This window comes from Shewanella atlantica, assembly GCF_003966265.1.
Classification (GTDB): domain Bacteria; phylum Pseudomonadota; class Gammaproteobacteria; order Enterobacterales; family Shewanellaceae; genus Shewanella; species Shewanella atlantica.
Genome location: NZ_RXNV01000013.1, coordinates 1 through 103,932, shown reverse-complemented (window position 1 = coordinate 103,932; position 103,932 = coordinate 1). Strand labels below are relative to the sequence as shown.

The 103,932-nt window shown below is 46.3% G+C and carries 87 protein-coding genes, 2 tRNA genes and 1 pseudogene; 45 read left to right on the top strand and 45 right to left on the bottom strand.

What is annotated here, in order from left to right; genetic code table 11:
- A partial coding sequence (locus EKG39_RS19300; RefSeq protein ID WP_148103062.1) for a universal stress protein occupies positions 1-189 on the bottom strand: 189 nt, incomplete at its 3' end.
- A 103-nt stretch (positions 190-292) separates the two neighbouring features.
- Here EKG39_RS19300 and EKG39_RS19295 point away from each other — a divergent pair.
- Positions 293-514, top strand: a pseudogene (locus EKG39_RS19295) (transposase); the annotation flags it as partial.
- 61 nt (positions 515-575) lie between these two features.
- On the opposite strand, the gene EKG39_RS19290 reads toward EKG39_RS19295, so the two are convergent.
- On the bottom strand, positions 576-1,583 hold the full coding sequence (locus EKG39_RS19290) for a substrate-binding domain-containing protein (protein ID WP_185817657.1): 1,008 nt from the start codon (positions 1,581-1,583) through the stop codon (positions 576-578).
- Positions 1,584-2,110: 527 nt separating this feature from the next.
- On the bottom strand, positions 2,111-2,629 hold the full coding sequence (locus EKG39_RS19285) for a hypothetical protein (RefSeq protein WP_126507639.1): 519 nt from the start codon (positions 2,627-2,629) through the stop codon (positions 2,111-2,113).
- A gap of 469 nt (positions 2,630-3,098) precedes the next feature.
- On the opposite strand from EKG39_RS19285, the gene EKG39_RS19280 reads away from it, so the two are divergent.
- Positions 3,099-3,443, top strand: a complete 345-nt coding sequence (locus EKG39_RS19280; protein ID WP_126507638.1) for a hypothetical protein — start codon at positions 3,099-3,101, stop codon at positions 3,441-3,443.
- Positions 3,444-3,559: 116 nt separating this feature from the next.
- Here EKG39_RS19280 and EKG39_RS19275 read toward each other — a convergent pair whose 3' ends face one another.
- The gene (locus EKG39_RS19275; protein ID WP_126507637.1) at positions 3,560-4,708 is read right to left on the bottom strand and encodes a hypothetical protein; all 1,149 of its coding nucleotides are present in this window, start codon (positions 4,706-4,708) and stop codon (positions 3,560-3,562) included.
- A gap of 54 nt (positions 4,709-4,762) precedes the next feature.
- Positions 4,763-6,037 carry an MFS transporter gene (locus EKG39_RS19270; RefSeq protein ID WP_126507636.1) on the bottom strand — a complete coding sequence of 425 codons (1,275 nt, stop codon included), beginning with the start codon at positions 6,035-6,037 and terminating at the stop codon, positions 4,763-4,765.
- Positions 6,038-6,335: 298 nt separating this feature from the next.
- Here EKG39_RS19270 and recC point away from each other — a divergent pair, with 298 nt between their 5' ends.
- From recC to EKG39_RS19250, 4 genes are read left to right on the top strand one after another with little or no spacing between them, the layout of a single operon-like run.
- Positions 6,336-10,004, top strand: coding sequence for an exodeoxyribonuclease V subunit gamma (gene recC, locus EKG39_RS19265; protein ID WP_126507635.1), 3,669 nt, complete (start codon positions 6,336-6,338; stop codon positions 10,002-10,004).
- A gap of 1 nt (position 10,005) precedes the next feature.
- Positions 10,006-13,698: an exodeoxyribonuclease V subunit beta gene (gene recB, locus EKG39_RS19260; RefSeq protein WP_126507634.1), complete on the top strand. Its 3,693-nt coding sequence runs from the start codon at positions 10,006-10,008 to the stop codon at positions 13,696-13,698.
- A complete protein-coding gene (gene recD, locus EKG39_RS19255) occupies positions 13,695-15,815 on the top strand; it encodes an exodeoxyribonuclease V subunit alpha (protein WP_126507633.1) in 2,121 nt (706 codons plus the stop codon). Before recB ends, recD begins: the two co-directional genes overlap by 4 nt.
- Positions 15,806-16,438, top strand: coding sequence for a DsbA family protein (locus tag EKG39_RS19250; protein ID WP_281276268.1), 633 nt, complete (start codon positions 15,806-15,808; stop codon positions 16,436-16,438). The genes recD and EKG39_RS19250 overlap by 10 nt, the downstream gene beginning before the upstream one ends.
- Before the next feature lie 44 nt (positions 16,439-16,482).
- On the opposite strand, the gene EKG39_RS19245 is transcribed toward EKG39_RS19250, so the two are convergent.
- A complete protein-coding gene (locus tag EKG39_RS19245) occupies positions 16,483-18,387 on the bottom strand; it encodes a sensor domain-containing diguanylate cyclase (protein WP_126507632.1) in 1,905 nt (634 codons plus the stop codon).
- 469 nt (positions 18,388-18,856) lie between these two features.
- Here EKG39_RS19245 and hypB (EKG39_RS19240) point away from each other — a divergent pair, with 469 nt between their 5' ends.
- The 3 genes from hypB (EKG39_RS19240) (at position 18,857) to EKG39_RS19230 (ending at position 22,777) form a co-directional block, all read left to right on the top strand.
- Positions 18,857-19,528, top strand: a complete 672-nt coding sequence (gene hypB / locus EKG39_RS19240) for a hydrogenase nickel incorporation protein HypB (protein WP_126507631.1) — start codon at positions 18,857-18,859, stop codon at positions 19,526-19,528.
- Positions 19,529-19,638: 110 nt separating this feature from the next.
- Entirely contained in the window at positions 19,639-22,326 is a 2,688-nt protein-coding gene (locus EKG39_RS19235) for an FAD-dependent oxidoreductase (RefSeq protein WP_126507630.1), read from the top strand.
- Between the two features lie 109 nt (positions 22,327-22,435).
- Positions 22,436-22,777, top strand: coding sequence for a hydrogenase maturation nickel metallochaperone HypA/HybF (locus EKG39_RS19230; protein ID WP_126507629.1), 342 nt, complete (start codon positions 22,436-22,438; stop codon positions 22,775-22,777).
- A gap of 93 nt (positions 22,778-22,870) precedes the next feature.
- On the opposite strand, the gene EKG39_RS19225 is transcribed toward EKG39_RS19230, so the two are convergent.
- The 7 genes from EKG39_RS19225 to EKG39_RS19195 form a co-directional block, all read right to left on the bottom strand.
- The gene (locus tag EKG39_RS19225) at positions 22,871-23,173 is read right to left on the bottom strand and encodes a YkgJ family cysteine cluster protein (protein WP_126507628.1); all 303 of its coding nucleotides are present in this window, start codon (positions 23,171-23,173) and stop codon (positions 22,871-22,873) included.
- Positions 23,174-23,389: 216 nt separating this feature from the next.
- The gene (locus EKG39_RS19220; RefSeq protein WP_126507627.1) at positions 23,390-24,082 is read right to left on the bottom strand and encodes a hypothetical protein; all 693 of its coding nucleotides are present in this window, start codon (positions 24,080-24,082) and stop codon (positions 23,390-23,392) included.
- Between the two features lie 112 nt (positions 24,083-24,194).
- Positions 24,195-24,902: a HupE/UreJ family protein gene (locus tag EKG39_RS19215; RefSeq protein WP_126507626.1), complete on the bottom strand. Its 708-nt coding sequence runs from the start codon at positions 24,900-24,902 to the stop codon at positions 24,195-24,197.
- 197 nt (positions 24,903-25,099) lie between these two features.
- A complete protein-coding gene (locus EKG39_RS19210; RefSeq protein ID WP_126507625.1) occupies positions 25,100-25,594 on the bottom strand; it encodes a hypothetical protein in 495 nt (164 codons plus the stop codon).
- 250 nt (positions 25,595-25,844) lie between these two features.
- Positions 25,845-26,897, bottom strand: a complete 1,053-nt coding sequence (locus EKG39_RS19205; protein WP_126507624.1) for a DUF2955 domain-containing protein — start codon at positions 26,895-26,897, stop codon at positions 25,845-25,847.
- Between the two features lie 10 nt (positions 26,898-26,907).
- Entirely contained in the window at positions 26,908-27,966 is a 1,059-nt protein-coding gene (locus EKG39_RS19200) for an HlyD family secretion protein (protein WP_126507623.1), read from the bottom strand.
- Positions 27,967-28,002: 36 nt separating this feature from the next.
- Positions 28,003-28,470 carry a MarR family transcriptional regulator gene (locus EKG39_RS19195; protein ID WP_126507622.1) on the bottom strand — a complete coding sequence of 156 codons (468 nt, stop codon included), beginning with the start codon at positions 28,468-28,470 and terminating at the stop codon, positions 28,003-28,005.
- A 253-nt stretch (positions 28,471-28,723) separates the two neighbouring features.
- Here EKG39_RS19195 and EKG39_RS19190 point away from each other — a divergent pair, with 253 nt between their 5' ends.
- Entirely contained in the window at positions 28,724-29,725 is a 1,002-nt protein-coding gene (locus EKG39_RS19190) for a D-alanine--D-alanine ligase (RefSeq protein ID WP_126507621.1), read from the top strand.
- A gap of 86 nt (positions 29,726-29,811) precedes the next feature.
- Here EKG39_RS19190 and EKG39_RS19185 read toward each other — a convergent pair whose 3' ends face one another.
- On the bottom strand, positions 29,812-30,609 hold the full coding sequence (locus tag EKG39_RS19185; RefSeq protein WP_246028564.1) for a substrate-binding periplasmic protein: 798 nt from the start codon (positions 30,607-30,609) through the stop codon (positions 29,812-29,814).
- On the bottom strand, positions 30,596-32,317 hold the full coding sequence (locus tag EKG39_RS19180) for an ABC transporter substrate-binding protein (protein ID WP_126507620.1): 1,722 nt from the start codon (positions 32,315-32,317) through the stop codon (positions 30,596-30,598). The genes EKG39_RS19185 and EKG39_RS19180 overlap by 14 nt, the downstream gene beginning before the upstream one ends.
- 326 nt (positions 32,318-32,643) lie before the next feature.
- On the opposite strand from EKG39_RS19180, the gene EKG39_RS19175 reads away from it, so the two are divergent.
- The gene (locus EKG39_RS19175; RefSeq protein WP_126507619.1) at positions 32,644-33,567 is read left to right on the top strand and encodes a LysR family transcriptional regulator; all 924 of its coding nucleotides are present in this window, start codon (positions 32,644-32,646) and stop codon (positions 33,565-33,567) included.
- 406 nt (positions 33,568-33,973) lie between these two features.
- On the opposite strand, the gene EKG39_RS19165 is transcribed toward EKG39_RS19175, so the two are convergent.
- The 9 genes from EKG39_RS19165 to EKG39_RS19125 all read right to left on the bottom strand — a co-directional run bounded on the left by EKG39_RS19165 (position 33,974) and on the right by EKG39_RS19125 (position 44,371).
- Positions 33,974-34,102 carry a TIGR02808 family protein gene (locus EKG39_RS19165; RefSeq protein WP_126507618.1) on the bottom strand — a complete coding sequence of 43 codons (129 nt, stop codon included), beginning with the start codon at positions 34,100-34,102 and terminating at the stop codon, positions 33,974-33,976.
- A 9-nt stretch (positions 34,103-34,111) separates the two neighbouring features.
- Complete coding sequence (locus tag EKG39_RS19160) at positions 34,112-34,702, bottom strand: NapC/NirT family cytochrome c (RefSeq protein WP_126507617.1); 591 nt, start codon at positions 34,700-34,702, stop codon at positions 34,112-34,114.
- Positions 34,703-34,719: 17 nt separating this feature from the next.
- On the bottom strand, positions 34,720-35,175 hold the full coding sequence (locus tag EKG39_RS19155; RefSeq protein ID WP_126507616.1) for a nitrate reductase cytochrome c-type subunit: 456 nt from the start codon (positions 35,173-35,175) through the stop codon (positions 34,720-34,722).
- Between the two features lie 12 nt (positions 35,176-35,187).
- Positions 35,188-37,677 (bottom strand): nitrate reductase catalytic subunit NapA, encoded by a 2,490-nt coding sequence (gene napA, locus EKG39_RS19150; protein ID WP_126507615.1) that lies wholly within the window; start codon positions 37,675-37,677, stop codon positions 35,188-35,190.
- Positions 37,674-37,979, bottom strand: coding sequence for a chaperone NapD (locus EKG39_RS19145; protein ID WP_126507614.1), 306 nt, complete (start codon positions 37,977-37,979; stop codon positions 37,674-37,676). Before EKG39_RS19145 ends, napA begins: the two co-directional genes overlap by 4 nt.
- Positions 37,966-38,160 (bottom strand): hypothetical protein, encoded by a 195-nt coding sequence (locus tag EKG39_RS23700; protein WP_185817656.1) that lies wholly within the window; start codon positions 38,158-38,160, stop codon positions 37,966-37,968. Before EKG39_RS23700 ends, EKG39_RS19145 begins: the two co-directional genes overlap by 14 nt.
- Positions 38,161-38,720: 560 nt before the next feature.
- Positions 38,721-42,602, bottom strand: a complete 3,882-nt coding sequence (gene hrpA, locus EKG39_RS19135) for an ATP-dependent RNA helicase HrpA (RefSeq protein ID WP_126507613.1) — start codon at positions 42,600-42,602, stop codon at positions 38,721-38,723.
- A 208-nt stretch (positions 42,603-42,810) separates the two neighbouring features.
- Entirely contained in the window at positions 42,811-43,593 is a 783-nt protein-coding gene (locus EKG39_RS19130; protein ID WP_185817655.1) for a substrate-binding periplasmic protein, read from the bottom strand.
- Positions 43,594-43,954: 361 nt separating this feature from the next.
- Positions 43,955-44,371, bottom strand: coding sequence for a CBS domain-containing protein (locus EKG39_RS19125; RefSeq protein ID WP_126507611.1), 417 nt, complete (start codon positions 44,369-44,371; stop codon positions 43,955-43,957).
- Positions 44,372-44,821: 450 nt separating this feature from the next.
- On the opposite strand from EKG39_RS19125, the gene hyaA reads away from it, so the two are divergent.
- From hyaA to EKG39_RS23695, 13 genes are all read left to right on the top strand, one after another.
- The gene (hyaA, locus tag EKG39_RS19120; RefSeq protein ID WP_126507610.1) at positions 44,822-45,958 is read left to right on the top strand and encodes a nickel-dependent hydrogenase small subunit; all 1,137 of its coding nucleotides are present in this window, start codon (positions 44,822-44,824) and stop codon (positions 45,956-45,958) included.
- A 3-nt stretch (positions 45,959-45,961) separates the two neighbouring features.
- Entirely contained in the window at positions 45,962-47,665 is a 1,704-nt protein-coding gene (gene hyaB, locus EKG39_RS19115; protein ID WP_126507609.1) for a nickel-dependent hydrogenase large subunit, read from the top strand.
- A 22-nt stretch (positions 47,666-47,687) separates the two neighbouring features.
- Positions 47,688-48,356, top strand: coding sequence for a Ni/Fe-hydrogenase, b-type cytochrome subunit (gene cybH, locus EKG39_RS19110; RefSeq protein ID WP_126507608.1), 669 nt, complete (start codon positions 47,688-47,690; stop codon positions 48,354-48,356).
- 174 nt (positions 48,357-48,530) lie between these two features.
- Entirely contained in the window at positions 48,531-49,088 is a 558-nt protein-coding gene (locus EKG39_RS19105; protein WP_126507607.1) for a HyaD/HybD family hydrogenase maturation endopeptidase, read from the top strand.
- Entirely contained in the window at positions 49,075-50,799 is a 1,725-nt protein-coding gene (locus EKG39_RS19100) for a Kae1-like domain-containing protein (protein ID WP_126507606.1), read from the top strand. Before EKG39_RS19105 ends, EKG39_RS19100 begins: the two co-directional genes overlap by 14 nt.
- 6 nt (positions 50,800-50,805) lie before the next feature.
- Positions 50,806-53,166, top strand: coding sequence for a carbamoyltransferase HypF (gene hypF, locus EKG39_RS19095; protein ID WP_126507604.1), 2,361 nt, complete (start codon positions 50,806-50,808; stop codon positions 53,164-53,166).
- Positions 53,167-53,268: 102 nt separating this feature from the next.
- A complete protein-coding gene (gene hypB / locus EKG39_RS19090) occupies positions 53,269-54,027 on the top strand; it encodes a hydrogenase nickel incorporation protein HypB (RefSeq protein ID WP_126507602.1) in 759 nt (252 codons plus the stop codon).
- 2 nt (positions 54,028-54,029) lie between these two features.
- Positions 54,030-54,269: a HypC/HybG/HupF family hydrogenase formation chaperone gene (locus EKG39_RS19085; protein ID WP_126507601.1), complete on the top strand. Its 240-nt coding sequence runs from the start codon at positions 54,030-54,032 to the stop codon at positions 54,267-54,269.
- 4 nt (positions 54,270-54,273) lie between these two features.
- Entirely contained in the window at positions 54,274-55,389 is a 1,116-nt protein-coding gene (gene hypD, locus EKG39_RS19080; protein ID WP_126507599.1) for a hydrogenase formation protein HypD, read from the top strand.
- A gap of 2 nt (positions 55,390-55,391) precedes the next feature.
- Positions 55,392-56,423 (top strand): hydrogenase expression/formation protein HypE, encoded by a 1,032-nt coding sequence (gene hypE, locus EKG39_RS19075; RefSeq protein WP_425470192.1) that lies wholly within the window; start codon positions 55,392-55,394, stop codon positions 56,421-56,423.
- Between the two features lie 66 nt (positions 56,424-56,489).
- Complete coding sequence (gene hypA, locus EKG39_RS19070; protein WP_012142244.1) at positions 56,490-56,837, top strand: hydrogenase/urease nickel incorporation protein HypA; 348 nt, start codon at positions 56,490-56,492, stop codon at positions 56,835-56,837.
- A gap of 86 nt (positions 56,838-56,923) precedes the next feature.
- Positions 56,924-57,091, top strand: coding sequence for a hypothetical protein (locus EKG39_RS23445; RefSeq protein ID WP_185817654.1), 168 nt, complete (start codon positions 56,924-56,926; stop codon positions 57,089-57,091).
- Positions 57,092-57,294: 203 nt separating this feature from the next.
- Positions 57,295-57,507: a GDCCVxC domain-containing (seleno)protein gene (locus EKG39_RS23695; protein ID WP_126507597.1), complete on the top strand. Its 213-nt coding sequence runs from the start codon at positions 57,295-57,297 to the stop codon at positions 57,505-57,507.
- Between the two features lie 68 nt (positions 57,508-57,575).
- On the opposite strand, the gene EKG39_RS23690 is transcribed toward EKG39_RS23695, so the two are convergent.
- The 3 genes from EKG39_RS23690 to EKG39_RS19055 form a co-directional block, all read right to left on the bottom strand.
- A complete protein-coding gene (locus EKG39_RS23690) occupies positions 57,576-57,932 on the bottom strand; it encodes a hypothetical protein (protein WP_246028563.1) in 357 nt (118 codons plus the stop codon).
- Positions 57,929-58,342 carry a hypothetical protein gene (locus EKG39_RS23685; protein WP_246028562.1) on the bottom strand — a complete coding sequence of 138 codons (414 nt, stop codon included), beginning with the start codon at positions 58,340-58,342 and terminating at the stop codon, positions 57,929-57,931. The genes EKG39_RS23690 and EKG39_RS23685 overlap by 4 nt, the downstream gene beginning before the upstream one ends.
- A 279-nt stretch (positions 58,343-58,621) precedes the next feature.
- Positions 58,622-59,833, bottom strand: a complete 1,212-nt coding sequence (locus EKG39_RS19055; RefSeq protein WP_126507595.1) for a CynX/NimT family MFS transporter — start codon at positions 59,831-59,833, stop codon at positions 58,622-58,624.
- Positions 59,834-59,938: 105 nt separating this feature from the next.
- On the opposite strand from EKG39_RS19055, the gene EKG39_RS19050 reads away from it, so the two are divergent.
- A complete protein-coding gene (locus EKG39_RS19050; RefSeq protein ID WP_126507593.1) occupies positions 59,939-60,715 on the top strand; it encodes an AraC family transcriptional regulator in 777 nt (258 codons plus the stop codon).
- Positions 60,716-60,816: 101 nt separating this feature from the next.
- Here EKG39_RS19050 and EKG39_RS19045 read toward each other — a convergent pair whose 3' ends face one another.
- Positions 60,817-61,947: a serine hydrolase domain-containing protein gene (locus EKG39_RS19045; protein ID WP_126507591.1), complete on the bottom strand. Its 1,131-nt coding sequence runs from the start codon at positions 61,945-61,947 to the stop codon at positions 60,817-60,819.
- Positions 61,948-62,028: 81 nt separating this feature from the next.
- Positions 62,029-62,781, bottom strand: coding sequence for a Nif3-like dinuclear metal center hexameric protein (locus EKG39_RS19040; RefSeq protein WP_126507589.1), 753 nt, complete (start codon positions 62,779-62,781; stop codon positions 62,029-62,031).
- Positions 62,782-63,040: 259 nt separating this feature from the next.
- Here EKG39_RS19040 and EKG39_RS19035 point away from each other — a divergent pair, with 259 nt between their 5' ends.
- Entirely contained in the window at positions 63,041-63,397 is a 357-nt protein-coding gene (locus EKG39_RS19035) for a hypothetical protein (RefSeq protein ID WP_126507588.1), read from the top strand.
- Positions 63,398-63,536: 139 nt separating this feature from the next.
- Here EKG39_RS19035 and EKG39_RS19030 read toward each other — a convergent pair whose 3' ends face one another.
- On the bottom strand, positions 63,537-64,013 hold the full coding sequence (locus EKG39_RS19030) for an outer membrane lipoprotein (RefSeq protein ID WP_126507586.1): 477 nt from the start codon (positions 64,011-64,013) through the stop codon (positions 63,537-63,539).
- A gap of 55 nt (positions 64,014-64,068) precedes the next feature.
- Here EKG39_RS19030 and aat point away from each other — a divergent pair, with 55 nt between their 5' ends.
- From aat to infA, 3 genes are all read left to right on the top strand, one after another.
- A complete protein-coding gene (aat, locus tag EKG39_RS19025; protein ID WP_126507579.1) occupies positions 64,069-64,779 on the top strand; it encodes a leucyl/phenylalanyl-tRNA--protein transferase in 711 nt (236 codons plus the stop codon).
- Complete coding sequence (locus EKG39_RS19020; protein ID WP_126507577.1) at positions 64,769-65,479, top strand: arginyltransferase; 711 nt, start codon at positions 64,769-64,771, stop codon at positions 65,477-65,479. The genes aat and EKG39_RS19020 overlap by 11 nt, the downstream gene beginning before the upstream one ends.
- Before the next feature lie 140 nt (positions 65,480-65,619).
- Entirely contained in the window at positions 65,620-65,838 is a 219-nt protein-coding gene (gene infA / locus EKG39_RS19015) for a translation initiation factor IF-1 (protein WP_011865366.1), read from the top strand.
- A gap of 110 nt (positions 65,839-65,948) precedes the next feature.
- Here the strand turns inward: infA and clpA are convergent, their stop codons facing one another.
- Entirely contained in the window at positions 65,949-68,207 is a 2,259-nt protein-coding gene (gene clpA / locus EKG39_RS19010) for an ATP-dependent Clp protease ATP-binding subunit ClpA (RefSeq protein WP_126507575.1), read from the bottom strand.
- Between the two features lie 36 nt (positions 68,208-68,243).
- Positions 68,244-68,552, bottom strand: a complete 309-nt coding sequence (gene clpS / locus EKG39_RS19005; RefSeq protein ID WP_012142232.1) for an ATP-dependent Clp protease adapter ClpS — start codon at positions 68,550-68,552, stop codon at positions 68,244-68,246.
- 247 nt (positions 68,553-68,799) lie between these two features.
- Between clpS and cspD the strand changes: the two genes are divergently transcribed.
- Positions 68,800-69,006, top strand: coding sequence for a cold shock domain-containing protein CspD (gene cspD, locus EKG39_RS19000; protein WP_012142231.1), 207 nt, complete (start codon positions 68,800-68,802; stop codon positions 69,004-69,006).
- A gap of 135 nt (positions 69,007-69,141) precedes the next feature.
- On the opposite strand, the gene EKG39_RS18995 is transcribed toward cspD, so the two are convergent.
- Positions 69,142-71,367, bottom strand: coding sequence for an NADP-dependent isocitrate dehydrogenase (locus tag EKG39_RS18995; RefSeq protein WP_126507573.1), 2,226 nt, complete (start codon positions 71,365-71,367; stop codon positions 69,142-69,144).
- A 384-nt stretch (positions 71,368-71,751) separates the two neighbouring features.
- On the opposite strand from EKG39_RS18995, the gene EKG39_RS18990 reads away from it, so the two are divergent.
- From EKG39_RS18990 to EKG39_RS18965, 6 genes are all read left to right on the top strand, one after another.
- Positions 71,752-72,456 carry a pseudouridine synthase gene (locus EKG39_RS18990; protein ID WP_126507571.1) on the top strand — a complete coding sequence of 235 codons (705 nt, stop codon included), beginning with the start codon at positions 71,752-71,754 and terminating at the stop codon, positions 72,454-72,456.
- An 89-nt stretch (positions 72,457-72,545) separates the two neighbouring features.
- Positions 72,546-73,022, top strand: coding sequence for an NUDIX hydrolase (locus EKG39_RS18985; RefSeq protein WP_126507569.1), 477 nt, complete (start codon positions 72,546-72,548; stop codon positions 73,020-73,022).
- Between the two features lie 108 nt (positions 73,023-73,130).
- Positions 73,131-74,249: a tRNA 2-thiouridine(34) synthase MnmA gene (gene mnmA / locus EKG39_RS18980; RefSeq protein ID WP_126507567.1), complete on the top strand. Its 1,119-nt coding sequence runs from the start codon at positions 73,131-73,133 to the stop codon at positions 74,247-74,249.
- A 3-nt stretch (positions 74,250-74,252) separates the two neighbouring features.
- Positions 74,253-74,867 (top strand): high frequency lysogenization protein HflD, encoded by a 615-nt coding sequence (gene hflD / locus EKG39_RS18975; RefSeq protein ID WP_126507565.1) that lies wholly within the window; start codon positions 74,253-74,255, stop codon positions 74,865-74,867.
- Positions 74,868-74,895: 28 nt separating this feature from the next.
- Positions 74,896-76,263, top strand: coding sequence for an adenylosuccinate lyase (gene purB / locus EKG39_RS18970; RefSeq protein ID WP_126507563.1), 1,368 nt, complete (start codon positions 74,896-74,898; stop codon positions 76,261-76,263).
- A 111-nt stretch (positions 76,264-76,374) separates the two neighbouring features.
- Positions 76,375-77,502 carry a ribosomal protein uL16 3-hydroxylase gene (locus EKG39_RS18965; protein WP_126507561.1) on the top strand — a complete coding sequence of 376 codons (1,128 nt, stop codon included), beginning with the start codon at positions 76,375-76,377 and terminating at the stop codon, positions 77,500-77,502.
- Positions 77,503-77,638: 136 nt separating this feature from the next.
- Here EKG39_RS18965 and EKG39_RS18960 read toward each other — a convergent pair whose 3' ends face one another.
- Positions 77,639-78,082, bottom strand: coding sequence for a DUF4826 family protein (locus tag EKG39_RS18960; RefSeq protein ID WP_126507559.1), 444 nt, complete (start codon positions 78,080-78,082; stop codon positions 77,639-77,641).
- 259 nt (positions 78,083-78,341) lie between these two features.
- Between EKG39_RS18960 and EKG39_RS18955 the strand changes: the two genes are divergently transcribed.
- Both EKG39_RS18955 and EKG39_RS18950 read left to right on the top strand, forming a co-directional pair.
- Positions 78,342-79,376 (top strand): Leu/Phe/Val dehydrogenase, encoded by a 1,035-nt coding sequence (locus EKG39_RS18955; protein ID WP_126507557.1) that lies wholly within the window; start codon positions 78,342-78,344, stop codon positions 79,374-79,376.
- A 194-nt stretch (positions 79,377-79,570) separates the two neighbouring features.
- Positions 79,571-79,915: a hypothetical protein gene (locus EKG39_RS18950; protein WP_126507555.1), complete on the top strand. Its 345-nt coding sequence runs from the start codon at positions 79,571-79,573 to the stop codon at positions 79,913-79,915.
- A 22-nt stretch (positions 79,916-79,937) separates the two neighbouring features.
- Here EKG39_RS18950 and EKG39_RS18945 read toward each other — a convergent pair whose 3' ends face one another.
- From EKG39_RS18945 to ppsA, 5 genes are all read right to left on the bottom strand, one after another.
- Positions 79,938-80,342: a PliI family lysozyme inhibitor of I-type lysozyme gene (locus EKG39_RS18945; RefSeq protein WP_126507553.1), complete on the bottom strand. Its 405-nt coding sequence runs from the start codon at positions 80,340-80,342 to the stop codon at positions 79,938-79,940.
- A gap of 68 nt (positions 80,343-80,410) precedes the next feature.
- Entirely contained in the window at positions 80,411-80,830 is a 420-nt protein-coding gene (locus EKG39_RS18940) for a MarR family winged helix-turn-helix transcriptional regulator (RefSeq protein WP_126507552.1), read from the bottom strand.
- Between the two features lie 117 nt (positions 80,831-80,947).
- Positions 80,948-81,382, bottom strand: a complete 435-nt coding sequence (locus tag EKG39_RS18935) for a DUF1285 domain-containing protein (RefSeq protein ID WP_126507550.1) — start codon at positions 81,380-81,382, stop codon at positions 80,948-80,950.
- A 67-nt stretch (positions 81,383-81,449) separates the two neighbouring features.
- Entirely contained in the window at positions 81,450-84,509 is a 3,060-nt protein-coding gene (gene ydiJ, locus EKG39_RS18930) for a D-2-hydroxyglutarate dehydrogenase YdiJ (RefSeq protein WP_126507549.1), read from the bottom strand.
- Positions 84,510-85,297: 788 nt separating this feature from the next.
- Positions 85,298-87,670, bottom strand: coding sequence for a phosphoenolpyruvate synthase (gene ppsA, locus EKG39_RS18920; protein WP_126507548.1), 2,373 nt, complete (start codon positions 87,668-87,670; stop codon positions 85,298-85,300).
- Between the two features lie 126 nt (positions 87,671-87,796).
- On the opposite strand from ppsA, the gene ppsR reads away from it, so the two are divergent.
- The 4 genes from ppsR (at position 87,797) to EKG39_RS18900 (ending at position 91,411) form a co-directional block, all read left to right on the top strand.
- Positions 87,797-88,609 carry a posphoenolpyruvate synthetase regulatory kinase/phosphorylase PpsR gene (gene ppsR, locus EKG39_RS18915; protein WP_126507547.1) on the top strand — a complete coding sequence of 271 codons (813 nt, stop codon included), beginning with the start codon at positions 87,797-87,799 and terminating at the stop codon, positions 88,607-88,609.
- Between the two features lie 165 nt (positions 88,610-88,774).
- Positions 88,775-89,839 carry a 3-deoxy-7-phosphoheptulonate synthase gene (locus tag EKG39_RS18910; protein WP_126507546.1) on the top strand — a complete coding sequence of 355 codons (1,065 nt, stop codon included), beginning with the start codon at positions 88,775-88,777 and terminating at the stop codon, positions 89,837-89,839.
- Positions 89,840-90,094: 255 nt separating this feature from the next.
- On the top strand, positions 90,095-90,520 hold the full coding sequence (locus EKG39_RS18905) for an acyl-CoA thioesterase (protein ID WP_126507545.1): 426 nt from the start codon (positions 90,095-90,097) through the stop codon (positions 90,518-90,520).
- A 231-nt stretch (positions 90,521-90,751) separates the two neighbouring features.
- Complete coding sequence (locus EKG39_RS18900) at positions 90,752-91,411, top strand: response regulator transcription factor (protein WP_126507544.1); 660 nt, start codon at positions 90,752-90,754, stop codon at positions 91,409-91,411.
- 110 nt (positions 91,412-91,521) lie between these two features.
- Here EKG39_RS18900 and EKG39_RS18895 read toward each other — a convergent pair whose 3' ends face one another.
- The 3 genes from EKG39_RS18895 to EKG39_RS18885 all read right to left on the bottom strand — a co-directional run bounded on the left by EKG39_RS18895 (position 91,522) and on the right by EKG39_RS18885 (position 97,149).
- Positions 91,522-92,811, bottom strand: a complete 1,290-nt coding sequence (locus tag EKG39_RS18895; protein WP_126507543.1) for an NAD(P)/FAD-dependent oxidoreductase — start codon at positions 92,809-92,811, stop codon at positions 91,522-91,524.
- A gap of 289 nt (positions 92,812-93,100) precedes the next feature.
- Positions 93,101-93,712, bottom strand: a complete 612-nt coding sequence (locus tag EKG39_RS18890) for a fumarylacetoacetate hydrolase family protein (RefSeq protein ID WP_126507542.1) — start codon at positions 93,710-93,712, stop codon at positions 93,101-93,103.
- 11 nt (positions 93,713-93,723) lie between these two features.
- Positions 93,724-97,149 (bottom strand): hybrid sensor histidine kinase/response regulator, encoded by a 3,426-nt coding sequence (locus EKG39_RS18885; RefSeq protein WP_126507541.1) that lies wholly within the window; start codon positions 97,147-97,149, stop codon positions 93,724-93,726.
- A gap of 176 nt (positions 97,150-97,325) precedes the next feature.
- Between EKG39_RS18885 and acs the strand changes: the two genes are divergently transcribed.
- From acs to EKG39_RS18870, 3 genes are all read left to right on the top strand, one after another.
- A complete protein-coding gene (acs, locus tag EKG39_RS18880; RefSeq protein WP_126507540.1) occupies positions 97,326-99,278 on the top strand; it encodes an acetate--CoA ligase in 1,953 nt (650 codons plus the stop codon).
- 230 nt (positions 99,279-99,508) lie between these two features.
- The gene (gene radD, locus EKG39_RS18875) at positions 99,509-101,251 is read left to right on the top strand and encodes a DNA repair helicase RadD (RefSeq protein WP_126507539.1); all 1,743 of its coding nucleotides are present in this window, start codon (positions 99,509-99,511) and stop codon (positions 101,249-101,251) included.
- A 62-nt stretch (positions 101,252-101,313) separates the two neighbouring features.
- Positions 101,314-101,583: a GrxA family glutaredoxin gene (locus EKG39_RS18870; protein ID WP_012142208.1), complete on the top strand. Its 270-nt coding sequence runs from the start codon at positions 101,314-101,316 to the stop codon at positions 101,581-101,583.
- An 88-nt stretch (positions 101,584-101,671) separates the two neighbouring features.
- Here EKG39_RS18870 and EKG39_RS18865 read toward each other — a convergent pair whose 3' ends face one another.
- From EKG39_RS18865 to EKG39_RS18855, 3 genes are all read right to left on the bottom strand, one after another.
- On the bottom strand, positions 101,672-102,814 hold the full coding sequence (locus EKG39_RS18865; protein ID WP_126507538.1) for a DcaP family trimeric outer membrane transporter: 1,143 nt from the start codon (positions 102,812-102,814) through the stop codon (positions 101,672-101,674).
- A 785-nt stretch (positions 102,815-103,599) separates the two neighbouring features.
- Positions 103,600-103,675: transfer RNA gene (locus EKG39_RS18860), tRNA-Lys, on the bottom strand.
- A 54-nt stretch (positions 103,676-103,729) separates the two neighbouring features.
- Positions 103,730-103,805: transfer RNA gene (locus EKG39_RS18855), tRNA-Lys, on the bottom strand.
- Positions 103,806-103,932 lie beyond the last annotated feature (127 nt).

Sequence of the window (103,932 nt, the reverse complement as noted above, 5' to 3'; positions counted from 1 at the left end):
CTGTCTGAGTTTTGAGTGACCAAAAGCTCCCATCACAATCATCTCCAGCTGTTGTTCTTGCTGATAATTAAGCAGCGCTTCATCGACACGCCCGGACAGGATATTCTCACTCACGCTAACTTCGGCTTCCCGAAGTCGCATAGCCGCCTGATCGAAGGCCGTGGTCTTAGTGCCCGATTCATCCACCATAACCAAATGACACTCGTGTCAGTAAATAGTGCCCCCCTTCGTTAATGGCATAACTAATGACCTCCGACTAAGCTTTGATGAAGCATTTAACCAGGAGGTTACTATGCCCCGCCCTCGCAGTACTCAAGTCAGTTTGGAAGATACCCCATATTATCATTGCTGTAGCTGTGTAGTTCGCCACGCTTTTCTTTGCGGAGGTGATAAGTACACAGGTAAAAACTATGACCATCGTTATGGTTTGGTGGAGAAGCAAATACTTAAGCTCACAGAAGTATTTGCCATTGATGTTGCAGGCTGTGCGGTGATGAGCAACCATTTACACCTTGATTATTAATGGCCGGCTATATTTTTTGCATATTTTTCATTTTACGCCGGTATGCAGCAATTTATAAATTCTGCTGGGTGCAGGTGCTGTAGTTCTCTTGGGTACACAGGTTAATGGGAGTATGAATAAACTCATCGTAATCTAGATTTTTTACAATATTATGCAGAGTTAAAATGGCTTGTCTTCCCATTTCATAGGGGTTTTGGCCAACATTGGCATGAGCAAGCCGGTCTCGTAACATGGCTAACTGCTGATCTGACGCATCTGACATAACCACTATCATCTCTTTACGTTCAAGCTTATCTTTAAACGGGGCAATCATGTTTCGGTAAAGGGCTTCATCATTTTGAGGCCAACCTCCGACAGCAATAAAGGAGTCTGCCTTCAATCGCCTTCCCTGTACCACTGACTCCATCTGTTTTACCGCCCTTGAGAGCTGATCGAAATTAATGAAAGGATCTCTGACTTCGGTCCAGCCACTATCATTTCGGAGCATTTTCCCGGGAGGGGTAATATATTGTTTGCCCGATAGCGCGGAACGGATCCCCATAATTCTGAGATTCAAATTTGGAGAGTATGGACGCCCGGTTTGGATGATTAACGCTCCACCGTTGGGGCGCTGTTTTTTTAATTGTTCCCCTAACGCTCTGCCAAACTCGAAGTTATCAGTCCCTATATAAGTTGAGCGTAACTTTTTATACTTTTCCAGAGTCGGAGCGTCAAAATCGGAGTCATAAGTGACAATTGGTATTCCTGCATTGCGCGCTTTTTGAATGCTATTTTCTGCGAGGAATTTAGACTGTGTCACGGCGACAGCGATACCATCTACTCCCTCATCGATCAGTTGTGAAATGATCTGATCCTGTACTCTTACACTCGCCGTTTCGGGTCCCCGATAAATACACTCGACACCTTCGATTTGAGAGGCTGCATGCTTACAACCATGTTTACTCTGCTCAAAAAACACACTCTGGTACTTTGAAACAACAGCGAACTTAAGATCTTGTCCACTGGCTGAAAATAGTGGCAACAGGGTCAATACCAAGAGTATTATCGATAATCTCACCAAATGTTCTCCTGTAAATAATGAGACTGTTAGTTAAGCTTCAGTTTTCAATGACTCAGAGAAGGTTATTCTCTATGGGCTAGCTTTCACGACTCTCTACCTGTCAGCTACCACAACATACTAGACTCCAGATGCCAGATACTAGGAGATGCCAGCCTTCATAAAATGCGAGTCTCAACATCATAGAGTAATCCAAAACAGCAACACGCACACCAAATTAGTTACAGATACACCAAAGCGATCACAAACGCAGCTACAAGACACAGCCAGAAGAGTGCATGAGCCACCCACGCTGATTGGTGAACTTTCGCTAATTTCTACTCCAGAGAGATTTAACTTGGGATGTTTCAGCGCGAGGTATATGAACATGTTGAGCGAAAGGCTGGTTTGTTCTGCCCCCTCGTATTAAAGGCAATCAGAATGGGTGTTTAGGCTGTTTTATTTAGCTTAAAGTCTGTTTGTTAGTCGTTATTTCTCCAATAACCCATAAAAAAGCCCACTTTATAAATGGGCTGGTTTATCTGTTTTTATCAGTTTAGTTTGATCTCGACTTCAAGGTGCCCCTCACCTTTTCCCTTTCCTTTAAGCGAGATAATCGCTGTCTCGTTACTGTTTTTGACTCCTATCCAATAGTATTCCCCACAGCCATCGACCTTGATGCATTGCCAGAACGCATCCATTTTTTCGTATATTTTCGTACCGTGCAGTTCATCGGATTTTTGTTTTACATACCCTTGTTTTTCCAGGGCTGAGATCATGAGTGAAAATTGCCTTCTCCCCTCGGTGCCGAAGGTATCACCAGTTATCGGGTATCCGGTGCCGACGACCTTGTTGGTGAGGGATTGCTTATCGCCATAGATGGCATAGCTTTCAATTATCCGATGAGGTAGCGGAGTACTGAAAGTGAAAACAACGTCTTGACCGTTAACATTTTTAACGCTGCCAAAATGAGATAACTCCTCCCCCCAGGGCAAGCCAAAAGGATCCGCAACTGCCGAAGATGACGCGAACAACAGAGCTGATAGTGCTATTACTTTTTTAAGAGCCATTAGTTATTTCTCTATCTAAATTATGGCAGAGATAATATCAGTGATGGCTTGTAAACAACTGGTACTTATAGGCGTAAAACAGGTAGAAAAAAAACCATTCAACGACTATATATCGAAAATTCGCTGTTGCATGTTTCAGGGGGGACTGTGCTGGCCGAATGACCACTCTAAACGAGACGCATGGCTTTTACCTTACGGGCTTGGAGGATACAGCCTTTTCTAAAACTACATAGATAAAACAACATAGTTAAATCAACATAGTTAAAACAACATAGATATCCAAAGTTATCATCTGTCGTTTTTACTCAATGCCCCTCAATATTTTCAATCATTTACATTGCTTGACTGTATATTACTTTGTTTTCAAACAGAATGAACTGTATTAACAAGGTGTGTCAGAATCAACATTGTTACAAATACATCGCTGTTATACCTTTTGCGCCGTCGCTAACCAATAAGGTTTCATTTCGTGTTTAAGTTTATAGTCGTGGGTATTTACTGTCTTATCTCTTTTCTTATCTCTTTTCTTATTACTGGTTGTACACTTTGGGATAGTAAACAGGAGTCCGGCGAGTTGCGCCACCGGATTAACGAAGCCTATGATTTTGAAGTAACCCATTGTGATAGTTTTGCCATGGCCAGAGGCACGGGAATCGGTGAGTTTGCTTTAAGAGATGCGAAAAACCAAGCGATGAAATATGGTGAAGAGTTAGGTGGTACCCATATCGTATGGTTACACCAGGATGAATGTGAAGAAAAAGATGAAGGTTACGACATAAGAGTCGTCGCCGTTATTTACAAGTGCAAGCTTTAGTAACGTAGGTTTTTATTTGGCGCAGCTCATAGTGGCTTCTAAAACAGGTTCACAATTATCTGCTTTTTTATAGTAACACCTTATAGCTACTGTACTTTTACTGCCGAGTCCAATCTTCATTGCTTAAGCCTCGAGGTCAGGCTCGCTCTCCTCTGTTCAAGTTTATCGAGGCGTTCATGATAGCTTTGAAATGAAGGAATGCCTAAACAGAGTATAAATTTTCCCGTCGGGTTATAAATATATTGGCCGATAGTATCCACTGTTATGTCATCAGGGCACTCTCTCATATCGGCAGTGCCTGCTAATATTTCGGCATAACGATTTGCGGTATCTTGTTGCTGCATCAGAGGAAGCAACAGAAATTCGGCGGCCTGCGATGCAATGTCGCTTGTATCATCAACCGCTTGGCTTGCCTGTACAATTTGGGTGAAATAGTGCCACTCACCCAGTTTGGCATTGTTTAGCGCTAATACTTGGGGTGGCATGGGATTTAGCCAGCTTTGTGGTATGGCAGCGAGTTGCTGCTGTTGCGATAATTGAGTAATAATCAGCTCGCCCAATTTCATATTTCTCTCCATACCACCATTGCTAACCATTTTATTGATCAGTAAATGGGTATTTGCAGATATCTTTTGCCAAAACAGCATATCTTGGTCGATGGCCAGTGAAATTAATTTGGGGTCTGTGGTGCCAGCCTTTTGATAAACATCGAGGAGATAGAGTTTCTGTGCGCTAAACAGGTGTTGCCAGGTCAGGCCTGGTATGAATACATTATAATGGGTGCTTCCTTGCCAGCTCCCCATATCGAGCATCTGTTGGTACCGCTCGATTATCCACCGGTTTTCGGCTAACAGGGTATTAAGGTTCTTCTCCTGCTCAAGCTTGGCTTTACAAGCCATCAAGAAGTCATCTCGATTAAGGCAGTATTCCAGCGGTAGGTCTGGCAGCTCAAAGCGCGGAGGTTGCATGCCATCAGCTGTGTCCATAATACCTAAGCTTTGCAGCAATTGCAGACGCTTTACGCCTTCAGTCATTGGCGCGACGTCCTCGGGCACATTAAATCCCAATGCAAAAATATAGGCATTATTATCAGGGTTTTGAGCCAGTGTGCGTTCGTTATCAGCTATTTGGGCAAAGTTACGCTTTGCTCGCTCTGAAGGGGCTTCATCTTGTATATTGATCAGCAGCACAATGAAGTAGAGGCTGAGTGGGACACCCAGAACGGTCAATAAAATCCATTTTAACACGTGTAAAAAGAGTCGCAAAAGTTAGTCCTTTATTTCTTTTCTAAGCCAATTTTCTCTAAGCTAGTTTTTAAGCTAGTCCTGTTCCAGGAAGTTGTTTGCAATGGAGTCTCTCAGCAATTTCTGATGCCGCTCGGCCCTGAGGGCGAAGTACATCACTACCATACAGGTCGCGAGCACGCCGTAGAGTAACATGAAGCAGGCGCTATAGACTCCGATGACATCGACGGCAAAACCGAACATGATAGGTAGCGTACATCCCCCTAATGCACCGATGGCGGCGACGATTCCGCCCACACTACCCATATGATGAGGATAATAGTCGTAGATAGTCTTATAGACACTGGCGCGACCGAAGCCCTGCGCCAGACCGATGATGAAAATCAGGAAGGTAAATACCCAGACATTCACCTCGAACGAGACCTCGACATCTTTAGTCACGCCGTGGATGATCATGGTGGTCGGCGGATAACTCAAGAAAAACAGGCACACCATACAGATCCAAAACGCGGTCCAGTTCACCGCCCTCGCCCCATAGGTATCGGCGAACCAGCCGCCCACGGCTCTGACCATGCTCGAGCTGGTGACAAACAGCAGTGTCAGCGCCATAGCTTGAGTCAATGAAAGTTCATAGGCGGAGACATAGTAGTGAGGCAGCCAGAGAATGAGCGCCAGAAAACTGCCAAATACGAAGTAATAGTAGAGTCCGAAACGCCATACCTGTAGGTCTTTAAGTGGCGCCATATGAAACGCCATATCATGGCTGTCTCGCTGCTTCTGATAATATTCATTCACTTCAGGCGCCATCAAACGAAACAGCACCGCCATAAATATCATGCCCACCCCGTAGGCATAGCCTATCTGTTGCCAACCGAAGATATCGACAATAAATGGCACCAAAACCAGTGTAATTGCCGCCCCGGCATTACCCGCACCAAACACCCCCAGTGCGAAGCCCTGACGTTTAGTCTCAAACCAATCGGTGACATAACGGATACCTATGGTAAATGAGATCCCAGTCAGACCTAAAACGAAGCCAATCCAGATATAACCCGAATAAGTTTCTATATGAGGTAGATAGAATAGCGGGGGAACGGCGAGTAACATCTGCCAGAAGAAGAGGTTACGGCATGATACTTTTTCAGCCAAAAAGCCTATTGGAACACGAAAGATTGCGCCGGTAAAAATGGGGGCCGCAAGCAGGAAACCGAACTCGGTAGCACTCAGACCCAAGCGTTCTTTAACCTCGATGCCAATGATTGAATAGAGGGTCCAAACTGAGAAACATGCGGCAAATGCCAAGGTGGCAAGGGTTAAAGCCTGGTATGAGCGACGTTGTTGAATGTCCATAATATTCCTGAATGAAATGAGTGATCCAGTAAAAACCTTTACGTCTAATTCCTATATTAATTGAATCTGATTAAAAACCAACCCAATCGATTATCATTAACCTAATTTGATGTTCCACATCAATTTTTACATATTATAAACATAATATGCCACCCTTTCTCCCGGCTTTAGTTCTATACGTACAAGGTTAACTTCAAATACCGCTAGTTTCTGTGGACTTACCCATCCAAACACATAGAATATTACCTGTTTGCAGATATCGCCTACACGTCTATCGTTATTTTACCTGGGAATATTCATGCTCTATCTTGTACAGTCTAATCGAATGGAAGCACTCTCGGCCCAACTCGCGACCGAGCTACAGACGCCAATTCCCGGTATGCCGCTGTTAATGCCTGAGCAGGTGTTAGTCCAAAGCCCCGGCATGTCTACCTGGCTCAGACTCGAGATAGCAAGACAGAACAAGATAGCCGCTGCGCTTGAATTCCCGCTGCCCTCAAGCTTTATCTGGCAGCTGTGCCACATCCTGTTGCCCGATGTGCCAAAGGAAAATGCCTTTACCAAGCCTGCCATGACCTGGAAGCTGATGGAGTTACTGCCTGAGCTGCTGCATATCGAGGAGTTCGCGCCGCTTAACAACTACCTCAAAACCGGTATCGACTCGCACTTACCTCAGACTCAGGATGATGAGTCTGATGATACAGCAGCACAAGATGCTGACTCACAAGCTATTTGTGTAAATGACGCTCCGCTGAAACTGTTTCAGCTTTGTGGACAGATAGCCGATATCTTCGACCAATACCTGGTCTATCGCCCCGATTGGATAGCGGCCTGGGAGGCCAATGAGCCCACCCTACCACCTAAAGATGATAAGTTGTCTCCCGCGCAGGCTTGGCAACCCATTTTGTGGCGCGCCCTTATCGAATTTAATAACCTGCGTCTCAACAAGAGTCGTTACCACAGGGCTAATCTGCATCAGTCTCTGTTTGATGCACTCGATGATCCCGATACTTGCCTCGATGGTCTCCCCAGACGCTTATTTGTATTCGGTATCTCATCCATGGCACCGCAGACCTTAGATGTGCTCTATCACCTTGCCAAACGCATCGATGTGATCATGCTGAATTTAAGTCCCTGTCAGCACTATTGGGGCGATATTGTCGACCCTCGCCTACGAGCCCGTATGGCCCTTGAGTACGCCAACAGGAATAAACTCGAAGCCTTATGGGAAGATAAGCTCGAGGTCGGAAATCCGCTACTCGCCAATAACGGTAAGATGGGGCGTGAACTGTTGGACTTGATATTAGAGCTACCCGAGGAGCACACCAACTTTAATTTTGAGTGCTATCAAGATCCACTGGGAAATGCGCCTCAAACGCTGCTTCGCGGCGTTCAACACGACATTCTGGAGCTGAGTACCCGCAACAGAAGCTTAGGCCCCGATGCGTCCTTGTACCTGACGCTTGACGATCGCCGCGTACTCACTAAAACCGATGACTCGCTGACGCTTCGCAGTTGTCACAGTCCGCTGCGTGAAATCGAGACCCTGCACGATCACCTGCTCGAAATGTTGTCCCGTGAGCCTAACGACCCAAGCGATCCCCTGCTTGCTAAAGATATTGTTATCATGCTGCCCGATGTGGCGGCCTACGCGCCTTATATCGATGCGGTATTCTCGGCGAAACAGGGCGCGCATTACATCCCCTACGCCATCGCCGATCGCGGCGCGGCGCAGGAATCGCCCCTGATCAACAGCTTCCTGCATATTCTGGCCATCAATCAGAGTCGCTTCGCCCTGACCGATATCTTAGGGATATTAGAGGTGCCGGCCGTACTGCGGAGATTCGAGCTCGATGATGAAGCCCTCTCCATGATACGCCACTGGCTCGAACAAGCCGGCGTACGTTGGGGGCGGGATGAAGACAGCCGCGCGGCGCAATCTATGCCCGCATTCGATAAAAACTCCTGGGCCTTTGGTATCAAGCGACTCATCTTAGGCTACGCCTTCAGTGACGATGCCGCACTTTATCATGACACCCTGCTGGTCGAAGGCATCGAAGGTCAATCGGCCCAAGCTCTGGGGAAACTGCTCAACTTCATCGAAACCTTAGATGAGTATCAGCAGCAACTCGCTCAAACCTGCTCGATTGAGGAGCGCATGGGTCAATTAGCTCAGCTGTTGGAAGACTTTTATGAGGTCGACGATGAGGAGCAGCAACAGCTGCAAGCGATACGCGAGGCAATCAGCAAGCTTAAAACTGAGCTTAATGATGCCGGACAAGTCACGCCACTCAATACTCAGGTGCTGCAAAACTGGTTTAACAGCACCTTGAGTGAATCCCGTGTCGGCCAACGCTACCTGGCCGGTAGCGTCAACTTCTGTACCTTGATGCCGATGCGATCTATCCCGTTTAAGCTGGTGTGCTTAGTAGGCATGAATGATGGGATCTATCCGAGGGTTCAGCACCCGGTTGGTTTCGATCTTGTGGCGCAGTTTGGCCCTCGTAAAGGTGACCGTTCACGTCGATTAGATGACAGGTACCTGTTTTTAGAGGCGATACTCTCGGCAAGAGAACAGCTCTACATCAGCTATATCGGCCACAGTGAGCGCGATAACTCAGAGCGGATCCCCTCCATGCTGGTCTCGGAGTTGGTTGAATATTGTCAGCTATGTTACCTACCCGAGGAAAGTTATCTGTCGGAACAGTTAGAAAGCGGCCAAAACGGTGAGCCCGATATTCCGGCCATTGAGTCCGCTATCCATAGACAGTTATTGATTGAGCAACCACTGCAGCCTTTCGATGAGCGGCTTTATCTGCCTGAAAACGGTGATGACCCCCAACTTAAACAAAGTTATTCCGCCCAGTGGTGCCCGGCAAAATCCGGTGACAACAGCGATGAAACACCTCGCTTCATCGAATCGAGCCAAACGATTGAGCAAGACAGTGCGGCATCGGACACTCTTGAAGAGAATGAGCTTGAGGTCTCGGCGCTTATCCGTTTCTTCAGAAATCCGGCGCAGTACTTCTTCAACCGAAGCCTCAAGGTCGATTTAGGCCTGAATATTCAGGCCGATGATAACGACGAGCCCTTCAGCCTTAATGCTTTGGAGCGATATAAGCTGCAGGCAAACCTGCTCGATAATGCCATATCACAGAAACTCGAGGCTCCAGATGAACAACTCCTGCAACGACTAAAGGCCAGCGGCGAGCTACCACTGCAGCCGTTTGACGATTTACTGCTTGGGTTATATCTCAATGATATTCAGTCCGTACTTGGGCGAACACTATATCTTCGTGGCGAAAACCAGCACTCGCTGGATATCGAGCTTGCCTTCACGCCATCGGATAGCCTGAAAGAGCCCGTTAAATTAGTGGGGCGTATCGATGACCTCTGCGCTAAGGGGCTGGTCAACTATCGACCCGGCACCGCCAATGGCCGCGACCTGATCAGAGTCTACATACGACATCTTTGCATCAGTGCCATGGGTACTTGTGCTACTAATGTCAATGCGAATGCGAATAATACTGGTGCAACTGAGGTTAAAGATTTTGCTTCGTCAACGGGGCAAGCTCACATCAGTTACCTTTTAGATATCGGCCACTTCCATGCGTTTCATAGTGTCACGGCCGAGCAAGCGAAAGCCCAGCTGAGTCTGTGGCTGAGTTATTACCAATCGGGCCAGATCCATCCGCTGATGTTTATGCCCAGAACCGCCCTCGCCTATGTCGAAGCCGAGGGTGAGCACAGCGATAAGCTCAAGGAAGCGCAAAGCCAATGGATAGATGAGCAGAGCCAACTCGGTGAAGGCTTCGAGCCTCATTACCAGCGTCTGTTTAGTTTCCCTGAAGATTTTAAAGAAGATGAATTCGGACAGGTCGCCATGTCACTGCTAAGCCCCATGCTCAGTCTATATCACAAAGATAAGCTCAGCGAGCTTGCAAGTTTCGTTGAAGGGGGCTGTTAATATGTCATCTTTGAATACCGATCAAACTAAAGGCCACTCACAGCCACTCGATACCCTCACCCTGCCCTTTGGTGGCAGTCGTTTGATTGAGGCCAGCGCCGGTACGGGTAAAACCTTCACCATAGCCGGTCTGTATGTGCGTCTGTTGCTGGGCCATGAGATAGAGAAACCACTGAGCTGTGAGCAAATTTTGGTAGTGACCTTTACCAACGCCGCCACGGGTGAGCTCAGGGACCGTATTCGCCGCAAAATTCAGCTGGCCTACCGCCGCTTTATCGGACTGGAAACCGATGATGACTTGATTGAGTCTCTATATCGGCTCACGCCGGAGAGTGAACGCCACCTGGCACTTAAGCGTCTGGATCTGGCTCTGAAGTCACTCGATGAAGCCTCCATCTTTACCATACATGGTTTTTGTCAGCGCATTCTGGCTGACATGGCATTCGAGTCATCGCTACTGTTCGAGTCAGAGTTCACCTTAGATGACAGCGAGTTTCTGCACCACGCCGTACGCGACTTCTGGCGTGAGCAGTGTTACCCCTTGCCCGGATATCTGGCCGAGATAATCCAGAAGAAATTTGCCGATCCCGATACACTATCCAAACAGCTAAGGCCTTTGCTGGGCGCAAGTCAGGCCAGTGCTCAACCGGTGCCGCAAGAATTTACAAAACTCCAGCAAACGCTCACGCAAAGCTTAAGCCGGCTTAAGCTTATATGGCCCCGCGAGCGCGACGAAATCGAGACCTTGCTGCATGCTTTACCACTAAGCGGCGTAAGATTCGGTAAAAAGGCTGACGCGTATCCCAAGCTTGCCAAAATGCTCGATGATATGGACAACTGGTGCAAATTCAGCAACAGTTTACCGCCAATGAAAGTGATGGAGAATCTGTCACTGAGTGAGCTTAAGCTAAATAAGGGCGGCGAAGTGCCCACGCCCGAGCAGGCCCCGGTACTCGATCATATCGAGCGTCTGTGCGCGCTTATCAAAGATTTTGTTCCAAGTTTTCTCTTTTGCGCCAGAAACGGTATCTCGGCCCGCTTTGCCCAACAAAAATCTGAACGAAACCTGCTGACGCCCGACGATCTGCTTATCACACTCGAGCAAGCCCTTCGCCCAAATTCAGAAGAGGACAAAGCTCAAGCGACAAGTCTGGCCAACACCATAGCCAGACGTTTTCCCGTGGCACTTATCGATGAATTCCAGGATACCGATCCGCTGCAATTTGCCATTTTCAATCGGATCTACCAGCAGCCCTCTGTCGATGCGCAGAGCTCTGGTGATCCGCAGACCGCCATGGATGAAGCAAATGCAGACACCTCATCGAAAGATTTGAGTCTGTTGATGATTGGCGATCCGAAACAGGCGATCTATGCCTTCAGGGGCGCCGATATTCATACCTATATTCAGGCGCGTGAGCAAACATCCGAACACTATAATCTCGATACTAACTACCGCTCCAGCCGCAACATGATTTTGGCAGTCAATGCCCTGTTTGAGAATCGGGACGATGCGTTTATCAGCGAGGCTATTCCATTTGAATCGGTGCAGCCCTCACCCTTTGCCGACAAGAAGGTATTAGTCGAAAAGTCGAGCGCTACGTCGGCGCTGAAAATAAAGCTACTTAGCGAAGATCCCGAAAAAGGCCTCAATAAAACCACCGCCAGAAAGCGATTAGCCGAAGATGCTGCGGCTGAGATCGCACGCCTGCTCACCGAGTCGCAAGATGGCGAATGTACTATTAGTGAAAAGCCACTGAAAGCCAAAGATATCGCGGTGCTGGTACGTGACAGAAATGAAGCGGCGGTGATCAAAGAGTCACTGTCCAGCAGACAGATAGGCGCGGTATTCCTGAGTCGGGACAGTGTCTTTAACACCCTCGAAGCCCGAGAAATGGCACTGGTACTGCACGCCTTGGCCACGCCCAAAGATGAGCGCGCCCTGCGTTCGGCCTTGGCGACCTCCCTGCTCGGTTTTAATGCCCTGGCTATTCACGGCTTTAACCAGGATGAGACGGTAAGACAAACCCTGCTGGAGCAATTTGATGGCCTGCATCAAAACTGGCTGAGACGCGGGGTCATGCCCGCACTTTTAAATTTGGCCAACGAAACCAAGCTTATCGAACGTCTGCTTCAAAGCGAAGATGGTGAACGCCGTTTGACCGATTTCAGGCACCTTGCCGAGCTGCTACAGCAAAAAGCCACCGAACTCGATGGGATCAGTGCCCTGGTCAACTGGTACGAGCAAGCCCTTATCGAGAACCATGCTAATGAAGAGGCGCAGCTCAGGCTCGAGAGTGAGCAGAACCTGGTACAGATTGTCACCATACATAAGAGTAAGGGGCTCGAATATCCGGTCTGTTTTATCCCCTTCGTCAGTTTAGCCCGTGATAATCGCCGCAAGCCTGCGCCTATGCTCTACCATGACAATAATCAACTGGTGTGGGATATAGAGCAGAGCGATGAGGGTTGGGAGCGGCATAAACGGGAAAACCTCGCCGAGGATCTGCGCCTGTTATATGTTGCCATGACTCGCCCCGTGTACCAATGCTACCTCTATATCGCCAACCACAGCCGCTTCACCAAGAAAGCGGGGATCACCAGTCAGCTCCATGAAACCGGCATTGGTTACCTGCTTGGTATAGAAGATAAGGCCTGTGAGTTTTCACTTATCGAAACATCTGCAAACCGTCTTATGAGTGAGGCGATTAGTGTCTGTGAGATGACCGATGACGTCTCAAGCCAAGTCTTAGAGACGATATCGGATGAGCAACACGGCTTTGCCCCGAAAGTACTAAAGCGTCGACTCTATACCCCATGGCGTGTGGGCAGTTATTCGGGTCTTGTGAAAGACTTGCCCCATGAGCGGGTGCTACCGGGGGCGGATGATGAAGCCTTTCCGGAACTCGAGGAGATCAAAGATGAGCTTGACCCACTGCCGTCTCGCTTCACCTTCGAGCGCGGCGCCAATGCCGGTAGCTTTATGCACCTGGTGCTGGAGCTGATTGATTTCACTCAAGCACAAAGTGGACTCTCCGAGCAGTTACCTGTCGCCATGGAGAGATACGGCATAGATGAAGGCTGGTGTGATGTGCTGACTCACTGGTATCTGGATCTGCTCGATGCGCCACTCATGCAAGATGGTTCACTCAAGCTTGGGCTGTTAACCAATAACCAAAAATTGGTTGAGATGGAGTTCTACCTGCCTATCGAGGCACTACAGGCCGATAAACTCAACCAACTACTCGAAGAGTATGGCTACAGCGCAGGGCTTAACTTCGAGTCGCTCAAGGGCATGCTGAAAGGCTTTATCGATTTGACCTTCGAACATCAGGGTCAGTTCTATATCGCCGATTATAAGTCTAATCACCTGGGCGATGATTTCAGCCATTATGGGTTCGATGCCATGAATGGCGCGATCCGCAGCCATAGATACGATCTGCAGTACATCATCTATACCCTTGCGCTACACAGATATCTGAGCCTGAGAATGCCAGGTTACGATTATGACCTGCATATTGGCGGCAGTTATTACCTCTTCCTGCGAGGTATGTCTGTCGATGCGCCTATGTCCGGGGTTTTCTATGATAAGCCATCCAGAGGGCTTATCGAGTCTCTCGATACGCTGTTCGACCGGGCGCAAACTAAATCAAATGTTCAAGCAGCACAAACAGATCAGATGGAGCTTAAGCTATGATCCAGTCAACACAGCCAATTAAAGCCCTGCTGAAAATCTGGGAGACAGAGCGATTAATCACGCCATTGGACAGGCACTTTGCGCTGGAGATGGCTCAAATTCACAAGACTAAGCTGCACGAGGCTGAGCTCGCCCCTCTAACCGAGCAGGATAACCACTTACTCAGTGAACTCTTCCTGCTGATTTGCGCCCTATTGAGCCGACAACTTTCTCAGCAGCACACTTGCCTGCCGATACATCATATTGTGCTCGACAATCCGATGCAGGAGCCGGTATCAAGTTGTCAGATATTGAGCAGCCACAGTGAGATTATTGAGGTTTTAGCCAAGTTCAATGGGATTAGCGCGCCGAATTTAGAGCAAGTTACCTCCCCGTCGACACCGATAATATTAGATAACGGCGATCTTTACCTGCAACGTTATCATCAGTTCGAGACTCAAGTCGCGAGCTACCTGACTCAGTTGGCCGATGCTGAAGTGAGTGTTCAGCCTGCACAGAACAGTACTCATATAAGTGCTGATATAAGTACTGACATAAGTGCCATCAGCAGTACATTAGACATGCTGTTCCCTCAAAGCGATGAGATGGCTGCCACCCACTTTGACTGGCAAAAAATCTCGACGGCGACGGCCTTTACCAAACGCCTGGCGGTCATAACCGGCGGTCCGGGCACGGGTAAAACTACCACTGTCACTAAGTTATTGTTTCTACTTACTCAGCAGGCGGAGATGACCATACGCTTAGTCGCACCGACGGGTAAGGCAGCTGCGCGCTTGAGTGAGTCAATCAAGGCCTCCAAGCTGCGCCTTAAACAGGAGCTGGCACCGTTTGCCGACAAGATTGATCTATCCAGCTTAAGCCGTGTGCCGGAGGAGGCTTCCACCCTGCACCGCTTGCTTGGGGTTATCCCGAACTCCCCTAAATTCAGGCACCACAAAGATAACCCCCTCAGGCTGGATCTGTTGGTGGTCGATGAAGCGTCTATGGTCGACCTGCCCATGATGCACAAACTGCTCTCGGCGCTCCCCGCACATGCGAGGCTCATATTACTGGGCGATCAAGATCAGTTAGCCTCGGTAGAAGCCGGCGCCGTGCTGGCGGATATCTGTGCAGGATTGAAACAGCAAGAAACAAGAACGAATGCCAGTGATGCTAAATGGCAGATGCGATATTCGAGCGATTATGCAGGGTATCTGTCTAAGTTATCAGGGTTTGACCTTAGCCCCTTTATCAGCCCGTCGCCTAAGATAGGCGATAGCTTATGTATGTTGATGCACAGCCACAGATTTAAGGGAGATGCAGGCATTGGTCAGCTGGCCGCCGCGGTTAATAACTCAGACAAAGACCGAATTATGCAGGTATGGCAGACCGGCTATGCCGAGTTATTGTGGATTGAACACCTTAAAACCAATGCAGGTAATTCGGGGCTCGATGCGCTACTGACTCAAGCGGTGAGTCATTACCGGCAGTACCTTGAGATGGCTAAAGATAGCAGCAAGGGGGCCGCTGAGATCATCGACTGTTATAACGAGTTCCGTCTCTTGTGCGCCATGCGTGCGGGCGAGTATGGCGTCGATGGAATCAATCAGGGCGTTACTGCCGCGCTGAAACAGGCCAAGCTTATCAGTGCCGACACTGAATTTTATCTCGGCCGTCCGGTGATCATTCAGAGTAACGACTATAATCTGGGGCTGTTTAACGGCGATATTGGCCTTATCCTACCCGACAGCTTACCCGATGCGTTGAACAAGCCTGTATCGGGCAATTTAGCCGAAGATGGCAACAAGATGACACAGCCTGTGAGGCTGATGGCACACTTTATTCAGGCCGATGGCAGTATCTTAAAGGTACTGCCCGCTCGCCTTCCAAGCCACGACACCTGTTTTGCAATGACAGTACATAAGAGCCAGGGCAGTGAATTTGCCAATGTTGCTCTCGTGCTGCCAATCTGGCCCAGTCTGGCCCAAAAACAGCTACTCACGAAGGAGCTAGTCTACACGGCCATCACCCGCGCCAAAAAGCACTTTACCTGCCTGGGCTCGCAAGCGGTTTTCGAGCATGCCAGCCTGCAAGCCACTCAAAGATCATCCGGACTGGCGAGGCGTTTGTGGGGTTAGCGTACACAGATAAACCGACGCTCTATTACGTTTACGATCCTATGTGCAGCTGGTGTTGGGGTTACGCGCCAACTTGGAGCAGGCTCGAGGCTGAGCTGGAAAAAGCGGGAATAAAGGTTGAGTATCTACTCGGTGGTCTGGCAAGCGACTCCGATGAACCTATGCCACAGGAGATGCAGCGTTTTCTGGAGCAGACCTGGCGTAAGATCCATACACAATTGGGTATTGAGTTTAACTTCGATTTCTGGAGTTTATGTAAACCCAGACGCTCGACCTATCCTGCTTGCCGCGCGGCACTGATTGCCAGAGAGACTGATCTTGAACAAGCCATGGTTCAGGGCATTCAACATGCCTACTATCTTGAGGCGAAAAATCCTTCGGATATTGAAATCTTAGTTAGCATTGCCGCCTCTATCGGGCTCGATGCAGCCTGGTTTACACAGCAGATGCAGGGTAAAAGCCTAAATCAACGCCTGATGGAAGAGATAGCAAATGTGCAACAGTTTCCCATTAGAGGGTTTCCATCTCTGGTACTCGGGGACAAGGGACAGTTAACGCCGATAGCGCTCGACTACCAGGACTGGCAGTTAAGCTTCAGCGCAATAACAGATGCGATAACTTAACCTATTACCTAAAGCCATTACATAAAGATTTGAATACTCTCAAATCATAATGTTAAGTTCACGACGCAGTTGCGGCCCTCACGCTTAGCTCCATACAGAGCTTTATCTGCACGAATAAACATATCTTCGTCGTTGTCATCCTTTATCGAGACGGTGACACCGAAACTGGCGGTCACATGTCCTACCTCAGGAAAATCCGTGTCTTCGATGATTATTCGTATTTTTTCAGCAAGCTTTATCGCACCATCGATGGAGGTTTCGGGACAGATAAGCAGAAACTCTTCACCGCCCCATCGACCTACCAGATCATTCTTGCGCACATTCAAAGCCAAGAGCTGTCCCATCTCGATCAGGACCTTGTCACCCACCTTATGGCCAAACTTATCATTGACCTGTTTAAAGTGATCGACATCGAGCAATATCATGGCAAATTGGCGTTCATATCGATTGAAGCGATCAAATTCATGACTGAACAGGTCATCGAGTCTACGACGGTTATTGAGTCCGGTGAGCGTGTCGGTGACAGACAAACGTTCGATCTCCTTTTTATCAGTAATATCATGACTTACCGAGGTAAAGCCTACTATCTTGCCGCTATCGTCAAAATCGGGAGTTATCACATGGTTAAGCCAGAAACTGCTACCATTCTTAGCTTTATCTTTGATCTCCCCATGCCATGTCTTGCCCTGCAAAATTGTCCGCCAGATATCCTCATGGGTTTCGGTTGGGGTATCCGGGTGTTTGACAATGTTGTGTCTCTTTCCCTTCATCTCTTCGGCCGAGAAGCCATACACCTCACTCAAGGCAGCGCTGGTAGACAAGATATGCCCCGCTCTGTCTGTCGATGATGTGATGACATATCGATTAATTATTTCGGCATAATTTTTAATCTTGAAATACGCATCACTCAGTTTGCTTTGCAATCTGGCAGGAATGATGGCCACTAAGCCCGACAGAACCAAGGATACCAGCAGCACGGTAAGAGCGGTAAGCCCCGCAGTTAATAGGTTATTTTTCTTGAATTTAGCGAGCAGACTCTTGCGCGGAACGGCCATAACAAACGCTTCATCGTCGTTCATGAGAATCTCACTTATTGAGAAAGTGAAATGGTCTCCTTCACGGGTATCTTTTAGCTCTGAAATAGAATTTCCGAACTGTGGAAACTGCTCAAATACGTTAGGACGGTCAGGAAGGTATCGACTCCAGGCCAGTACGTAGGAAGGATGAAGAATAAACTCCCCATCCTTGTCTATGATATAGACATCAAAATCGGTAGATGCGCCGAGTGTGGACAGGAGGGTATCGATTGAGATGTTAGCAACAATCAAGCCCGAAAACTGGTTTTGTGAAAATACCGGAGTCGCAATACGAAATGTGGGACGAATAGGCATCTCAATCTGGCCGTGCTCCATATTCAGGTCGAAGTGTGAATGCCAATATGCTCCCTCAGACAAGTGGGCTGCCTCTTTAAAATAATATCTGTCTTTCTTATTCTGAAGCAGCGGTTTCGGGATGATGACTGGCATATCCGCACCTTTAATTCGATCGACTCTAACGGCCTCCATTCCCGATGACTCGATGAAACGCAGTTGCATAAATGAATCATTAGACGCTGTGGCGGCAAGCAGAAGGTGATTGAGTATATGGTGTGAATCGGGACTGTTTGTAGTGACATAGTTGAGTGTCAGATCGCTGGCCGCAATAGCCCCTACAACATTTTCTGCGTGCTGCATAAATTCATTAAGCAGCTCATATTTAACGGCCTTTTCTGCGGCCACTTTTTCACGGATCTCACTCTCAATATTGGTATATTGAATGTTGTAGTTAATCAAGGAGGTGATCACCGCAACTAAGGTACCAAACAGCAGGAAAAAAAGCGTAAAGATCCAATAATACCGTCTTCGTATTATTGAGGTGGAAGAATTGGAACTGTCCAAAGTACCTTTCATATCAAGCCCTTTTACCGCTTAGTGTCATGATTTTAACCCCTTACAACAATTAGGCCTACTTTTAGTATGGATAAATATTCGATAATTGGAAGTAAATAAGCCGTTGCTTGACGGCTCTTAAGTATGACTCCCCTCTCTTAATCTTAAAAAGTCTGAAGAAGCGTCACATTTGTAATAATAACCCAGTTTTACTCTAGGTTCCCCACCCGACACCATTCACCTTACATTTCAAAGGCTTGCGCACACCCCACCTCAATCAGGACTCTCATCATTCATATTTTGCGAGAATTATCACAACAAAATAGTAGCAAGAAACGTAAATTAACAACATTAATAGAGTAAATACTCTAACCGGATGAATCTAGCAAATGTCTATCGATACGACACCTCCCCCTCATTTAGGTAAGGCAGGTGTAAACAAGCCGAATGACAGCCGTTTGTTGGAACAGTTTCAAAATAAGGGGAAATGATGGACACGTTTAAGACTCTTGAAATTAAAGAAAGCGTATTTGAAAACAACAATATTCAGGCTGACTTATTGAGGGACGAACTGAAGCAAGAGAAAGTGTTTCTGCTTAATCTTATGTCATCACCGGGCTCGGGGAAAACCACTACATTAGTGAGAACCATTGAAACGCTCAAAGATGAGATGAACATTGGCATCATGGAAGCCGATATCGACTCGGATGTCGATGCCCATACTATCGCTCAAACCGGTACCCGGGTGATCCAGCTTCACACCGGCGGCATGTGTCACCTCGATGCTGATATGACCAGACAGGGACTGAGCGGTTTAAACATAGATAAGCTTGATTTAGCGATATTGGAGAATGTGGGCAATTTAGTCTGTCCGGCCGAATTTGATACGGGCGCATCGAAGAATGCCATGATCCTGAGCGTACCCGAGGGGGATGACAAGCCCCTTAAGTATCCATTGATGTTCTCAATAGTGGATGTGTTGCTGATTAACAAAATTGATGCCATTGGCTTTTTTGACTTTGATCTCGAAGCGGTAATTCACCGTGCCAGAAAGCTAAACCCCAATATTACTATTATCCCTATCTCGGCGAAAACCGGTGAAGGTATTGGCGAGTGGGCCGATTGGCTTCGCAATCAGACCAGGCTTTGGAATCAAAGTTAACTGAGAGCGATTGTTGCTATATCACCCACAGCTCATATCGAGCGCAACTCATATCAAGCGCCATAGAAGCAAGCATAAGTCAGTCGCTATTTATTGTTGGAGCCATGACCATGGTTAAAGAAAAAGTATTAGACCTCGCCAATAAGATCAGCCGAACCAAGCGAGGTTCAAGGAATGAAGTTAAGCCGGACGATCCCGAATACCAGATCCTGGAGCCTATTGTTACCGAGCCCATGGCCGAAGTGGCACTGTGCTTAGCATTACGTGAGCCTATGAGTGCAAATGAGGTCGCGCTTAAGTGCGGAAAACCGGAAGAGGAAACCGCCAAACTTCTTTGGCAGGTCGCCATGGTCGGCGCCGCCTTCGTCAACGAGATCGATGGCGTCGATAAATACTGGATAGATGTCTGGGTTCCAGGTCATATGGAGATGATCGTCAACAACAAAGAATTGATCCAGAAATACCCGCAACTCGGCGCCGCCTTCGATGCTTTTGGTAAGAAAAAGGGCCCGCTCGCCGCGGGTAATATTCCTGTGGGCTCGGGCCCTATGCGGGTGATCCCCATTCAAACAGCCATCGATGGCGAGACCCGCAGTGCTTCCTATGAGGAGGTATCCAAATACCTGAATGACAACAGCCTGTTCTCACTATCCGATTGCGCCTGCCGCACATCCAGAGAGGCGATGGGCGAAGGCTGTGGCCACCTCAAAGAAGATATGTGTATCCAGATGGGTCACGCGGCCGAATACTATATTCGTACCGGTAGGGGCCGAAAAATCACCCGAGACGAAGCGTTTGAGGTTATCAGAAAAGCCGAGGAAAACGGCTTAATGCACAGCATGCCAAACTTCGATGGTTCGGGCGAGACTCATGCCATCTGTAATTGCTGCGGTTGTGGCTGTTTCGCCCTCCGTCTTGCCGGCATGTGGCAAAACCCGGATATGGTCCGCTCCAACTATGTCGTAAAGATCGATGCGGAGCAGTGCGTGGCTTGTGGTGAGTGTGTCGAGGTCTGCCCCACCAATGCCTTGAAGTTAGGTCAAAAGTTATGCGAGATATCCCCCGCCAAAACGGCAAAGAGAGAGTTGCCTCATGATACTCACTGGGGCCCGGATAAATGGAACCCCGATTACCGAACCAACAAACAAGTCGTACTCGATGGTGGCACCAGCCCTTGTAAGGCCGAATGCCCTGCCCATATCGGTATTCAGGGCTATATCAAGTTGGCAGCTCAAGGAAAATACCGCGAAGCCCTCGAGTTGATTAAGCGAGAAAACCCCTTCCCGGCCGTGTGTGGCCGCATCTGTCCTAAGAAGTGTGAGTCAGATTGTACCCGGGGAGATATTGATAATCCGGTTGCTATCGATGAGATAAAGAAGTTTATTGCCCAACAAGATCTCGACGCCCAAACCCGTTTTATCCCCGAGATTAAGCATCACCATGACAAGAAAGTTGCAATTCTCGGCAGTGGCCCGGCCGGCCTTTCCTGCGCCTACTTTCTGGCGATTGAGGGATACCGGGTTACCGTATTTGAAAAGCAAACCGCCCTCGGCGGTATGTTAACCCTGGGGATCCCCTCTTATCGACTCGAAAAAGAGGTCATCAATGCCGAGATAGAGGTATTAAGAGCGCTGGGCGTTACCTTCAGATGCGGGGTCGAAGTAGGCAAAGATATCAGTCTGAGCGAGTTAAGAGACCAGGAATACCAAGCATTTTACCTGGCGATCGGTGCACAGGCCGGCAGACGCTTGGGTCTTATGGGTGAAGATGCCGAAGGCGTTATGACCGGGGTCGATTTTCTTCGTCAGGTAAATCTGGGCGAAACAGATAAACTGGATGGCAAGGTGATTGTTATTGGTGGTGGTAATGTCGCCATCGATGTTGCCAGAACGGCCACTCGTGTCGGTGCCAGCACAGTAGATCTATTTACCCTCGAAAGCTTGGATCAGATGCCGGCCCATATCGAAGAGGTTGAAGAGGCGCTAAGTGAAGATATTTCCATCAACAACGCCTGGGGGCCCACACGTATCATCACTCATGATGGAAAAGTTACCGGCGTCGCATTCACCAAGTGTCTGTCAGTGTTCGATGAGCAAGGTAAATTTGCTCCCCGCTTCGATGACAAAACCACGACCATCGTCGAGGCCGATCATGTGCTTATCTCGGTCGGTCAGGCAATGGACTGGGGCAACTTGCTATCGGGGAGTGCTCTGGAGCTTAATCCCAACCTGACGGTTCAGGCCGATCCTGATACTTTCCAGACCCATGAAGCGGACATTTTTGTCGGTGGGGATGTGTTAACCGGCCCAAGATTTGCTATCGATGCCATCGCTCAGGGCAAGGAAGGTGCTATCTCAATCCATCGCTATGTGCAACACGGTCAGAGTCTGGTACTGGGTCGTATTAAGCGGGATTATCGTTCTTTCGATAAAGATAAGCTCAGCCTCGATGGCTTCGATAACGCACCGAGACAGGCACTCGCTCATGTTGATGGTAAGGAGTCTAAGCAAACCTTCAGAGATCTGCGCGGCACCTTTACGCAGGAGCAGGTTCAGCAGGAAACCGAACGTTGCCTGGGATGCGGCGTTGCCGTTGCCGATGAATTTATGTGTATCGGCTGTGGTGCCTGCACGACTAAGTGTCAGTTCGGGGCTATCTCTCTGGTCAGAGCCTATGATGCCGATGGCGCCGATCTTCGAACGGTGAAAAAGGTCATTATCAAGCACGCACTGAAACGTAAGGTCAGAATTGCTGTCAATGCGCCCATCAAGCGCATTAAAGCCATGATGACTGACTAAGGCTAACATTGAGCCTTTAATAGCAATCAGTATAAGAATAATAGCCGAGGGAAGTGACTATCCCCCGGCTATTACAGTCGAATAACCCTCCTAGATAAAGGAAGTTGATATGCACGAACTAGGTGTAGTCATCGGAGTCGTTAACAAAGTCATTCAAGTGGCAGAGAGTAATCAACTGCAGAGTGTAGATACCATAGTGCTGCAAATTGGCCAACTGTCATCTATGATCCCCAGCTATATCCAAGCCTGTTATCCGGCGGCGGTCGATGGCACTATGCTCGAGCAGACCAAGCTAGAGATAGAGATCTTACCCGCCAATGCTATGTGTAAGGCTTGTCACCAGGTATTCAATATCATAGAAAATCGATCGCAATGCCCACACTGTGAAGGTGATGACTGGGGATTACTCAGCGGTAAAGAATTTATCATCAAAGAGATCATCGCTCAGTAATGTCTGATTTGGGCAAAGCGATTTATGCTCTGCCCCTGATTCAATGACGCAATAAATATCGAGCTGAAAGAAAAGCGACAAACAAGAAAGACATTATTTATCTAAGGTGATGATGTTTTTACGTTCTATGCTGCACTCGTATGAGCCCATTTCAAACTCTCTGCAGATCCAGGGGCGATTTTCGTAAATTGTACATAACAGGGTGTCACGATCGGCCGCGATACACAGTCCGTCATCTAAACGAGCCATAACATCACCATTGAACTCATCCGAGACTATGTATTCAGGCGGTACACCGGTATCCGAGATAATCATCACTTCGAGGCGGCAACAACAAGCCTGGCAAGTTGAACAGGTCATTTGAGGATCGGGTAAATTTGTTACTTCAATAGTCATAGAGCTCAATAGTCAGAAATAGCGTCGCAATAATCGATCGGTATAATACCCTAAAGGGACGGCGATCTATAAATATAAAATGCCCTCATAGCGCAAAAAAGCGCACCGGATGCCGGTGCGCATTAGGTTGAAGAATTAGGTTTGAGAATTAGGTTTGAGAATTAGTGTCAAAGCTGGACCTGAGGAGTGCATCCCCCTTGCTCAACTCTGAATTACTTAACCTTTGATCCTATAGTCCCCTTTGGTCGATAGAGTCACAGTAATTGGTGAGTCCGTTTTATTCTTCCAATACCAGCCATGGGAACCGGCGAAAGGAGTGGTGAGCGAACCTTTCATCTTATCTGAGGTAGTAATAGAGAAACTCTCGAAATAGCCTGTGGTATCCCCTTTCGGCTCACCATGAAAATCGAAATACAGCGCTTCGCCCCCCGTACTCCACTCATACTCTAAGTGAACAAAATCATCCATCAGCAACTTATACTCAAGCCCTTTGCCTGCCGGTATATCAATCTTAACAGTGTCGCTTCTCACCCCCGGCGTTTGTCGTTTCTGTGCTATTTCAGCCACTGAGGGCGTATTTGCAAGTGTTTCTTCCTTCACAAACGCGATAAACGTCTCCTCACTTTGTCCTGTGCCGGTACTCGTTTTAGGACCAGTGTCAGTGCCTGTATTAGTAGCTTCATCAGATGCGGGAGCGGCCTGGGCCAGTGAGGTTAACCCAGACATATGACCAATACCGGTCGGATCTATGTTGTACTCGGCAGGTAAAATCGCCGTGACGAACACCACAGCTGCGATAACCGTTGCCCCAATACTCGCCTTCACTAAGGTCGCCGTCGAGTGAACCGGGATCCCGTTGACTCTCTCACCGTTTGTATTTGCTTCTGTATTCTTATTACTCGTTATCATGTTAATTCCTTCGGCCCACAGATGAGCTCGTTTTCATTCTGTCAGCCCCTGGCCAGTAGTCTGACTTAGAGGCTTAATTTAGTAGCTTTATTAGGTGTTTCTAATCAGAGTGTTAACCGGTAAAGTAGCCCGTTAACTGAAAGCCCACCAGCATCATGCCTGCGCTCATTAACAGGGTGTTTGCCGCGGTAGAAAACTGAAGATAACTCCTGTGACGACGCCAGAAACTCATCAGAATAAGTACCACACCTAAGGCCAGGAATTGACCTATCTCCACGCCGACATTAAACGCAAGAATATTGGGTACCAACCCCTCTTGGGGCAGATTAAACTCCTGAATTTTGGTGGCTAAGCCAAAACCATGGAAGAGTCCAAAGATCATCACGGCCAGCTTAGTATTGGGCTGAAAGCCAAATATTCGCTTGAAACCACCTAAGTTATCGAACCCTTTATAGACAATAGAGAAGCCGATGATGGCATCGATAAGGTAGGCATTGATCTGGATATCACTGAGTACACCAAATAGCAGGGTGATACTGTGGCCTAAGGTAAACAGACTTACATACAGCAATACATCTTTACTTCTGAACAGAAAGAAAATCACTCCAACAAGAAACAACAGATGGTCATATCCGGTCACCATATGCTTGGCGCCGATATAGATAAAGGGCAGAATCGATACCCCTTCATTCAGGATTAAAAACTGCTTGGTATCCTCATCGACCCCATGGGCCGACAGGGAAAACGAAGCGAATACTCCTAATAAAACCACCAATAAACTCACTACAAGTTTCATGGTGTGGGCCAAAGACTGGCTCATTACACATACTCCAAAACGTCGGTTTTAATCCATAAAATAGAGGATTAATCCGTAAAATGCAGGACAGCTGTCAGCCATAAAGTGGCCTTAAACATGTCCATATAGTTTGCTATGGCGAGCACCTCTCAATACAAATAAAGTCCACGATAAAGAGACAGTTAGGTAAGGAGGAGAAAGCTCGCAAAAGAGAGTAGATGCTAAGCGTGCGGAGGGGGGATGGGCGGTGCGTAACGTAAGTTAAGGTATGAGATATCGTCGTCGATAAGCGTTTCAGACTGGAAAAAACCCGACATAAAAATGGCGTCTACCGGCGGATGTGATGGTGTGTGGGAATGGTTCGCGTGTTCATGTTCCGTCTCTAATGCCTCAGAGACCAATGATGAATTAAGCTCTGCATCATTTGATTGTAATGCATAGTCTTGTGAAGTTTGGCTGGCTTGAAAATGTATAGTGGTGTCCACAGGTTCGGTGGCATTGAACGCGCCATGTTCATGACCGGGGTCCCGATGCTCCCCGGCAGAATCTCTGCTTTCACTCACGCCATGACCAACACCATGAAAGTGATGATGGTTCACATCAAAGCCCATAGGGTGCTCACCACCGGGATATTGAACCGAAAAAGCGGAACTCGTCGCAAAAACCTGACACATCAAGACCACCAGCAAGATAGCCAGTGTTAACTTAGAATGCACTTTCACTCTTGAATTCACCGGGCGCGAACTCACTGTGTGCAATGATGTGAGAGTTTTAGTATGAAACAGGTCGAACTCCAAATTGTGCTTTTCCATTATGGGAACATGAACTCATAACGAACAGCTCGAGAGCATTCTCTCGAAACATGAGCCCAAGGCATTTAATCAGATCGCCAGCAAAACATCCAGCGCACACACATAGTGATGGGACGATTGCCCCTACATCAGGCAAGTCGTCATCCCCTGTTTTCTATTGCCCATACCGCGTGGCTTCGAAGCTATTAAGCAAGCGATGAACGAGATAACAGGCCAACAGGGTCACGACGATAGCAACAAGAATACTGCTGACCCGATATAACCCGCTAAAAAATAGATCGTTATCCGGTGCCAGGTTTTGTCCAAACAAGATCCCCAATGTGGTGAGCGCACCGAAGCCGACACTGGAGCCGCCCCCCTCTTTCGCGTGTGTATAGCTAAACAACATTAAGCCTATCCACAAAAGAGGCAAAACTAACACTAACTCTCCCGACCAGTTGTACAGTAAAAACTGTGTAATTAACCCTACCGCAACACCTAAGACGGTTCCCATGGCGCGTTTTCTTGCATACCCCAACGTCCCGTTCCAATGCATAGGAAACAGCAGAAGTACACTAGTGGCTTGTGCCGACAAAGAGTCACTTAAGTTAAATACCTGAAACATCAGAAACGACAGGGTCGCAATTGTCGCTCCCATCAACATTTCATGGCGGGTCTGATTATTTTTTTTAGCTTGCGGCTGAGGTTTAGGCGCTTCGTGAACGATGGCTTTAGCCTCAGTTTCAGTATCCGGGATCAGCACAGTCATTACGAAGGCGATCATCACACTCAAGATACTGGCACCGAGATTAGTGAAAATAAGATCGTTAAGATCCGTGCCCGGATAACTGGCAAAATTCAGCATGATACTTAAACTCAGCGCACCATTGGCACCAAATAGAAACAAACTCCCTTTGGACATACAGGCAAATTTATATAAAAACAGCAAGAAAACGATGATTGACATCTGCACTTGGTGACCACCAAACAAGCCGCCGATGATCCCTACCTCCAGCCCACATATAACCGCCGAAGCCAGACACTGCCGGGCGGCATGGCCGGTCATTTTAGGTATCATGCCCAGGAGTAATATAGGCGTTACCGTAAAGAAAACGCCATAACTCCAGTTAAAGAATTTGCACAGGAAAAAGCCGATACTCGCTCCCGTCGCAATACGAAGGCATTGTCGAATGTCATTGTCAGATAGCGGGTGATGCCATAATTTCATAGCCGCTCTCCTAGTAGATATAGTGCAGGTAACTCAGCAGGCGAATTTGTACCCTTGCCAGCAGACAAAAGACGGCATTATCAGGCAGCAGCTGAACCGTGGCCTGCGCCCCCGATGGCAACATGTCCGGATAGGGCACGTCTAAGTTCAGGTGAAGACGCATACGCTGGGCATCACGGACCCACCGATTGGATTCTGTCGGCGTCGCTAACTGACCATTAGCATCAAACTGACCGACACTCACTCCCGCATCTTTACTGGAGATCACCGCAGGATATAATTGGCCTGGCTCTCCGTCAAAGGCAACCAGAGCACGGCTACCATTGACCGCCTTACGTGAACTCTTCTCACGAAAGTCTGCGATGATATCTATCTTTGATGAGACCAAAGCGAGCAGAGGTTGCCCTGCGCTGGCGTAGGCGCCAGCCTGAAGCTGAAGATTCGTAACTGTACCATCTTGCTCGGCTCTGACCTGAGTGTAAGAAAGATTTAGCTCAGCTTGTTTTAGCTGATTGACCGCGACACGTAGATTAACGTTGTTTTCATTAACTTCACCGCGGCGTACGGTTAACTCTTTTAATCGGGCCTTGCTTGCCAATAGATTAGCTTTCGCAGCCGTCGCATCACTTTCCAGGCTGTCTTTTTGCTGTTGTGAGACGCCATTACGATCGAAAAGAGAATTAACCCGTTTAGCGTCTGCTTGCTTCTGCAACGCTATTATGCTGCTGGCTTTGACCTCTGCTGCCGCTGCCGCAAGAGATGCGTCCAACTCGGCATTGGACTTTCGTGTCTGTTCAAGATTAAGCGACGCCTTCTCTACGTTGAGCTGGTAGGGAGTTGGATCGATATAAAACAGAATATCCCCTTTGCGTACCACTTGATTGTTTTTAACGTTGATATCGATAATATGCCCATTTACCCGAGGTGCCACCTTAGTCACATCTCTGGTTGCCATCGCCTGCTGGGTCAGTGGCATATTAAAATCGGCTAAAATAAAATATGAAAAAATCATTACAAAAACTAACATTGATAACTTGATCCAACGTGCAAATTTTTGATCTGGTGTCATCTAATTCCTCCCCTTGATGGTGATATTCAATAGTATTTAGTCTTGTTCACTTTCGTTTAGTTGCGCTAACGCATTGTGAGCAATAAGCTCGATGGTACGCTTAAATTGGTTCAGCTCCTCTTCGCTGACCCCCGCCATAAGGTTTTTACGGATCTGTAAAATACGCGCTTCCACCTTTGTGATCATGCTCTTACCTTCATCAGTCAGGCTTACAATTCGCACACGCTTATCTGTTTCACTGCAGTAACGCACGATGAGGTTTTGATCCTCTAGTTGACTCAATGTGCGCATTAAGGATGCCAGTTCAATTTCCAGGGCATTTGCCAGCACCTTTTGACTCACATTGTCATTGAGGTTCTGCAACTTCCACAGTGCCGTCCAGCGCGGATGGGTAAGACCTAACGGCGCCAACTCTTTATCGGCTACGTTTCGCCATAAACGGGCTACCCGCCTCAATTGCTCGGCGAGAGAAAGCTCCTTAAGAATTTTTATATCATCAACCATATGCGTCTCTATTTAGTTAGCGTGCGAAGCATTATATATTGCTTCGCACGCTAAGTAAATATTAGGAGTATGCCCAGCCGATGCTTGCCCTCCCTCCGAAGAGGAAACAACACAGGCAGAGGCTACCAACAGATGGGGATCGGGATATTAAATCGCCATTTAAATGAGAAGTTAGTGCTTCGAGGTTGCAATAAATATCGGTTACGCCATAGTGACTCTGCAAATATATTTATAGGTCGGAGATGAAGATACAATGAGCCAAACGAATCTACTTTTGTTATGTGGCGGTGGCGGAGATGAGCATGCGATCTCCCTGTTATCGGCAAACTTTTTTGAAACTTCACTCGCTGACATCGATGACTTTAATGTTTTACGGGTCGAGTTGGATGCCGATGGGCATTATCACACCAAAGAGGGTGATAATTGCGAACTGACCAACCGCAAACAGATAAGATTCGAAGATCAATCCAAGGTCCCCTGGCCTGTCGATTATGTGATCCCTTGCATTCATGGCTACCCCGGAGAAACAGGCGATATTCAATCCTATTTTGAATTGATCAACCTGCCCTATTTCGGCTGTGACTCTGAAGCCAGTAGAAACTGTTTCAATAAGGTCACCGCCAAGATGTGGTTCAGCGCGCTTGGTATTCCTAACACCCCCTATATTTTTCTTAACGAATTTAATGACGATGCCATAACTCAAACTGAGCAGGCATTAGATAATTGGGGCTCAGTGTTCATCAAGGCCGCATCTCAAGGTTCATCAGTGGGCTGTTACCGTGTCGACAGCAAGGAGGAGCTGGCGAGCTCATTGAAGGAAGCCTTCTCCTACTCGCCCTATGTGGTCGTTGAGAAAACCATTCACGCTCGGGAGCTGGAAGTCGCCGCCTATGAGTTGGACGGCGAGATAGTTGCAACAAAGCCCGGCGAAATCATCTGTGCCGGTAATACCTTTTATACCTTCGATGAGAAGTATGCTGCCGACAGTCAGGCCGAAACTAAGGTCGAAGCCGATATCAGTGATGAGTTGAGTGCCGAGATCCGCGAATATGCCGTTAAGGTTTTTAAAGGGATGAAGCTGAGCCATCTTTCTCGTATAGATTTCTTCCTGACCGATGAGAATGAGATTCTCCTTAACGAAATTAATACTTTTCCCGGACTCACCCCTATCTCAATGTTCCCTAAGATGCTACAAAATCACGGCGATAACTTCAGTGAATATCTGGTGCGAAACATTAAGGCTCAACTGATCTAGCCTACAGATTTAAAAGACAAAAAAGCCAGACTCTGTCTGGCTTTTCTAATATCGACCTAAAATTTATCACCCAAGAATGTAGAGCGTTAAATTTTAACCCCGTACTCTAGGTAGAGTCGACTCATATAGCCATCCCTATACATAGACTTAAGGGCATTTTCTAACGCTAATGTTTGATCACGCGGTATCTCTTTATTACATGCCATGGCGCGAAGAGAAGTATAAAAAATCAGCTCGGGGACGCCAAAATTTATCGCCTGCTTTTGCATCTGCTCTTGGGCGCTGACAAGCTCTGCAGCCCAAAGATCTATCCTAGCTCGTTTAAGCTTACGCAAATTTTGTGCGCTCACCGATGCCAGTTCCACATCATATCCTAAGTCAATTAAGTACTCACCTATGCCACTTCCCAGAAAGCTGCCAATTTTATAGGATTTTGCATCACTTAAACTTGTCAGAGGGATAGTTTGATTGCTGCGGCTGAAAAGCCCGTACCTTGACACCAATACAGGGCTTATCCACCGAAAGTGAGCCTCACGTTCCTGACTTCTTGCGACCGGTAACACACAATACCCGGGCGTTCGTTCCGTGGTGATGATCGCCCTTTTCAGGGGAATAAATCTGAGGTTGTAGTCGAGTGAGGTTCGTGAAAACATCTCTTTGAGCATGTCTACTAGTAGGCCGTGATGAGTCTTACCTACTTTCACCGCAAAGGGAGACTCTTCGTAAGTTAACACCTCAATTGTTTCGGCCTGCAAACTTGTGCTTGTCAGTATCGCACAAAGGATCCCGCCCCCAAGGAGCAGCGCTGAACATAATTTGCTGCAAGAATTGGCTATCGCCGACCTTACCCCTTTAATGGCCCAGTTCCGGCTATTTCCACACATTGATAGCCTCCTCGTAGGAAAGTGTCTTTCCCACTTGAGAAGCGGATATTTCACGTTTAGGCGCACCTGGAGCATTCAGCCAGACCTCCCTCTTTGAAACAGGGTTTAATTTTGGAGCGCACTTCATATCCGCCCTTGCGCCGATAAGCTTCAATCGTTTGTCTACCGCGACGGCAAAGTTATCCATCCCTTTCTGTACCGTCACCTTGCCCTCGATGATCTGTGAAATATAGTGCCACCAGTAATTTGCCAGGCCAGGATAGTCGGGCACATTGGTTCCGGTAGGCGTCCACACATCTCTGCCTCGACTCCGGTAGAACTCGACCAAGCCCCCCAGATAAGGCGCTCTTTGTGTCATCACATCCGATTCAATATCTGACAGGCGAATAGGCGTTAACCCCACTAAGGTTTTTTTAAGTGACACGGTTTTAGACACGACAAATTGGGCATAGAGCCAGGCGGCTTGCTGCCTTTCTAACGGGGTATTTTTTAACAGGGTCCATGCGCCGGTATCCTGATAACCCGACTTCATCCCATCTTGCCAATATTTTCCCACAGGCGATGGTGCGACACGCCACTTAGGCGTGCCATCGCTATTCATCACCGGCAAATCTGGCTTAGTGAGATCGGCGACAAATGCGGTATACCAAAATATCTGTTGAGCGATAAGACCCTTACCCGGCCACTCTCCTGCCTGAGTGAAGTTAAGCTCGATAGACTCCTCTGGCGCAAAACGATTCAACCAATAGATAAACTTGTCGACCGCATACACAGAAGCCGGGCCGTTTAAGGCGCCACCTCGTTCCACGCTCGCCCCTACCGGACGACACTGCTCGACTCTGATCCCCCACTCATCCACCGGTAGTCCGTTAGGTAGCCCCTTATCTCCCACTCCCGCCATAGATAGCCAGGCATCTGACATTCGCCAGCCAAGTGATGGATCGGTTTTGGCGTAATCCATATGCCCATAGACTCGTGACCCATCTATCTCTTTAACGTCGTCACTGAAAAACTCGGCGATATCTTCGTATGCTTGCCAGTTCTGGGGCACCCCAAGTTCATAGCCATATCGCAATCTAAAGCGTTGCTTAAAATCTTCCCGGTTAAACCAGTCATGCCTGTACCAATAGAGGTTCGCAAACTGCTGATCCGGCAGTTGATATAACTTGCCATCCGGCCCGGTGGTAAACTTTAGGCCGATAAAGTCTTGCAGATCTAATGTGGGGAGAGTGACAGCCTCCCCCTCCTGCTTCATAAAATCAGACAGAGGAAGCACGGCATTGGACCTGAAGTGGGTACCAATCAGGTCGCTGTCATTGATGTAGGCATCGTAGAGATTCTGTTGGGTAAAGATCTGCGCGGAAAGTTTGTTGATGACATCATCTTCACCGGTTAATTCATGGACGACATGAATGCCGGTTATTTCAAAGAATGCTTTTGCCAGTACGCTGGCTTCATAGCCGTGGGTGGCGATTCGCTCCGACACCACCCGGATCTGCAAGCCGAAATAGGGCTTACTGGCCTCAACAAACCAACTCATCTCCTGCATCTGCTCGACTTGAGTCAAGGTAGAGGGTTGAAACTCATTGGTGACCCAATACTCTGCGGCTTTCATCTTAGGATCGAACAAAGCATGCGCATCAAAGCTTAACCATACAATGCACAGCAACAGGAGAGTGAATAGCTTATTCTGTCGGATATCGGACACTCGCGTACTCCAATGATAGTTAAAACTAACACCAAACCTTATAACTATGGATTAACAGTGTTATTTCTGTCAATTAAAGCAGAAGAGTTACATGTGAAATAAATAGTGGTATTCCTGTCTTTATACGAAGCAATCCCAATCGACACTATATTTAACGGCTTTCCCCTTATTCAGAAACCCTCTATGATGAGAAAGTGTAGGCATAGCTGGAATAACCAGACGATAGATTCCACGCCTCTATCGGCCTTCCCTGAGGCAACAAGTTTCAAATAATGAAAGGTCAACAGACCTGAACGTTCAACTTAAGTTTATAAAACGGTAACAGATTGAAAAATTTCGACTTTAACCTGCTAAGCGTCCTTGAAGTTTTACTGGAAGAGCAAAGTGTCACCGCAGCGGCAGCCAGGCTTCATTTGAGTCAATCGGCGGTAAGTAAACAGCTCGCCAGGTTGAGACTCACTTTCGATGACCCGCTCTTTGAAAGAACGGCTTATGGATTGAGGCCCACCCCTAAGGCAATGCTGCTGGCCCCGGATCTGCGACAAGTACTCAATCAGGTCGCCCAATTAACCCGACCAGATGAATTTGAGCCTGAGTTAAGCCAGAGAAAATTCAGACTCAATATTGTTGAGACGGCTTACTCGTTAACCTACCCACATTTTATGCCAGAGCTATTGCAGCAAGCGCCCGGTATCAAACTGGATAGCCAAACCTGGCACACAGAGAGTATGGATAAGCTACTTCGCTGCGAAATAGATCTGGGGATCGCCTGCCGGGAGTGGGATAAACGTTCATTGTTGCACATGAATAATATTCCCGGCGATCTTAACTATGTGGAGCTGCTGCGTGATCACCCGGTCTGTCTGGTCAGTAGTAAGCATCCCTTGCTTAATGAGCCCTGGAATTTAGAGACCTTTCTAAAATACCGTCACCTTCAGGTTACTTTTGGTGGTTTTGAGCATTGGTTACTAGATGATGTTCTTAATCTGGAACATCAAAAGCGGGATATTGCAGTAAATTTAACTGATTTTCACAGCGCCATGCACTTGTGTGAAAATAGTGAGCTGCTGCTTTGTTGCCCGGCCAAATACGCCGCCCAGATGAGCCATCAATTTTCGCTGACGACCTTAGATATCCCCCTGGAACTGGTGCCCGGTGCTTATGTGCTACTTTGGCACAAACATTTTGATTTCGACCCAAGCCATCGCTGGCTTAGAGAGATGATCATTGAATCGGTACAGCAAGTCTAGTGCTCTAGGCGCTAGGCGCGCATTATGACCTAAGAGTTAGTTCAGTGAAGCGCAGCGAATAAAAAAGCCTGACTTTAAGATTAAAGTCAGGCTTTTAGGTTTATTGCATCTTATATTTTTATACCAATCGGTATAAGTGCTTATACCAATCAGTATAAAGATGTGATCGCTCAGCGAGAATTTAGCGCTTCAGAGGCAAGGCAACGAGTGAAGCGCATAGTTGTTCTACGCTCAAGCTCGTTAACACAGCACCCGATGCGCTAAAACTCGCCTGTTAGGCGTGTTTTTGGCTGCCAACTTCTGCGTTGAATGGCCTCACAAGGGAACAACCATTCCATCATCCATTCGCCTTGAATTAGTTGCCAAAAAACACGCTGAGTAGATCCCTTTCTTATACTGCTTGGTATTACTTATCTGCTGTTTTGGAAAGAATCCAAATAGAGGCTGCAGCAACCACTGCAAATCCCGCTAATATAATGACAGGCATGGCGCTGTAGCCAAGAACATGCCAAATAACACTCTCTAATGTACTCATGTAGGCTCCTTATTGCCAACCGTCAACTTTATGCATATCTGGCAGCTTATGCGCGATACCTTTATGGCAATCCACACAAGTATTGTCACCACTGGCAAGAGCAGTAGAGTGCTGTCTTACACTGCGTGGGCTCTGCTCTGAGAAGTCCATATAATCAAAGTTATGACAGTTACGACACTCTAAAGAGTCGTTCTTTTTCAGCCTTGCCCACTCCCTTTCGGCTAAATGAGCGCGTCGCTCTTTGAACTTCTCTGGTGTGTTAATGGTTTGAGTAACAAAATATGCAAACAGCTCTTTAGAAGCCTGAACCTTACGCACAATTTTATCCGTCCAAGCATGAGGTACGTGACAATCTGAACAGATAGCACGAACACCAGAGCGGTTTGCGTAGTGAATAGTTTCTTGAATTTCTGCCACTATTGGCGCGTGACATCCAGAACAAAACTCTTCAGTGTTTGTCGCTTCCATACCTGTGTTAAATGCACCCCAGAATATCAGTCCACCTGCAAAGCCCATAAATAGAACGATACCTACAGCGGCTTTACTGGGCCGCCTCAATATGCCCCAGAAGCCTTTTAAGGCGTTAATAATCCATTTCATATTATTACCTGCCTATTTTATTTTTGCAGTGACTGAACACGTTCGAAGGTATTACCCACTAACGGTTTCGCATCTGATTGTGTCACGTGGCACTGCAAGCAAAAGTATCTTCTGGGAGAAACATCAGCCAACACTTCATCGTTTCGATTAGTAAAGTGAGTCACACTGATTTTCGTGGCTCCCATCTGCTTGGCATTTTTCCAGCCATGGCATGATAAGCACTTATTTGCATTAAGAGAGACTTCATAGCTTCTGATGTGATGAGGGATCAGTGGTGGCTGAAAGACATAACTGCTTTCAATATCCACCTGGTCACGGGGTACTCTCTTCAAAGGATCGGCGGCTCTTGTTGTTTCTAACTCAGCACTCCCGCGCAAAGACTCAACACCACCGATGCCACGTTCCTCACTGATAGCAAAAGCACTTATCAGGACTAAGTTCAAACTGATTGTTAATAAAAGTAACTTGTTCATGTTAAACCCGCCTTATCCCACTTTAGTAATTTTTATTGGACACTTTTTAAAATCTGTCTGTTTTGACAGAGGGTCAGTTGCATCTAAAATCAGCTTGTTGACTAGAATACGAGCATCGAAAAATGGAACAAACACTAAGCCTTTTGGTGGACGGTTACGACCTCTTGTCTCAACACGCACACGGACCTCACCACGTTTGTTGCTCATTAACACTTCATCACCACGGCGTACACCATGTGATTTAGCATCATCCGGATGCATGAAACAAAGTGCATCAGGCACGGCCTTGTAAAGCTCGGGGACACGGCGTGTCATGGTACCTGTATGCCAATGCTCTAATACACGGCCAGTACATAACCACAGGTTGAACTCATCATCTGGAGACTCTGGTGGTGCCTCATATGGAGCTGAGATGATCCATGCTCTACCATCTGGCTTACCATAGAACTCAAAACCTTTGCCTTTACCTACATAAGGATCTGAACCCTCTTTAAAGCGCCACTTAGTCTCTTTACCATCGACTACAGGCCAGCGTAAACCTCGCTCTTGATGGTAGCGATCGTATGGGGCTAGATCATGACCATGATCGCGACCAAAGCTTGCATACTCTTCGAACATACCTTTCTGTACGTAGTAACCTTGATCTTTCGCATCATCATTCAGCGCTTGAGCCTCTGATAATGGGAACTTGTTCACTTGGCCGTTTTCAAACAGCACTTCGCACATGTTTTTGCCACGTACTTCTGGCATCTTAGCGATAAGCTCTTCACTCCACACTTCTTCAATTTTGAAGCGCTTCGCAAATTCCATTATCTGCCACAGATCCGATTTAGCTTCACCTGGAGCCGCAACTTGCTGGTACCAAACCTGTGTACGACGTTCAGCATTACCATAAGCGCCCTCTTTCTCTACCCACATCGCTGTTGGAAGAATCAAATCAGCGGCTTGTGCAGTTGCTGTTGGGTAAGGGTCTGAGCAGACGATAAAGTTATCTGGATTACGGTAACCCGGTAAGCGCTCCTCATTGATGTTTGGACCGGCCTGCATGTTGTTGTTACACATAGTCCAATAGGCATTAAGCGCACCATCATTAAGCTTACGGTCTTGTAAAACGGCATGGAAGCCAGGCTTTGGTGGAATCGTACCTTCAGGGATCTTCCATAATTTCTCAGCAAGTTTACGGTGCTTAGGGTTAGCAACAACCATATCTGCAGGTAAACGGTGTGAGAAAGTTCCCACTTCACGTGCTGTACCACAAGCCGATGGCTGACCCGTCAGTGAGAATGGTCCATTACCTGGCTGTGATATTTTTCCAACAAGTAGGTGGATGTTATAAACCAGTGAGTTCATCCATACACCACGAGTGTGTTGGTTCATACCCATGGTCCAAAGTGACATCACCTTAATCTTAGGATCGGCAAACTGCTTAGCCAGAGTCACAAGCTGATCTTCGCTAAGCCCTGTCATCTCGGCAGTCTTTGCGGCTGTATATGGCGCAACGGATTTTTTGTACTGCTCAAAGTCGATAGCTTGAACTTTACCAACGTTAGGGTTAGCAGCCTTTTTCTGTAGCGGGTGCTCGTCTCTTAAACCGTAACCAATATCTGTAGTGGCTTGCTTGAAATGAGTGTGCTTATTAACAAAGTCCCAATTTACTGCGTCGTTTTCAATAATGTAGTTAGCAATAAAGTTGGCAATAGCTAAGTCTGACTGTGGCTTAAAGATAAAACCTTTATCAGCAAGCTCAAATGAACGATGGTAATAGGTTGATAAGACGTTCACTTTAACATGAGGGTGACTTAAGCGACGGTCGGTGATGCGACTCCATAAAATAGGATGCATCTCTGCCATATTAGAGCCCCATAATACGAAGGCATCGGCTTCTTCGAAGTCATCATAACAGCCCATAGGTTCATCGATACCAAAGCTACGCATAAAGCCGCCAACAGCAGAGGCCATACAGTGACGCGCGTTAGGGTCGATGTTGTTAGAGCGGAAACCTGCTTTCATCATCTTAGATGCAGCATAGCCTTCCATTACCGTCCACTGACCAGAGCCAAACATACCCACACTGGTAGGCCCTTTCTCTTTTAAAGCCGTTTTCCACTTCTCAGCCATGATATCGAAAGCTTGATCCCAGCTTACTGGAGCAAAATCACCGTTCTTATCAAACTTACCATTAGTTTGACGTAACAGCGGCTGAGTTAACCTGTCTGAGCCATACATAATTTTTGAAAGAAAGTAACCTTTAATACAATTAAGGCCTTTATTTACAGGAGCTTCTGGGTCACCTTGGGTGGCAACAACTTTACCTTCCTGAGTACCAACAAGTACGGAGCAACCAGTACCACAAAAACGGCAAGGTGCTTTATCCCAATGAATTTTTGACTCTTGGCTTGATGCGATTAAGTTCGTTGCTGTGGCGGGAAGAGTCACACCAGCAAGCGCTGCAGCTGAAGCTGCTGCATTTGCTTTGATAAACTCACGTCTGGACATTTTCATACTTGTTCCTCGCTAACATTATATTTGTTATCAGGCGTTTGATTGCTGGTATCTGGTTCGACATCAATTTGGTGATAAACCATTGTTGCACCAAGCACTCCTGGCATATTATTTATTTTTTCAATCACGTCAGTAATAAAGCCTTGTGTTTGGGTCTCTAAGACAACAACAATTTTTCCGACTTCATTAACGCCATAAATTTCGGCTTCTTCAAACTCTTCTATGAGCTTTTTCGTTGTATTTAAGTGCTCAGGGCTAACCTGGACTAGTAGGCTTGAGATATGCGCCTCAGCTAACGACATGTGGGCGTTCCTTATCTATCTTGGAAAAATTCTGAAATGGTGCAGATTGGACGACTAGAGATGAAAATCCCAATCCCAAATGTACCGATACAAAAGGAGCGAGAAAGACGGTGAGAAAAATAAAGGTTTTAAGCTGTACACTTTTCTCTTCTTCGCTCTCTGCTTCGGCACTGGAACTCATAAGTCCTCCAACGTGGGGCGAAAGCCCTGCACATGGTGAGCCATCATTTTTGACTCAAATTTGATGGTTGATATGTAATATTTCAACCAAGTTGTTAACTTGACGAAAATAGTACTCGTAATGAGTTAGCAAGCTGTATACCTCTAACTTGGTAAAGCTCATGCAGCATGACATGCGTCACCATTCTTATGTAAAACTTGATACAGATCAACAAAAGCATCCATCTATTTTAGCTTAAAAATCAAACATTCAAATAATTACCATGATCTAGAACATGTTTTAACGTGATCCAAGTCACAATAGTTCCCTACCAGCTGGTTAATCAGATGTAAAGCTATCGCTAAATGGATACATGGCTCACAAAAGGTGTGTTTAAAAATAAAGCGTTTAACATATGCTTAAGCCCGTGATGATAGAAGCCGCAGGCAGATGAGGAGAGAAACGGCTTTGATTCAAGGACAGAGATGGGGCTAAATCCGGCTGAAATAAAAAAAGCGCAGAAAATAATTCTGCGCTTTTTCTGTACAAAGCGAACGTTTGTTGAGAGAGGAAAGAAGAGCTTAACTCTCTTTAATTCGGTTCAAAATCCGCTTTTCAGAGATCGGATAAGCCGTGCCTAGTACCTGAGCAAAACATGAAACCCGATACTCCTCAATCATCCAACGCGCGTCGAGCAGTGACTCTGGTGTAGCAACCGATCTGGGGATCTTAGCCAGTTGTGCCTCGAGCTCCTTTTGAACATTATTGATACTTTGCATATGGAGTCGGTCTCGATTCGGGTCAACCGGTAGCTTATCTAATCGGTTATCGATGGCCTTCAGATAGCGCACCATATCCGGAAGACGCTGCCAGCCGCATCGTTCAACGAAGCCCTTAAATACCAACTGGTCCAGTTGCGTTTGAATGTCACTCATAGCAAAGGCGATATCCAGACTTATCTTGCCCTTCAATCGCTTCTTGATCTTCTGGTAGAGCGTCAGTATCTCTTCGACTTTTAACGCAAGTTTTGCAGCTGTTGGGTTGAGCTCCTGCCTGACCCAGTCTTTCGCCTGTTCGAAGTTGCTCTGTGAGCGAACATCGACGCCTTTCTCATCGAGTAACTGCTGCACAGCAGCCGCTAAAATATCATCGATTAAAATCTGTACCTGGCCAAATGGATTAAAGTACATCGCCAACTTCGCCTTATTAGGCAAGGTTTTTTGCAGATGTTTCACCGGTGAGGGGATGTTGATCAACAAGAGGCGTTGCAGACCCGAGCGGTGTGCCCGAATCGCTTCATTCTCATCATCGAACAATTTGATCGATACACTTTCTCTGTCATCAACCAGAGCAGGGAAAGCTTTAACCTCGAAGTTCCCTTTCTTCTGCTGGAATTGGCTCGGCAGATCGCCGAAAGACCACTCTATCAGATCAGATTTTTCGATCCCCGAGTCCGCCACCTGACGAATAGCGTGAGAAACCTCCCCCTGCAAACTGGCTTTGAGCTGTTCAATGTCACGGGACTGAGCAACCAACTTACCTTTGTCATCTTCTACTTTGAAGTTGATCAGCAGATGTTTACTCAACTGGCTAACATCGAACGCTTCAGCACCGACACGCACACCACTCATGCGAAGCAACTGCTTGCACATAGCATCGATTAAACTCATCTCGAAAGGTTTCATGGCCTGCATACAGGCTTTGGCATAATCCGGTGCAGGAACAAAGTTACGGCGTATCGCTTTAGGCAGGGATTTAATCAGTGCAATGCACTTCTCCTCCCTGAGGCCCGGCACCTGCCAGTCAAAATCCACATCTTCGATCTGATTAAGCAGGGCTACCGGCACATGAATCGCAACGCCGTCATCTTCAGCCGAAGGCTCAAAATGATAGCTAACAGATAACTTAAGGTTACCCTGATGCCAGAAATCCGGAAAATCCAGAGCAGAGATATGACTATCGCCACGCTGCATCAACTGCTCACGTTCGAAGTCCAATAGATCCGGACTCTTTTTACGTTCGACCTTCCACCAACTGAAAAACTTAGGCGCGTTATAGATCCCCTCAGGAATGCGCGGCTCATAGAAGTCGACTAAAACCTGCTCGTCGACCAGGATGTCACGACGACGCGACTTGTGCTCTAAGGCCTCAACTTCTTTAAGTAAGCTTCGGTTTTTAATGAAGAAAGATTCATTGGTTTTTAGCTCGCCATCGGCTAAGGCACTACGAATAAAGATCTCACGAGCTTCAACGGCGTTCACCGGTCCGTATTGTGTCTTGCGACGATTAACAATAGTAAGGCCATACAAGACTTGATTTTCGAGTGCTACAACACTGCCCTGTTTGGCTTCAAAATGAGGCTCAAGGTAATTTTTCTTCACCAGATGTCCGGCTAACGGCTCGATCCATTCCGGTTGAATTTTGGCACAGCAACGGGCAAACAGGCGCGAGGTTTCGGTCAGTTCTGCCGCCATGATCCATTTCGGCCCCTTCTTCGCCAGAGGCGAACCGGGAAACACGAAGAATTTACGGTTACGAGCCCCTAAATATTCATTGTCTTTATCTTTAAAGCCTACATGGCTGAGCAAGCCTGTCAGCAAGGCTTTATGCAACAGTTCATAATCGGCGGGTTCAGTATTGAGACGCCATTTTAGATCATGTACTGCCTGCTTCAACTGAACGTAGAGATCTTGCCACTCACGTACCCTCAGGTAAGCGAGAAACTCCTTCTTACACTGCTTTCTGAATTGGCTGGAAGAATATTGTTTCTGCTGAACCTTAAGATGGTCCCACAGGTTGACGAAAGAGACGAAGTCAGAATTCTTGTCACTGTGCTTCTTGTGGACTTCATCGGCCGCCTGCTTCTTATCCATCGGACGTTCGCGTGGATCTTGTATCGATAACGCCGAGGTGATAACCAGTGCCTCATGCAGACAGCCATTTTGATTGGCCTGAATAACCATCCGCGCCAGTCGAGGGTCCACAGGGATATGAGCTAACTGCTTGCCCAGTGGTGTTAATCCTAAACGACCTTTGGCTTTCTGAACGGCTTCTAACTCTTCGAGTAGCAAAAAACCATCCCGGATATAACGCTGATCCGGTGGCTGAATAAATGGAAAAGCTTCTATGTCACCAAGACCTATCGAAAGCATTTTCAGGATAACGGACGCCAGGTTGGTACGCAGGATCTCAGGATCGGTAAATTCCGGACGGCTGGTAAAATCATCTTCGGCGTAAAGCCGAATACAGATCCCCGGTGCCACACGACCACAACGCCCCTGCCTCTGATTGGCACTGGCTTGTGAGATGGGCTCAATTGGCAGGCGCTGAACCTTAGTGCGATAACTGTAGCGACTGATACGCGCCGTACCTGGATCGATAACGTATCGAATGCCGGGTACCGTCAAGGAGGTCTCGGCCACGTTGGTGGCCAGGACGATACGGCGACCCACATGGCTCTTAAACACTTTCGATTGCTCGCCATAAGAGAGGCGAGCATAGAGAGGTAATATCTCGGTATCTCGATATTGACGTCGGTTTAACTGATCGGCCACATCGCGAATTTCACGCTCGCCATTCATAAAGATGAGAATGTCACCCGGTCCTTCCGCTGTCAGTTCGTCGACCGCTTCAAATATCCCTTCGGTAAGGTCCAGATCTTCATCACTATCACGCACCAGTGGTCTGAAACGGGTCTCAACCGGATAGGTTCGCCCCGATACCTCGATGACAGGTGCATCACCGAAGTGCTTTGAAAACTTGTCGAGATCGATAGTTGCCGAGGTGATAATCACCTTAAGATCGGGCCGCTTCTTCAGGACATTTTTCAGATAACCTAAGATGAAGTCGATATTGAGGCTACGCTCATGGGCCTCATCAATGATGATAGTGTCATACTGAACCAGGAATTTATCGTTGGTAAGTTCGGCCAGCAAGATACCATCAGTCATTAACTTGATATAAGAGTCGCTATTGATAGCATCGGCAAATCGAACTTTAAAACCAACGACCTCACCCAGCGGGCTCTTAAGCTCATCGGCGACTCGACTGGCGACACTCCGGGCAGCTAATCGTCTTGGCTGAGTATGACCAATCAAGCCACGACAACCTAAACCCAACTCGAGGCAGATTTTAGGTAACTGAGTCGTTTTTCCCGATCCCGTTTCACCGGCAATAATCACAACCTGGTGACCCGCAATAGCCCTGGCAATCTCTTCACGCTTCTGTGAGATGGGCAGACTTTCAGGATAACTTATTTCCGGACGCCCTTGACGTCTCCGCTCTACCTTCTCAAAGGCTTCAACCGCTTGTGCTTCAAGCTTCTCGAGTGTGAGACGTTTCTTATCTGAATCGGCCTCTTTATTGAGTCTGTAAAGGCGTCGTCTTATGCGAGAAGCATCGGCTTGATAGCACTGTTTTAGATATGTATTCGATAGAGGGTGTTGTTGCGAACTCAAGTCCAGATTCCATTACCAGGATCAAAAAAGGGATCCTAGCAAGGATAAGCGGTTATTGGTATGGAAAATTTACTCTATTGGCCGTAAATTACGGGTATCATCGAGCCCTCAGTGAAGAGAGATAAGCTAACTGTCCACTCAATAGTAGTGACCTACATGAGAACTCAAACAGAAGTGCTACCACGACTAAGCCATATATAAGAGACACCACTGCTCAGTCGGGGTCAACTGATTGCAGATTATACTCAGCCAAAATACTTTGGATAACACCGGTTTGTTGTAGCTTAATAAAACCACGGTTAAAGCGACCTACCAGATCCTTATCCGCATGCTTGCGACCAAAGCCGATATAATAATACAGCTCTTCATTCGGGCCGGCATAACGAATATTCTGCAAATCATATTGGGCTATAACCGTGTTACCTACATCCCTGTTGGAATAGATCATCTCAATATTGCGACCTTCATTATCTAACATCTTAAACACCAGCTTATTGTCATGGATCCCTTGAATAGTTATAGGGTCGAGGTTTAACTCGATCATCTGCTGGCGGATCTTTTTAAGATGATCTGAGGTATTAGATGATTCAAGCACACCTACTTTAGCCCCGGCCAAGTCTGAAAGTGACTGATAGTCTAGTGGGTTAGTTCTGTTAACGAAGAATCCATACTGGGTTTTTAAAAGCGGTGGAGAAAACGTCAGCCACTGGTCACGTTTATTATTCCAGCCAATGACGAACATTGCCTGTGCCTGCCCCCTTTTGACTTTAAATTGCGATCGTTTCCAGGGTAATAGTTCGATGGGACAGCTTATCTCTATCTCGCTACATGTTTGACGAACAATATCGATAGCCGCTCCCGATAGCGTCCCACCACTTTCATGACTAAAAGGGGGAAAATCATGGGTAACAAACTTAAGTTCTGCGCCCTCTGCCGTGCCCTGCGCAGCCATAAGCAGATTAGCCATTAGAAATAGGAAAATATGAAATTTTTTCATCATAATCCTTAAAACCATCTACTTTGACAATCCTTTCAGAGGAGGCTTTGGTAATTATTCAATGCACATATCCAAGCATCGTTCATTGTGACTGTGACAGGCGATGAGAACCAGTTAACCCCATCTTTCATCTAGCATAGCTGGGTATATGAAAATTTGCCCTGACCGGAATGCCCACAGAAAAAGGACTCACCGATCAATGAGCCTCATAATTGTCTATATAAATGCTTGATTAGCGATATCGAAGTGCAGATTAAAGAATGGAAGTTTGAAATATGGCACTGCGGGCAAGCCCGCAGTCAGAAGTAATGCTTAGCTATAAATGATTAACTATATTAGAAATATTCGTTACAAAAAGAGTCTAAGCCGGAGCGAGGTAGCATTGCTGCATATACTTGTTGATGGCATTGAGTACATCGGTGCGATTTATGGTGCCAATCACCTTACCCTCTTCTACGACCGGGTATACTTTCGGTTTAGGCCCCAACATCTGTTCCGCTAGCCTTAAAACGCTGTCATCGGGTGATACCCAGAGCACATCGCTGCGCATGCAGTCCTCTACATTAGCCACTAAATCACAGTGGTAGCTGCTTTTTAGCATCACAGACATGCAATCCTGTTGAGACAGGAAACCAACGAGTTGACCCGAAGCATCTACAACAGGTGCCCCCAGCTTTTTCTTCTCTAATAAGGCGTCGACCGCTGCAGCCAACGACATTTCGGGTGTAAGCAGCACGGGTTGACGGTCCATATATTCGGTAACTTTAATTGAATCCATTTTCTTCCCCTGTGGTTTGTCTTAACTTCAGTTTACATAATAAATTAACAAGCTGTATAGAAAACATTCAACAAAGCTAATCTAAATAATTAATTTTGTTGGGTTAGTGTAATAAATAACAAGTGAACCAAATAGTTAACATTTCAAAACTGCTTATAATATGCATGTTTTATTCAGTCTAAAAAACCAGGTTTTCCCCTTTAAATCACTAGATTTACTGATTTTTATTTATGTGAGCATCAACAGGTAAATTTTCAGGCTGAGACATTTTGACCCACATTAATGCTGAAAGATGATCTAGCTCATATTGATGAAATCTAATGCACGACTTTCGTCTCAAGCACGATAAAGCTTGATGTGAGTCAATATTCTCGATTTTTTTAGGCATAGACTTGTTTCTGAAAAGTGAGCAAAAACAATTCAACTCCATAACAACAACAAAGGTTTAACATGGACACACATGCAGCCCTATATCGACAGGGACAGGCGCGTTTGGATATGCTGCGCCAACTCAAATCCCGAGACGGACAGTCATTAACTAGCAAAATGAAAGAAAACGGCATCACCCGCCGTGATTTTATGAAGTGGAGTGCATCTGTAACAGCGATGCTTGCTCTACCCCTTCCATTCAGTACGCTTGTCGCGGAAGCCGCGGAACTTGCCGATAGAGTGCCGTTAATCTGGTTACATATGGCCGAGTGTACAGGTTGTTCTGAGTCTTTAATAAGAACCGATACACCTAATCTTGATTCTCTTATCTTCGATCATGTTTCATTGGAATACCATGAAACCTTGATGGCCGCAGCAGGCTGGCAAGCTGAAGAGAACCTTGAACACGCAATGGAGGCCTACCACGGCAACTACCTTCTTGCAGTAGAAGGTGCGGTACCTACGGCAAACAACGGTGCTTACCTGACTGTTGGTTGTAAAGGTCACACAGGCCTCGAAATCATCAAGCATGCTGCCGATGGCGCTGCGGCGATTATTTCGGTAGGTACCTGTGCAGCTTTCGGTGGTATTCAAGCCGCTTCGCCTAACCCAACCGGTGCAAAAGGCGTACATGAAGTTGTAGACAAGACAGTGATTAACTTAGGTGGTTGTCCTCCAAGTGAGAAGAACATTGTCGGAACACTGATGTATTTCATCATGTTTGGCAAACTTCCAGCGCTCGATATGTTCAATCGCCCTAAATGGGCTTACGGTGCTCGTGTTCACGATAACTGTGAACGTCGTGGTCGTTTCGATGCCGGTGAGTTCGTCGAAGAGTTTGGCGATCAAGGTGCTAAAGAGGGCTACTGCCTCTACAAGGTCGGTTGTAAGGGTCCTTATACCTACAACAACTGCCCTACCGAAAGATTTAACCATCATACCAGTTGGCCAGTGCTTGCAGGACATGGTTGTATGGGCTGCTCAGAGCCAAATTTCTGGGATGATATGGCTGACTTTGAAAAGCCACTTGGCAGACAACTCCTCCATGGAATTGATGCAACTGCGGACACCGTAGGTGCCGTCATTCTTGGAGCAACTGCAGTGGGTATTGGCGCCCATGCCGTTACCAGCATTTTCGCCAAGCCACTGGAGGAGTAATCAATGAGTAAGCGTGTAGTTATCGATCCCATTACCCGTATTGAGGGTCACTTGCGCGTCGAAGTCGAAGTCGACGAAAACAATGTAATTAACAAAGCTTGGTCATCATCTACCCTATGGCGCGGCATCGAAGTCATCCTCAAGGGTCGTACCCCTATGGATGTCGGACTGATCGTACAGAGAATTTGTGGTGTTTGTACTTATTCTCATTACCGTGCCGGTATTGAAGCAGTTGAAGATGCATTAGGAACTCAGATCCCGCTTAATGCTAAATACCTGCGTTCATTAATGCAGACTTCTCTGTACATGCATGACCATATCGTTCATTTCTATCACCTGCATGGCTTGGACTGGGTAGATGTCGTATCTGCACTAAGTGCCGATCCAGCAGCTGCGGCGCAAGAAGCGCTTAAGTATACCGATAAGCCTATTGCTGCCGGTGAAGGTGAACTACGTGCCGTACAAGAGCGAGTAAAAGGTTTCGTTGAAACCGGTAAACTTGGCCCATTCGCTAACGCTTATTGGGGTAACGGCACTTACAAGTTTACACCTGAGCAAAACCTAATCGCCCTATCTCACTACCTTAAGGCACTTGAAGTTCAACGTGTCGCAGCTGAGATGTTAGCCATCTTCGGTGGTAAGTCCCCTCATCCACAATCTTTGGTTGTAGGTGGTGTGACTTCGGTTCGTGATATGTTGAGCCCTGCGCGCTTGCAGGAATGGAAGCAGAAACACGCAATCGTGACTGACTTCATTCACCGTGCCTATAAAGCCGATATCGTTATGGCTGCGGCAGCATTTGGTGGCGAGCCAAGTGTACTTGGTGGCGTAAACGTGAAGAACTTCATGGCAACCAACGACTTCGTATTGGCCGATGGTCAGTACATGTTCGATCAGGGTGTGATCATGAATGGCGATCTTGCCGGTGTGACCGACATCAACCCGGATCTCATCAAGGAAGACGTGACCCACGCCTGGTACAAAGCCGACGGTGCACAGCATCCGTATGACGGAACGACGGTTCCTGACTACACAGGTTTTGTTGAGCGTGACACAGTCTACGGTAAGCTACCTACGCTCGATGGCGACGGTAAGTACTCTTGGGTTAAGTCTCCACGCTACGACGATGAGCCAATGGAAGTGGGTCCACTTGCAAGCTTGCTCGTGAGTTACGCCAAAGGCAACAAGGTTGTTGTTGATTCAGTCAACGGCCTGCTTGAAGCCACTGGTTTACCTGTAGAAGCCCTATTCACTACCTTAGGCCGTACTGCGGCGCGTATGTTACAGACAGTAATTGTCGCTGAAGAAGGTCTTAAGACGTTCGATGCGATGCTGGTAAACATGCAGTCTGATGAGTCTACCTACGTTAAACCTGAAATGGATTCCAGTCAGGAGTACGTTGGACACTCGATGATCGAAGCCCCACGAGGCATGCTAAGTCACTGGATACGTATTAAAGGTGGTCTGGTAGAGAACTATCAAGCCGTAGTACCGACAACCTGGAACGCAGGCCCAGTCGATGCTAACGGAAAGATGGGTCCTTATGAAGCTTCTTTGATTGGTCTTAAGTTGGAAGATCCAACTAAGCCATTGGAAGTCATACGAATCATTCACTCATTTGACCCTTGTATGGCTTGTTCTGTACATGTTATGGACTTTAAGGGACAAGAGTTGGGTGAATTCCGTATCGATCCCAACGGCCAATAATCACTAAGGGAGGGATAGCAAAATGAATCATTCTGCGACCCATACTAGAGACTTGATCTTCAGCCCTGCGATCCGGATTTTTCACTGGCTCCGTGCGCTGTCGATACTCGTTCTGGTTATCACAGGATTTTATATATCTTGGCCATTTTTAGTGGCACCTGAAACTAACGATATTCAGGTTCAAAGTTATATCCGCTTTGCTCACTTAGTGTTTGGCTTTGCGTTAACGGCCATCACCCTGGTGCGCTTTTACCTCTTCTTCTTCGGCAAGAGCGACATTGAACGTCGATCTTTCCGGGATGCATCGAGTGTAAGTAGCTGGGTTAAAAACTTGAAATCATACTTATGGATGGGGCACCTGAATAAAGCGGGTGTTTATGGACCATTACAGTTCACAACCTATGTATTGATCTCATTTGTGGCTCTGATTATCTGTATCACTGGCCTGGTACTGTATGCCAACGTCTACCACCTTGGAATGGGTGGCATGATGTGGGATGCAGCAGGTTGGATCACCGCACAGATGGGTGGACTGGCACAAGTAAGAATTTGGCACCATTACCTGACTTGGGTATTTGTCATCTTCGTTCTTGTCCATGTATACATGGCCGTATGGTCGGGTATCAGGTTCAAGCATAACTCTGTAGATTCTATTGTCTCTGGTTATGATTACCACAAGAAACACAAGTAGATATTGTCGTCACTAAGCAATGTCAGGGTACGCCGATTCTGTCGGCGTACTTTTATTATTTTTAGACCATTATTATCTGATCACTATAAATTCATGGATAGAAAGTGGTGTTGAAAGCAGGTATAAACCTTACTTATCGATGATGATAGTCACTAACAACAAGGCAAGGTTTTAATGAAGGTATTGCTGCTAGGTATTGGCAATGTCCTGTACGCAGATGAAGGTATCGGTGTACATTTCGTCAATTATATCGCTGAAAATTATAAGTTCAGCCATGAGAGTGACCAGCTGGATATTACAGATGGTGGCACCCTCGCCCAAGGTTTAATCCCTATTATCTGTCAATATGACTACTTAATTGTGGTCGATACGGTCAATGCCCATGATGTCGAACCCGGGCAAGTCTATTTCTTCGATTTCGATAAAGCCCCGGCAGAGATCGACTGGCAAGGCAGTGCTCATGAAGTAGAGATGCTGCAAACATTGAACATGATGGATATGGTAGGCGATCGTCCTAAAACCTTTATCCTCGGGGTCACTCCAACTGTACTCGAACCTATGACCTTAGGTTTAACCCCTATGGTTGAGGCTGCAGTTCCACTCATGGAGAAAACACTTTTAGCACATCTTAATCAGCTTAATTTCGGCTGTGAACGCATCAACGAAACAGATATCAATACCTTAATCCCCGAGTCATACAAACGCGGTGTTAATTATAATGAAGAATATTAGGTTTGAATTTACCTGCTCGAGACAGGTTCCCCTTTATGCACACCTGTGTAATCAATATCTTAATCATGACCAGCTGAATATCACTGTAGGTTACCAAGAGCAGGTCTATTTTATCGAGGCCCAGGGTGAGTTAAAGGAACTTGAATCCCTCGCCGATGCGATTGCACAAGATTTCCTTATTTCAGTCTGGCTGACAGATTCACGCATATCTCTTATAGATTCTCGTATGGGTAGCCATCAACTATTACCCGATGCCAAGGTAGAGCAGGAATTTTGTCAGCAGTGTCTGCCGCTTTTCGGGGATAACCAATCCCCTCTCTTTGGCGATATCTCCCTGAAGTGTGACTGCTGCCATGGCCGAAGCCGTCTTCATAAAGAGCACTTAGGCCTCTCCTATACCGACATCGTTTCAATTGCTGATGCCTTACTAAGAGATGGTGAAGCTAAACTTCCAAACAAAGACACCATAACATTGAGTCTTTCTCCGTTAAGTAATACAGGCCGGGATAAGCTACTTATCTGTAACCCCAATACACTTAACGCTCAGTTCCACCTGAAAGATCACCAAATTTTAGCTCTCTCGAGTATCGAAAAGCCGTTAATCACCGCCCGTCCTGTTAACGAACACCCAAAACTGGATGCGCCTCTTTATGATATCTGCTTTGCCTATAATCGCGCCGTGGTCGTTCTGTGTGAAATATTAAGGCAGAAAGGGATCGATTGGGTCTATTTTCATGCCGACAATCTCAGCAAGCCTATGGTTTGGATCCAGTCGGCATGGAGTAAAATATCCACTGAAACAGATAATAACGACCCCATAGTCGTTTTAGAAAACACCCCTGAACCATTGCACGATGAGGCGAGCTTCAAGGGCGTAGTGGCTAAGTGGAAAAAGGGACTGATTAGCTGTACTCATTCGGACGCCGATGTAACTGATGTCGAAAGAAGCGACGCCGGGATCTGTGCCCTCCACGCGGGAAATCTTGAGAGTGGCCAGTTTAAAAATAACGCTGTTATTTACTTCAGTCAGGAGCAGGCTGGCCAGATAGTGACTCAAGACAAAGATAAGAAAGCAGAGTTATTCTTCTCTCTGCCAACGCTTCCGAGCACTGGATACGACATCTACCACCATCTGGAGCAGAGTCCTCAACGTGGAGTGGTTGAAAAGTTCAAGCAGAAATACCCGGATGATTATCTCAGGCTACTGGATCTAAATTTAGCCGCGCCAACGGATAACCTGCAGAGCCTTTGGGCTATAGCGGCGATCATTCTCGGGCTTCCAACGAAGGCCTTGACTAAAGATGCGCTATCCGATGCCTTAATCAGTTGCGCCATGGCTCACAGAGGCTCAAATTCACCACGCGTCGATTACCCGCTGACAAAAGGTGAAGCACACAGAAGTTTAAACTGGTGCAAAACATTAGGCTCTCTGATAAGTTTCCGGTTAGCCGACGATAGAGACTCACATAAATTGGCATTCGGTATGCAAGATTCGCTGGCTGACTTTTTAGCTAATTGGATTGAGCATCTGGATCTCAATATTGGGATCAATTCCGTCGTTCTGGCAGGTAGTGAGTTTGCCAACGAAGTGTTGACCCAAAGGTTATCATTGAGACTGGGGAAAAACTTCCCGCTGAAAGTCAACCACAGGCTGGATCTCGATGGAAATAACCTCGCTGTCGGCGGACTTTACCTTAAGAAGCGAAGATAATAAATAATGATTGAAACCAGAGACAATCACTCTCTCTCTTCCTTGCAGCCGGAGTCGGCTGCAAGGGCTGAAATCACAGTCACAGGTATCGTTCAGGGGGTCGGTTTCCGGCCCTTCGTCTATCGTTACGCTAAGAGTGAGCGGCTCAGTGGCTTCGTCCTTAATAATGGTCAGGGGGTAACCATTGAAGTTCAGGGGTTACAGAGTAATATCGACAGTTTTATTGCCCGTTTTGAAAACTCGCCTCCCCCGCTCGCACGCATCGACACACTCAGCTCAAAGCCGATTGCCATTGTCGATGACAGTCAGGATTTCATCATAGTGGCAAGTGATGGCAATTCGAATGCCGTAGTCGCAGTGTCTCCGGATAAGAGCTGCTGCGGTGACTGCTTAAATGAAATTAATGATCCAGATAACCGTCACTACCGTTATCCGTTTACTAACTGCACCAATTGCGGGCCTAGATATACATTGATTAAGGCCTTGCCTTACGATCGTAAACACACCTCAATGGCAAACTTCGCCATGTGTTCAAGCTGTGAAAAATCTTATCTCGACCCAATGGACAGGCGTTATCATGCTCAGCCCGTCAGCTGTCCGCAGTGCGGACCGCAGCTGTCTCTGCTCTCGAGCGATGGAGAAGTCGTCGCCCACGCTGATATCGCACTAACCGAAACGGTCGAGCGCTTATTACAGGGCGAAATTGTCGCCATTAAAGGGCTGGGAGGGTTCCATTTAGTTTGTGATGCAACCAACCATAGCGCCGTCGAGCTGTTGAGGCAGCGAAAAAGACGTCCGGGAAAACCATTAGCCGTCATGGTGAACAACCTCGAGATGGCAAAGTCCATAGTGACAGGGTCTCAATTTGAGTGGGAGCAGCTCACTTCGATTGAAAGACCTATCACTATCATGACAAAGCGTCACTCAAGTGCATCGGGTTTGAGCCCCGCAATCGCCCCGGGCATAGACAAGCTGGGTGTGTTTTTACCCTATACACCTCTGCACTCTCTGCTTCTTAATGAGCTCAATATTCCCATCGTGGCCACCAGCGCTAACCGTAGCGGTGAGCCGATCATTTGTGAAGCGAAAGAGATCATTAATCAATTGGGGGATGTTGTCGATTCGATACTCGACCATAACCGTCCCATCATCAACGCCTGTGATGACAGTGTCATTCAATGTGTCGGTGATGAGGTTCAGGTGTTGCGCCTTGCCCGTGGTTTCGCGCCACTAAGTATCCATAACCCCGCTGGCAGCGTATCGCATCAGCTTGCCGTCGGTGCACAGCAAAAAAATAGTATCGCCTTTGGGTTCGCCGACAAGATGGTGCTAAGCCCTCATATCGGTGATCTGTTTAGTTTAGAAGCCGAAAGCTACTTTGAGCATACATTGGCGACCTTTAAGCGCCTGTATCAGTTCAGTCCAAAAGTTGTCATCAGTGATAAACACCCGGAGTATGCCCCTTCCAAATGGGCACAACAATTTACAGAACAAAACGAGGGGGTTAAACAATTAAAAATTCAGCATCATCATGCCCATATATTGAGTGTGATGGCTGTCAATCAGGTTAAAGAAAAAGTATTAGGCTTTAGTTTCGATGGCACCGGACTCGGTGACGACCAATCTCTGTGGGGCGGTGAAGCGCTCATCGCGGATGTGAATGGCTTCGAGCGGGTCTGCCATATTAAACCCTTTATGCTGATTGGTGGAGAGCAGGCAATTAAGGATCCTAAACGACTACTACTTGCGATTCTGTTCCAGCAGTATTCCTTAGAGGAAATTGGCGCCCTTTCACTGCCCATTCTGAATAAAACTGAGCCAAGACTCATCGAGAACCTGCATAAGTTGTGGCAGGCCAAGAGTAACTGTATTGAAACCTCTTCAATCGGTCGGATTTTCGATGCGGTTGCCGTGTTACTGGGATTGATAGAGAAAACACAATTTGAAGGCCAGGCCGGTATGTTACTCGAAGCGGCGGCCAATCGATTCGACAAATTCGACGATCACATAGCAACTGAAGAGTTTGGTTACTCACTACCTGTTATCGATGGCATGTGGCAGCTCGATACCCTGTTTAAGCAGTTAGTATCCAGTGTCAGCCAAGAGACATTAACAGAGCAGAGAGTCGGTTATATTGCACGTGGTTTTATGAATAGCCTGGGCGATGCCGTCACCGAACTAGCAAAACAACATAGCTCCCTGCCTGTAGTGTTATGCGGCGGTGTCTTTCAAAACCGTTATCTCTCTGAGCTATGTATATCCAAGCTTACCGAACAGGGAAGTCAACGCTTGATGCCCCATCATGTTCCGATTAACGATGGCGGTATTGCACTGGGCCAGCTCTGGTATGGCTTGCATCACAAATAACGACCAAAACGACAAGAATCAATAACTGACCTGATGGGAATCAAAGAAATTTTCACATTTTCAGACATTATTTAACATCAGGACTAAAAATGGAGTACAACAATGTGTAAAGATTGCGGCTGTTCACTGACTCGTCCCTCCCATGGCGAGCATTCCCATGACCATGAACATCACTCTCACGGCGATCTACATAGTAATCCCCAACTGAATGATAAGAAAACATTAGCGGTTATTCATAAAATACTCGATAAAAATGATATTGAAGCCGCCCATAACCGCGAACATTTTGAAGCTAATGGCGTCACAGCCTTTAACTTAATGAGTAGCCCGGGTAGCGGTAAGACAACCCTGCTTGAAAACCTCCATGAATACACAGACCTTAAATATGCCGTTATCGAAGGCGATCTGGAGACATCCCGGGATGCTGACAGATTAAAAGCTAAGGGGATCGATGCTTATCAGATCCAAACCGGCTCGGCTTGTCACCTGGATGCCTTTATGGTCCATGGTGCCCTGCATCATGTTGAACTGAAAGATCTCGATATCTGCTTCGTTGAAAACGTCGGTAACCTCGTCTGCCCGGCATCCTATGATGTGGGAACTCACCTCAATGTCGTTCTGGTATCAGTTCCTGAAGGCGATGATAAAGTTGAGAAGTATCCGGTTATGTTCCGCCGGGCCGATCTTGTCTTAATCACTAAATGCGATCTGCTTCCCCATTTTGATTTCAGTGTCGATGAGGCCCGCGCACAAGTTAAGAAACTCAATCCTGAAGTAGAGGTCCTTGAGGTCTCGATTAAGGATGGCGACTCGATGGCTCAGGTTGCTCATTGGCTCAAAACTCACCGTAAAGGAGCGTAACCATGTGTTTATCTATTCCTTCTCAGGTCGTTGAGCTTCACGAAGAGGAGCAAAGCGTCACAGTCGAGACCATGGGCGTGAAGAGAAAAGTTAGCGCGCACCTGATGCCCGAGCCTCTCGAAATTGGTGATTATGTCTTAATCCACATCGGATTCGTCATGAATAAAATCGATAAGGCCGATGCGTTAGAGAGCATCAAGCTTTATAACGAAATAGTCGAAAAAATGGCTGCGGCGGAGTAATTGAATGTTAGCATTAAAATCACTTTACCAAGGATTTAGAGACCCTAAAACCATTGCTAAACTGGCAGATATGATCGCCATAGAAGCGGCCAAATGTTCAGGACCGATTAACATCATGGAAGTGTGTGGCGGACATACTCATACCATCATGAAATATGGTTTGAATCAGCTCTTGCCGGACAACATCAAGTTCATCCATGGACCGGGATGCCCGGTTTGTATTATGCCTAAAGAGCGTATCGACCATGCAGCAACGCTTGCCAGTCAACCTAACACCATTCTGGTTACATTAGGCGACATGATCCGCGTGCCTGGCTCAAAAGGCAGTCTTGCAGAGTTCAGGGCTAAAGGCTGCGATATTCGTCCAATTTACGACCCGCTCGATACTCTGACTATCGCCACCGGTAACCCGGATAAAACCGTCATCTTCTTCGCTATAGGCTTTGAAACCTCGACACCTATGACGGCGGTTCTTCTCGAACAGGCGGAAAAGAGAAATATCGATAACCTGCTTTTCCACATCAACCATGTGTTAGTGCCACCGGCAATGGATGCGGTAATGGCGGATCCTAAGGCGACAGTCAACGCATTTATCGGCCCAGCTCACGTCAGCGTGATCAGTGGCGCTAAGGTCTACCGCCCTGCCGTTGAAAATTACAATATGCCCGTCGTTGTATCGGGGTTTGAACCTGTCGATGTTATGGAATCCATCTTAAGGATCACTAAACAGAAGGCTCAAGGCGTTGCCGAGCTCGATGTGCAATATAGCCGAGCGGTGAGCGAAGAGGGAAACCTTGCCGCTCAGGAGAAGAACGAACATTTCTTCGAAATAAGAGAAGATTTCCGCTGGCGCGGCCTGGGGCCAATTCCAAAGTCAGCGCTGAAACTCAGTCCTCAATATGCACACAGGGATGCTGAACTCATATACGCAGACAGGTTACCGGTAAAAGAGATCGACGACCATAAGGCCTGTCAGTGCGGTGATATTCTGCGCGGACTCGCTAATCCTAAAGATTGTAAAGTATTCGGACGCGGTTGCAGCCCTGAGTCACCACTGGGTAGCTGTATGGTCAGCTCAGAAGGTGCCTGTAACGCTTACTACCGCTACAACGGAGTTTAACTATGTCGAATAAACCTGTGTCGAATAAAATGAAGAGTAAAACTGTTCAGCTTAGCCATGGTGGCGGTGGTAAAGAGATGAACGCACTGATCCAGGATATTTTCTTCAGTGAATTTCATAATCCGATCTTAAACAGCGAGGAAGATGCGGCACTATTGAATCTTTCCGGTGAGACGGCATTTACCACCGACTCGTTTACCGTCGCCCCAATTTTCTTCGCCGGCGGCGATATAGGAAAACTGGCTATCGCGGGAACGGTTAACGATCTGGCAATGATGGGAGCAGAGCCACAGTATTTGAGCTGTAGCTTCATCATCGAAGAGGGTTTTGAGGTTTCTAAGCTCAAGACAATTGCCGCGAGTATGCGTACCGAGTTAGCTAAGAGTGGCACACGCATCGTCTGCGGTGATACTAAGGTGGTGCCTAAAGGTTGTGCCGATGGCCTGTTTATCAATACCTCAGGCGTTGGACGTGTTTTGCACAAGGGGATCTCGGTTAAAAATATTCAGCAAGGTGATGCCATCCTGGTCTCTCGAGACATTGGACGTCATGGCGCTGCTATCTTGATGGCCAGAGAGGCACTTTCTCTCGAATCAGATCTCACCAGCGATTGCGCCAATTTATGGCCGGTGATCGAGCAGCTTATCGCTGCAAATATTGACATTCATGCTATGCGCGATGCAACACGAGGTGGATTAGCCGCAGTTCTGAATGAGTGGGCCGTGGCCTCAAATGTCGGTATTAAGGTCGAAGAGTCAGCCATCCCTATCAGTGATGAAGTGAAAGGTTTGTGCGAACTCTATGGTTTTGAGGCCCATGATTTAGCCAACGAAGGTACATTTATCATCGCACTTCCTCAGGAGATCGCTGAGGGAGCATTAGAGATAATGCAACGCTATGGTCACTGCGAAAATGCCGCCATCATAGGCACTGTGACCGATGAACACATTGGCAAAGTCGTTATCAAAACACCTTGGGGAAGTAATCGCTATCTGGATCTCCCTCACGGTGAACTACTGCCAAGGATCTGCTAATCATGCATCAGATAGACAGTTCTATTGTCACTGGCTCTGCAAGCAAGTATGCAGGAGAAGTTAATCATGCATGAGTACTCGATTGTCAGCGCCTTGATTGAACAGTGTGAACAACATGCCATCGAAAACAGGGCTAACAGCATTGCTCGGGTCGTGATAAAAATTGGCGTCATGAGTGGTGTCGAACCCGAGCTGCTTAAAACGGCGTTCGAAACGTTTAAACTCGATGGCATTTGCAAGAATGCCGAACTTGAGATGCAGATCCAGCCTCTTGTGATCCATTGCAGTGATTGCGACACCCAGACACAACTGGAGGAGAGAAACCTCATCTGCCCTCAGTGTAAGAGTTTCAACACACGGCTTACCGATGGCGAAGAGATGTTATTGATGCAACTCGAACTCGAGACAGAATAGCGTTATTAACAGATACCAACAAATTGAAGTGTTAAAGATTAAAAGCTTTTGAAACTAAACCTACAACAAACAAAATGGAGTTACCTATGAAGACAGTATTATCGATGATCGCACTACTGGCAATGCCGACAATGGCAATGGCACATTCAGGACATGAGGGTGTCGGCATGTTCCACCATATGTTTGATATATTGCCATTAGTAGCCGTTGTGATCATTGCAGCCGGTGCATTTGTCTGGAAAAAAAATCAATAGCAACTAAAGCTTCAGGCAAGGGTTTGTGTATTTGATGAACAATGAGCTTCGAACATCGAGACAAAAACTCAAAAGCATGTTTGAAGCCCTTGTTATGATCATAAAAGAGGAGGCTCCCTCCTCTTTTATCACACCGCTTATCCTCTCGAAACATTAATCTGTCAATAGAGTACATCTTTCGCTGAGTCCATTAAGGACACCAAATGAAGACCATAGAGCTAGTTTCTAAGATCACCTGCCCCGTCTGCGGGCATAGTAAAACCGAAGAGATGCCTACCAATGCGTGTCAATGGTATTACGAGTGTGAGTCATGTAAAACGCTGCTAAGGCCGCTTAAAGGTGACTGCTGCGTGTTTTGCTCATATGGTACGGTGAAGTGCCCGCCTGTGCAGGAAGGGAACAAGTGTTGTGGTTAGTTAATCTAAGCCAGACACTGAAGTCTCATTGTCTACCCCAGACAACTCTCTAGCCACACCCTATCAAGCTAATACCCGGTTTGATTACCTACTTGCGCCCGTAGTAACTTGAACTTATGAAAACCTTTATCTCGCAGGCGCTGCAGATCAAAATCGATCATGCCCTTACTTTCACGGGCCTTTATCGGCTGTGAGCACTTAAACTCATCCCCGGTAAACTTATTCATCTTTGAAAAAGATTTATAGCAGATCCTGGCGGGACAGGTATAGGCGCATCCGGCGTTGGCAAACAGCCTTATCCTGCTCTTATCATCGATGCTGTCTAATAGCGCATCATCATCGTTAGCAACCATAGGCAAAACCACCGTGGTGTAGATAGCTAACGCATCTTCAATCTGACTTGAGGTGGTAATATTTTTAATCACACTCGCTTCAATATCATAATCAGGAAGTCATTGCGGATCCACTGGGCTAAGTCATCATTAGTACAGATAATGGAGTTAAGCGGCTTATGGTACTTCTGCAAAATTCGTTTGTTTTGCTGATATTCATCGCGAGTGGCAAAGTGGTTGGTCATCGGGATCCTAACCCCTATCCCCCACTCATTCAGTTGTAAGACATCGCTATTGGAAAGTTGGCGTTGTTGAAAGGCCCGACCGCCATACAGGGTCGAGCGCTCGACAAAACCGAAGATACTCTCAATCTGGCTCAGAGGAAGTGAAGCGAAATTTGTCTTCAGAAAATTGCCGATTGGCTCCAGTCGGCTCTTCCCTCTTGCCGAAACTGTAAAGGTAGAAAGTGGTGTAACGATTTTTTTTGCTGCAATATTTTCCATCTGGGCTTCTGTTTTAATTATAATTTGTCACCCACTATAAGAGACACCGCTGATTTTACCTTGATTCACATCAAAAATAACATTTTAGATACATAAGATAAAAGATACCTAATTGATATCCCATCAAGCCAGCCACTATTGACATGCGACGTTTTAAGCTTTAAATCAATAGCTTGAAAACATCGCAGTATAATCACCAAGCGAGGTACAAACGATAAGATGAAGTGAACAGCAGTTATCACTAAAAAATGTTAACCTGCTGTATATGAAAGCGGCTGATTAACTAACCACAATCACCTTTTCACTCCCGGCGCTTTGCTGGCCGTTAATCGTTAAACCTCTTCCGGCATACAGACCGAACAGGGCGCAGAGTCCGCAAGCCGATGCGCAGAGTGCAAGAGGAGTCTCCCAGCTGTTTGTCACACTGTAGATAGAACCTACCAAGGCAGGTCCCGTAGCCGCCAACAGATAACCGACACTCTGAGACATACCCGATAGCGCCGCTGCCTGGTGTGGGTTATCCGTACGCAAACTGATGAAAGACAAACCAAGAATTAACCCCGCACCAGCACCGAAGCCAAATATCACGGTCCATAACATCGCAAGTTGCGGCAGATAGAGTAATCCCAATATAGATAGCATGGCGGCAGCTGAAACGCTAAATGCTAACCCGCGCTGATCTTTCAGTCTTCCCAGCACAGGGATTAGCAATAAGCCGGGTATCGCCGTTGATAGCTGCAGCAATCCATGCATTGCTCCCGCCTGTGAAGCCGAGTAACCAGCATCGATAAGAATAGTCGGTAGCCAACCGATTATGATGTAGGAGATAAATGAATTAAAGCCGAGAAAAAAGGTCACCTGCCACGCCAATGGCGAACGCCATACCTTTCCACCACGGGGAAGACCCCGGGTATCTTCCGACGGTTGAGTGTGATTTCTCATCTGTGGTAGCCAGAGCGCCATGGAAAGCAATGGGATCACGATGAAACTCCCCATCGAAAAGGCCCAGCCGTTATCATGAAATTGTGCCAGTGGGACAGCAACGGCAGAGCCGATGGCGGAGCCTACTCCCATAGTCAATGCATACACAGCAGTAAACGTTGCAATACGGGCAGGGAAATCACGCTTTAATAAGCTGGGTAACAACACATTTCCGATAGCGATACCGCAGCCGAGAATCACAGTCCCCAAATAGAGAGCCGTTACACTTCCCGATGAACGGATCAAGATCCCCAACGCAATGATGCTTAACGCCCCCATAATCGAAGGCTCTAAACCATACTCTTTTGCCAGATATGAGGCTATGGGTGACACTATCGCGAAAGCCAGTAGCGGCAAGGTTGTCAGTAAACCCGCCTGTGTTGTTGATAACTGGAGACTCTCACTGAGCATGGATAATAACGGGGCGACGCCCGTGATAGGTGCACGTAGATTTGCCGCGATCAGTAATATTCCGGCTATCAATAATCCGCTTTGAGTACTTCTTTTCATTGTAGAACCTGATGAATTAAACAGGTGGGAACTATAAATATTTCGGCGTTCGCTGAATTTAGATATAATGCCATTTAATACCTAAAACCTGCCATATATTGAGTTATGTCGAACAATACTGCTGACTTTGACCCGGATCTGTCTCCTCTCGATGTTGTAGGTCTCAGGCAAAATGACATCAAGCCTGCCGATGAGCTCCCCGTTCATACCCATCAAAAAGGTCAACTGATCCTTGCCCTGCATGGTTACATCACCTGTGAAATATCCGATGCGATATGGATAGCACCTCCGCAAAGTGCGGTCTGGATCCCAGCGGGCTTCCCCCACAGCAACAAGGTGTCCGGTGATGCTTCCTTATGCCTACTTTTTATCGCACCTCATGTGGCAGACTTACCTGCACGCAGCTGCACCTTGTCTATATCCCCCCTGTTAAGAGAGCTCATTAAACATTTTGCTCAACTGCCTCAGAGTTATGAAACTGGAGATCCCACCGATCTGTTAGTCAAGGTTCTGCTACACGAACTGGCTCAGATGCCTACAAACCAACTGGAATTTCCGATATCTCAAAATAGTAAATTAAGAAAAATAGCAGAATCATTGATGACGGCGCCAAATGACAGAAGTACGGTGGCACAGTGGGCCTCGCGCTACGCCATGAGTGAACGAACCCTGACAAGGTTAATCAAAAAGGAGACGGGGATGTCATTCGGAAGGTGGAGAACTCAATTACATATCATTATTGCCATACAGCGACTATCAAGCCATTACACTGTTCAGCAGGTCTCAGAAGAGCTGGGTTATGAGTCTGTCAGTGCGTTTATCACCATGTTCAAGAAAAAACTGGGCGAGTCTCCCAAACGTTATGTGAATAAAAAGGAGTAACCATAGCTGCTTATCTACATTCTCTCTCATCTACATTCCCCCCTCATCTCTTATCCTAAAAGTGATAAGTTTCAAAGGAGAAAAGTTTCATTAAGTAAATATTACTCAGCGCTCACTATCTTCAAAACTTGCTCAAGAAAAGCGGCATAATCTGTTTCGCTCTGATTGACACTGAAGACTATCGTAAGCTGTTGTGCGGGATCGACATATAACATGACGCCCCAATGCCCCGGGTGATAGAAGATGAGTTCACCCGATGAATTTTCGTCGATAAATGGTCCAAACCCTATCCCTTCCGAGCCTTGAGTCGTCATCATGGCCGTGTAGGTTTGCGGCCGCTCAAAAAAACTCCCCTCTGCTAATGCGATACCAAACCGGGTTAAGTCCGCCGTTGTGGTAACAAAGCCGCCGTCAGCAAATTCCATACTCGGGTGAATTTGGTTCATATCATAATCGCCGGCATAACTATGGATAAGTTCAACCTCTGTTGGCCACCCCTGAGCCTGCTCAAAGGTATTCTCAAGATTTAAAGGGGCCAACACCTGCTCACGCACGACCCTGTGATAGGCCTGTTCAGTGACGGCCTCGATAACCAGACCCAGTAAGATATAACCTGCAGAGGTATATTCCTGACCCTTTCCCGGCTCATATTTCAGACCAAGCTCGGCAGCAAAAGACAATAACTCTTGTGGTTGTTTCTCCTTTTCTGAATTTTGCATCATCCAGCTGTTTTTAGCCGGGTCATTATCAATATTGGCTAAACCACTGGTGTGGGACAGCAGTTGGCCTATGGTGACCATATCGCTATAGTCACCAAAAAGTGGATAGATCAGTTTACTATCGAGGTAATAACCGACCGGGGCATCGAGACTGAGTTTACCCTTCTCGGCTAATTTCAACACGGTGACGGCGGTAAAAAGTTTGCCTACGCTGGCTGAGCGAAAATAGGCATTGGCGGAAACAGGTCTGTCATCATCGTCAGCGAAAGACCAAAAACCTGAAGCCCCGTCAAATACAGTGACGTCTGCGCGCTGCACTCTCAATAAAACACTGGGAACCTCACTCCTGTCAGCCCAAGCGGTAACCAACTCGCCTAGTTCGCTCCTTTGTTGCTCAAGCATGGAATGACCCACAGGTTCAGCCTCATCCGACGCATCGCTGCAGGCCGAAATGACTAACAGAAGAGAAGATAACAAGAAACCCGATAGCTTTTTCATGACAACACTTTTCATGACAACTCCTTAATTCAGGAAACCGCGTTTCAATCCTTGTCTCTTCAACCGTGTCAGTCAAAGTTCAAGAGGGATAAGCGGTTAAACAGGATTATTGATATCGACAAAGTGATGCTCTAAATTAAATTCTCTCGCCAAATGCTCGCCCAGGGCCTGTATTCCATAACGCTCGGTCGCATGATGCCCGGCGGCGAAATAGTGGACATCCAACTCCATGGCACTGTGAAAGGTTCGCTCCGATACTTCACCACTGATAAAGGCATCGACACCGAGTTCGGCCGCAATATCGATGTAATCCTGAGCTCCCCCACTGCACCAGGCGATGTTTTGAATCTCATCGTTGCTTTGCCCAATGTGTAGCGCGTCTCTGTTTAACACACGGTTTAGCTGAGATGAGAAGGCCTCGACAGACATAGGCGTATCCAAGCGCCCCTGCCAGATAAGTCCCTGGGCGACCCCCTCTACCGGCTCTGCATCCAAAATATCGAGTCTACGGCCGAGCTCGGCGTTATTGCCTAACATAGGGTGGCCGTCCAGCGGAAGATGGTAACCGAAAAGGTTGATGTCGTTAGCGAGTAAAGCCTTGATCCTACGCTGCTTCATACCCGTGATGACTTCAGGCTCCCCTTTCCAGAAAAAACCATGATGTACGAGAATCGCATCGGCATTTAACGCTACAGCTCTATCGATCAATGCCTGACAAGCCGTCACCCCTGTGACGATTGTGGCGATCTTTGAGCGTCCTTCCACCTGTAATCCGTTGGGGGCATAGTCTTTATAGTTGGAAATCTGAAGTAACTCTGAAAGATATCGGCTTAGCTCTGTACGTGTCATTGAAACGCCCTTGATTATTTTTTGGAAGTGTAACTGGTATAAATAATGACACAGTCCTCACGTCCAGCTGATTATTAACTAAACTAAGTGGTAACTAAATCGCCTGTTCGTTACCGGCTTCGCTATGATTTTAGTCGCATTATGTTCATAAAATCGATGAAAACGTCAGATTTTCAGTGAAAATTGGACTTTTTACCAGTTTCACCTATAAAATTGGCTCAAACCTTCAGGTAAACATTAAAATAAATAGGTTATAACTATGTCAAAACTGACCAAAGAAGAGGTTATCAGCGCGTTAGAGTCTGCCTTAGCCGACAAGCAAGGTAGTGCTGTAACAATCGAGCAAAAGGGAAGCTGGTACAAAATCGATGGCGGTAAGTCACTACGTTTCAGTGAACTCGAGAGCATGCTAGCCGAAATGAACGGCGCAACATCACCTCAGGCAGCAACTGAAACTAAAGCGAAGCCTGTGGCTAAAACCACAAAGCCTAAAGCGGCAGCCAAAAAGGCGCCGGCGAAGAAAGCCAAGTCTGCTAATGCCAGCGGTGGTAAAACACCGAAAGAGTTATGGCGTGAGAAACTTGCAGGAAAAGGACAGCTACCTCGCGGTTTCTAGTCCTGATCCTACTTGCGATAAATAAAAAGGAGCCAATTGGCTCCTTTTTATTTATCCGGGTTTTGCTACACCTTCCACATCAGCCCTTCATATGAGCCCTTCATATGAGCCCTTCATATGAGCCCATCATATGAGTCCATTACATGGCACGGTCGACCCTAACACCGCCTTTAAGATAAACCACCCGGACTTCATCGCCAGTATTGAAAATCATTCCCTGATCTAAGTCCTGAATAATCATCACCTGCTCACCATCATCTTGTTTAATCATCAATTCAACCAGCTTTAATTCCTGAACATAGCTCGAGCTCCCGTGACGATTTCCCACTCCCGCGCCTATCAGCGCTCCCAGAACGGTGGCAACATCCTTACCGCTTCCGCCACCAAACTGATGTCCGATGACACCGCCAATAAGGGCTCCGCCGAAGGTTTTCCAACCTTGATTTCTATCCTCTACCAGCTGTTTCTCTGTAATATTCCTGACAGAAACAATACTACCGTAGACCACTTTTTCAACGGGTACAGCCTGGTTACGATCATAACCGGCATGCGCCGGCAGGAATATGCTAAAAAACAAGCAAACGTAGAATAAGCGACTAATACTAGGTTTCAACATAATCAATTTTCCGCTAACTTATAAGAAGGTCTCATAAAGATAATCTTACTCAATTGTGAACTCACTGTCCTATTTAAATCATGAGCTCGAAAGGTTTCCTTCACCGGAATACGCGCTTACCGACCCTAATGGTCTGCTCGCTATTGGTGGAGACTTACATCCGACTCGACTGTTTAATGCCTACTACGAAGGTATTTTCCCCTGGTTTAATGCCGACGACCCTATTCTTTGGTGGTCTCCCGATCCCCGTGCGGTGTTCGTTCCCGGCACGATGAAGACCAGTCGAAGCTTAATAAAATCACTTAAGAAACAACCTTGGACCTTTACCATAAACCGCGCCTTTGAAGAGGTGATGAAAGGCTGCGCTGCACCCAGGGCAGCTCAGGATGGCACATGGATCACCCAAGACATTCAACACGCCTACCTTGAGCTACATAAACAGGGGCTGGCACACTCTGTCGAGGTCTGGAATGAGGAGACACTGATCGGCGGCTTATACGGATTGGCCATAGGACAGGTTTTCTGTGGTGAGTCTATGTTTCATACACAGACAAATGCTTCTAAAGCTGCCATGCTGATATTACATCAGTATCTTTTAAAACAAGGGTTCAAACTCATAGACGCTCAGGTGGTGAATCCGCATCTTGAGTCATTAGGCGCCACCGCATTAAAGAGAAAAGATTTTATTAATCTACTTAAACGTTTTCGTGACGGTAAGGTCGTCTCGAATTCCTGGGTAGCAAAAGAGGTATTTCTTGAGCTTTAAATCACAGCCTATATCGGTCGGAATAACGAAAACCTTTCCCTGCAGCTATATCGAAACAGAGTTAGAGCAGTTATTGGTCCTTCAGGAGGACAATATCGGGTTGGCACTATTCGAGCAGCTCTTGGCGCTAGGTTTCAGGCGTAGCGGCGGTACCATCTATAAGCCTCAATGTCCGCATTGTAACGCCTGCCTGCCGATTAGGATCCCTTCTTTTTTATTCACCCCTTCAAGAAGACAGAAAAGAACCCTGAAGAATAACCAGGATCTCATTTGGAAAATTGTCGATACACAAGCCGAAAGCCATTATGAACTTTATGAGACTTACATCAATGTAAGACACAAAGATGGTCCTATGTACCCTGCTTCGAGGGAGCAGTATAACCATTTTATCGACTCTGGCTGGCTCGATCCCATATTTATTGAACTGTGGAATAAAGATAGACTCATCGGCGTTGCCGTTACCGATATACTGCCAAACAGTTTATCGGCCATATACAGTTTTTTTGCTCCCGATGAACATAAACGTTCCTTAGGTTCACTGCTTATTTTGATCCAATGCCGTCTGGCAAAACTGATGCACAAAGAGTTCATCTACCTTGGATATCAGATCGATGAATCCAGAAAGATGAACTATAAACGTGACTACACGCCATATCAGATTTTAACTTCATCCGGTTGGCAGCAAACTCCTGAAGAATAAAACCAATTAGACAATCTTTCCCCTCCGCCTCTCCCTTGGCTATTTATCACGCTTAGGCTAACCTTCTCTTTACAGGAGCGGTAAATTACGGCATGATACGCCCGTTTTTAATATTTGAAGGCTAACAGGATAACTGATTAATGGCGAAAGAAGACAACATTGAGATGCAAGGCACGATCCTTGAAACCTTGCCGAACACAATGTTTCGTGTAGAGCTAGAGAACGGTCACGTTGTGATTGCACACATCTCAGGCAAAATGCGCAAAAACTACATTAGAATTTTGACCGGTGATAAGGTCACAGTTCAGCTGACCCCTTACGATTTGAGCAAAGGTCGCATCGTCTTCCGTTCACGCTAAGTTAGCAATAACAGATTTTTAAAAACCGGCAAGGCCGGTTTTTTTATTTCAATCGTATTAAAAAAGGCTGCAGTTGCAGCCTTTTTTTTATTCCCATAAGCAGGAAAGCATCAACCGTTCACTTTCTCAGGACTCTTGATAGAGATAACTAATTCATCTTTATTGATATCGACATGGGCGACACCGCCCTTCTCAAGGTCGCCGAATAAGATCTCATCGGCTAATGGCCGCTTAATCAATTCGGTAACGACTCTCGCCATCGGCCTTGCTCCCATCGACTTATCATAGCCTTTCTCTGCGAGTAAGGTTCTGGCTTCATCACTGACATCTAAAGTCACCCCCTTATCATCGAGTTGAGCCTGAAGTTCGACGAGGAACTTATCTACAACCTTAGCAATCACCATCATATCGAGATGGTTGAACCAGATGATCTCGTCTAACCGGTTTCTGAATTCCGGTGAAAAGACCTTATTGATCTCAGACAGTGCATCCAGACTGTGGTCTTGTTGCTTAAAGCCTATCGACTTTCTCACCGTCTCCTGAACACCGGCATTGGTCGTCATCACCAGGGTCACATGCCTGAAATCGGCCTTACGGCCATTGTTGTCGGTTAAGGTACCGTGATCCATCACCTGCAACAGCAAGTTATAGACATCAGGGTGCGCCTTTTCGATCTCATCGAGCAATACCACACAGTGAGGTGTTTTAATCACAGCATCGGTTAACAGACCACCTTGGTCGTAACCAACATAACCCGGAGGCGCACCGATAAGACGTGAAACCGTATGACTTTCCATGTACTCAGACATATCGAATCGCACTAAGTTAAGACCAAGACATTTAGCCAGTTGACTGGTCACCTCGGTCTTACCTACACCCGTGGGACCGGCAAACAAGAAGCTTCCAACAGGCTTCTGTTCTCCGCCTAAACCACTTCTGGACAAGCGAATCGCTGAACTGAGGCTCTCAATCGCATTATCCTGACCAAAAACCACCATCTTAAGGTTACGGTCAAGATTACGCAGAAGATCTCTGTCAGTTGCCGATACAGACTTCTCAGGAATACGCGCCATCTTGGCAATGATCGCCTCAATCTCTCCCTGACCGATCGTTTTCTTACGACGACTCGCGGGTTGCATCGCCATACGGGCACCCGCTTCATCGATGACATCGATAGCCTTATCCGGGAGGTGGCGATCGTTAATGTGTTTATCAGACAATTTTGCAGCAACACTCAGTGCAGCCATCGTATACCTGACACCATGATGCTCTTCATACTTAGATTTAAGTCCCTGAAGGATCTTGGTTGTTTCAGCCACCGAAGGTTCATTAATATCTACCTTCTGGAAACGTCTGGCTAATGCCCTATCCTTCTCAAAAATACTCTGGTATTCCTGATAGGTCGTCGAGCCCATGCATCTCAGCTTACCGCCGGATAGCAGAGGTTTAAGCAGATTCGATGCGTCCATCACGCCACCCGATGCAGCGCCTGCACCTATGATGGTATGAATTTCATCGATAAATAAAATTGCGTGCTCATCATGCTCGAGTTCTTTAAGAAGGCTCTTAAAGCGCTTTTCAAAATCACCTCGATACTTAGTCCCGGCTAACAGAGCGCCTAAATCTAATGAGTAGACGGTAGCCTTACTCATGATGTCAGGTACTTCCTCTTTTACAATTCGGTACGCCAGCCCCTCAGCGATGGCGGTTTTCCCCACCCCCGCTTCCCCTACTAACAAGGGATTATTCTTTCTTCTGCGACAGAGAATTTGGATGGAACGCTCTATCTCGTCACTTCGACCGATTAAGGGATCGATACTTCCGCTAAGAGCACGTTCATTAAGATTGTCTGCAAATTGAGACAATTTACTCTTCTCTTCTTCTGTCTCAGTTTGATCTTCGATTCGTTCCTGATTTAACCCGCTATCCATCTCATCTTTAGAAACACCATGAGAGATAAAGTTAACCACATCGAGGCGGGTCACTTCGCCATTACGCAGGAGATAGACAGCTTGAGATTCCTGCTCACTGAAGATGGCAACGAGAACATTGGCACCGGTCACTTCATTGCGACCCGATGATTGAACGTGGAAAACGGCCCTTTGCAGTACTCGCTGAAAACCTAGTGTAGGTTGAGTCTCTCTATCGTCTTCAGGATCGGCGATAATAGGCGTCGTTTGTTGAATAAAACCTGACACATCTTCTCTTAACTTATCAAGATTTGCCCCACATGCCACCAAAGCTTCTTGTGCTGCGGGGTTGTCAATCAAGGCTAAGAGTAAGTGTTCAACCGTCATATACTCATGACGGGCATCTCTGGCTTGCTGAAAAGCCAGATTCAAGGTGACTTCAAGATCTTTATTTAGCATAAGCACCCCCTAAATTTACAACGTAATTTACCCAATTCAGGCTTTCTCTAAAGAACACAGTAACGGATGTTGGTTTTGTCTTGCAAACTGATTTACCTGAGCAACCTTAGTTTCTGCAATACCAAAAGGAAATACTCCACAGATCCCTTTACCCTGATTATGAATAGCCAACATGATGTCCGTGGCATCCTGTTCATTCTTTTTGAAAAAGAGTTGTAAAACCTCAATCACAAAATCCATCGGAGTGTAATCATCATTATTTAATATCACCTTATACATCGGAGGTGGCATTAATTCCGATTCAACACGCTCTTCTACATGTTCGATATTTACTGCTTTACCCATGTTTCAATATTAGCCTCTAGTATTGGCTTGTACCAATCAATGACAATTTAATTGCCATTGATAACTCAACATCTCATAAATCCCGCACTGATTGATACAACTTTTTTACCGATTTGTTGATTAAATGTTAATTTATTCTTGACATACAATCATACTGCTTTCATTCTGTTCAACAGGCGGTGAATTTTTCCCGCCTACTAAGTTTTACTATCTTACTGGGAAGTAGACAACAGAAGGAAGTGGAAGTATGGCAAACGGAACTGTTAAATGGTTCAACAACGCCAAAGGATTCGGGTTTATCTGCCCTGAAGCTGGTGGTGAAGACGTTTTTGCACACTATTCTACCATCGAAATGGAAGGCTATCGAACTCTAAAAGCAGGCCAACCAGTCCAATTCGAAGTAGAAGCCGGTCCAAAAGGTATGCACGCGTCAGCAATTTCGCCAACAAATTAGTGGTGCGATGTAAGAAAAAAAAGGCAGGGAATTTAATATTCCCTGCCTTTTTATTTTGTTTCTAGCTAATACCTATCGGTATAATACGTTAACAGCGAAGAGGTTCACCTCTCCGCTGACTTTTTGCCGTTAGTATTAAACCGCAAACAAGGCGTTCAATGTCTGACTTGGACGCATCTCAGCGGAGGCTTTATCCGCATCGAGACGATAATAACCACCCAGATCGACAGCATCTCCCTGAGCACTATTGAGTTCATCGACAATTTTAGTCTCACTGTTCGTCAATGAATCAGCCAGACCGGTAAACTGTGCTTTCAGATCTGCATCCTGGCTCTGCTCCGCAACAGCCTGAGCCCAATACATAGCAAGATAGAAATGACTACCTCGGTTATCGAGCTGACCGACACGACGCAACGGTGACTTATTTTGGTCAAGGAAGCGGCCAATCGCACTGTCTAACGTATCGGCTAACACCTGTGCCTTAGCGTTATCGGTAGTCTGACTCAGGTGCTCCAGTGATGCCGCAAGGGCTAAGAATTCGCCCAGAGAATCCCAACGCAAGTGACCTTCCTTTTCAACTTGCTGAACATGCTTAGGCGCACTTCCGCCTGCACCGGTTTCGAATAACCCGCCGCCATTCATCAGAGGTACAATTGAAAGCATTTTAGCACTCGTACCAAGCTCGAGAATTGGAAATAGATCGGTCAGATAATCACGCAGTACATTACCTGTCACAGATATGGTATTTAACCCATCTTTAGTTCGTTGTAGTGTAAAGCGAGTCGCTTCCACCGGTGACATGATGTGGATCTCTAACCCGTCAGTATCATGTTCAGGCAGGTACTGATTCACTTTCTTAATGATTTGCGCATCGTGTGCACGGTTTTCATCTAACCAGAACACGGCAGGAGTCGAGGAGAGGCGTGAGCGTTTAACGGCGAGTTTCACCCAATCACGGATCGGCGCATCTTTAACCTGACACATTCTCCAGATATCACCGGCTTCGACCTCATGTGACAATAATACGTCGCCATGGTTATCAATGACTTGAACCGTACCGGCTGCCGGGATCTCAAATGTTTTATCATGGCTGCCATACTCTTCAGCCTTTTGCGCCATCAAGCCCACATTTGGTACGCTTCCCATGGTTGACGGATTAAAGGCACCATTTTTCTTACAAAATTGCATGGTCTCTTGATACACACCGGCATAGCAACGGTCCGGGATCATCGCCTTAGTATCTTTAGGCTGGCCATCCACGCCCCACATCATTCCAGATGTGCGGATTGCAGCTGGCATAGAAGCATCGATGATCACATCGCTAGGCACGTGAAGGTTGGTGATCCCCTTGTCTGAATCGACCATAGCCAGCTCAGGACGTGTCTGATAGATAGCCGCGATATCGGCTTCAATTTCTGCTTTTTGAGCCTCTGGCAGCGTAGCTATCTTAGTGTAGACATCACCGATACCATTGTTTACATCGACACCCAACTGCTCAAACAGCGCTGAATGTTTAGCGAACAACTCTTTGTAGTAAACCTTAACGGCATGACCAAAAAGAATAGGGTCTGAGACCTTCATCATGGTCGCTTTCAGGTGAAGAGAGAGTAGAACTCCCTGTGCCTTTGCGTCTTGGGTCTCACGCTCAAAGAACTCAAGCAATGATTTCTTGCTCATGACAGAAGCATCGATAACCTCACCGATCTTCAAAGAGAGAGACTCTCTTAATACCAGCTCCCCCCCATCTTTCTTGGCCAGTACTATATGTACATTACTCTCTTGGGCAAGCGTTAATGATTGCTCGCTACCATAAAAATCTCCTTCGCTCATATGCGCGACATGAGATTTTGATTCTTTGCTCCAGGCACCCATAGAGTGAGGATTCTTCTGTGCGTACTTCTTTACTGAACCCGGAGCGCGACGATCTGAGTTTCCTTCACGAAGAACCGGATTAACCGCACTGCCTTTAATTTTGTCATAACGTGCCTGAATCGCTTTTTCGGCTGCGTTAGCAGGCTCATCGGGATAGGACGGAATGTCGTAGCCTTTATTCTGTAACTCTAAAATACAGGCTTTAAGCTGAGGAATTGATGCACTGATGTTAGGTAGCTTGATAATATTCGCATCAGGCTGACTCACTAATTCACCTAATTCACCCAAGGCATCTGAAATTTTTTGTGCATCTGTAAGCTTGTTAGGGAAATTAGCAATAATCCGACCCGATAGAGAGATATCACGAGTTTCAACATTCACACCAGCGGCTTGAGTAAACGTCTTGATAATAGGTAACAAAGACAGAGTGGCTAAGGCTGGCGCTTCGTCCGTTTCAGTATAAATAATCGTTGATGATTTGTCGGTCATTTTTAGTCCTACATTATTGTAATAATAAAGAATTTAAGATACTTATAGTTTATTCTTATACTGTTTTTATATGTAATACAGTTTCTTATAAGAGTTATCATACAGGCCTGCAAACGGCCCTCTAATCATTGCTGAAGGTGGTCACTGAAGGCCATAAAGCATCTTATTTCGCGAGTTTTACACTCACAAAATGCAAGACCTTCAGGCCTGAATAACGCATTACCACCCACGTTGAACTTCTCAAAACTTAATAACAACTTGGCGCAGATCACACTTTAATGGCGCATATCATAAAACATTCCAGACAATATTCAAATTCCACTAATGGCCAATGCACAGTACACTAGTATGAATTAAGTCATACTATGCCAGAAGTTAGCCCAAGTGAGTCACACAAATTCTCGTCAATCTAAATCTAAAAGCGCCACTTTACCTTCCTCTACGGATCGCAGAGGAACATCCAACAGGTTTAATAAGGCAAAAAGCCCGCATCAACGCGCTGACAAAACCAAAAACCGTAAATCGGTTAAACCCAGAGCAAAGGATCCCATCATAGTCTTGTTTAACAAGCCATTCGATGTGCTCTGTCAGTTCACCGATGAACAGGGACGACAAACCTTAAAAGACTATATTCCCATTGCTGATGTCTATGCCGCCGGGCGATTGGACCGGGATAGTGAAGGCCTGCTGTTACTCACCAACGACGGGAAGTTACAGTCAAAAATCACCGAGCCGAAGAAAAAAACCTTCAAGACCTATTGGGTACAGGTTGAGGGTGAACCTGGCCAAGACGATTTAGATAAGTTACGCCATGGAGTCGAGCTAAAAGATGGGATGACCTTACCGGCAAAAGTTATGATAATGACCCAACCCGATGTATGGCCTCGTACTCCCCCCATCAGAGAGCGCAAAGACATACCGACGACCTGGCTCGAAATTCAAATCTGTGAAGGCCGTAACCGTCAGGTAAGAAGGATGACCGCAAATATCGGATTTCCCACTCTCAGATTAATTCGCTATAAAATAGGACAATGGAGTCTTAACGATCTCCAATCCGGAGAATTCCAGCGTATCGATATGCCAAACTAACCAGATCACATCTGGTTAGATTTCTACAGCGCGAAGTATATTGAATACCTGTTTTTATCTGTAAGTCTGCACATTTAAAGGGGCAAACGATGGGCGATAGATATAAACCCAATGTCACAGTGGCGTGTATTATTGAGTGCCAGAACAGGTACCTTATCGTCGAAGAGATCATCGACGGGATTAAGCGCTACAATCAGCCGGCCGGGCATCTTGAAAAAGATGAAACCCTGATCATGGCCTGTGAACGTGAAGTTTTCGAAGAGACGGGATTAACCGTGTCGCCTCAGGGCTTAACCGGCATTTATCAATTTGCTGCCAATGATAGCCTCGCCTTTCTCAGGTTCACCTTTTTTGCGCGTATCGAAACCCTCTCCCCTCTCCGGCCTCAAGATCCGGACATTAACCGGGCATTATGGTTAACGTATGATGAGATAGAGGGTTTAGAGCAGGTACTCAGGAGTCCTCTGGTGTTATCCAGCCTCGATGACTTTCGTAACAAAATTCACTATCCGCTGGAACTGCTTAATGGCGACCATCTGAGGTTAGCCCCGGGCTCGAATGCGTGATAGAATACGCCCCCGAAAATGTAGCTTATTTTCTGTGTCACTTCGGCTCTTCTGCTGAATGACGACTAACAATAAGCTGCGAAGACACATTCAACGGTTTTAGGATCTATGGCATTAATCGAACCCACTGCTATTAATAATAAAAAAGTCATCGTCGGCATGTCTGGCGGTGTTGATTCATCAGTTTCGGCTTACCTGTTACTTAAACAGGGATATCAGGTCGAAGGTCTTTTCATGAAAAACTGGGAAGAAGATGACACCGATGAATATTGTGCCGCAGCAGACGATCTAAAAGATGCGCAAGCAGTATGTGACAAGCTGGGTATAAAACTGCACACCGTCAACTTCGCCTCTGAATATTGGGACAATGTGTTCGAGTATTTTTTAGCCGAATATAAAGCGGGCAGAACGCCAAACCCGGATATCATCTGTAATAAAGAGATTAAATTTAAAGCTTTTCTCGAATTTGCAGATGACATCTTAGATGCAGACTATATCGCTATGGGTCATTATGTTCGCAGAAGCGATGAAAGCGGTCAGAGCCAGATGCTACGAGGCAGAGATGGCAACAAAGACCAAAGCTACTTCCTCTACACCTTAAGCCATGAGCAAATTTCCCGCTCACTCTTCCCTGTAGGCGAACTTGAAAAGAGCGAAGTCAGAGAGATAGCGAAAGAGATGGGTCTCGTCACCCATGACAAGAAAGACAGTACCGGGATCTGCTTTATCGGCGAACGAAAGTTTACTGACTTCCTGAGTACCTTCCTGCCTGCGCAGCCGGGAAACATTGAAACAGCAGAGGGTGAGGTCATAGGCACTCACCAGGGTCTTATGTACCACACCTTAGGTCAGCGTAAAGGCCTGGGTATCGGCGGCATGAAGAACAGTAATGATGACCCTTGGTATGTGGTCGACAAAGAGATGGACAGAAATGTACTCGTTGTCGGTCAAGGCGGTCATCATCCAAGATTAATGTCGGTGGGTTTCTATGCCGATCAACTCCACTGGGTTGACAGAAAGGGGCCTATCGATGGTGCTCAGATCACGGTCAAGACTCGCTACCGCCAAAGAGATGTTGCCTGCACATTAACTTATGAAGGCGACGACAGAATCAAGGTCCTATTCGATGAGCCCGTAGCAGCGGTGACCCCTGGTCAATCGGCGGTGTTTTATGATGCCGAGCTTTGCTTAGGCGGCGGTATCATCGATTCATTAATTAGAGAATAAAACGTGAGCGATCAGCTAATTGACCGTACTATGGCCTTTGCAGGGATTTTGCAGGCCATAGCACAAGTGCAACACATAGCCAGGCATGGTAACTCTGACAAAGATGGTCTTGCTGCCAGTTTGAACACTGTATTAGTAACGAACCCAGACACGACCGCAGATGTTTATGCTGACAAGGTCGCCTTAAATAAAGGCTACCAACTCATCATCAACCAACTCGGTGATGCTAAAGATAAAGATGTCGAAGTGACTCGATACCTTGTCGGTATATTAGCCTTAGAGAGAAAGTTGGCTCGTGGCAATGCCATGAGTATATTATCGGAAAGAATCAATCAAATTCACCGTCAGCTTCACCACTTTGAGATCACCGACGAACAGGTCATCGCCAATTTCGCTGGTATCTATAGCGATATTATCAGCACCTTAGGTCCAAAAATTCAAATATCGGGTAATCCGGAATATCTGAAACAATCTCAGGTACAGGAAAAAATCCGAGCACTGCTGTTGTCTGCCATGCGCAGCGCAGTATTGTGGCGCCAATTAGGAGGCAAGCGCAGACACCTTGTCTTCGCCAGAAAAACAATAGTCGATACGGCAAAAAAAAGCCTCACCCTATAAATAAGCTAAGTTCATAAAGGAGCTTCAAATGGAACTTTCCGCACTAACTGCTATCTCTCCCGTAGACGGTCGTTATGGTAGTAAAACCGCCTCACTTAGAGGGATTTTCAGCGAGTACGGCCTGACCAAGTACCGTGTTCAAGTCGAAATAAACTGGTTGAAGCTGCTTTCCAGCTGCCCAGAAATTGAAGAAGTTCCCCCTTTTAGCGAGACAGCGCTTGCCCTTCTCGATCAAATTAAAGATAACTTCAGTGAAGAAGATGCGCTTCGCATTAAAAAGATTGAAGCCACCACCAACCATGATGTAAAAGCGGTTGAATACTTCATTAAAGAGCAAGTAGCAAACAATGCAGAACTTGTTGCAATCGATGAGTTTGTTCACTTTGCTTGTACCTCTGAAGATATCAATAACCTGTCTCATGGTCTGATGCTCAGTGAAGCACGTGAACAGGTATTGGCACCATACTGTCAGCAGGTCATCGATGCGATCAAGGCCTTAGCAAAAGAGCACCGTTCTGTACCTTTAATGTCTCGTACCCACGGACAGCCAGCCTCTCCTTCTACACTAGGTAAAGAGATGGCTAACGTTGTTATTCGTCTCGAGCGTCAATTAAAGCAGATCAATGCTGTTGAAGTCATGGGTAAGATCAATGGTGCCGTAGGTAACTACAACGCTCACCTATCTGCCTACCCTGAAGTTGATTGGCATACACTTTCACAGCGTTTTGTCACCAGCCTGGGACTTAACTGGAACCCTTACACTACACAGATCGAGCCACACGATTATATCGCCGAGCTCTTCGATGCAGTTGCGCGTTTCAATACTGTACTTATCGATTTCGACCGTGATATCTGGGGCTACATTGCTCTGGGTCACTTCAAGCAAAAAACCATTGCAGGCGAAATTGGCTCTTCGACCATGCCACATAAAGTGAACCCTATCGATTTTGAAAACTCGGAAGGTAACTTAGGTATTGCTAACGCACTTATGCAGCATCTGGCATCTAAGCTTCCGGTTTCTCGCTGGCAGCGTGATCTTACCGATTCGACTGTGCTCAGAAACTTAGGTGTTGGCATGGCTCATGCGTTAATCGCCTACCAGGCAACACTCAAAGGGATCAGTAAGCTTCAAGTGAACGAAGAGCAACTTCGTGCTGAGCTGGATAAAAACTGGGAAGTATTGGCAGAGCCTGTACAAACAGTTATGCGCCGCTATGGTATCGAGAAGCCCTATGAGAAGCTAAAAGAGCTGACTCGTGGTAAGCGTATCGATGGTGAGCAACTCGCCCTCTTTATCGATAGTCTTGAGTTACCTGAAGATGTCAAAATCGAACTTAAGAAGATGACACCTGCTAACTACATCGGCCGCGCGGAAGCCTTCGTAGACGAACTATAGTCATCGCCTTAATGGCAAGCTATCTTTAAGCTATACAAAAGCGGTAAGCTAATACTTACCGCTTTTTTTATAACTCACATCAAGTTATCACAAAAATCTAATTAAGTTACTATGTATAAACTAAATCTGAATATTTCTGAGTTTTTAACGTCTCACTGGCAAAAAAAACCGTTAGTTATCAAGAATGCCTTTACGAATTTTGATGATCCCATAAGTGCCGATGAACTGGCTGGTCTTGCCTGCGAAGAGGAGATATCTTCTCGCGTGATTGTCACTCAGGATAAAGGTTGGAATATTATTCAGGGTCCAATAGAGGATTACAGCGAATTTGGTGAAAATAACTGGCAACTTTTAGTTCAGGCAGTAAACCATTGGTATCAAGATACGATCCCACTGATTGAAGCTTTTCGATTTATCCCTGATTGGCGCTTCGATGATCTTATGGTCTCTTTTGCAACTCCCGGTGGCGGCGTCGGACCTCATATCGATAATTATGATGTTTTTCTGCTACAGGGAGAGGGCAGCAGACGCTGGAAGGTAGGAGCTAAGGGTGAATATGCTCCACGCGGGGGCGATATGAACACCGCACTGATCGATGACTTCGACCCCATTATCGACGTCGTACTCGAGTCGGGTGATATGCTCTATATCCCGCCAGGCTATCCCCATTGCGCCAAAACGCTCACCACAGCTCTGAGCTATTCAATCGGCTTTAGAGCTCCGAGTCAGCAAGAGCTATTAACGGGTATTGCCGATCACCTGCTGGACACTAACACGGGATTAAAACGCTTCACCTCGAGCTCTGAACCGACTTCTGCAGCGACACTGCCTGTTAAACAGCAGCAAGAGATGCTCAGCCTGTTAAGTGAGTTATTACACCAACCTGAGCACTATCAAGCGGTATTAGGCCAGATTTTAAGCCAAAATCGTTTCGAACTGGATATATCAGAGCCGGAGGCGCCCTACTCTTTAGACGAGTTAAAGTCTGCATTGGCTGAAGGGGCTGAGATACACAGGATCGGCGGGTTAAAAGTCATATCGCTCGAAAACGATATAAATAGTCGGCTTTTTATTAATGGTGAGATTGTTAACTTTAAATCCTGTGATATGACGCAATTGTCCCAGATTGCTAACTCTCTGACGATGACCAATAGAGAAGCTGCCGCACTCTGCCAATCTGATGAATTAGCTCACTTTATTTTAGAACAGCTCAATAGAGGCTATTACTACCTGGCTTAATACCTATCGGTATAATCCCAGCTGTTGAACATGTGTATTTAGCTAAGATTGCTAAGATTGCTAAGATTGCTAAGATCAAAAATGGCATCGAATCGATGCCATTTTATCTATCTCATAACGAATAACCGTTACAGGGTTATGCCCACAACTTTTCATCATTGTGGATCTGGTAGAGGCTTTCTGCCCTTGATACCAGTAACTGTGCAAATTTTGCCTGCATAGGATCTTTGGTTGCGCCTGATTTGTGTAGGTTTTCAGCTTTTAGCTGCCACATCATAGAGAAATGACGAATTGCCTCACGCGCCGTCCCGGCAACATTCACATCGACATAATCCGAGGGAAGATCGCCTGACATCACCCAAAAAGTTTGTTTCTTCGGCTGTTTAGATTCCATTTTCCAAACTGCAACGTAAGGAGCTAAATAACGGCTTTCATCAGCAATAACATTACTCGGGATCACTCCTTTTTCGGCGAGAAAACGATTCGCTTTCTGAAAGTGTTCTCTGATCCACTCTTGTCTCAGCGCTTCCTGTTTTTCCTGATCAATCTCTTGAGTTTGATCGACTGCTTGCTCCGTCATACTTAATTCCTATCTTATTGTTATTTTGCACATCTGTAAGCGCTTTCCAAAAGTGTCCTTACTTTGTCCAAAGAAACATCACCAAACTTTACGTTAACGTAAAGTGGAAAGCTAAATTGCCACGCAGATCACAATTAATCCAAATCTTTACTTTGTTGAGGGTATCCCTAAATGCTATCGTTCTGCAATAAATTTAAATAAGCCGTCGAATGAACACTTCATGTTCTCGACGTTTTCATTCCCCAGCGGAGAACTGTACGTGGCTGTATTCAATCATATCTCTTTTGACGAACATGAACAGGTTGTATTTTGTCAGGACAAAGAAAGTGGCTTAAAAGCGATTATCGCCATCCACAATACAAAACTAGGGCCTGCTGTTGGTGGCTGTAGAATGTGGAACTACGAGTCTGACGACGAAGCCTTAAATGATGTATTAAGACTGTCTCGTGGCATGACCTATAAAAATGCCCTTGCCGGATTAGATATGGGCGGCGGTAAGTCTGTGATCATCGCCGATCCAGAGACAGAAAACAGAGAAGAGCTGTTTCGTGCTTTTGGCCGCTGCATTCACGGTCTTGGCGGAAAATATTATTCAGCAGAAGATGTCGGTGTGTCGACTGCAGATATTATGATCGCCCATGAAGAGACGCCATATATGGCAGGCCTTGAAGGCAAAAGCGGCGACCCATCACCTTTCACAGCTCTGGGAACATATTTAGGCATAAAGGCCGCAGTAAAGCATCAGCGCGGTCTTGATTCACTCAAAGGACTCAAAATCTCGGTTCAGGGTGTTGGCCATGTCGGTTATTACCTATGCCGTCACTTGCACGAAGAGGGAGCCGAGCTTATCGTTACCGATATCCACCAGTCTTCTTTAGACAAGGTCGCCACTGAGTTCGGTGCTACCGTGGTGGCTCCACAAGACATCTATAAGCAAGATGTCGACGTTTATGCTCCTTGTGCATTGGGCGCAACCGTCAATGATGTCACCATTCCACAACTTAAAGCAACAATCGTTGCCGGTTGTGCCAATAACCAGTTAGCCGAGCTACGTCATGGTGAGAAGCTTAAAGAGCTCGATATCCTGTATGCGCCGGACTATGTGATCAATGCCGGTGGCATTATCAACGTGTCGTTCGAAAAAGATTATGACGTGACCTCATCGACTAAAAAAGTCGAGGAGATCTACGGCACTCTCATGAGAATATTTGCCCAGGCAGACGAGCAGAATAGAACGACAGGTTCGGTAGCCGATGAGATGGCACGCAACATCATTGAAGCCCCCAAAAGCTAAGATCTGTTAGTAACACTTCTCACAAGTTTGATGAAGGGACGAAATCATTATTTCGTCCCTTTTTTTAATTATTTTTTTTTACCTGTGCTGCCAAAGGGATAGAAATTTGACACAGAAATTTCACCTTCCCGACTGGATAATGTCATATTTGTCTGCTTGACTTAGAGCCTCGTTATCTCGCGAAGGAAAACGCTATGGTTACTTTCAAGTATGATCTCAACCAAGATGTAGTTGAACTTCAAGCCAGCAATTGGTGCGGCTTAGAGCAGGTTTTCATCAACGGAAAAATGGTGTCGAGAAAACTTAACTTTAGTCAAAACAGCGAACATAAAATTAAGCTTAATGATGGTAATTCATGCCGTTTTCAATTACTTATAGACCCCACATCTGAACAGATGGTCTGCAGGATATATAAGAGAAATAGCTTGGTCACCAGTATCAATCAAGGTAAAGAAAACTTACTACAGAGTAGAAAACTGCTTCAAAATATGACCATTTTCTTTACCCTTTCAGGTTTGCTGTTCTTACTGCTTAACTGAGGGCTGAGATAGGAGCGCGCAGTTAACACAAGGTGATAGAATCGCCTTTAATGCAGATCTGCTGACTGTCCTGATAATTACCGCTTCCAGCCGTCACCGTTGTAATAGAGAGCTTCTGTTTATCTGATCCATTCTCGATTAACATCGCCTTTAAAATGGTGCCATCACGGGGAATTGACACTGCGCCAGCAAAATCTCCTACAGATAGATCTCGATACAGTTTGACTGTAATACTTCCTATGGACCTGGGCTCTAACCTCCCTTCACTCACGACTAATGTGGCGCCATTAGCCAGTTCAAACTTTTCCAGGTAAACCCCAGGCGAAGAGTGAGCTGCAGTATCAGATTTGGGCTTAGGTTTATTGATATTGATTGAGCACGCGCTAACGGCGAAAGATAACAAGAGTAAAGGCAGATATTTGATCATAAGATCCTCTGATTGAACCTATAGAATTTAATAACAGGAAAGGGGGATGATTTAAAATAACGAATCAGTCATTCGGGGAATCGGTTAATTTTATTGAGTAAGGCCATAAAGGCTAAGCGTTCATCACCCGATAGATTATCAAGAAAGTTGGCATTGACTCGCTCGGCTTCGATCACAAGATCTTGCTCTAACGCCTTTCCGGCATCGGTCAAAAAAATGTGAAAAGCACGACGATTGTCTGCTTCCTGGTGTCGGGTAACCAGACCTTGTACCTGTAGTTGGTCGAGTAGGCGCGTCATCGTATAATGTGCAACATCACACCGTTTCGATAATTCAGTCTGCGTGATCCCCTCCTCTTGCCACAAGGCAAAAAGAACCGGCCAGAGTTTTATATCGAGTTGGTAGCGTTTGAGCTTTTGATCCAATGCATTTTGTAGATCAATATTCAAATGCGACACAAGATACCCGAGGCTTTCATACTGTTTCAATCAGCATCTCCAATCCATCAGCACCTGATTTAATACTACCACTTAGCCTGCAAGAAACTAGCATTAGTCATAACTAATTACGAATTAAAGCTTAAACCTTTGATTAATTGTTAAATTTTAAGAAATCATGAACTCATTGATAAAGCGGTAATAACAAGCTCGCCCCAATTTAGCTTTGAGCCCTCTTTCTAACTCAAAGAATATGCCTTCATCATGAAGTTCAAATGCCTTAACACTCTCCACCTGGTGCTGCGTCTCGAGAGCAGAGTCCAGCAAAAATGAAGTCTCTTTTTGTTCGTAGTCCACGATGATTATCGCCGCTTCGGCAACCGTAACCGGCAACTTTTCAACTGGGGTAATCAAGTAATATTGACCGTCGATGCAGTGCAAAATCGATGAAAAGAGCCGTGCAAACTTCTTAGGTAACTGCTCACCTCGATAATACCAATCTCCTTGGCTACTGATATTAAATAGGGGTTCCTCAGAGCAAAGCGGTACCCCGTTTGTCAGCTTAGCTAACTCACCATCGGCATCCGTGTTGTTTTCGCTCATATCGACTCCTTAGAACAACAAAGCCAGGAAAAACCTGGCTTATATCGCTGATAACCTGATTAACTATTTATAAAATTGCCAGTAACGCCTGAACCGGATGTCTGGGCTTAAAACCACCGAAACGTTTCACCTGGCTTCGACAAGAATAACCGGATACTAAGATCTGTTCATTGGGTAATGACTTTAGTGTTTGCTCCCAAGACATAGAAAATAGTTCCCGAGATCGCTCTTGGTTCTCAGCTTCATGGCCATAAGTGCCCGCCATGCCACAACACCCCAGACTCACTGTCTCCAACTTTGCACCGAAGTGGCTAAAAATCTTCTTCCACTCTGCAGCGGTATTGGGCTTTGCCGTTGACTCAGTACAATGGCTGAACCAAGTGAACTGATTTGAAGCATCTTCATTAAGCGTCACCTTATCGCAATGCTCGATAGCCTCTAAGAGCCATTCATTAGACAACTTAACATTAAAATCACCACAACTTTCGCCGATCACTTCACGATATTCATCCCGATAACAGAGCACCATAGCCGGGTCGACACCTACCATAGGCATATTCAGCTCATGAACCTGGGTCAGGAAATCGGCCGAAGACTGAGCCGTCTTGGCAAATTTACTGAGGAAACCTTTAATATGTATCGGCTTGCCATTGGGTTTAAAGGGTAAAAGCACTGGCTTAAGACCCAGCTTTTCAATCAGCTTGATAAAGTGATAAACAGTATCGGCTTCATAGAAGCTATTGAAGGGATCTTGTACCACCAACACATAGTTATGGCGATCGCTCTGAGGGATATTTTGCAGCGCTTCCAGATCATAACCACGACATGCGTGGCCATCGAGACGTTGTTTAAGCGTCGGAACCGATAATGCCGGCGCATCGACATAACCTAAAGACTTCTTTATCACCCACTGACTCACCGGGTTCTGAGAAACGGCATTGGTTAACCTGGGCGCTATGGCCATTAACGGCAAACTGTCTTCAATCCCTGCGACGAGATAGTCTTTTACCGGACGCAGATACCTTTGATAATAAATATTAAAGAACTGAGCTCTAAACTTAGGCACATCAACTTTAACCGGACATTGAGATGTGCAGGCCTTACAGGCCAGACACCCTTTTAATGACTCCATCACTTCATGGGAGTAATCATACTCACGACTGGCTTTTAATGTGTTCTGAGTGCGCTGCAATAAACCCAGAGGCTTAGATTTGGCCAAGGCCTCAACATCGATCCCCTCAGATTCGAGTAAACGTAACCATTCACGCATTAAGCCCGCTCGCCCTTTTGGAGACTGAACACGATCCCCTGTGACTTTAAAAGAGGGACACATAGGTGAATAGGCGCTGTAGTTGAAACAAAGCCCATTGCCGTTACAGTTCATCACATCAGGGAACGCGTCTCTGGTTTCGATGGGGATTTGGCGATCGAAGCTGCCGCGTTTGACACTATCGACATTATAAATCAGTGCACCGGTCCCCTTAGGAGCCACCAGCTTACCGGGATTCAGTTTATTCTTAGGATCAAACAGCCCTTTAACCTCTTCCAGAACACCGTAAAGTTCTTCACCAAAGACAGAAGGTCCGTACTCTCCACGAACACCTTTACCGTGCTCCCCCCACATCAAACCACCATATTTTAATGTAAGTTCAGCCACCTGATCAGAAACGGTTTTAAGCAGTCTTTCATCATCAATATCACACATATCCAGTGCAGGTCTGACATGAAGTACGCCGGCATCGACATGGCCAAACATGCCATATTGAAGCTGATGACTGTCGAGTAAGGCTCTGAACTCCATGATGAAGTCGGCAAGTTTCTCCGGCGGTACGGCCGTATCTTCTGCAAAGGCCAGCGGTTTTCTACGTCCTTTAGCCGCGCCAAGTAAGCCGACGGCTTTCTTACGCATGGCGTAGATCATATTGATGCTCTTTTTATCACTGGTTACCTGGAAGCCCAGCAGCCCAGCGGTAGATTTATCAATTTGATTTTCTAATGCTGAGATTAATGCAGCAACTCTGGCCTCGACCTCCTCCTGCTCTCCGGCAAACTCCACCATATTGAGCCCATCGATAACATGGCCGGGGACGTCTTTGATCAGTTCAGAAACTGAGTGCCAGATGATGTCCTGTTGCGCCAGGTTAAGCACTTTCGAGTCTATGGTTTCGACGACGGTCGCATTGGCTTTCACGAGTTCTGGCGCATGGCGCAGAGCCGATTCGAACGAGTCGTATTTGATATTAACCATCATACGTACCGAAGGAAGCGGTGTAATATTCAATTTCGCTTCGGTAATAACGGCAAGCGTCCCCTCAGAGCCCGTCAATATTCTCGATAGGTTAAATTCAGTTAAATCATCGTTCCATACATTCTTAAGATCGTAACCCGTTAAAAATCGATTAAGTTTTGGAAATCTGGACTCAATGAGTGGACGTTTATCACTGCAAATATTGGCAATCGACGTCAGCAAGGTTTGACCGAGAGGATTAGATGTCACGGCATCAATATTCTCGAGTTCCTCAGGTGTGATTGAATAGGTATCGAGCACACTACCATTGTATAGCACGCTGGAGAGACCTATAACATGGTCAGAAGTTTTACCATATACCAGTGAGCCGGCTCCGGAGGCATCGGTGTTGACCATTCCCCCCATCGTCGCCCTATTTGATGTTGAGAGATCGGGACTAAAGAAGTATCCATGGGGTCTCAAAGCATCATTAAGTGCATCCTTAACGACTCCTGCTTCTACCCTGACCCATGCTTCCTCAGGGTTAATTTCTATGACTTTATTCAAATACCTGGACAGGTCCAGGACTAGCCCGTGAGTCAATGCCTGACCATTCGTTCCGGTACCGCCACCACGGGCACTGAATACCACTTGAGAAAATTCAGTATTGGTCGCCAGCATAAGAACTAAACGCACATCTTTCTGAGTTCTTGGGTAGATAACTGCTTGAGGAAGAAATTGATACACTGAGTTATCCGTCGCCTGTGCTAAACGCGCACTGTAGCGTTTATCGATATCACCGGTGAAATCACTTTGCTCAAGCGCTGCCAGAAAGGCAAGGTATACGGGCTCTAGCGTTTGTTCATGAGATAACTTTGGTAACTTAACGATGGGTAACATATCAGCTTCAGTCTACTTTAATTGTTAAAATTCTGGTTCACAGTATATACCCAAACGACTTCGAAATGCAGGGTTCAGCATGTCGAAAAGTGACAGAGTTCAAGGTAGTTAACTGCTCTTCGGTAACAGCTCCATGCGTTACTCTACCTCCTATATCCATATAGTCGTGCATTAACGACATTCCCACCATCCGTGGTGGTCAGCATGAAATAGCAGTACTAGTTTTTCTCGGCTCCGGCATCCTGCTTCGCCCTACCTCTTGCATCCATGCAGTCGTAATTCAATATTTATTCTTATAAATAAAGAATACTGAAACATGTTGCTTTTCGACTTGCCCGTCGGGAGAGCCCGTAGAATACCTGCACTGCGTTAGTGATATTGAAAAGGGACTCATACCAATCGATATAAGAAAGTGATCTACTCAGAGTCTTTTTGGCAAACTAATTCAAGGCGAATGGATGAGGGAATGGTGCTCCCTTCTGAAGTTATTCAACGCAGAAGTAGGCAGCCAAAAACACTCCTGAAAGGCGAGTTTTAGTGCATCAGATGCAGTGTTAACGAACTTAAACGTAGAATAACTATGTTCTTCCCTCGTTGCCTTGCCTCTGAAGCGCTAAACTCTCGCTGAGCGATCACATCTTTATACCGATTGGTATCATCTCTTCAATCACTGCCTTGTTCAGTTATCCTACGGGAGCTCTGAATCTAGCATTCAGAAGTGGCTTGGGTATTAACAAAAAAAGCCGCTAAGTAGCGGCTTTTGTGATTAGCTTCTTCTATTTAAAGAATTATTGAGCGTGTTCCTTGCCCAGATATAGCCAAGTATCGATTACGGTATCAGGGTTTAGCGATACCGTGTCTATGCCTTGATCTACTAACCAAGCCGCAAAATCGGCATGGTCCGAAGGACCTTGACCACAGATACCGATGTAAGCACCTTTAGCCTTGGCGGCTTTAATTGCCATAGCGAGTAATGCCTTAACCGCTTCATTACGCTCATCAAACAGATGACTGATGATGCCCGAGTCACGATCCAGACCGAGTGTTAGCTGAGTCAGATCGTTAGAACCGATTGAGAAACCATCGAAGTGCTCAAGGAATTGATCGGCAAGCAGTGCATTTGACGGCACTTCACACATCATAATGACGCGAAGACCATCTTTACCGCGCTCTAAGCCTTGCTCTTTCAACAGCTCGTTAACCTGTTCAGCTTCGCCCAGCGTACGTACGAATGGGATCATGATTTCGACGTTTTTCAGGCCCATATCATTTCGAACACGTTTAATCGCTTCGCATTCAAGCGCAAAACAGTCACGGAAAGATTCTGAAATATAACGACTCGCGCCACGGAAGCCCAACATCGGATTCTCTTCTTCTGGCTCGTATCTGTCACCACCGACCAAGTTAGCATATTCGTTCGACTTAAAGTCAGACATACGAATAATCACTTTCTTTGGATGGAAAGCAGAAGCGATGGTCGCCATCCCCTCAACAAGACGTGCAACATAGAATTCAACAGGTGATTCATAACCAGCAATCATCTCGTGGATCTCTTCCTGCAGCGCTGCATCTTGCTGATTAAACTCAAGTAGTGCCTTAGGGTGGATACCAATCATACGGTTGATAATAAACTCAAGACGAGCTAGACCAACACCTTCATTTGGAAGACGGGCAAAATCAAACGCTCTGTCTGGGTTACCTACGTTCATCATGATCTTCATTGGCAGCTCAGGCATAGAATCTACACGAGAACGTACAACATCAAAATCTTGAATGCCATCGTAGATGAAACCAGTGTCGCCTTCGGCACAAGATACTGTCACTTCCTGACCGTGCTTGATACGCTCGGTCACATCGCCACAACCAACAACTGCAGGAACACCAAGTTCACGAGCGATAATCGCCGCGTGACACGTACGTCCGCCACGGTTAGTGACGATAGCGCTAGCGCGCTTCATGATAGGCTCCCAATCAGGGTCTGTCATATCGGTAACGAGTACGTCACCTTCTTTGATCTGATCCATATCATCGATTGAAGACAGTACTTTCGCGACACCGTTACCAACCTTATGACCGATTGCACGACCTTCACAAAGCACATCACCCTTAGTCTTCAAGTGAAAACGCTCAATCAGCTGCACATCTTCACGAGAACGAACTGTCTCTGGGCGTGCTTGAACGATATAAAGCTTGCCATCGTTACCATCTTTTGCCCACTCGATGTCCATTGGACGTCCGTAGTGCTGCTCGATGATCATTGCTTGCTTAGCAAGCTCCATGACTTCTTCATCGTTCACTGAAAATTCGCGGCGCTTATCGGCTGCAACATCTTCAATTTTAACTTGTTTACCGTGTTCGAGATCGTCCGAATAAACCATCTGAATTAACTTGCTACCGATATTGCGGCGTACAACCGCTTTATGGCCAGCTGTTAAACTTGGCTTATGAACATAAAACTCGTCCGGGTTAACCGCACCCTGTACAACCATCTCACCAAGACCGAATGAAGAGGTAATAAATACCACATCATTGTTACCTGATTCGGTGTCCATAGTGAACATAACACCTGAGGCTGCCGTGTCTGAGCGAACCATACGCTGAACGCCAGCAGACAGTGCGACGCCCTTATGGTCGTAGCCCTGGTGAACACGGTAAGAGATAGCGCGATCGTTAAACAAAGAAGCAAATACATGCTTAATCGCAACCAGTACAGAATCATATCCCTTAACGTTCAGGAATGTTTCTTGCTGACCAGCGAAAGACGCATCAGGCATATCTTCAGCCGTCGCGGATGAGCGAACAGCAAAAGAAGCTTCTTTGGTTTCAGAGGAAAGTGTATCGTAAGAATCACGAACAACTTGCTCAAATTCGGGGTGGAACGGGGTGTCTATTACCCATTGTCTGATCTGTGCACCGGCTGTAGCGAGTGCGTTCACGTCATCTACATCTAGAGTATCTAGAATGTCGTATATCTTCTGGTTAAGTCCGCTTTGTTCAAGAAACTCATTGAACGCGTACGAGGTGGTGGCAAAACCGCCAGGCACTTGAACACCTGCATTAGCTAAGTTACTAATCATCTCACCAAGAGAAGCATTCTTACCGCCTACCTTGTTGACGTCACCCATGCCTAATTCTTGATACCAGAGTACATATTGCTGCACAGTTCTATCTCCGCAAGTTTATTTCAGTGTGGCCCCTTCACATGAGGGCAGCGGCATTTTACACTCCAGCGCAGGAACCGTAAATCTATAATTTTATTTGTAATTTTATTACTACAAGAGGTCAAAATGTTGCGTAAAGTATTTTATATCTCAGATGGGACCGCGATCACAGCAGAAGTATTTGGTCATGCTGTTCTTTCTCAGTTTCCCGTTGAGTTTGATGCACTTACAATTCCTTTCGTTGAAACAGAATCTAAAGCTCATGATGTGAAGGCTCAGATCGATGATTGTTTTATTACAACAGGTGAACGGCCTTTAGTTTTTCATTCTATCGTCAAAGCCGAGATCCGTGACATTATCTACAGCAGTGAAGGACTCGATTACGACTTTTTGAACACTTTTGTGTCACCGTTAGAGAAACAATTGGGAATGAAAGCCTCTCCGGTCGTTCATCGTACCCATGGCAAGGCAAATGACGGTTATGAAGCTCGTATCGATGCGATTAACTACACAATGGACAACGATGACGGCCAGACTTTAAAGAACATAGATAAAGCCGACTTAGTCCTTTTGGGCGTGTCACGTTGTGGCAAGACCCCAAGTAGTCTCTACCTTTCTATGCAGTTTGGTATCAAAGCAGCCAACTACCCTTTTATCGAAGATGACATGGATAACCTTAAACTTCCTACTGCTTTAAAAGAGAATAAGAGCAAACTATTTGGTCTAACGATCGATCCCGTACGATTACATGAGATACGTAAGAGCCGAATGGATAACAGCCGTTACTCCTCTTTAAGGCAGTGCCGTATCGAAGTGAAAGAGGTCGAAATGATGTATAAACGTGAGCGGATCCCCTTTGTAAATACGACCAACCATTCAGTCGAAGAGATAGCGACGAAAATTTTGGATGTCACCGGACTCGAACGTCACATGTTCTAAAATCCAACACGTTTTCATGCAAAATGCGTCTTTTTGTCAATTTAACTGCACAGCTGCTTATAAATAGGGAGAGAATTCCCATAATTGGCACTGTGCAAGTCGCAACTATTAGTTATAATCGCAAGCAATAAGGCTAAATGCCCATACGAACGCTCGGTATATTGAATGACCATTAAAACAGATGAACTACGCACCACTTTATTATGTAAGGCTATTTCTCCCGCTAAATTGGCTTCAGAGTTCCCGCTAACACAAGATGCAGCCGATTATCTGGTCCAGCAAAGACGTGAAGTCGAAGCCATCCTTACAGGAGACGACCAACGATTGCTGGTCATCATTGGCCCTTGCTCTATTCATGACACACAAGCCGCTATCGATTACGCAACCCGATTAGCCAAGCTTCATCAAGAGCTCAAAGACGACCTATGTATATTAATGCGTGTCTACTTTGAGAAGCCACGTACCACGGTCGGCTGGAAAGGCTTAATCTCTGATCCCGATCTCGATGGCAGCTTCAACGCCAATAAAGGCTTACGCCTGGCGCGTCAGTTACTGCAAGAGATCACTGAGCTCAAGCTACCCATCGCCACTGAATTCTTAGATATGGTAAATGGCCAGTATATTGCCGACCTGATCACCTGGGGTGCTGTTGGCGCCCGTACAACAGAGAGTCAAATCCATCGTGAGATGGCTTCAGCTCTCTCTTGCCCTGTTGGCTTCAAAAATGGTACTGACGGCAATATCAATATTGCCATCGATGCCGTACGTGCAGCGAAAGAGCCTCACATCTTCTATTCACCGGATAAAGATGGTGCTATGGCGGTTTATCGTACGACCGGCAACCCTTATGGCCACATCATTCTCAGAGGTGGCAAGCAACCAAATTATCATGCAGAAGATATCGATGCCGCGGCTCAAAAGCTCGAAAGTGTCGGTGTATCCCATCGCATGGTCATAGATTTCAGTCACGGTAATAGTCAAAAGAAACACCAACAGCAGTTAACCGTTGCCGACAGTATCATGAAACAGATGAGCCAGGGCTCAACTGCTATCGCCGGTATCATGGCCGAAAGCTTTATCGAAGAGGGCAGCCAGAAGGTGATTGCCGGAGAGGAGCTTGTCTACGGTAAAAGTATTACCGATGCCTGCCTGAACTGGAATGACTCTGAAAAACTGCTCCGCGATCTAGCTAAAGCCTCACGGAACAGAATCAACACACTTAAAAAGTAGTTGAGTCTTCGCTTCTAAGGGCTCCTGACTCACATAACATAGGCTTCACCGTTTTATACAGTGAAGCCTTTTTGTGAGGTTCAGCTTTCAATTTAAGCTGCACTCAAACACTGCTCTATACTCCGCCTCTACATCGAGTATGTCTTACTTTTAATTATTAATAAGTAAGGCGGATCATTCATTTAACTCAATTTATTTCAACGATGAGTATTACGCTACTCACGATATTTTAATTGCATAACCTTAGGTTGCCGTATGCCACTCACCCAAACATCAACGCCTCACTCCGACGCGATCAACGAACGTATACAAAACTCTGAAGCCAGAGTCATCAAAGCTATCTTTCCCTCTATCACCAACCACCACAACACTCTATTCGGTGGAGAAGCATTAGCCTGGATGGACGAAACGGCTTTTATTGCCGCTACCCGCTTTTGTCGAAAACCATTGGTTACCGTCAGCTCGGACAGAATTGATTTTAAGAAGGCGATTCCGGCTGGCAGCCTGGCAGAGATCATCGCAAATGTTATCCATGTCGGTAACACATCCCTGAAGGTCGAGGTTAATATCTTTGTCGAAGATATGTACAAGGACCATCGAGAGCATGCCATACGCGGTGTTTTCACCTTTGTCGCCGTCGACGAAAACAGGCAGCCAACGAGAGTTTGGACGCAGGAGTAGTAATACAGATTGGTAGTGATAGCAGTCGCAGTTATCGACTGCTATCACTTTATTGAAAAATATTGCTGCTCCCTACTCAACTTCCCACCAGAATCGTTACTAGACTTAAGTCTAACAAACCGAATTTAAAAGCAAAATTTGTCCCCTTTCTGACAAACCAATAGGATCCCCCCTCCTTTTTCTGTTACATTGAATTAATCTTCACGTGCAACTAACACAAACATAAAAGCCATGAAGCTAGAAAATTTAAATATAATCATTGCAGACGATCACCCACTATTCAGAAATGCCCTACGCCAAGCATTAACTGGATCCTTTACTGACACCCGTTGGTTTGAAGCCGACAGCGCCGACGCATTACAGAATCAACTTGAAAATGATGAGGTTGAATTCGACCTGGTCATGTTGGATCTTCAGATGCCCGGCTCCCATGGCTATTCAACCTTAATTCACCTTCGCACTCATTACCCGGATCTCCCCGTTGTGGTTATTTCGGCTCACGAGGACAACATCACCATCAGTCGAGCCGTACACTATGGTAGTGCCGGTTTCATTCCTAAATCTGCTTCCATGGAGACACTGGCTGCGGCATTATCAGCCGTGCTTGAAGGGGATATATGGTTACCTGCGAATGTAGAACTGCAGTCTATTGAGGAAGATGCAACCGATCTGATGGCCAGTAAATTGGCCGATCTCACGCCTCAGCAATATAAGGTGTTACAGATGTTTGCCGAAGGCTTGCTAAATAAGCAAATAGCCTATGATCTCGGTGTCTCTGAGGCCACTATTAAAGCCCATGCAACGGCAATTTTCCGTAAGCTTGGTGTGCGAAATCGAACTCAGGCTGTTATCTCACTACAGCAGTTAGAGATGGAAAAAGTCGAGCTATAGGCAGTTTAATTAAAACTAACCAGATAACAAAAGCCGAACTCATGTTCGGCTTTTTAATTTATGAACAAGTCAGATCAGGTAACCAGCTCAGCTTATGGTGAAGTCAGGTGTTAACGGAAATTTTCCATCATCCGATAATACATCATGCCCAGTGCCATCCCTTGATTTCCCAGCCATTCTCCGACCGGCAATCTTATCTGTCTCATGTCAGCAAACAGGTCAAACTCGGTCAATTGGCCGATGATGGCATTTGCCATGATCTCCCCCATGATGTGGGACGTCGCAACGCCATGGCCGGAATAGCCCTGACAATAAAAGACATTAGGTGACACCTTACCCAATTGCGGAATTCGATTTACTACAATTCCCGCCATGCCCGTCCACTCAAACTCGATATCGACCCCCTTGAGACGCGGAAAGGTCCGCTCGATAGCCGGGCGAAGCTCTTGAGCGACATTCTTTGAATCACGTCCGGAGTAATTGGTCCCGCCGCCGAACATTAACCGGTTATCGGCCGTCATCCGATAGTAGTCCAACACAAATCGACTATCATAAACAGCAACATCGTGAGGGTTGATAGCCTTAGCGACTTCGTCGGTCAATTTTACCGTTGCACAATTTCCTAACGAGGCGGGAAACAGCATGCCGCTTAGCTTGTTTCTGGCCAGTTTATGGTAAGCGTTGCCCGCTATGAGTACGCTATTAGCGGTTATTGAACCATGGGCCGTTTTTACCACAGGTAAGGCACCATCACATATATCCAGTACCGCGGAGTCTTCAAATATCATCGCCCCGTGACTCTGCGCCGCTCTCGCCTCTCCTATACACAAATTCACAGAGTGTAGATGCATATTACGCTTATTCAGCAGACCACCGTGATAGAGGGGGGTGTCCAGAAACTCGGGGATATCTCGTTTAGATAACAACTCAAGCTCACTACCCATTCCACGGCGTACACCTTCATCAAAAGTCTTTTGCATCTCCTGCATATGTTTAGGCTTGTAGGCAGTATGCAGATGACCAAATTTAAGATCGCAGTCTATTCCGTATTTATTGACACGATTTTTTATGATCTCATGGCCCCGCCAGCGCAGATCCCAGATAAAGTTTTCCGCCTCCGTACCCAGCTTATTCTTAAGTTGCTTCACCATAGCTGCATCACCGGACAGACTCCCGGTAACCTGACCACCATTTCTACCCGTCGCCCCCCAACCTATCTTGTTGGCTTCGACAATGGCGACCTTTAACCCGCGTTCAGCCAATTCGACGGCCGTCGAGACCCCGGTGAAGCCACCACCAACAATAACAACATCGACGCGAACATCGCTTTCCAATCTGGGATATTGGGTTTCATCATTAATCGTCGCGTTATAGTAGGAATCACAGCGTTGTACTGGCATAAAAATAGGCTCCATCCGTGTTCAATAAAATGATTTTTTGTTTTATATTTTTTACATTTTAATTTTGAGTATATAGATGGATGAATTCTCGTCAATGACAATTGGCCAGTAGATAGTATTTTTTTATTTAATAATGAGAAACCACAGGCCGTTAATATCCTTCAGAAAAGGTTTAAACTGCAGGGCAACAGGGGTGAGTCATTAATTCTTTACAGGTGGGAACGACGGATAGGGGAAGAGAAAGCCTGTAGAGGGTATAGTCTCTCCCTTTGCGAGTATAAATCACAGACTAAAGAGCACGCCAGCATGCCTTTATCAGGCTTGAGCCATTATCGCTAAGTGTTACTTTAAACTCGTCCCCCGCATTCACTATGCCTACCCCTTTGGGTGTACCGGTCATTACTATATCGCCATCCTCCATGCTCATAAATGTCTGAATTTCACTTAAAATCTGTAAAGGCTTATTCATCATCAGTCCAATATTACCGGATTGAATCGGTGCATCATTGATAAACAACTCGAAGCTTAATTTATCACTGATCCCTTGGATTGGAATAAATTCACTCATGAGAGCGGACCCATCGAAAGACTTTGCCCGCTCCCAGGGAAGGCCTTTACCTTTGAGTTTACTCTGCAGACCTCGTTTTGTAAGATCCAGTCCAACGCCTACAGCAACAAAAGTCCCACCTTCAACCACAAAGCACAATTCAGCCTCATAATGAATCGCTTCGTGATGAAAGCTTTTCAGTTCATGGGCAATAGCAGAGTTCGGCTTTACAAAAAGCACCATATCATCGGGGATCTCGTTATTCAGCTCTTCGATATGCTCAACATAATTTCTCCCGACACAGACGACTTTTGATGGTTTAACGACTCGATTACCTACAGCAACAGTGTTCACTTATCTCTCCATTATTTCCTGATTAAACTTGAGATCAACGCCCTTAACGCTGCGGGTTTTACCATCTTTGCCATATAACGATAACCCCGTTGCTGTACATCATCGATAAGATCTTTACGGGTATTTGCTGTGATTAACACCCCTGGAAGATGGCTGCCATATAAGGCTCGGATCCCGTCCATTGCATCTACGCCATTTTGTCCATCATCGAGATGGTAATCGGCCAGCACTATGTCCGGTGCAACACCTTTAAGCCCTAATTTTATTCTCGCATCGGCGAGGTCTTTTGCACAGATCACCTCACACTGCCAACGACTGAGCAGACTCTCCAATCCGGCAAGGATCGCCTCTTCGTTGTCTATACACAGCACTTTAACACCGGCTAAAGGCTGTAACATGGTAGAAAGCTTCTTAGGTTGTGCTTCTCTTACCGTTTGCCCCAATGGCACCCGAATAGAGAAAACCGAACCACGGCCAAGCACAGATGATACATGGATCTTATGATCCAGCACCCGGCTGATCCTATCCGCAATAGCCAGCCCCAAGCCCAATCCACTCACACTTTTACTGTTTGGATTATCTAACCGTTTAAACTCTTTGAATATCTCTTGTGTCTCTTTTTCATCAATACCACAGCCGGTATCCAGCACCTGGATCTCCAGTTCATTGCCGCGGTAGCGACAACCAAACAGCACCCGGCTTCCCCGTGCATATCGGTAAGCATTGGTTAAAAAATTCTGCAATACGCGTCGCAGCAGGCTTAAATCTGAATTGATGGTTGCGCTACATGGCACCATATGGAATTTGATTTGGCTATCTTTAGCCATAGCTGCAAACTCCACGGACAGACCATCGAGCAACTCAGACACCGCAAAGTCGCGTCTATTTACCTCGACTGTCCCCGAGTCTAACTTAGATATGTCGAGTAGATCGGTGAGCAACTCCCCGGCGATCTTCAAAGAGCTGTTAACATGTGACAGTGTCTTCTTTCCCTCTTGATCCAGATTAGGATATTGAGAAAGCGATGCCGTAAATAGACGTGCCGCATTGAGGGGTTGCATCAGATCATGACCCACAGCCGCCAAAAATTTACTCTTAGACGCATTTGCCATCTCCTCCTGCGCCTTGGCCTCTAATAACTGACTGTTTAACATAGCCAGCTCATAGGTACGCTCTTTCACTCTGGCTTCTAAGGTATCATTGACCTCTTGCAAGGCTTTGGCATGCTCGCGATATTGAGTAATATCGGTAAATGTCATCACAAAGCCACCGCCGGGCATTGGGTTACCCTGGATCTTGATCACTTTGCCATCTTTTCGTTCACGCTCAGAAACATGAGGCGTACCATTACGCATATGTTGAACGCGCTTGAGCACTTTAGCCTCAACATTACCGACGCCACAGAATCCACGGGCAGCATTAAAGCGCACAACATCGCTGATTGGCATACCTTCCTGCAAAAATGATTCAGGGTATTGATACAACTCAGAATACTTATGATTCCATGCAACCAGGTTCAAATCCTTATCTACCACACTCATGCCTTCATATGCATGTTCAATCGCACCTCTGAGCATATCCTGGCTTAAGATAATTTTTGAGGAGGCTTCATCCACTAAGCTGAATACTTCATCGAGCGCCAGATCGCGCCCCTGCTGTACAGAGTCCATCACCAAAGAGGCACTTGAGCCCCCTAAAACACCGGCCAACATATGTTCTGTATGAGCTATGAGCTCAGGCGGCGCAGCTTTATGCCAACTGTCACTCTTTACTGCCTCATCTGAAAATCGTGAAAAACTTTCGTAAGCGCGGGTTGGACTCACGAAACGACTGGCCAGGATCAATAGGTCTTGTTGTGAAACCGGCGAACCTTTTCTATTGGTATTGCTCTTTAACTCGCCCGGCGCTACAAATGCACTGGCCTGCATACGCTCGGCCACACCAGCCCTGAACCAGATAGAGCCAAGTACATAGCAGGCCAAATTGGCCAACAACGCCGTTAAAATATCTCTGACATTGGGATTGATTGATTCGAGCAATCCAAAATCATTACTAAAGACCCCAGATGCATCACTCGCACCTTTTAACAAGATATAACACCAGAGTCCGAAGCCTACAGCCAGACCTAATAAGACGCCGGAGCGATTACCGTTTTTCCAGTACATGCCACCAATTAATGCCGGAGCGAGTTGGGCAAAAGCACCAAAGGACAACATTCCAAGTCCTGAGAGGGAATCACTGTCCATAAATGACAGATAACTGAAATAACCAAGCCCCAAGATAATGATGATAGACAGGCGTCTGGCATTGAATAGAAATTGAGAAAACTGACTGAAATTCTTCTCTTTAATCTTGCCTGTACGTAGCATGACCGGCACAAGCCATTCATTACTCACCATCACACTGATTGTCACAACAGCAACGATCACCATACCCGTTGCAGCAGACAGGGTTCCAAGCAAGGCGATAATGGCCAGCACAGGCTGATCCAGTGCCAATGGCAGGTTTATCACGTAGGTATCGGCTGCAACACTATCACCCAGAATTAATTTCCCAGCTAATGCCAGAGGCGCAACAAACAGACCAAACAGGAGTAGATAAACCGGAAATATCCAGCGAGCTCTTAATAAATTGTTCTCATCGATACACTCGACCATCATCACATGGAACTGACGGGGCATACAGAGGAATGCTGCTATACCAACCAGAAGTTGCGGCATTAATGACTCGACCCGCAATACGGGCTCACTGATTAAGCTTCGCTCACTGGCCTGTTGCCAGATATCACCGAAGCCATCGAAGAAACCAAAACTTATCACCACTCCAACAATGAGGAATGCTGCCAGCTTCACCAGTGATTCGAAGGCAATCGCCAACATCATGCCGGGGTTATGTTCGGTCGCATCCAGCTTTCGGGTGCCGAATAAAATGGCAAACATAGCCAGTACTGCGGTGATGATTAAGGAGACTTTGGCGCCATCGTAGGGAGAGGTCTCGGGTTGAAACAAGTTGAGACTAAACACCATGGCTTTTAGCTGCAGTGCGATATAAGGCATGATGCCGAACAGTGCAATCAAGGTGACGATAGCCGCTAATAGTTGAGATTTTCCATATCTTGCGGCAATAAAATCGGCAACAGAGGTAATGTTATGCGCCTTAGAGACGATAACCATCTTTCTAAGTAAACCAAACCCCAGGGTGAAAATAAGAATAGGCCCTATAAAAATGGGCAAAAAAGACCAAAGATCTTGCGCAGATTGACCTACGGTTCCCAAAAAGCTCCAGGAGGAGCAATAAACTGCCAAGCTCAGACCATAAATCCACACCTGTAACTTCTTTGTGATACGACTAAACCAGCGCTCTGCTCCCCAAGCCAATAGGAAGAGCAGGAAAACATAAAGCACGGCAATCACGCCCACAAAAATGGTCAAATTCATAACATTCTCTTTTTTTATTCCATTGTGCGTCAAAAAAAGAATTAAATCTAGCAAACTAATGTCTTACAACAGCCTAAAAACAAAGAGAATTTTAGCACTAGACCAAGGTCTAATAGAGCTAGTAGCCCCTGAGACTCCATACTTCAGTTACGCATTATTAGATTAAGGGAAGCCCAATGAGCACGCAGTCTCTCTACAAAGTTTCTAGCGAAATCGCTGAAAACGCACATATAAACGAAGAAAAATATAAAAAGATGTATCAAGAGTCGATTGTTAACCCTGAAGGTTTCTGGAGAGAACACGGGCAACGCATCGATTGGATTAAGCCTTATACAAAGATCAAGAAAACCTCTTTCGACGATCATAACCTCTCTATTAATTGGTTCTATGACGGCACTCTTAATGCCTCAGCGAACTGCTTAGACAGACATCTGGAGAAACACTCAGATAAAGTCGCCATTATCTGGGAAGGTGATGACGCGAAAGATCAACGTACAATTACTTATGGCGAACTTCACTCTGATGTATGTAAGTTTGCTAACGCACTACGTAGCCAAGGCGTAAGACGTGGTGACGTTGTAACGGTTTATATGCCTATGGTGCCTGAAGCCGCTGTCGTCATGTTGGCGTGTGCACGTATTGGTGCCGTCCACTCCGTTGTTTTTGGCGGCTTCTCACCTGACTCCATCGCATCACGTGTGATTGACGGTAAATCTAAGGTCGTTATCACTGCAGATGAAGGCGTTCGGGCCGGACGCATCATCCCGCTGAAGGCTAACATAGACGAAGCCTTATCTCATCCGGATGTAGACTGTGTTGAAAAGGTCATTGTTCTGGAACGTACAGGCGGTGACGTAAACTGGGTCGAAGGTCGTGACATTAAGTGGGAATCACTGATGGATACTGCTTCCGAGCACTGTATCCCTGAAGAGATGGGCGCCGAAGACCCGCTATTTTTACTTTACACCTCAGGTTCAACCGGCAACCCAAAGGGTGTTCTACATACGACTGGCGGTTACATGGTTTACGCCGCCATGACACACGAATATGTTTTCGATTATAAAGACGGTGAAGTCTATTGGTGTACCGCCGATGTGGGCTGGATCACCGGTCACTCTTATATGGTGTATGGCCCTCTGGCTAATGGCGCAACCGTCCTTATCCACGAAGGTGTGCCAAATTACCCAACGCCTGCTCGCCTGGGTGAGATGGTTGACCGTCATAAGGTCAATATCCTCTATACTGCGCCTACACTCATTCGCGCATTGATGGCTGAAGGTAAAGAGCAGTTTGCAAATTTCGATGGCAGTTCATTACGCATCATGGGCTCCGTCGGCGAACCAATTAACCCTGAAGCGTGGCGTTGGTATAACGAAGTCATCGGTCATGAACATTGCCCGATTGTCGATACCTGGTGGCAAACAGAAACCGGTGGCATTTTGATCAGCCCACTACCAGGTGCTACCGATACTAAGCCCGGTTCTGCAACTCGTCCTTTCTTCGGCGTTCAACCTGCTCTGGTTGATAACATGGGGAATATAATCGACGGGGCAACCGAAGGTAACTTAGTGATCCTGGACTCCTGGCCCGGACAGATGCGAACCGTTTATGGGGATCACGACAGATTTGCCCTCACCTACTTCAAGACGTTCCGTGGCATGTACTTCACAGGCGACGGTGCACGAAGAGATGAAGATGGTTATTACTGGATCACCGGTCGCGTCGATGATGTGATTAACGTATCGGGCCACAGACTCGGTACAGCAGAAGTCGAAAGTGCATTAGTGGCACATGAAGACGTAGCCGAAGCTGCCGTTGTTGGCTACCCCCACGATATTAAGGGTCAAGGTATCTATGCCTACGTCACCTTAACTAAGGGGACAACCGAAACTGAAGAACTTCGTCAGGATCTCAGAAAGTGGGTACGTAAAGAAATTGGCGCTTTAGCAACGCCCGATCTAATCCAATGGGCTGGCGGTTTGCCCAAAACTCGTTCGGGTAAGATTATGCGTCGATTCCTCCGTAAAATTGCTGCCAATGAGGTCACAAATCTCGGAGACTCATCGACACTGGCCGATCCGGCAGTTATCGACACCTTAATTGAGTCCAGACTTAACCGTAGCGAATAAGCCAAAAGTACTCCCACTAGCCCCTTATCTATCAGCAGTAACAGATAAGGGGCTTTTTTTAACTTACTCCATCAATAACTCTTCCCTCAAAAAGAACATCAACTACTAACCAGTCGCTTTGCTGAACAAGCTGCACTCTTCTTCCTGTTGTCTCCTAAGCTAACTATAGATCCCCCCCCCTTGTCACTGTTATTCTCTATCCCTGAAAGATTAAACCTATTAGGCTCTACGTGCAGTTAAGAGATTACCAACAACAAGCCGTCGACTCGGCAGTCAACCACTTTAAAAAAAGTACTAACTCGGCAGTATTAGTCCTGCCGACAGGTTCCGGAAAAAGTATTGTCATTGCCGAATTAGCTCGAATAGCCAATGGCCGGGTGCTGGTATTAACTCATGTAAAAGAATTAGTGGCTCAAAATGCCGAAAAAGTAGGATTACTCACGGCTGAGGCCAGTATCTACTCTGCCGGGCTTAACCAAAAATCGACGAAGAATAAGACCGTGGTGGCCAGCATTCAGTCCGCTGTGAGAGCACCGCAGCAGTTCAATGAAGCATTCTCTTTAGTGATAATCGATGAATGCCACAGGGTAAGCTCAGAAACCGATAGTCAATATCAACAACTCCTGTCCCACCTGAGCACACAAAACCCCAAAATAAGGCTATTAGGCCTCACTGCGACCCCATACCGTTTGGACAGAGGCTGGATATATCACCAACATTATCACGGAAAAATGGGTAACCCTGATAAAGCGGTATTTCAACAGTGCATTTTTGAACTGCCTATGCGTCCATTGATTAAACAAGGCTACCTCAGCAAGCCCAAGGTGTTCGATGGGTTATCGGTACAGTACGATTTTAGTGAATTAAAAGCGTCATCCACTGGAGAATACCGGGAAAAAGAGGTCAATGATCTACTCAGTCACTGTGGACGCGCCACTACGGCCATTGTTAAACAACTCATTGAGATAGGAGCCAGCAGACAAGGGGTCATTATCTTTGCCGCCACAGTTCGCCATGCACAAGAGATAATGAAACATCTAGTGCACGAGACGGCAGCCCTCATAACTGCCGACACTAAAACTGTAGACAGAGACGAGATTATCTGTGATTTCAAGGAGAGAAAAATAAAGTATCTCGTCAATGTAGCCGTACTGACCACAGGTTTCGATGCTCCTCATGTGGATCTTATCGCCATTTTAAGGCCTACCGCCTCGGTTAGCTTATTTCAGCAGATGGTCGGCAGAGGACTTAGGATCTGTGAGGGAAAAGATGAATGTCTGATCATCGATTATGCAGCCAATGGTTACGATCTCTATTTTCCTGAGGTGGGACAAAACAAGCCCAACAGCAAGAGTGTCCCCGTACAAGTTCACTGCCCCGTTTGTGACTTTGCCAATATTTTCTGGGGAATCGTCGATGAAGATGGCGATATCGTTGAGCACTTTGGACGCCGATGTCAGGCATTAATTGAGCATAAAGGTAATAAAACTCAGTGTGACTTCCGCTTCAGATCTAAAGCCTGTCCTAATTGTGGCGAAGAAAATGATATTGCAGCAAAAATTTGCCACCAATGCGACTCGATGTTAATCGATCCCGACAAGCGCTTGAAAGAAGTTTTACAGCAAAAACACCATCACCTTTTTAAGTGCCAGACGATGTTGCTGGAAAATGAAGCGGATAAATTAAAGGTTCGTTACATAGATATCGATGGCAATGACTATTGCCAATATTTCAGTTTACAGTCTAAGGCACAAATCCGAGCCTTCTACGCCCTCTTCGTTCTGACACATACTCGTACTCCTGGATTGAAGCATGAACAATATAAAAATGCTGAACAGGTCATTGCGGCGGCTCATCAATTCAGAAAACCCGACTTATTACTCCTGAAACAGAACAAGAAACGATGGGATTTAATCGAAACATTCTTCGATTATCAGGGCCGTTATCAGGTTGAGAATAAGTTTAATCATTAGAGAATATGCAAATATGCTTCTCCTGTGGTATAAAGTACGCGTATAAATTCTCAGGAGCAAATATGTTTGTCGTAATTTTTGGCCGTCCAGGCTGCCCATACTGTGTTAGAGCGGTACAACTTTCAGAACAACTTGTTGAAGCTCGAGAAGACTTTAAATTCAAGTATGTCGATATTCATGCCGAAGGGATCAGCAAGGCAGATCTTGAAAAGACGGTAGGTAAGCCCGTAGAGACTGTTCCGCAAATTTTCGTCGATAAAGAGCACGTAGGTGGCTGCACCGAATTCGAACAGTTTGTTAGAGAAAACCAACTTCTGACACAACCTGCATAACGCTTGTAACTAACTCCAATAGCACAAAGCTGATTGGAGCTGTTAAATAAAAAAGGAGGCCTAAGCCTCCTTTTTTAATGGTACAAATTTATAACACGTATTTTACCGAGAAAATCACTCGATTTAGCTCACCGCTATCGCCATTTTGCTTAGTGTTTTCAGCATACATATACTCAACACCGACAGTCATAGGTTTCACCGGTGAATAGAGCAAGTTCACGTAACCTGAATAGGACTCTTCATTCACTGCACCGCCGGTTAACGCCACATCATTATCGGCTTTAAAACCTGAAACGGTGAAACTTGAACGCCACTTATCATTCCACCAATGGCGATATGAAGCAAAACCACCGTAGGAGCTGATGGTCTGAATATCACCATTTTCATCTATGACACCTGCATTTGCATAGTTAAGTGCCATATAGCGGCCCATACCGTCACCAGCTGTCGCTGAAAGTTTGATATCGTCACTACCAACCGGAATCACACCGGTAAAACTAACCCCATAACCCATCTCCTGGGTATCCAGTTCATCTTTTTCTATGTTCAATTGCCTCGCTAAACCGGCAACGGTGAATTTAGCGCCCCCCTCTGTTTTAAAATTATAGCGAGCAACAAAATCCGGAACCATGCCACTGCCACTGGTGATGCGTGAACCGCCCTCAAATGGAGTAACAGTAGTCTCTGGGTTCTCTACCGCAAACTGGAAGCCACCATTGGTATAGCGAACCAAAGACTGACGCACAAACGGCGTACCTTCAGCCGCGCCGACAAAATCTAAGTTCTCAGGAAGCGCGCCGGGGTTTTGGAACGTACTCCAGGTCTGACCCACTGTCCAGTTATCGAAACTGACAATGGCATGACGAATTCGAGGAGAGTAACTATTTGAAACACGCTCATTACCATCTGCATGAGTCATAAAATCAAGCTCGATGAACCCACTTAACTTATGACCATCAAGATCAGTGCTGGTTTTGAAGTTAAAACGTGACTCGCGGGCCTGAAAATCGACAACTTGCTCACCGTTATCGCTGACACCATATATTGTTCCGGGAACATAGAACTGTCTGGATAGATTTCCAGAATCCGGGGCTCCATTACTGTAATCACTGAACATGACGTCCGTTTTTACATATCCACCAAATTTGAACTCTGTATCACCAGCTTGTGCACTCACACTTACAGCCAACATAGTCGCAACGGCTACAAGGCTTAAGTTTGCATGTTTCATTGTTTATCTCCCTCATCATTATATTATTTTTCAAAATTAATATGACGGAGTTAACAAGCAATCAACATTAGCAAAACGTCTATCAATCAAAAGTATTACAGCATGTCCTAATTGACAATTCGTAGCCTGAAAAAGTAAAAACAGTAAGAATATATGAAGGGGAAATTGAAACTAAGATATTCGGTATTGATGAATCCTGATGAACCAGAAGCTTCGCCAATGACTAAAAGAAACCACATAGAATAAAGAGAGTGAACCAAGCCAACAGCCTGTCTATCACTAGAAGCAATTGAGCTAACGATCTATAGCTATTAAGGGGATTTCTATCTGTGGAATTATTTAGCAGGCTTGAATTAACTGGATAAAACTGAGTGATGCCACCAAAATGGTGGGGCGTTAAGGATTCGAACCTTCGACCAATAGCCAGCTTTTAATAGAAGAGAGTAAGAGTAAAGCCAACTGCCTGTTGTTTTTAAAAGAGTCAACTGAGCCAACGACCCGTACTTAGTATTGCGCTTTGAATCTAACGACTAAAATAGCTGTTCTGTATGAGGAGTCTGTAACTGGATTGAATTAACTGGATAAAACTGAGGGATGCCACCAAAGTGGTGGGTCGTGAAGGATTCGAACCTTCGACCAATAGCTAAAAAAGTAAAGCCAACTGCCTGTTGTTTTTAAAAGAGTCAACTGAGCTAACGACCTGTACTTGGTATTGTGCTTTGAAGAGTATTTCTATTTGAGAGATTATTTAGCAGGCTGGGTAAAACTGAGGGATGCCACCAAAGTGGTGGGTCGTGAAGGATTCGAACCTTCGACCAATTGGTTAAAAGCCAACTGCTCTACCAACTGAGCTAACGACCCGTACTTGGTATTGCGCTTTGAATTCTACGAAGACATCGTACACTTTCAAAGAAGTGGTGGGTCGTGAAGGATTCGAACCTTCGACCAATTGGTTAAAAGCCAACTGCTCTACCAACTGAGCTAACGACCCATCTTAGTGTTACTTTTGCTTTGAATCTAACGAAGGCATCGTACACTTTCAAAGAAGTGGTGGGTCGTGAAGGATTCGAACCTTCGACCAATTGGTTAAAAGCCAACTGCTCTACCAACTGAGCTAA

What these genes read in the sequence shown, in the direction of transcription:
- EKG39_RS18965 (WP_126507561.1), top strand. Translation starts at nt 76,375, where the DNA reads ATGTATAAACTAAATCTGAATATTTCTGAGTTTTTAACGTCTCACTGG.
- EKG39_RS19270 (WP_126507636.1), bottom strand. Translation starts at nt 6,037, where the DNA reads ATGGACATTCAACAACGTCGCTCATACCAGGCTTTAACCCTTGCCACC.
- EKG39_RS19205 (WP_126507624.1), bottom strand. Translation starts at nt 26,897, where the DNA reads ATGAAATTATGGCATCACCCGCTATCTGACAATGACATTCGACAATGC.
- hyaA (WP_126507610.1), top strand. Translation starts at nt 44,822, where the DNA reads ATGGACACACATGCAGCCCTATATCGACAGGGACAGGCGCGTTTGGAT.
- purB (WP_126507563.1), top strand. Translation starts at nt 74,896, where the DNA reads ATGGAACTTTCCGCACTAACTGCTATCTCTCCCGTAGACGGTCGTTAT.
- EKG39_RS18905 (WP_126507545.1), top strand. Translation starts at nt 90,095, where the DNA reads ATGCCACTCACCCAAACATCAACGCCTCACTCCGACGCGATCAACGAA.
- EKG39_RS19165 (WP_126507618.1), bottom strand. Translation starts at nt 34,102, where the DNA reads ATGAGTACATTAGAGAGTGTTATTTGGCATGTTCTTGGCTACAGCGCC.
- EKG39_RS19035 (WP_126507588.1), top strand. Translation starts at nt 63,041, where the DNA reads ATGTCAAAACTGACCAAAGAAGAGGTTATCAGCGCGTTAGAGTCTGCC.
- EKG39_RS19100 (WP_126507606.1), top strand. Translation starts at nt 49,075, where the DNA reads ATGAAGAATATTAGGTTTGAATTTACCTGCTCGAGACAGGTTCCCCTT.
- hypF (WP_126507604.1), top strand. Translation starts at nt 50,806, where the DNA reads ATGATTGAAACCAGAGACAATCACTCTCTCTCTTCCTTGCAGCCGGAG.
- EKG39_RS19190 (WP_126507621.1), top strand. Translation starts at nt 28,724, where the DNA reads ATGAGCCAAACGAATCTACTTTTGTTATGTGGCGGTGGCGGAGATGAG.
- hypE (WP_425470192.1), top strand. Translation starts at nt 55,392, where the DNA reads ATGTCGAATAAACCTGTGTCGAATAAAATGAAGAGTAAAACTGTTCAG.
- ydiJ (WP_126507549.1), bottom strand. Translation starts at nt 84,509, where the DNA reads ATGTTACCCATCGTTAAGTTACCAAAGTTATCTCATGAACAAACGCTA.
- EKG39_RS19185 (WP_246028564.1), bottom strand. Translation starts at nt 30,609, where the DNA reads ATGTGTGGAAATAGCCGGAACTGGGCCATTAAAGGGGTAAGGTCGGCG.
- EKG39_RS19230 (WP_126507629.1), top strand. Translation starts at nt 22,436, where the DNA reads ATGCACGAACTAGGTGTAGTCATCGGAGTCGTTAACAAAGTCATTCAA.
- EKG39_RS19105 (WP_126507607.1), top strand. Translation starts at nt 48,531, where the DNA reads ATGAAGGTATTGCTGCTAGGTATTGGCAATGTCCTGTACGCAGATGAA.
- EKG39_RS23700 (WP_185817656.1), bottom strand. Translation starts at nt 38,160, where the DNA reads ATGAGTTCCAGTGCCGAAGCAGAGAGCGAAGAAGAGAAAAGTGTACAG.
- EKG39_RS19085 (WP_126507601.1), top strand. Translation starts at nt 54,030, where the DNA reads ATGTGTTTATCTATTCCTTCTCAGGTCGTTGAGCTTCACGAAGAGGAG.
- EKG39_RS19145 (WP_126507614.1), bottom strand. Translation starts at nt 37,979, where the DNA reads ATGTCGTTAGCTGAGGCGCATATCTCAAGCCTACTAGTCCAGGTTAGC.
- clpS (WP_012142232.1), bottom strand. Translation starts at nt 68,552, where the DNA reads ATGGGTAAAGCAGTAAATATCGAACATGTAGAAGAGCGTGTTGAATCG.
- hyaB (WP_126507609.1), top strand. Translation starts at nt 45,962, where the DNA reads ATGAGTAAGCGTGTAGTTATCGATCCCATTACCCGTATTGAGGGTCAC.
- recC (WP_126507635.1), top strand. Translation starts at nt 6,336, where the DNA reads ATGCTCTATCTTGTACAGTCTAATCGAATGGAAGCACTCTCGGCCCAA.
- clpA (WP_126507575.1), bottom strand. Translation starts at nt 68,207, where the DNA reads ATGCTAAATAAAGATCTTGAAGTCACCTTGAATCTGGCTTTTCAGCAA.
- EKG39_RS19030 (WP_126507586.1), bottom strand. Translation starts at nt 64,013, where the DNA reads ATGTTGAAACCTAGTATTAGTCGCTTATTCTACGTTTGCTTGTTTTTT.
- EKG39_RS18910 (WP_126507546.1), top strand. Translation starts at nt 88,775, where the DNA reads ATGACCATTAAAACAGATGAACTACGCACCACTTTATTATGTAAGGCT.
- EKG39_RS19050 (WP_126507593.1), top strand. Translation starts at nt 59,939, where the DNA reads ATGTCGAACAATACTGCTGACTTTGACCCGGATCTGTCTCCTCTCGAT.
- acs (WP_126507540.1), top strand. Translation starts at nt 97,326, where the DNA reads ATGAGCACGCAGTCTCTCTACAAAGTTTCTAGCGAAATCGCTGAAAAC.
- EKG39_RS18945 (WP_126507553.1), bottom strand. Translation starts at nt 80,342, where the DNA reads ATGATCAAATATCTGCCTTTACTCTTGTTATCTTTCGCCGTTAGCGCG.
- recD (WP_126507633.1), top strand. Translation starts at nt 13,695, where the DNA reads ATGATCCAGTCAACACAGCCAATTAAAGCCCTGCTGAAAATCTGGGAG.
- EKG39_RS18870 (WP_012142208.1), top strand. Translation starts at nt 101,314, where the DNA reads ATGTTTGTCGTAATTTTTGGCCGTCCAGGCTGCCCATACTGTGTTAGA.
- EKG39_RS19200 (WP_126507623.1), bottom strand. Translation starts at nt 27,966, where the DNA reads ATGACACCAGATCAAAAATTTGCACGTTGGATCAAGTTATCAATGTTA.
- EKG39_RS19245 (WP_126507632.1), bottom strand. Translation starts at nt 18,387, where the DNA reads ATGAAAGGTACTTTGGACAGTTCCAATTCTTCCACCTCAATAATACGA.
- EKG39_RS19225 (WP_126507628.1), bottom strand. Translation starts at nt 23,173, where the DNA reads ATGACTATTGAAGTAACAAATTTACCCGATCCTCAAATGACCTGTTCA.
- EKG39_RS19160 (WP_126507617.1), bottom strand. Translation starts at nt 34,702, where the DNA reads ATGAAATGGATTATTAACGCCTTAAAAGGCTTCTGGGGCATATTGAGG.
- EKG39_RS23685 (WP_246028562.1), bottom strand. Translation starts at nt 58,342, where the DNA reads ATGGAAAATATTGCAGCAAAAAAAATCGTTACACCACTTTCTACCTTT.
- EKG39_RS19045 (WP_126507591.1), bottom strand. Translation starts at nt 61,947, where the DNA reads ATGAAAAGTGTTGTCATGAAAAAGCTATCGGGTTTCTTGTTATCTTCT.
- mnmA (WP_126507567.1), top strand. Translation starts at nt 73,131, where the DNA reads ATGGCATTAATCGAACCCACTGCTATTAATAATAAAAAAGTCATCGTC.
- EKG39_RS19125 (WP_126507611.1), bottom strand. Translation starts at nt 44,371, where the DNA reads ATGGATTCAATTAAAGTTACCGAATATATGGACCGTCAACCCGTGCTG.
- EKG39_RS18865 (WP_126507538.1), bottom strand. Translation starts at nt 102,814, where the DNA reads ATGAAACATGCAAACTTAAGCCTTGTAGCCGTTGCGACTATGTTGGCT.
- EKG39_RS18995 (WP_126507573.1), bottom strand. Translation starts at nt 71,367, where the DNA reads ATGACCGACAAATCATCAACGATTATTTATACTGAAACGGACGAAGCG.
- EKG39_RS23695 (WP_126507597.1), top strand. Translation starts at nt 57,295, where the DNA reads ATGAAGACCATAGAGCTAGTTTCTAAGATCACCTGCCCCGTCTGCGGG.
- infA (WP_011865366.1), top strand. Translation starts at nt 65,620, where the DNA reads ATGGCGAAAGAAGACAACATTGAGATGCAAGGCACGATCCTTGAAACC.
- EKG39_RS19130 (WP_185817655.1), bottom strand. Translation starts at nt 43,593, where the DNA reads ATGAAAAAATTTCATATTTTCCTATTTCTAATGGCTAATCTGCTTATG.
- ppsR (WP_126507547.1), top strand. Translation starts at nt 87,797, where the DNA reads ATGTTGCGTAAAGTATTTTATATCTCAGATGGGACCGCGATCACAGCA.
- EKG39_RS23445 (WP_185817654.1), top strand. Translation starts at nt 56,924, where the DNA reads ATGAAGACAGTATTATCGATGATCGCACTACTGGCAATGCCGACAATG.
- EKG39_RS18895 (WP_126507543.1), bottom strand. Translation starts at nt 92,811, where the DNA reads ATGCCAGTACAACGCTGTGATTCCTACTATAACGCGACGATTAATGAT.
- EKG39_RS18960 (WP_126507559.1), bottom strand. Translation starts at nt 78,082, where the DNA reads ATGACGGAGCAAGCAGTCGATCAAACTCAAGAGATTGATCAGGAAAAA.
- EKG39_RS18900 (WP_126507544.1), top strand. Translation starts at nt 90,752, where the DNA reads ATGAAGCTAGAAAATTTAAATATAATCATTGCAGACGATCACCCACTA.
- EKG39_RS19235 (WP_126507630.1), top strand. Translation starts at nt 19,639, where the DNA reads ATGGTTAAAGAAAAAGTATTAGACCTCGCCAATAAGATCAGCCGAACC.
- EKG39_RS18985 (WP_126507569.1), top strand. Translation starts at nt 72,546, where the DNA reads ATGGGCGATAGATATAAACCCAATGTCACAGTGGCGTGTATTATTGAG.
- EKG39_RS19215 (WP_126507626.1), bottom strand. Translation starts at nt 24,902, where the DNA reads ATGAGCCAGTCTTTGGCCCACACCATGAAACTTGTAGTGAGTTTATTG.
- EKG39_RS18950 (WP_126507555.1), top strand. Translation starts at nt 79,571, where the DNA reads ATGGTTACTTTCAAGTATGATCTCAACCAAGATGTAGTTGAACTTCAA.
- cspD (WP_012142231.1), top strand. Translation starts at nt 68,800, where the DNA reads ATGGCAAACGGAACTGTTAAATGGTTCAACAACGCCAAAGGATTCGGG.
- EKG39_RS19285 (WP_126507639.1), bottom strand. Translation starts at nt 2,629, where the DNA reads ATGGCTCTTAAAAAAGTAATAGCACTATCAGCTCTGTTGTTCGCGTCA.
- napA (WP_126507615.1), bottom strand. Translation starts at nt 37,677, where the DNA reads ATGAAAATGTCCAGACGTGAGTTTATCAAAGCAAATGCAGCAGCTTCA.
- EKG39_RS19155 (WP_126507616.1), bottom strand. Translation starts at nt 35,175, where the DNA reads ATGAACAAGTTACTTTTATTAACAATCAGTTTGAACTTAGTCCTGATA.
- hypD (WP_126507599.1), top strand. Translation starts at nt 54,274, where the DNA reads ATGTTAGCATTAAAATCACTTTACCAAGGATTTAGAGACCCTAAAACC.
- hypB (WP_126507631.1), top strand. Translation starts at nt 18,857, where the DNA reads ATGGACACGTTTAAGACTCTTGAAATTAAAGAAAGCGTATTTGAAAAC.
- hypA (WP_012142244.1), top strand. Translation starts at nt 56,490, where the DNA reads ATGCATGAGTACTCGATTGTCAGCGCCTTGATTGAACAGTGTGAACAA.
- EKG39_RS19195 (WP_126507622.1), bottom strand. Translation starts at nt 28,470, where the DNA reads ATGGTTGATGATATAAAAATTCTTAAGGAGCTTTCTCTCGCCGAGCAA.
- EKG39_RS19220 (WP_126507627.1), bottom strand. Translation starts at nt 24,082, where the DNA reads ATGATAACGAGTAATAAGAATACAGAAGCAAATACAAACGGTGAGAGA.
- EKG39_RS19055 (WP_126507595.1), bottom strand. Translation starts at nt 59,833, where the DNA reads ATGAAAAGAAGTACTCAAAGCGGATTATTGATAGCCGGAATATTACTG.
- recB (WP_126507634.1), top strand. Translation starts at nt 10,006, where the DNA reads ATGTCATCTTTGAATACCGATCAAACTAAAGGCCACTCACAGCCACTC.
- EKG39_RS19040 (WP_126507589.1), bottom strand. Translation starts at nt 62,781, where the DNA reads ATGACACGTACAGAGCTAAGCCGATATCTTTCAGAGTTACTTCAGATT.
- cybH (WP_126507608.1), top strand. Translation starts at nt 47,688, where the DNA reads ATGAATCATTCTGCGACCCATACTAGAGACTTGATCTTCAGCCCTGCG.
- EKG39_RS18885 (WP_126507541.1), bottom strand. Translation starts at nt 97,149, where the DNA reads ATGAATTTGACCATTTTTGTGGGCGTGATTGCCGTGCTTTATGTTTTC.
- hypB (WP_126507602.1), top strand. Translation starts at nt 53,269, where the DNA reads ATGTGTAAAGATTGCGGCTGTTCACTGACTCGTCCCTCCCATGGCGAG.
- EKG39_RS18935 (WP_126507550.1), bottom strand. Translation starts at nt 81,382, where the DNA reads ATGAGCGAAAACAACACGGATGCCGATGGTGAGTTAGCTAAGCTGACA.